At 62.0% G+C, this 110,377-nt stretch carries 121 protein-coding genes and 2 pseudogenes (2 of these 123 running past the window's edge); 42 read left to right on the top strand and 81 right to left on the bottom strand.

Annotated elements, in window-relative coordinates; genetic code table 11:
- The 4 genes from NLY36_RS28560 to NLY36_RS28545 form a co-directional block, all read left to right on the top strand.
- On the top strand, nt 1-778 hold the 3' portion of the coding sequence (locus tag NLY36_RS28560) for an HPP family protein (RefSeq protein WP_023735858.1). Its footprint begins 311 nt before the window's first position; only the last 778 of its 1,089 coding nucleotides appear in the window; the start codon falls outside the window, past its left edge; its stop codon occupies nt 776-778.
- 148 nt (nt 779-926) lie between these two features.
- Nucleotides 927-1,550, top strand: a complete 624-nt coding sequence (locus NLY36_RS28555) for an RNA polymerase sigma factor (RefSeq protein WP_023700670.1) — start codon at nt 927-929, stop codon at nt 1,548-1,550.
- A 115-nt stretch (nt 1,551-1,665) separates the two neighbouring features.
- The gene (locus tag NLY36_RS28550) at nt 1,666-2,190 is read left to right on the top strand and encodes a DUF4142 domain-containing protein (RefSeq protein ID WP_023697729.1); all 525 of its coding nucleotides are present in this window, start codon (nt 1,666-1,668) and stop codon (nt 2,188-2,190) included.
- 10 nt (nt 2,191-2,200) lie between these two features.
- On the top strand, nt 2,201-2,512 hold the full coding sequence (locus NLY36_RS28545; protein ID WP_023697730.1) for a cupredoxin domain-containing protein: 312 nt from the start codon (nt 2,201-2,203) through the stop codon (nt 2,510-2,512).
- Here NLY36_RS28545 and NLY36_RS28540 read toward each other — a convergent pair.
- Nucleotides 2,488-3,372 carry a crotonase/enoyl-CoA hydratase family protein gene (locus tag NLY36_RS28540; protein WP_023697731.1) on the bottom strand — a complete coding sequence of 295 codons (885 nt, stop codon included), beginning with the start codon at nt 3,370-3,372 and terminating at the stop codon, nt 2,488-2,490. The genes NLY36_RS28545 and NLY36_RS28540 overlap by 25 nt on opposite strands.
- Before the next feature lie 81 nt (nt 3,373-3,453).
- Between NLY36_RS28540 and NLY36_RS28535 the strand changes: the two genes are divergently transcribed.
- Complete coding sequence (locus tag NLY36_RS28535) at nt 3,454-4,044, top strand: TetR/AcrR family transcriptional regulator (protein WP_023700673.1); 591 nt, start codon at nt 3,454-3,456, stop codon at nt 4,042-4,044.
- Between the two features lie 99 nt (nt 4,045-4,143).
- Here the strand turns inward: NLY36_RS28535 and NLY36_RS28530 are convergent, their stop codons facing one another.
- Nucleotides 4,144-5,370, bottom strand: coding sequence for an anion transporter (locus tag NLY36_RS28530; RefSeq protein ID WP_023735859.1), 1,227 nt, complete (start codon nt 5,368-5,370; stop codon nt 4,144-4,146).
- Between the two features lie 766 nt (nt 5,371-6,136).
- Nucleotides 6,137-6,373, bottom strand: a complete 237-nt coding sequence (locus tag NLY36_RS28525) for a hypothetical protein (protein ID WP_023671471.1) — start codon at nt 6,371-6,373, stop codon at nt 6,137-6,139.
- Between the two features lie 272 nt (nt 6,374-6,645).
- On the opposite strand from NLY36_RS28525, the gene NLY36_RS28520 reads away from it, so the two are divergent.
- The 6 genes and pseudogenes from NLY36_RS28520 (at nt 6,646) to NLY36_RS28500 (ending at nt 9,605) form a co-directional block, all read left to right on the top strand.
- Nucleotides 6,646-6,972: a hypothetical protein gene (locus tag NLY36_RS28520; protein ID WP_023712723.1), complete on the top strand. Its 327-nt coding sequence runs from the start codon at nt 6,646-6,648 to the stop codon at nt 6,970-6,972.
- Between the two features lie 781 nt (nt 6,973-7,753).
- A pseudogene (locus NLY36_RS31705) lies at nt 7,754-7,901 on the top strand (Thivi_2564 family membrane protein).
- 13 nt (nt 7,902-7,914) lie between these two features.
- Entirely contained in the window at nt 7,915-8,208 is a 294-nt protein-coding gene (locus NLY36_RS28515; protein ID WP_023697735.1) for a hypothetical protein, read from the top strand.
- A gap of 1 nt (nt 8,209) precedes the next feature.
- The gene (locus tag NLY36_RS28510; RefSeq protein ID WP_023684341.1) at nt 8,210-8,344 is read left to right on the top strand and encodes a hypothetical protein; all 135 of its coding nucleotides are present in this window, start codon (nt 8,210-8,212) and stop codon (nt 8,342-8,344) included.
- Nucleotides 8,345-8,369: 25 nt separating this feature from the next.
- The gene (locus tag NLY36_RS28505; protein ID WP_023735860.1) at nt 8,370-8,840 is read left to right on the top strand and encodes a GFA family protein; all 471 of its coding nucleotides are present in this window, start codon (nt 8,370-8,372) and stop codon (nt 8,838-8,840) included.
- Nucleotides 8,841-9,410: 570 nt separating this feature from the next.
- On the top strand, nt 9,411-9,605 hold the full coding sequence (locus NLY36_RS28500) for a hypothetical protein (RefSeq protein WP_023697737.1): 195 nt from the start codon (nt 9,411-9,413) through the stop codon (nt 9,603-9,605).
- Nucleotides 9,606-9,641: 36 nt separating this feature from the next.
- Here NLY36_RS28500 and waaF read toward each other — a convergent pair whose 3' ends face one another.
- On the bottom strand, nt 9,642-10,691 hold the full coding sequence (gene waaF, locus NLY36_RS28495; protein WP_023697738.1) for a lipopolysaccharide heptosyltransferase II: 1,050 nt from the start codon (nt 10,689-10,691) through the stop codon (nt 9,642-9,644).
- Complete coding sequence (locus tag NLY36_RS28490) at nt 10,688-11,629, bottom strand: glycosyltransferase (protein ID WP_023808296.1); 942 nt, start codon at nt 11,627-11,629, stop codon at nt 10,688-10,690. The genes waaF and NLY36_RS28490 overlap by 4 nt, the downstream gene beginning before the upstream one ends.
- A gap of 483 nt (nt 11,630-12,112) precedes the next feature.
- On the opposite strand from NLY36_RS28490, the gene NLY36_RS28485 reads away from it, so the two are divergent.
- Nucleotides 12,113-12,958 carry a glycosyltransferase family 25 protein gene (locus NLY36_RS28485; protein ID WP_050591502.1) on the top strand — a complete coding sequence of 282 codons (846 nt, stop codon included), beginning with the start codon at nt 12,113-12,115 and terminating at the stop codon, nt 12,956-12,958.
- Nucleotides 12,959-12,977: 19 nt separating this feature from the next.
- On the opposite strand, the gene msrA is transcribed toward NLY36_RS28485, so the two are convergent.
- The 24 genes and pseudogenes from msrA to NLY36_RS28365 all read right to left on the bottom strand — a co-directional run bounded on the left by msrA (nt 12,978) and on the right by NLY36_RS28365 (nt 29,599).
- A complete protein-coding gene (gene msrA / locus NLY36_RS28480) occupies nt 12,978-13,496 on the bottom strand; it encodes a peptide-methionine (S)-S-oxide reductase MsrA (protein WP_023697740.1) in 519 nt (172 codons plus the stop codon).
- 68 nt (nt 13,497-13,564) lie between these two features.
- On the bottom strand, nt 13,565-13,888 hold the full coding sequence (locus NLY36_RS28475) for a hypothetical protein (protein ID WP_023689880.1): 324 nt from the start codon (nt 13,886-13,888) through the stop codon (nt 13,565-13,567).
- A gap of 3 nt (nt 13,889-13,891) precedes the next feature.
- Nucleotides 13,892-14,083 (bottom strand): hypothetical protein, encoded by a 192-nt coding sequence (locus NLY36_RS28470; RefSeq protein ID WP_023671459.1) that lies wholly within the window; start codon nt 14,081-14,083, stop codon nt 13,892-13,894.
- A 4-nt stretch (nt 14,084-14,087) separates the two neighbouring features.
- Entirely contained in the window at nt 14,088-14,306 is a 219-nt protein-coding gene (locus tag NLY36_RS28465; protein ID WP_023697741.1) for a hypothetical protein, read from the bottom strand.
- A 96-nt stretch (nt 14,307-14,402) separates the two neighbouring features.
- Nucleotides 14,403-14,606, bottom strand: coding sequence for a Pam3-gp28 family putative phage holin (locus NLY36_RS28460; RefSeq protein ID WP_023689878.1), 204 nt, complete (start codon nt 14,604-14,606; stop codon nt 14,403-14,405).
- A gap of 24 nt (nt 14,607-14,630) precedes the next feature.
- Nucleotides 14,631-15,275 carry a glycoside hydrolase family 108 protein gene (locus NLY36_RS28455; RefSeq protein WP_023689877.1) on the bottom strand — a complete coding sequence of 215 codons (645 nt, stop codon included), beginning with the start codon at nt 15,273-15,275 and terminating at the stop codon, nt 14,631-14,633.
- A gap of 170 nt (nt 15,276-15,445) precedes the next feature.
- Complete coding sequence (locus NLY36_RS28450) at nt 15,446-16,390, bottom strand: glycosyltransferase (RefSeq protein WP_023723553.1); 945 nt, start codon at nt 16,388-16,390, stop codon at nt 15,446-15,448.
- A 36-nt stretch (nt 16,391-16,426) separates the two neighbouring features.
- Entirely contained in the window at nt 16,427-17,125 is a 699-nt protein-coding gene (locus tag NLY36_RS28445; RefSeq protein WP_084026193.1) for a pyocin knob domain-containing protein, read from the bottom strand.
- Nucleotides 17,086-18,420 carry a hypothetical protein gene (locus NLY36_RS28440; protein ID WP_023735862.1) on the bottom strand — a complete coding sequence of 445 codons (1,335 nt, stop codon included), beginning with the start codon at nt 18,418-18,420 and terminating at the stop codon, nt 17,086-17,088. The genes NLY36_RS28445 and NLY36_RS28440 overlap by 40 nt, the downstream gene beginning before the upstream one ends.
- A 110-nt stretch (nt 18,421-18,530) precedes the next feature.
- A complete protein-coding gene (locus tag NLY36_RS28435) occupies nt 18,531-18,683 on the bottom strand; it encodes a hypothetical protein (RefSeq protein WP_023735863.1) in 153 nt (50 codons plus the stop codon).
- Between the two features lie 678 nt (nt 18,684-19,361).
- A pseudogene (locus tag NLY36_RS28430) lies at nt 19,362-20,466 on the bottom strand (IS5 family transposase).
- Nucleotides 20,467-20,590: 124 nt separating this feature from the next.
- Nucleotides 20,591-20,857, bottom strand: a complete 267-nt coding sequence (locus tag NLY36_RS28425) for a hypothetical protein (RefSeq protein ID WP_023735865.1) — start codon at nt 20,855-20,857, stop codon at nt 20,591-20,593.
- A gap of 514 nt (nt 20,858-21,371) precedes the next feature.
- Nucleotides 21,372-21,578 carry a hypothetical protein gene (locus tag NLY36_RS28420; RefSeq protein ID WP_023734799.1) on the bottom strand — a complete coding sequence of 69 codons (207 nt, stop codon included), beginning with the start codon at nt 21,576-21,578 and terminating at the stop codon, nt 21,372-21,374.
- Complete coding sequence (locus tag NLY36_RS28415) at nt 21,575-21,970, bottom strand: SMI1/KNR4 family protein (RefSeq protein ID WP_023735867.1); 396 nt, start codon at nt 21,968-21,970, stop codon at nt 21,575-21,577. Before NLY36_RS28415 ends, NLY36_RS28420 begins: the two co-directional genes overlap by 4 nt.
- A gap of 181 nt (nt 21,971-22,151) precedes the next feature.
- Entirely contained in the window at nt 22,152-22,388 is a 237-nt protein-coding gene (locus NLY36_RS28410; RefSeq protein WP_023735868.1) for a hypothetical protein, read from the bottom strand.
- Complete coding sequence (locus tag NLY36_RS28405; protein WP_023735869.1) at nt 22,385-22,618, bottom strand: hypothetical protein; 234 nt, start codon at nt 22,616-22,618, stop codon at nt 22,385-22,387. The genes NLY36_RS28410 and NLY36_RS28405 overlap by 4 nt, the downstream gene beginning before the upstream one ends.
- 85 nt (nt 22,619-22,703) lie before the next feature.
- Complete coding sequence (locus NLY36_RS28400) at nt 22,704-23,018, bottom strand: hypothetical protein (RefSeq protein WP_023808301.1); 315 nt, start codon at nt 23,016-23,018, stop codon at nt 22,704-22,706.
- 7 nt (nt 23,019-23,025) lie between these two features.
- The gene (locus NLY36_RS28395) at nt 23,026-24,696 is read right to left on the bottom strand and encodes a hypothetical protein (RefSeq protein WP_023735871.1); all 1,671 of its coding nucleotides are present in this window, start codon (nt 24,694-24,696) and stop codon (nt 23,026-23,028) included.
- Nucleotides 24,697-24,852: 156 nt separating this feature from the next.
- Nucleotides 24,853-26,049: an IS256 family transposase gene (locus tag NLY36_RS28390; RefSeq protein WP_286439502.1), complete on the bottom strand. Its 1,197-nt coding sequence runs from the start codon at nt 26,047-26,049 to the stop codon at nt 24,853-24,855.
- 64 nt (nt 26,050-26,113) lie between these two features.
- Nucleotides 26,114-26,995 carry a hypothetical protein gene (locus NLY36_RS28385; protein ID WP_023735873.1) on the bottom strand — a complete coding sequence of 294 codons (882 nt, stop codon included), beginning with the start codon at nt 26,993-26,995 and terminating at the stop codon, nt 26,114-26,116.
- Complete coding sequence (locus NLY36_RS28380; protein ID WP_023735874.1) at nt 26,996-27,451, bottom strand: hypothetical protein; 456 nt, start codon at nt 27,449-27,451, stop codon at nt 26,996-26,998. It abuts the gene before it with no gap.
- The gene (locus NLY36_RS28375) at nt 27,452-27,823 is read right to left on the bottom strand and encodes a hypothetical protein (RefSeq protein ID WP_023735875.1); all 372 of its coding nucleotides are present in this window, start codon (nt 27,821-27,823) and stop codon (nt 27,452-27,454) included. It lies immediately after the preceding gene.
- 45 nt (nt 27,824-27,868) lie between these two features.
- The gene (locus NLY36_RS28370) at nt 27,869-28,666 is read right to left on the bottom strand and encodes a hypothetical protein (protein WP_023735876.1); all 798 of its coding nucleotides are present in this window, start codon (nt 28,664-28,666) and stop codon (nt 27,869-27,871) included.
- 360 nt (nt 28,667-29,026) lie between these two features.
- Nucleotides 29,027-29,599 carry a hypothetical protein gene (locus tag NLY36_RS28365; RefSeq protein ID WP_023735877.1) on the bottom strand — a complete coding sequence of 191 codons (573 nt, stop codon included), beginning with the start codon at nt 29,597-29,599 and terminating at the stop codon, nt 29,027-29,029.
- A gap of 260 nt (nt 29,600-29,859) precedes the next feature.
- Here NLY36_RS28365 and NLY36_RS28360 point away from each other — a divergent pair, with 260 nt between their 5' ends.
- A complete protein-coding gene (locus NLY36_RS28360; protein WP_023735878.1) occupies nt 29,860-30,177 on the top strand; it encodes a YMGG-like glycine zipper-containing protein in 318 nt (105 codons plus the stop codon).
- Between the two features lie 120 nt (nt 30,178-30,297).
- On the opposite strand, the gene NLY36_RS28355 is transcribed toward NLY36_RS28360, so the two are convergent.
- The 7 genes from NLY36_RS28355 to NLY36_RS28325 form a co-directional block, all read right to left on the bottom strand.
- Nucleotides 30,298-30,765 (bottom strand): hypothetical protein, encoded by a 468-nt coding sequence (locus NLY36_RS28355; RefSeq protein WP_023735879.1) that lies wholly within the window; start codon nt 30,763-30,765, stop codon nt 30,298-30,300.
- A 365-nt stretch (nt 30,766-31,130) separates the two neighbouring features.
- Complete coding sequence (locus NLY36_RS28350; RefSeq protein ID WP_023735880.1) at nt 31,131-31,565, bottom strand: hypothetical protein; 435 nt, start codon at nt 31,563-31,565, stop codon at nt 31,131-31,133.
- Between the two features lie 7 nt (nt 31,566-31,572).
- Entirely contained in the window at nt 31,573-33,993 is a 2,421-nt protein-coding gene (locus NLY36_RS28345; RefSeq protein ID WP_023735881.1) for a hypothetical protein, read from the bottom strand.
- A 235-nt stretch (nt 33,994-34,228) separates the two neighbouring features.
- Nucleotides 34,229-34,552 carry a Bbp19 family protein gene (locus tag NLY36_RS28340; protein ID WP_023735882.1) on the bottom strand — a complete coding sequence of 108 codons (324 nt, stop codon included), beginning with the start codon at nt 34,550-34,552 and terminating at the stop codon, nt 34,229-34,231.
- Nucleotides 34,549-36,342: a portal protein gene (locus NLY36_RS28335; RefSeq protein ID WP_286461603.1), complete on the bottom strand. Its 1,794-nt coding sequence runs from the start codon at nt 36,340-36,342 to the stop codon at nt 34,549-34,551. The genes NLY36_RS28340 and NLY36_RS28335 overlap by 4 nt, the downstream gene beginning before the upstream one ends.
- 238 nt (nt 36,343-36,580) lie before the next feature.
- On the bottom strand, nt 36,581-37,750 hold the full coding sequence (locus tag NLY36_RS28330) for an acyltransferase family protein (RefSeq protein ID WP_023737326.1): 1,170 nt from the start codon (nt 37,748-37,750) through the stop codon (nt 36,581-36,583).
- 569 nt (nt 37,751-38,319) lie between these two features.
- Nucleotides 38,320-38,889: a hypothetical protein gene (locus NLY36_RS28325; protein ID WP_286461602.1), complete on the bottom strand. Its 570-nt coding sequence runs from the start codon at nt 38,887-38,889 to the stop codon at nt 38,320-38,322.
- 149 nt (nt 38,890-39,038) lie between these two features.
- Here NLY36_RS28325 and NLY36_RS28320 point away from each other — a divergent pair, with 149 nt between their 5' ends.
- A complete protein-coding gene (locus NLY36_RS28320) occupies nt 39,039-39,458 on the top strand; it encodes a hypothetical protein (protein ID WP_023735403.1) in 420 nt (139 codons plus the stop codon).
- 249 nt (nt 39,459-39,707) lie between these two features.
- Here NLY36_RS28320 and NLY36_RS28315 read toward each other — a convergent pair whose 3' ends face one another.
- The 3 genes from NLY36_RS28315 to NLY36_RS28305 all read right to left on the bottom strand — a co-directional run bounded on the left by NLY36_RS28315 (nt 39,708) and on the right by NLY36_RS28305 (nt 43,725).
- Nucleotides 39,708-41,762, bottom strand: a complete 2,055-nt coding sequence (locus NLY36_RS28315) for a cell wall hydrolase (protein WP_023735404.1) — start codon at nt 41,760-41,762, stop codon at nt 39,708-39,710.
- Nucleotides 41,763-41,900: 138 nt separating this feature from the next.
- A complete protein-coding gene (locus NLY36_RS28310) occupies nt 41,901-42,659 on the bottom strand; it encodes a phage terminase large subunit family protein (RefSeq protein ID WP_023735405.1) in 759 nt (252 codons plus the stop codon).
- A gap of 370 nt (nt 42,660-43,029) precedes the next feature.
- The gene (locus tag NLY36_RS28305) at nt 43,030-43,725 is read right to left on the bottom strand and encodes a hypothetical protein (RefSeq protein ID WP_156933183.1); all 696 of its coding nucleotides are present in this window, start codon (nt 43,723-43,725) and stop codon (nt 43,030-43,032) included.
- Between the two features lie 46 nt (nt 43,726-43,771).
- Between NLY36_RS28305 and NLY36_RS28300 the strand changes: the two genes are divergently transcribed.
- A complete protein-coding gene (locus tag NLY36_RS28300; RefSeq protein ID WP_023697745.1) occupies nt 43,772-44,593 on the top strand; it encodes a HEAT repeat domain-containing protein in 822 nt (273 codons plus the stop codon).
- Between the two features lie 333 nt (nt 44,594-44,926).
- Here the strand turns inward: NLY36_RS28300 and NLY36_RS28295 are convergent, their stop codons facing one another.
- The 4 genes from NLY36_RS28295 to NLY36_RS28280 all read right to left on the bottom strand — a co-directional run bounded on the left by NLY36_RS28295 (nt 44,927) and on the right by NLY36_RS28280 (nt 47,351).
- Nucleotides 44,927-45,664, bottom strand: coding sequence for a terminase large subunit domain-containing protein (locus tag NLY36_RS28295; RefSeq protein ID WP_245260234.1), 738 nt, complete (start codon nt 45,662-45,664; stop codon nt 44,927-44,929).
- A complete protein-coding gene (locus NLY36_RS28290) occupies nt 45,564-45,950 on the bottom strand; it encodes a hypothetical protein (protein WP_023697747.1) in 387 nt (128 codons plus the stop codon). Before NLY36_RS28290 ends, NLY36_RS28295 begins: the two co-directional genes overlap by 101 nt.
- The gene (locus NLY36_RS28285; RefSeq protein ID WP_023697748.1) at nt 45,943-46,359 is read right to left on the bottom strand and encodes a hypothetical protein; all 417 of its coding nucleotides are present in this window, start codon (nt 46,357-46,359) and stop codon (nt 45,943-45,945) included. Before NLY36_RS28285 ends, NLY36_RS28290 begins: the two co-directional genes overlap by 8 nt.
- Nucleotides 46,360-46,799: 440 nt before the next feature.
- Nucleotides 46,800-47,351, bottom strand: a complete 552-nt coding sequence (locus NLY36_RS28280) for a hypothetical protein (protein WP_023697749.1) — start codon at nt 47,349-47,351, stop codon at nt 46,800-46,802.
- On the opposite strand from NLY36_RS28280, the gene NLY36_RS28275 reads away from it, so the two are divergent.
- Nucleotides 47,350-47,493, top strand: a complete 144-nt coding sequence (locus tag NLY36_RS28275; RefSeq protein ID WP_023697750.1) for a hypothetical protein — start codon at nt 47,350-47,352, stop codon at nt 47,491-47,493. The genes NLY36_RS28280 and NLY36_RS28275 overlap by 2 nt on opposite strands.
- 39 nt (nt 47,494-47,532) lie before the next feature.
- Here the strand turns inward: NLY36_RS28275 and NLY36_RS28270 are convergent, their stop codons facing one another.
- Both NLY36_RS28270 and NLY36_RS28265 read right to left on the bottom strand, forming a co-directional pair.
- Nucleotides 47,533-47,823 (bottom strand): hypothetical protein, encoded by a 291-nt coding sequence (locus NLY36_RS28270; protein WP_156933184.1) that lies wholly within the window; start codon nt 47,821-47,823, stop codon nt 47,533-47,535.
- Nucleotides 47,824-47,874: 51 nt separating this feature from the next.
- Nucleotides 47,875-48,855, bottom strand: coding sequence for an IS1595 family transposase (locus tag NLY36_RS28265; RefSeq protein WP_023697752.1), 981 nt, complete (start codon nt 48,853-48,855; stop codon nt 47,875-47,877).
- A gap of 160 nt (nt 48,856-49,015) precedes the next feature.
- Here NLY36_RS28265 and NLY36_RS28260 point away from each other — a divergent pair, with 160 nt between their 5' ends.
- From NLY36_RS28260 to NLY36_RS28240, 5 genes are all read left to right on the top strand, one after another.
- Nucleotides 49,016-49,831: a class I SAM-dependent methyltransferase gene (locus tag NLY36_RS28260; RefSeq protein WP_023735408.1), complete on the top strand. Its 816-nt coding sequence runs from the start codon at nt 49,016-49,018 to the stop codon at nt 49,829-49,831.
- Nucleotides 49,832-50,078: 247 nt separating this feature from the next.
- Nucleotides 50,079-50,522, top strand: a complete 444-nt coding sequence (locus NLY36_RS28255) for a Ros/MucR family transcriptional regulator (protein ID WP_023671447.1) — start codon at nt 50,079-50,081, stop codon at nt 50,520-50,522.
- Between the two features lie 71 nt (nt 50,523-50,593).
- On the top strand, nt 50,594-50,758 hold the full coding sequence (locus NLY36_RS28250) for a hypothetical protein (RefSeq protein WP_023685951.1): 165 nt from the start codon (nt 50,594-50,596) through the stop codon (nt 50,756-50,758).
- Between the two features lie 114 nt (nt 50,759-50,872).
- Nucleotides 50,873-51,142, top strand: a complete 270-nt coding sequence (locus tag NLY36_RS28245; RefSeq protein ID WP_023697755.1) for a hypothetical protein — start codon at nt 50,873-50,875, stop codon at nt 51,140-51,142.
- A 94-nt stretch (nt 51,143-51,236) separates the two neighbouring features.
- A complete protein-coding gene (locus NLY36_RS28240) occupies nt 51,237-51,542 on the top strand; it encodes a hypothetical protein (RefSeq protein WP_023671444.1) in 306 nt (101 codons plus the stop codon).
- A gap of 22 nt (nt 51,543-51,564) precedes the next feature.
- Here NLY36_RS28240 and NLY36_RS28235 read toward each other — a convergent pair whose 3' ends face one another.
- Both NLY36_RS28235 and NLY36_RS28230 read right to left on the bottom strand, forming a co-directional pair.
- Nucleotides 51,565-51,978, bottom strand: coding sequence for a DoxX family protein (locus tag NLY36_RS28235; RefSeq protein ID WP_023700688.1), 414 nt, complete (start codon nt 51,976-51,978; stop codon nt 51,565-51,567).
- A gap of 143 nt (nt 51,979-52,121) precedes the next feature.
- Nucleotides 52,122-52,625 (bottom strand): Lrp/AsnC family transcriptional regulator, encoded by a 504-nt coding sequence (locus NLY36_RS28230; protein ID WP_023671442.1) that lies wholly within the window; start codon nt 52,623-52,625, stop codon nt 52,122-52,124.
- An 84-nt stretch (nt 52,626-52,709) separates the two neighbouring features.
- Here NLY36_RS28230 and NLY36_RS28225 point away from each other — a divergent pair, with 84 nt between their 5' ends.
- From NLY36_RS28225 to NLY36_RS28210, 4 genes are all read left to right on the top strand, one after another.
- Complete coding sequence (locus tag NLY36_RS28225) at nt 52,710-53,267, top strand: RBBP9/YdeN family alpha/beta hydrolase (protein WP_023697757.1); 558 nt, start codon at nt 52,710-52,712, stop codon at nt 53,265-53,267.
- 83 nt (nt 53,268-53,350) lie between these two features.
- A complete protein-coding gene (locus tag NLY36_RS28220) occupies nt 53,351-53,716 on the top strand; it encodes a VOC family protein (protein WP_023697758.1) in 366 nt (121 codons plus the stop codon).
- A gap of 402 nt (nt 53,717-54,118) precedes the next feature.
- A complete protein-coding gene (locus NLY36_RS28215; protein ID WP_023671438.1) occupies nt 54,119-54,295 on the top strand; it encodes a hypothetical protein in 177 nt (58 codons plus the stop codon).
- 113 nt (nt 54,296-54,408) lie between these two features.
- On the top strand, nt 54,409-54,702 hold the full coding sequence (locus tag NLY36_RS28210) for a DUF982 domain-containing protein (protein WP_023685943.1): 294 nt from the start codon (nt 54,409-54,411) through the stop codon (nt 54,700-54,702).
- Nucleotides 54,703-54,751: 49 nt separating this feature from the next.
- Here NLY36_RS28210 and NLY36_RS28205 read toward each other — a convergent pair whose 3' ends face one another.
- On the bottom strand, nt 54,752-55,471 hold the full coding sequence (locus tag NLY36_RS28205) for a Crp/Fnr family transcriptional regulator (protein WP_023671436.1): 720 nt from the start codon (nt 55,469-55,471) through the stop codon (nt 54,752-54,754).
- Between the two features lie 284 nt (nt 55,472-55,755).
- On the opposite strand from NLY36_RS28205, the gene NLY36_RS28200 reads away from it, so the two are divergent.
- On the top strand, nt 55,756-55,986 hold the full coding sequence (locus NLY36_RS28200; protein ID WP_023671435.1) for a DUF6894 family protein: 231 nt from the start codon (nt 55,756-55,758) through the stop codon (nt 55,984-55,986).
- Nucleotides 55,987-56,092: 106 nt separating this feature from the next.
- Complete coding sequence (locus NLY36_RS28195; RefSeq protein WP_023685942.1) at nt 56,093-56,593, top strand: hypothetical protein; 501 nt, start codon at nt 56,093-56,095, stop codon at nt 56,591-56,593.
- A gap of 37 nt (nt 56,594-56,630) precedes the next feature.
- Here NLY36_RS28195 and NLY36_RS28190 read toward each other — a convergent pair whose 3' ends face one another.
- From NLY36_RS28190 to NLY36_RS28180, 3 genes are all read right to left on the bottom strand, one after another.
- Nucleotides 56,631-58,745: an EAL domain-containing protein gene (locus tag NLY36_RS28190; protein WP_023685941.1), complete on the bottom strand. Its 2,115-nt coding sequence runs from the start codon at nt 58,743-58,745 to the stop codon at nt 56,631-56,633.
- A 145-nt stretch (nt 58,746-58,890) separates the two neighbouring features.
- The gene (locus NLY36_RS28185; protein WP_023693751.1) at nt 58,891-59,448 is read right to left on the bottom strand and encodes an RNA polymerase sigma factor; all 558 of its coding nucleotides are present in this window, start codon (nt 59,446-59,448) and stop codon (nt 58,891-58,893) included.
- 151 nt (nt 59,449-59,599) lie between these two features.
- Complete coding sequence (locus tag NLY36_RS28180; RefSeq protein WP_023735409.1) at nt 59,600-59,989, bottom strand: DUF427 domain-containing protein; 390 nt, start codon at nt 59,987-59,989, stop codon at nt 59,600-59,602.
- Between the two features lie 818 nt (nt 59,990-60,807).
- Between NLY36_RS28180 and NLY36_RS28175 the strand changes: the two genes are divergently transcribed.
- The 4 genes from NLY36_RS28175 to NLY36_RS28160 are packed head-to-tail and all read left to right on the top strand — an operon-like array spanning nt 60,808 to nt 65,408.
- The gene (locus tag NLY36_RS28175; RefSeq protein WP_023685937.1) at nt 60,808-61,299 is read left to right on the top strand and encodes a Csu type fimbrial protein; all 492 of its coding nucleotides are present in this window, start codon (nt 60,808-60,810) and stop codon (nt 61,297-61,299) included.
- A gap of 26 nt (nt 61,300-61,325) precedes the next feature.
- Nucleotides 61,326-62,048, top strand: a complete 723-nt coding sequence (locus NLY36_RS28170) for a fimbrial biogenesis chaperone (protein ID WP_023715167.1) — start codon at nt 61,326-61,328, stop codon at nt 62,046-62,048.
- Nucleotides 62,020-64,437, top strand: a complete 2,418-nt coding sequence (locus NLY36_RS28165; protein ID WP_286461595.1) for a fimbria/pilus outer membrane usher protein — start codon at nt 62,020-62,022, stop codon at nt 64,435-64,437. Before NLY36_RS28170 ends, NLY36_RS28165 begins: the two co-directional genes overlap by 29 nt.
- 14 nt (nt 64,438-64,451) lie before the next feature.
- The gene (locus NLY36_RS28160) at nt 64,452-65,408 is read left to right on the top strand and encodes a Csu type fimbrial protein (RefSeq protein ID WP_023735410.1); all 957 of its coding nucleotides are present in this window, start codon (nt 64,452-64,454) and stop codon (nt 65,406-65,408) included.
- Here the strand turns inward: NLY36_RS28160 and NLY36_RS28155 are convergent.
- The 7 genes from NLY36_RS28155 to NLY36_RS28125 form a co-directional block, all read right to left on the bottom strand.
- Nucleotides 65,402-66,379, bottom strand: a complete 978-nt coding sequence (locus NLY36_RS28155; RefSeq protein WP_023685933.1) for a branched-chain amino acid ABC transporter permease — start codon at nt 66,377-66,379, stop codon at nt 65,402-65,404. The genes NLY36_RS28160 and NLY36_RS28155 overlap by 7 nt on opposite strands.
- 1 nt (nt 66,380) lies before the next feature.
- Nucleotides 66,381-67,268 (bottom strand): branched-chain amino acid ABC transporter permease, encoded by an 888-nt coding sequence (locus tag NLY36_RS28150; protein ID WP_023685932.1) that lies wholly within the window; start codon nt 67,266-67,268, stop codon nt 66,381-66,383.
- A gap of 174 nt (nt 67,269-67,442) precedes the next feature.
- Nucleotides 67,443-68,147 carry an ABC transporter ATP-binding protein gene (locus tag NLY36_RS28145; RefSeq protein WP_023693758.1) on the bottom strand — a complete coding sequence of 235 codons (705 nt, stop codon included), beginning with the start codon at nt 68,145-68,147 and terminating at the stop codon, nt 67,443-67,445.
- Complete coding sequence (locus NLY36_RS28140) at nt 68,144-68,935, bottom strand: ABC transporter ATP-binding protein (protein WP_286461594.1); 792 nt, start codon at nt 68,933-68,935, stop codon at nt 68,144-68,146. Before NLY36_RS28140 ends, NLY36_RS28145 begins: the two co-directional genes overlap by 4 nt.
- Before the next feature lie 14 nt (nt 68,936-68,949).
- Complete coding sequence (locus NLY36_RS28135; protein WP_023689847.1) at nt 68,950-70,158, bottom strand: ABC transporter substrate-binding protein; 1,209 nt, start codon at nt 70,156-70,158, stop codon at nt 68,950-68,952.
- Nucleotides 70,159-70,366: 208 nt separating this feature from the next.
- The gene (locus NLY36_RS28130; RefSeq protein WP_023735411.1) at nt 70,367-71,425 is read right to left on the bottom strand and encodes a GSU2403 family nucleotidyltransferase fold protein; all 1,059 of its coding nucleotides are present in this window, start codon (nt 71,423-71,425) and stop codon (nt 70,367-70,369) included.
- A gap of 211 nt (nt 71,426-71,636) precedes the next feature.
- Nucleotides 71,637-72,233 (bottom strand): YdeI/OmpD-associated family protein, encoded by a 597-nt coding sequence (locus NLY36_RS28125; RefSeq protein ID WP_023693762.1) that lies wholly within the window; start codon nt 72,231-72,233, stop codon nt 71,637-71,639.
- A gap of 172 nt (nt 72,234-72,405) precedes the next feature.
- Between NLY36_RS28125 and NLY36_RS28120 the strand changes: the two genes are divergently transcribed.
- Nucleotides 72,406-73,020, top strand: coding sequence for a hypothetical protein (locus NLY36_RS28120; protein WP_023715162.1), 615 nt, complete (start codon nt 72,406-72,408; stop codon nt 73,018-73,020).
- Nucleotides 73,021-73,208: 188 nt separating this feature from the next.
- Here the strand turns inward: NLY36_RS28120 and NLY36_RS28115 are convergent, their stop codons facing one another.
- A complete protein-coding gene (locus tag NLY36_RS28115; RefSeq protein ID WP_023671416.1) occupies nt 73,209-74,120 on the bottom strand; it encodes a S1C family serine protease in 912 nt (303 codons plus the stop codon).
- A gap of 422 nt (nt 74,121-74,542) precedes the next feature.
- On the opposite strand from NLY36_RS28115, the gene yghU reads away from it, so the two are divergent.
- Nucleotides 74,543-75,412 carry a glutathione-dependent disulfide-bond oxidoreductase gene (gene yghU, locus NLY36_RS28110; protein ID WP_023671415.1) on the top strand — a complete coding sequence of 290 codons (870 nt, stop codon included), beginning with the start codon at nt 74,543-74,545 and terminating at the stop codon, nt 75,410-75,412.
- A 120-nt stretch (nt 75,413-75,532) separates the two neighbouring features.
- On the opposite strand, the gene NLY36_RS28105 is transcribed toward yghU, so the two are convergent.
- A complete protein-coding gene (locus tag NLY36_RS28105; RefSeq protein WP_031249089.1) occupies nt 75,533-76,732 on the bottom strand; it encodes an aminotransferase-like domain-containing protein in 1,200 nt (399 codons plus the stop codon).
- Between the two features lie 269 nt (nt 76,733-77,001).
- Between NLY36_RS28105 and NLY36_RS28100 the strand changes: the two genes are divergently transcribed.
- Nucleotides 77,002-77,742, top strand: coding sequence for a sulfotransferase family protein (locus tag NLY36_RS28100; protein WP_023735413.1), 741 nt, complete (start codon nt 77,002-77,004; stop codon nt 77,740-77,742).
- A gap of 22 nt (nt 77,743-77,764) precedes the next feature.
- Here the strand turns inward: NLY36_RS28100 and NLY36_RS28095 are convergent, their stop codons facing one another.
- The 4 genes from NLY36_RS28095 to NLY36_RS28080 form a co-directional block, all read right to left on the bottom strand.
- Nucleotides 77,765-77,953: a hypothetical protein gene (locus NLY36_RS28095; RefSeq protein WP_023671412.1), complete on the bottom strand. Its 189-nt coding sequence runs from the start codon at nt 77,951-77,953 to the stop codon at nt 77,765-77,767.
- Between the two features lie 285 nt (nt 77,954-78,238).
- Nucleotides 78,239-78,943, bottom strand: a complete 705-nt coding sequence (locus NLY36_RS28090) for a Crp/Fnr family transcriptional regulator (protein ID WP_023697774.1) — start codon at nt 78,941-78,943, stop codon at nt 78,239-78,241.
- Between the two features lie 171 nt (nt 78,944-79,114).
- The gene (locus NLY36_RS28085) at nt 79,115-79,288 is read right to left on the bottom strand and encodes a hypothetical protein (RefSeq protein ID WP_023689840.1); all 174 of its coding nucleotides are present in this window, start codon (nt 79,286-79,288) and stop codon (nt 79,115-79,117) included.
- Nucleotides 79,289-79,428: 140 nt separating this feature from the next.
- Complete coding sequence (locus NLY36_RS28080; protein WP_023671409.1) at nt 79,429-79,584, bottom strand: DUF1127 domain-containing protein; 156 nt, start codon at nt 79,582-79,584, stop codon at nt 79,429-79,431.
- A gap of 617 nt (nt 79,585-80,201) precedes the next feature.
- On the opposite strand from NLY36_RS28080, the gene NLY36_RS28075 reads away from it, so the two are divergent.
- A complete protein-coding gene (locus NLY36_RS28075) occupies nt 80,202-81,038 on the top strand; it encodes an SLC5/6 family protein (protein WP_023697775.1) in 837 nt (278 codons plus the stop codon).
- Nucleotides 81,039-81,355: 317 nt separating this feature from the next.
- On the opposite strand, the gene NLY36_RS28070 is transcribed toward NLY36_RS28075, so the two are convergent.
- On the bottom strand, nt 81,356-82,423 hold the full coding sequence (locus NLY36_RS28070; RefSeq protein ID WP_023735414.1) for a M35 family metallo-endopeptidase: 1,068 nt from the start codon (nt 82,421-82,423) through the stop codon (nt 81,356-81,358).
- A gap of 268 nt (nt 82,424-82,691) precedes the next feature.
- On the opposite strand from NLY36_RS28070, the gene NLY36_RS28065 reads away from it, so the two are divergent.
- The 4 genes from NLY36_RS28065 to NLY36_RS28050 all read left to right on the top strand — a co-directional run bounded on the left by NLY36_RS28065 (nt 82,692) and on the right by NLY36_RS28050 (nt 88,640).
- Nucleotides 82,692-83,318: a nuclear transport factor 2 family protein gene (locus tag NLY36_RS28065; RefSeq protein ID WP_023697777.1), complete on the top strand. Its 627-nt coding sequence runs from the start codon at nt 82,692-82,694 to the stop codon at nt 83,316-83,318.
- Nucleotides 83,319-83,366: 48 nt separating this feature from the next.
- On the top strand, nt 83,367-85,325 hold the full coding sequence (locus NLY36_RS28060; RefSeq protein ID WP_023693771.1) for a hypothetical protein: 1,959 nt from the start codon (nt 83,367-83,369) through the stop codon (nt 85,323-85,325).
- A 97-nt stretch (nt 85,326-85,422) separates the two neighbouring features.
- Nucleotides 85,423-88,506, top strand: a complete 3,084-nt coding sequence (locus tag NLY36_RS28055; protein ID WP_156933185.1) for an ATP-binding protein — start codon at nt 85,423-85,425, stop codon at nt 88,504-88,506.
- Nucleotides 88,503-88,640 carry a hypothetical protein gene (locus tag NLY36_RS28050; protein ID WP_155921578.1) on the top strand — a complete coding sequence of 46 codons (138 nt, stop codon included), beginning with the start codon at nt 88,503-88,505 and terminating at the stop codon, nt 88,638-88,640. Before NLY36_RS28055 ends, NLY36_RS28050 begins: the two co-directional genes overlap by 4 nt.
- A gap of 94 nt (nt 88,641-88,734) precedes the next feature.
- Here NLY36_RS28050 and NLY36_RS28045 read toward each other — a convergent pair whose 3' ends face one another.
- From NLY36_RS28045 to NLY36_RS27970, 16 genes are all read right to left on the bottom strand, one after another.
- Entirely contained in the window at nt 88,735-89,718 is a 984-nt protein-coding gene (locus NLY36_RS28045; RefSeq protein ID WP_023689831.1) for a substrate-binding domain-containing protein, read from the bottom strand.
- Between the two features lie 120 nt (nt 89,719-89,838).
- A complete protein-coding gene (locus tag NLY36_RS28040; RefSeq protein ID WP_023735417.1) occupies nt 89,839-90,891 on the bottom strand; it encodes an ABC transporter permease in 1,053 nt (350 codons plus the stop codon).
- Nucleotides 90,891-92,408, bottom strand: a complete 1,518-nt coding sequence (locus tag NLY36_RS28035) for a sugar ABC transporter ATP-binding protein (RefSeq protein ID WP_023697780.1) — start codon at nt 92,406-92,408, stop codon at nt 90,891-90,893. The genes NLY36_RS28040 and NLY36_RS28035 overlap by 1 nt, the downstream gene beginning before the upstream one ends.
- Nucleotides 92,405-93,403, bottom strand: coding sequence for a LacI family DNA-binding transcriptional regulator (locus NLY36_RS28030; protein WP_023735418.1), 999 nt, complete (start codon nt 93,401-93,403; stop codon nt 92,405-92,407). The genes NLY36_RS28035 and NLY36_RS28030 overlap by 4 nt, the downstream gene beginning before the upstream one ends.
- Nucleotides 93,404-93,668: 265 nt before the next feature.
- A complete protein-coding gene (locus NLY36_RS28025; RefSeq protein ID WP_023715154.1) occupies nt 93,669-94,133 on the bottom strand; it encodes a GFA family protein in 465 nt (154 codons plus the stop codon).
- Between the two features lie 31 nt (nt 94,134-94,164).
- A complete protein-coding gene (locus tag NLY36_RS28020; RefSeq protein WP_023697781.1) occupies nt 94,165-94,701 on the bottom strand; it encodes an isochorismatase family protein in 537 nt (178 codons plus the stop codon).
- 79 nt (nt 94,702-94,780) lie between these two features.
- A complete protein-coding gene (locus NLY36_RS28015) occupies nt 94,781-96,787 on the bottom strand; it encodes an amidase (protein WP_031249094.1) in 2,007 nt (668 codons plus the stop codon).
- 99 nt (nt 96,788-96,886) lie between these two features.
- Nucleotides 96,887-98,917 carry an SEL1-like repeat protein gene (locus tag NLY36_RS28010; RefSeq protein WP_156933186.1) on the bottom strand — a complete coding sequence of 677 codons (2,031 nt, stop codon included), beginning with the start codon at nt 98,915-98,917 and terminating at the stop codon, nt 96,887-96,889.
- An 80-nt stretch (nt 98,918-98,997) separates the two neighbouring features.
- The gene (locus tag NLY36_RS28005) at nt 98,998-100,608 is read right to left on the bottom strand and encodes a WD40 repeat domain-containing protein (RefSeq protein ID WP_023735421.1); all 1,611 of its coding nucleotides are present in this window, start codon (nt 100,606-100,608) and stop codon (nt 98,998-99,000) included.
- Between the two features lie 106 nt (nt 100,609-100,714).
- Nucleotides 100,715-101,485 (bottom strand): exodeoxyribonuclease III, encoded by a 771-nt coding sequence (locus tag NLY36_RS28000; RefSeq protein WP_023735422.1) that lies wholly within the window; start codon nt 101,483-101,485, stop codon nt 100,715-100,717.
- A 7-nt stretch (nt 101,486-101,492) separates the two neighbouring features.
- Nucleotides 101,493-102,140, bottom strand: coding sequence for an alpha/beta hydrolase family protein (locus NLY36_RS27995; protein WP_023735423.1), 648 nt, complete (start codon nt 102,138-102,140; stop codon nt 101,493-101,495).
- On the bottom strand, nt 102,130-102,492 hold the full coding sequence (locus NLY36_RS27990) for a hypothetical protein (protein WP_155922512.1): 363 nt from the start codon (nt 102,490-102,492) through the stop codon (nt 102,130-102,132). The genes NLY36_RS27995 and NLY36_RS27990 overlap by 11 nt, the downstream gene beginning before the upstream one ends.
- Nucleotides 102,493-102,499: 7 nt before the next feature.
- Nucleotides 102,500-103,627 (bottom strand): tetratricopeptide repeat protein, encoded by a 1,128-nt coding sequence (locus NLY36_RS27985; protein WP_023735425.1) that lies wholly within the window; start codon nt 103,625-103,627, stop codon nt 102,500-102,502.
- The gene (ku, locus tag NLY36_RS27980) at nt 103,624-104,529 is read right to left on the bottom strand and encodes a non-homologous end joining protein Ku (protein WP_023685883.1); all 906 of its coding nucleotides are present in this window, start codon (nt 104,527-104,529) and stop codon (nt 103,624-103,626) included. The genes NLY36_RS27985 and ku overlap by 4 nt, the downstream gene beginning before the upstream one ends.
- A 449-nt stretch (nt 104,530-104,978) precedes the next feature.
- On the bottom strand, nt 104,979-107,471 hold the full coding sequence (ligD, locus tag NLY36_RS27975; RefSeq protein ID WP_023735426.1) for a DNA ligase D: 2,493 nt from the start codon (nt 107,469-107,471) through the stop codon (nt 104,979-104,981).
- A 117-nt stretch (nt 107,472-107,588) separates the two neighbouring features.
- Nucleotides 107,589-107,813 carry a hypothetical protein gene (locus NLY36_RS27970; protein WP_023673483.1) on the bottom strand — a complete coding sequence of 75 codons (225 nt, stop codon included), beginning with the start codon at nt 107,811-107,813 and terminating at the stop codon, nt 107,589-107,591.
- A 45-nt stretch (nt 107,814-107,858) separates the two neighbouring features.
- Here NLY36_RS27970 and NLY36_RS27965 point away from each other — a divergent pair, with 45 nt between their 5' ends.
- The 3 genes from NLY36_RS27965 to NLY36_RS27955 all read left to right on the top strand — a co-directional run.
- A complete protein-coding gene (locus NLY36_RS27965; RefSeq protein WP_156933187.1) occupies nt 107,859-108,185 on the top strand; it encodes a hypothetical protein in 327 nt (108 codons plus the stop codon).
- 27 nt (nt 108,186-108,212) lie between these two features.
- A complete protein-coding gene (locus NLY36_RS27960; RefSeq protein ID WP_023735427.1) occupies nt 108,213-109,220 on the top strand; it encodes an aldo/keto reductase in 1,008 nt (335 codons plus the stop codon).
- A 407-nt stretch (nt 109,221-109,627) separates the two neighbouring features.
- A protein-coding gene (locus tag NLY36_RS27955; RefSeq protein ID WP_023673481.1) for a substrate-binding domain-containing protein crosses the window boundary here: on the top strand, nt 109,628-110,377 show its 5' portion. Its footprint extends 198 nt past the window's final position; only the first 750 of its 948 coding nucleotides appear in the window; its start codon is at nt 109,628-109,630; its stop codon lies off the right edge, out of view.

The following is a 110,377-nucleotide window of genomic DNA, read 5'->3' as shown; positions in this document are numbered from 1 at the left end:
GATGGCGATCGCCGCCATGTCGTTCTCGCGCTGCCTGCATCCGCCGGGCGGAGCCGCCGCACTGACCGCCGTGCTCGGCGGGCCGGCCGTGATCGGTGCCGGCTTCCTGTTTCCGTTCGTGCCGGTGGCGCTGAACTCCATGATGCTGGTCGCGCTCGGCTATGCTTTCCACAGGCTGTCGCGACGCAGCTACCCGCATGTGCCGGCCCCTGCCCCGAAAAGCACGCACGGAACCATCGATCCGCCGACTCAGGAGCGCATCGGCTTCCGGGCGGAGGACATCGATGCCGCGCTGGCTGCGCTCGACGAGACCTTCGACATCGACCGCAACGATCTCGAACAGCTGCTGCGACAGGTCGAACTGCAAGCGACGATGCGCGCACACCGAACCATGTTGTGCGAGGACATCATGTCCCGCGACGTGATTTCGGTCGATGAACACGCGTCCGCCGATCGGGCGCGTCATCTGCTGCTCGACCACAATATCCGCACGCTGCCGGTTGTCGACAAGGACGCCAGGCTGGTCGGCACCGTTGGATTAAGGGAATTGGCGCGAGCCGACGAAGCCGTCGGAAGCGTTACCTCGACAGCGTCGACCGCCGCCGCCGGTACGCCCGCCATGGCCCTGCTACCGGTGCTCACCGACGGCCGCACCCATGCAGTCATCATCTTGGACGGGGACAGCCGCATCCTTGGCCTGATCACGCAGACCGATCTGCTTGCGGCAACGGCGCGAGCGCAGGCTGCTGACAAGCCGCTGGCGGAAGCAGTATTCTAGGCGCCGTCGGAGCCGGGCGAAAATGGCCGGGAACCTTTTGCCGGCGATGTCATCCAATGTCTTGATCGAGGTTTCGGACGGGGATTGGATCGAGGAACTGGCCATGCCTGCTATGTCTCTACCAATGCCCACTGCTGCTTCAAGCGAGATGCTTCTCGTGCGCCGCGCGCTGGCACGCGAAGGCAACGCCTTCCGCATCATCATGAAGACCCATAATCAGCGGCTCTATCGCATCGCTCGCGGGGTGGTGCGCAACGATGCTGAAGCCGAGGACATCGTCCAGGAGGCCTATGTCAGAGCCTTTGCCCATCTCGATGCCTTTCGCGGGGAGTCCTCATTGGCCACCTGGCTGTCGCGCATCGTCATCAACGAGGCGCTCGGCCGTCTGCGCAAAAGGCGGCGGACGGTGGCGAAAAACCCGCAAGCCGAAATCATCCAGTTCCCCCTCAATCCCAGCGACGATCCGGAGCGGACGATGGCGCAGCGGCAGATCCTCGAGTTGGTGGAACGGGCGACCGACAGCCTACCCGATGTTTATCGGACGGTGTTCGTGGCGCGGGTTATCGAGGGGCTCAGTATCGAGGAGACCGCCGAGCTGCTTGGCGTGCGGCCGGAAACCGTCAAGACAAGGCTACACCGCGCCCGCGCCCTGGTACGCAAGGCACTCGACGACCAGATCGGGCCGGTGCTGCTCGACGCCTTCCCGTTTGCCGGCCGGCGCTGCGACAGGCTGACCAGCGCCGTCATGCAGCGGCTCGGCCTGGAGAGCTGATCATCGGCTGATTTGGCCGATTTCCCCGGGAACGTTTGCCACCGCTGCGCATCCAATGACCGTCAACTGAAAAACATGGCCCGGCGCGATCCCGCGTCCGGGCGAAGGAGATGCCATGCTTACCCGACACACCGCCGCCCTCGCTGCCTTGCTGCTGCTTGGCGCTGCCCCGCTCGCACAAGCCGCCGACAAGCCGACGGACCCTCAGATCGCCCACATCGCCTACACGGCAGGCGTCATCGATGTGGAAGCCGCCAAGCAGGCGATCAAGAAATCGAAGACCAAGGAGGTCGTGGATTTCGCCAACGACATGGTGCGCGACCACGAAGCGGTCAACGCGCAGGCACTGGAACTGGTAAAGAAGCTGAAGGTGACGCCGGAAGACAACGCAACCAGCCAGGCGCTGACCAAGGCTGCGGCCGAGGAGCGGGCGAAGCTCGCCAAACTCGACGGCGCAGCCTTTGACAAAGCCTATGTCGACAACGAGATCGCCTACCACAAACAGGTCGACGGCGCGCTTGAAACCCTTTTGATCCCATCGGCCAGCAATGCCGAGTTGAAGAGCCTGCTGCAGACCGGCCTGAAGATTTTCCAGGGCCATGAACAGCACGCCGAGCATGTTGCAGGTATGCTGAAGTAAGGACCAGGCCATGTCGAAACGGCTGCTATGGATTGCACTGGCGCTGGTCTTCGGGACCTCACCCGTGCAGGCCGAAACCATCCAGGTCACCATCGACAAGCTTGTCTTTTCGCCGGCCACCGTCGAGGCGAAGGTCGGCGACACGATCAAGTGGGTGAACAATGACGTGTTCGCCCACACGGCTACCGTCAAGGGCGGCTGGGAAGTGATGATCCCGCCGAAGGCAACAGCGAGCCTGACCCTGCGGAAGGCGGAAGCGGTCGAATATTTCTGCCGCTTCCACCCCAACATGAAAGGTCATGTGGCCGTGACGGCGCCTTGATCCCGGTCCGCAAGCCCGTCCTGCTGCGTTGAGGCTCGCCTGGCTTCATCCGGCCGGGTGATGTGCGTCCACGAGCCGTGACAGCCCGGCTGGCGGCGTGCGATCCAGGCATCCAGCCCTTCGCGCAGATCAGCGGTCGGAGCCATGCGGGCGAACTGCTCGGCCTCGACAGCCAAGCCATCCGCGATGCTCTGGTTCAGGCCGCGCGCCACTGCTGTGAGGATCGAGGCAATTGCTGCAGGAGAATGCCTGGTCATGCGCCGGGCGAGATCAATTGCGGCGGGCATCAGCTCCTCATGCGGCACCACCTGATTGACGAGGCCGAGTTCGAGGGCGCGCGGCGGCGGGAACCAATCGCCGGTCAACAGCAGCTCGAGCGCCCGCTTGCGCCCTGCCAGCCTCGGAAGCCGCTGCGTGCCGCCGAAAGCAGGCGGCATTGCAAGGTTGATCTCAGGCTTGGCGAACAAGGCGCGGTCGCTGGCGATAGCGAGCGGCACGGCTTCGGTGATCTCGCAGCCGCCGCCGAAGGCGATGCCGTTGACGGCGGCGATGACGGGCTTGCGGAACGCCTCCAGCCTTGCGGTCAGGCGCTGTCCGCGCATGACGAAGTCGCGCAGGGCAACGTCGACGCCGATGTCCACGCTGCCTGAGAATTCATGGATGTCGCCGCCGGCGGAGAAGGCGCGCTCTCCTGCTCCAGTGAGGATGACGGCGCGGATGGCATCGTCGGTCTCGACGGCATCGAGGAGCGCAAGCAGGCGATCAATCAGCGCATAGTTCAAGGCGTTGAGCTTTTCCGGCCGATTAAGTGTGAGGATGGCGATCCCGTTGCGGGCCTCGGTGAGCACAAGCTCGGTCATGTCTTTTCCTTCCCTGTGTTTGTCGACGGAGAGGATCAGGCTTTCGGTTGTATGTATATTCACTAGTCGGTATACTTGCGTATGAGCCAAGCACCAAGCCCTACCCGCAAACGCATTGTCGATGCCGCAACGAAGCTGTTCTATGCCGAGGGGATCGGCCGCGTCAGCGTCGATGCAGTGGCGGAAAAAGCCGGGCTGACCAAGCGCACGCTCTACTATCATTTCAAGAGCAAGGACGATTTGATCGCGGCCTATCTCGACGGTCGCGACCAGCCGAACCTCAAGCAGATGGCCGGCTGGTTCGAGACGGCCGAAGGCGATGTCGAGCGCAAGGTCGAGGCGATTTTCACCAATCTGGCGCGCGTGGCGAAGCACCCGAAATGGAGAGGCTGCGGCTTTCTGCGCACGGCAGCCGAACTCGCTTCCATGCCCGGACACCCGGCCGTTAAAGCGGGCGCGCGGCATAAGCAGAATTTCGAGACCTGGCTGGCCGGCGAACTCTCAGGCCACGGCGTCGACGAGCCGCAGACCCTGGCGCGCGAAATCGTGCTTTTGATGGACGGCGCGTTCTCGATCATGCTGATCCACCGCAACCCCGACTATGTCGAGGCGGCCGGACATGCCGCTGCAACGCTGGTTCGGGCAAGGTCAGGATCGGCGACTATCCGCTAGAGCGTTCATCGTTTAATGAAGACGGCGAAACACGCTATCTCTTTGTTTTGACGCAATTCCGGACCGAAAAACCGCTTCACACTTTTTCCTGGAATTGCTCTAGAATCCAGCCGCCAGCCATGCCGTCCCGACGGCAAGGGTCAGCAGCGTCAGTGGCAGGCCGACCTTGAAGAAGGCTGAGAAGGACAGCTGCGTGCCGGCCGCCCGCGCCTGTTCGGCGACGATCAGGTTGGCGACTGAGCCGAGCAAGGTGAAGTTGCCCGCCAGCGTCGAGCTCATCGCCACCACCAGCCAGGCACGCCCGGGGTTTTCAAGGCCGGGTATGAATGGCCGCAGCGCCAGCACGGCCGGAACATTGCTCATGATGTTGGAGAGCACCGCGGTGAAGCCCGATAGACGCCAGACGTCGTCCAGCCCGAGGTTCTTGGCCGAGGCGATGATGTCGGGCGTCAGCAGCGTCTTTTCGGCGCCGGCGACAACGATGAACAGGCCGGCGAACATGAACAGCAGCGGGCCGTCGATCTCGCGGTAGATGCGGGCCGGCTTGATGGCGCGGGTGAGCAGCAGGATGGCGCCGCCGATGAGCGCTGCCTTGGCAACCGGAACGCCGGCGAAGAAGGCGATGGCCAGGCCGATGCAGACAACCACCGCCTTCAGCACCTGTCCCGGCAGCATGCGGCCGCGATAGACTTCCGGGTTGAGATCGGCGGTGCGGGCGAATTCGGCGCGGTAGACGATGCGCACGATTACGATGACCGCGACGAGGCCGGAGAGGGCAACCGGCGCCAGGGCGGCCGAAAAGGCGGGGTAGGAAATTCCCGACAGCGCGCCGATGACCATGTTCTGCGGGTTGCCGGTGATGGTGGCGACGCTGCCGCAGTTGGACGCTGTGGCGGTGGCGATCAGATAGGGAATGGGATTGCGGTTGATGACACGGGTGACGTGGACGACGATCGGCGCCATGACCAGGCAGATGGCGTCGTTGACCAGGAACGCCGACAGCACGCCGGTCAACAGCGTCACCATGACCAGCAGCACGAAAGGCGCGTGTGCATGCTCGATAGCGTAGGCGCCAAGCGTCCGGAAGGCGCCGGACACCTTCAGATGCGCCACCACGATCATCATGCCGAGCAGCAGCGTAATGGTGTCGAAATTGATGGCGCGATAGGCATCTTCCATACTGAGTGCGCCGATGGCGATCATCGCCGCACCCCCCAGCAAGGCGATCCCTGCCCGGTCGAGACGGAGGCCTGGAATACGCCCGATTGCGACGCCGGCATAAGTCAGGACAAGGATCAAAAGTGCCGCTGCGCCCATCAATGTCATTGGCAGACATCCTTGTCCAAACGAACCGACGCAGGAACGGACTGTTCCCGCTCAGGCATTTGCCGGGCAGCTTTAACGCCGCTCCAGCAAAGCGAAAGCCTATAACGATCCGAATGCGAAAATCGGTGGGCAAAATCGCGGGTCGACCGATGCCGGGAGCAACCGGAGCTTGATCTTGAGACGGCCGAAATTGGGAATGAGACACGCGCGGCGGACTGCCGGTGGCCTGAGATTGCCATCCGCGAAACTTCCCCCTCGGGAGGCTCGTGGCTTATGTAATTAAATTCTAATTTAGGCTTTCCGGGTATGGATAGCTTAGCTATATTTCGGCTGTGGGGTTTCAGTTGGTCCAGGTTCTTCAGAGGGAATGCCGTGTCTCGGAAAACGAGGCTCTGCTGGCCCGCCCGATGGAATGTCCACAATGCCACGGAACCCGCAAGGTGTTTGTCTGTGCCCGGTGGGCGAGCTCGAACGGCCATTGCTGCCCCGGAGGAACACACCGGCTCAGTTGCCCCGGTCACAGCGTCGCGTGCATGGAGTGCGAAGAGAACCTTGAGCCTATCTGAAAGCGATCGCGACTATTCCTGTTCGGAAAACGCAAAAAGCCCGCTCCGGCAAACCGGAGCGGGCTTTGCAACCATACGCCAAGAGTACCCTGCTGAGACCAGTACCCTGCCGAGAGCCGACCCGCTTTGCGTTTCCGCCACCGCAGTAAATTGGTAGCGGCACTTCCAGAAAAAGCGATTGTAGGCTAACCGCCGTCGAATTACTCGCCCGACTGGCCGTCGCCAGTCACACTGCTGCCCAGAATTCCAAAGTCCTGAGACTTTGTTCCTTGTCCCGCAGTCAGGAATCCATCCGCATCCAGGCCGCGCCGCAGCAGTTCCCGCACTGCCGCGGACCGGCTTGGCATGCGCTTTTCGAAGCGCCAGTTTTCCAAGGCAGCCAATTCCTCGGCTGTCAGCATGATCTGCAGTCGCTCGGGTCGTTCCAGCTCGGCCATTCGCGCCTCCAACCGTCAAGACCAAAAATATGGTGAGTTAGTATGTGTCTCAATTGCAGTATAGCTAGGGGTCCCCGTGCAGCGCGTCAAGAGAGGCTGATGGGTGACTCACATACAAGACCAACGATGAGGGAGACACGCCGATAGCACAACCCGCGCAATCTGCTAACTACCTGATTTACTTGAGAATTTTTTATATTCTTCTTGCCATCTGAAGGTCGTTGGCGCATCTTGATCACGACGGGACAACCGGCTCCTGAAGGAAGGTTTCCATGCGCTACGGATATTCGGCTCGGCTACGGGAGGATCTCAATTCACGGGTCCTGGGCGCGCTTCGCTCGCGCGGAATGGTCAATATTGCGGTGGTTGCCGAGGACATACGATTGCGTAACCTGGACGAGAACGTCGCCCTTGAAGATGTCGAGCGGCTTGTGATGCAGACGGCCCAACTCTACGGCGCGGTGATGGAGTTGGACGGACTGACCTCCGTCGAGGCGGGGAGATTGACTTCGCTTGCCGACGATAAGCACGAACTGCCTGGCATCGGCAATTCCGACACCACAGGCGGCCAAACCGCTCCCCTGCTGGGATTGTCCTAAGGCGCGACCCTCTCTTTCAATCGACAAAATCCGCGAGAGAGATTTGGACCGAACTCAGCGGCGCTTTGAGCGCCCAGACGACGCCTTGTTCCCCAAATTCCAGTTGTCCGGTGCCGCTAAGCGCTTGTGGCGCAACCCGCTGGAGGACGACGGAGCCAAAACCGCGGCGCGTCGTCCCACTCAGGTTCGGCGGCCTCGTTGTAGAACGTGATGCGGCCCCGTGTGTCGATGGTGTAGGCTGCAACGGGCAACGCTTCCAACAAACTGGCGGGCCCGACACCTGGGATTCCAATCCCCGCATGTTGGATGACGTATTTCCCCACCCCAAATTCCCCACCTGCTCGATTTGCCCGTTCCGCGGTAGCTGAGATGCACGTGCGAGGTTTCGGTTCCCGTCGTCCCCTTGGGACGGCAATTGTTCTCCTGCGAAAAGGCGATCACCCGCCGGGCGGCGCCGGATCTCAGGGCTCGCGCAAATGTCGACAACGAAGCGCAACTCAGGCCGTTTCTGTCGGAACCTCGTCAGCCTGGGGCGGTTCTCCCGTTAGCCCAGCCTGACGCCAGCAACAAGTCGCCTGGAAACCGTGTCGCCGACGGCAGACGACAACCGTGCGGCAAACAGGCCCTGATCGGCGTTCAGCTTCAAAGGCCGCGGAACGCTGTTTCGCGGCCTTTACGCTGCGCCGATGGCTTCGCATCGACAGGAACCAATCAAGGGCCAGAGCGTTTGCCGCCGCGTACTCTTTTCAGACATAGCCAGTGAGGGACATGGCTTCATCTTATCGGCATTCTGATCACTTTCCTGGTGATCATCCTGGTGCTCTATCTCGTCCAGCGTCTGCCGCTCGATGGCCGCACGAGGCAGATCGCAGATCGTTGTCATCATTATCGGCATTATTTCGCTGTTGAAATACCTGGCCGTATTTTAGGATAAGGGTCGCCATGACATCCCAAACAATCGCATGGATCATCGGAACGGCGTTGTTTGCCGCAACAAGCACGGCCTGCGCCCGACCCGACACGCGTTCGATGACCTGCGAGGAGACGCAGCGCGTCATCCAGAGCCATCACTCGGCGGTGTTGACGACCGGCCGGAATACTTACGATCGCTATGTCCGCCAATACGGCAACGAGTGCGACTGGCCGGAGGTGCCGGTCGCTGCCTCCGTTCCGACACGTGACGGCCAGTGCCGTGTCTATTGGTGCCGGGAACCGGTGTTCGATTTCCCGAACTGACATGTCCAGCAGCCTTGCGGCGGTCGTTGCCATGGCGCTGCCGGGTCCAGACAATGCATTGCGCGAGGCGACATGGAACCGTTGCGCCGCGCGTGAATTGATTGTGCGCATGGCGCTGCAAGATGTGGCGGTGTGATGCCCAACCAGACGGAGGCGCGGTCATGCCCAATGATACAAGGCGGAGCGGCAGCTGCCTGTGCGGCGGCATCCAGTTTTCGGTGACGGGAGATCCCTTTCGGATTGGCCTTTGCCATTGCAAGGACTGCCGCAAGGTTAGCGGGTCGGCTTTTTCGACGTTCGCAGTGTGGCCGCTCGAGGCGTTCGAAACGACGGGTATCGTCAACAGCTACGGCGACAGAAGTTTTTGTCCCACCTGCGGCGGCCGGGTCCCTTTGGTTCGTGAGAATGAGGTGGAAGTGACGATTGGCAGCCTCGATGAGGTGCCCACGGAAGGGCTGGAGCCCAGCTATGAACTCTGGGTCAATCGCCGTGAGCACTGGTTGCAACCCTTGCCTGCCGCCCGGCAATTCGAGCACGACCGGGTCGATGACGAGCCGACAAACCGGACAGCCGGACCGATTTCTGACGGTGTCGAGACGGCGTCAAGCTTGCCGCAACGCAAGTCGGCCTAGCGCGAGCGGCGCAGACAGCCGGCTGGCAGGAAATTCATTCTCGAAACCGCCCGATGCCGACAGGACCGGGTCCGACAACATTTCACCCGGTAGAAGCCAAACGCAAAAAAGCCCGCCTTGGCGTCAAGCCAAGGCGGGCGGTAGATCGTCCGGCCTGCGCTGCCGTGGAACGACGGGTTGGCCAAAGCGCTGGGCTGAGACCCGGTGCCGTTTGTAACCGGCGATTGACTACGGAGCGGCCCGGTCAGCTGGAATTCGTCTTGTGGTTGCAAGGATGCTACATTTGTTTGGAAACGAGAGCTTAAGACCACGCAATATCGTTACGTCAACTACGCTGCCCAAGTATCTCGTGGTGTGAACTGGAGGAACCTTCCTGACTCGTACAAAAGAACGCTTTGTTTATTTTGTTTCCGTCACATAGTGTAGCGAATCTTGAAGCCGGATGGGGCGGCTTTCATGCAGCCAGCGCCTTCGCAGGATCGCGGTCCGCACGTGCAATATCCACTTCACGGCAATCTTCATGCAAGCATAGCCAGCGCAAAGTTCATACGCAGACGTTGGGGGGCACCGATGGACCAGCCGAGCAAAATGGAGAACCTGCAGTTCGCGCAAGGGATACTGCGGGAGCTTAGGCAGAAAGCCGAAGCCGACGGCGAGAAGCTTCTGACTTATCTCATCGACATGGCCTACCTTGAAGTCAGCGACCGCATCCGTGCACATTGGGTCGGCAATCACGAGCCCGAAAGCCGCAGGGCCATGGGGTAACCGAAACGCGGCGATGGTTGCCCCCACGGGGCGTTTTTAACCAGACGCCTGGGGCCGGCGAGACCATTGGGCGATACCGGCTGAGAGGTCAGCCAGAACCTCGCTCACCCGAGTTTCGCTGATGCCCCGCGTGTCCTTGACCCAGCTGGGCGTCGAAAGCGGCGGTTCGATAAAGCGAACATGGTTGTTTACGGGCCCATGCACATAGGGGCGATTCAGCCCGTAGATGAGCGCGCATGGGACGTTCAGGGCAGCGGCGGCGTGGGAAATGCCGCCATCAACCCCGAGGAACATGGTCGACGCAGCGATCTGGCACATCGCGTCAGCAATCGACGGGGTCGAGGTGAAGTCGATTGCCTCAGGAATGGCGGCGCGGATTTTTGCGGCACCGGCGTGCTCGCGCGGTCCGCCTACAATCCAGATTGCCCAGCCGCGATCATGATGGTCTCTGGCGATCGAAATGAAGCGCTCGACGGGCCATGAGCGGAAATTCTCAATGTCGGCAGTATAGAGCGCCAGTGCCGGTCGGTCGGCATCGATCTTCTTGTGCTGGCGCCATTCGTCCAGTTCGGCCGGATCGACCACAAGCCGGGGCGCCGGCCACTCTGCGCCCGCAGCCGGCTTTTCGCCAAGCGAGGCAATCGAGCAGACCTCCTCGAACAGCCGCGTCTTGCGGGGTCCGAAGGCCCATAGATGGGCCAACCAGCCGGCGGGGAAGCGATTGAGGAGGCCGAATTGCAACTCCTGCGGATAGCCGATGCGCTCCTCTATTCCGGCCATGAACGCCATCAGCGCCGCCTTGGTGCTGCTGGTCATCAGATAGGCCGTACGGTAATTTTCCTTGCGCAACTCGCCAACCAGGCGGCTGCGCTCGCCAAAACCGGGGCGCTGATGACGCTTGGCAAGCGCCCAGCCCTTCCTGACATGCGGCATCAGGCGCGCCAGCGGCGCTGCAACGGGCGAGGTGACGACATCTATGGGGCGATCAGGAAATCGCGCGGCAATGATCTGGATGGCGGAATGGCAACGGACGAAGTCGCCGACCGCGGGGAAGCCGACGAAGAGGATTGGATCGCCGGTCGTCAAGGAAGCGCTTCGCCGTCAAGGATGCGGGCATAGAGATCCAGATAGCCGCGCGCCGCTTTTTGGATGGGAAATCTCGTCGCGGCCGATTCGCGGCATTGCTGAGGCGTAAGGTCGGCGACGGCCTCGAAAGCGGCCGCAAATTCTTCATCGGTCTCAAAGAAGCGCCCGCTGTCGGCATCGACCGTCTCGGGCAATGCGCCTCGCGTCGTCGTCAGCACCGGAGTGCCGCACAACATGGCTTCGACCGGTGCGTTGCCGAACGGCTCCTCCCAGGCGATGGGGTTGAGGAAGGCTCGCGCTTCGCCGAGAAGGCGAAGCTTCGGCTCGCCGTCAACGATTCCGTGGAAACGGTATCGCCTGCCAAGGCTCTTGAAAAACAACCCTTCGCGGCGGGTCTGACTTCGGCCCAGCAGTTTCCAACGCGAGCCACCGGCGATATCGAGACCGAAATCGAATTTTTTGGCGAGATCGACGGCGCGGTTGAGGCCTTTGCTTGATCGTGCAATGCCGGCGAGAAATAGCAGGCGGTCGCCCTTTGCAGCCGACAAACGATAGGCGTCCACCGGAAAGCCATTGTAGACGAATGTCTCGCGCCCATGCTGGCGGGCATGATTGGCGCTGATAAAGCTCCAGTTCGCAACTGGCATGGGCTGGTCCGGCATAAAGCCGCGCTGCGTATTCAGCGTTGGAAATGGCACCTCGACGGGCCAACTATGGGTGTGGACGATTTGCGTGTCGCGCGGAATGGCTGCCCGGCATTCGGCATCGGTCGAAGCGTGCCGGACTTCGAAGAGCGGGTGGCTGGAGCCAGGGCCAGCGATCACCACGACTTCGTGTCCGAGACGAACCATCTCCGTGGCCAGCCATTCGACCTGACGCTGAATCCCACCGTAACCTCGGCAGGGTATTACGCCCTTCAAAACGAGCGTCACCCGCATTGACCTTGCCTCACAATGCTCTCAAAGACGGCCCAGTTGCGTCACGGGCTGGGCATTGTCAAGGTCGCGCCAGAAACGCAAAAAGCCGCGGCGGCCTCGATCGGGTTACGGAATCGTTAATCAGCGCTTGCTACTATACCGGATGACCAAGAATCTCGGCAATGCACCCAGGACCATCTCCAGGCAACAGCCAAAGACCTCCGCTCTTGGTGGGCTGACGCCCGCCCTGTTTCCCCTTGTGGTCGTCGCGCTCGGATACATGATCGGTCGGCAATTTTTCGGCTTCTAGGGCGACTCGTCTAGGCGCGCACGGTAAAGGCTCGCGCCACGCGGGGGACGCCGTCAATGTCCACCCAACCTCCAAAATCAACCGGCGGCACCGTACGCCGCTACCCACTGCCCCGCACGTAAGCAAATTTTGTGCAATAACGGGAACGTGATATTCACTGATCACCGGACAAGGGGGCGCTGATGAGGTGTCTGGTGATCAATCTTGATCGTTCTCGCGATCGGCTGGCGCATGTCGCGTCCGAGTTCGGCCGGATCGGAGTACCATTTGAGCGTGTCTCCGCCATCGATTGCCCCGATTGCTGCTCTGTCGCCAAAAGCCCGCTAAGCGCTGCTGAGGTTTGCTGTTTCCTGAGCCACCGCTCGTGTTGGGAGATCGTTGCGAACGGCGCGGATCAATATGGCGCGGTTTTCGAGGACGACGTCGTTTTCGGCGCGGGCGCCGGCTCGCTGCTTGCGTCCGATCGATGGGTGCCGCGCGATGCCGATGTGATCAAGCTGGAAACGCATTTTGCCAAAGTGAGGGTCGGACGCAAGGAAGTCGCTCTCGATGATGGGTTTTCGCTTGCCAGACTTTATGGCCTGCACGCGGGCGCCGCAGGCTATGTCATCTCCAGATCGGCAGCGCAAAGATTGCTGCGCAGGACCATGCATCTGAGAGGAGAGGTCGACTTCGTTCTTTTTCACCCAGGATTCATGACCTACTCGCTCAACCGAATCTATCAGATCATGCCGGCGCTTTGCGCACAGCACCATTTTGTTTCGGGACGAGAGCGCTTTCCAAGCCTCGTGCGACGGCCCGGGAGGCGGCCAAAACCGTTTCTCGATCGAATTGTCGGAGAAGCGGTGCGAACCTTCGCCTATCTTCGAAACCAGAGCCTGACCGGAACAAAGAAGATCGAGGCCGTCGCGTTCTCAGGCTCTGAGGTCGACGGCAAACCCGTCCACGGCGCGTTCATCTATGGGCAGCCCGAGCACGGCCACCTCAACAAGGCGGCCGGCATACCGATCGCGCGGAAGAATAGTTCGACCGCCAGATAAGCAGACGATAGCGGCTGCGTTACGAAACAGCCTTTTCGCGGACCGGAAGCTTCCAGCCCGGCCTGACAAAGTGGCAGGTATAGCCGTTGGGGTATTTCTCGAGATAGTCCTGATGCTCTGGCTCCGCCTCCCAGAAATCGCCCACCGGCGCAAGCTCGGTGACGACCTTGCTCGGCCACAGTCCAGAGGCATCGACATCGGCGATGGTGTCTTCGGCGACGCGCTTCTGCTCGTCGCTGGTGTAGAAGATCGCCGAGCGATAGCTCATTCCGACATCGTTGCCCTGGCGGTTCCTGGTGGTCGGATCGTGGATCTGGAAAAAGGATTCGAGCAATGTGCGAAAGCTGATCCTGGCCGGATCGAAAACGATCTCGATGGCTTCGGCATGGCTGCCGTGGTTGCGATACGTGGCGTTGGGCACATCGCCACCGCTATAGCCGACGCGGGTAGAGATCACGCCGGAATAGCGCCGGATCAAATCCTGCATGCCCCAGAAACAGCCGCCGGCAAGGACTGCACGTTCGGTGGACGTCGCCATATCATACCTCCATTGGATTGCTCCTTAGGTAGGCATTGTCGCTGGCTTCTTCCAGCATCTCAAGTGCATCACTCGTTGCCGGCCGAGCCGAACCGCCGCACGATGACCTCGAAGACGATGTCGGAAATCCACATGGCCGAGACGCCGATCAAAAAGGCGGCGGCGAGCGTCGTGGTGTCGTCGGCCGGATCGGGGATAGGCATGCCGGTTGCCCTGAACCAGGCGACGGCAGGCAGCGTCAGATACGCAGCCGCCAGCGCCCCGCAGATCGGCGAGGCAATCATCTCGCGCAGCTTGTAGCGATGGCGCGACAGTGCTCGCAGCACGCCGCCGGCTAGCCCGGCGGCGACGACCGGTCCCTTGATGCCGAGCATGTCGAAGAGGTCGTGCATCGGCTAAGGCCTCCATCCGCAGAGCTTTTGTCCCTTGCGGTTGTGCGCCAAGAGCGCTCTCGCCTCGGCGTCCGACAGGACGTCGACGGCTTCGGCCGACAGGCGCAGCGGGCTCGAAATCGCGCAGAAGCCGCCCGAAGCAGTCGTGCACCCGGCAAGCGCCACAAGCAGCGCAAGCATCAGTCCCTTGCCCATGATTTCAGCTCCTTTGAACAGCGTCCGCCGGCAATGCGCCGACGTCGTTCTGCACCTGCTCAGCGACCGCACGCGCCGCGGCCTCAGCGGCCGCCAGTTTGCCGCGCTCGGCCCTGGCGCCGGCCAGCCGCTGGTGAGCGCCCCAGCAAAGGGCGGCGATGACCGATGCCAGGAAGCCCAGCAGCGCTTTGTTGCCAAGCAGGACGGCGAGGAGCGCGCTCACAGCAGCCACCCGGCGACAAGCCCGGCGGCAAAGCCGATAGCATAGGGTTTCGCGGCTTCGAGATAGGCGATGAGCAGTTGTTGAAACCCTTCCATGTCAGTGCTCCCAGCCGGATTTGCGGGCCAGCCAGTGCCAGGTCTCGGTGACCGAGGCGATGGCGAGACCGGCGGCGATCTCCAGACCAGCTTGAATGTCGGGGTCGGAAGAAAATGCCGCCGCGTCGTCGGCGCCGAGCAGGCCACGCGCGACCAGAACACCGGCGCCGTAACGCAAGCCGATGCGGATGAAGACGGCGATCATGTCGAACTCCTTGCGAAATTGATTTCAGGATTTGAAGCAGCGCACGCCAGAATCGCAGGCGTTCGACGGGGCTGATCGGCCCGCCGGTAGACACCGGCATCGCACTGCCGGGCTTCGGCGAGAGCGCTGGTGGCTGGGCCGGGGGCCCGGCGAAGGTGGGGCCAACATCAACAGCGCCTGGGAACGGACCGACCGGATGCGATCGCTCCAACCCTTGCCGAAAACCGGCCAGGTGGGCAGCCGCCGCAGGAATGCCAGGCGGGCATCGCAAAGATCGTCGATGACTGCGCCCGGTGGCCTGGCGCCGACAGCTTTGAGCGTGGGCGGGCCGATCCTGCCGTCCTGTGCGGTGCCAACTGCCGCCTGCAGATATTTAGCCGCCCTGCCCGGCCCACTGTTCACGGCGAAGTCGAAGACGGCATAGTCGACACCGCCGGGAAGCTCGGCGCCCGCAGCGGCATCCCAATAGAAGCGGCGATAGACCGTCGCCACCTGAGCATCCGTGATATGGCGAAGGTCGTCCTTCGTCGCATCCGCCTTCACGTAGCGGCGGAAATTGGCCAGCGTCACGCCCTTCATGGTTGCGCCGCCGCGATCGGCCGGATTGTCGGACCAGCCGCCTTCCGATTTGAGGACGAGCGCAAGCGCCCGCGCGAAGTTGCGGTCCATGGGTAACCTCAGGAGATTGTGGAATTTAGCTCGGAGACTTTAGCCAGTCACAGATCACGCACAGGAGACGAGTGTCCTGTTGATCCTGACTGTGCCGACGGCATGTCGGTTGGCCAGCTATAACGCTTCCTCACGGGAGAGGAATTTTGGATGGAGCGGCTAAAGCGGGCTCACGGAAGCACTTCGCCGTCAAGGATGCGTTTATAGAGTTCCAGATAGGCCGTTGCGGCTTTCTGGATCGGAAATCTTTCGGCTGCCGATTCACGGCATGTTCGCGCGGAAATGCTGTTGATCTCATTGAGACCGTGAGCAAACTCGTCATCGGTTTCGAAGAAACGCCCGCTGTCTGCATCGACCGTTTCGGCAAGCGCACCGCACGGAGTGGTCAGCACAGGCGTTCCGCACAGCATTGCTTCGACCGCCGCCATGCCGAACGGCTCTGCCCAGGAGATCGGGTTAAGGAAGGCGTACGCCTCGCCGAGCAATCGGAGCTTTTCCTCGCCATCGACAGTGCCGTGGAAGCGGTAGCGCGGCGATAAGCTCTTGAAGAACAGAGACTCTTTCCGGGTTTGGCTGCGCCCGAGCAACTTCCACCTCGAGCCACCCGCAATATCGAGAGCGAAGTTAAATTTCTTCGCCAGATCGACGGCCCGGTTGAGGCCCTTCCCGGCCCTCGCGATACCGCCCAAAAACAACAGCCGCTCACCTTTCCGATCTGCCAGCCGGTAGGCATCCACAGGGAAGCCGTTGTAAACAAACGTTTCTCGATCATGATGATGCGCGTGACTGGCGCTGACGAAGCTGTAATTTTGCCCCTTCCTCGGGGCGTTTGGAACATAGCCGTGCAGAGTGTAAAGCGCACGATATGGGCTTTCTACATCGTACCAGCCGTTGAAATGCACGATGTCAGTATTGATAGGGATCGCCCCCAGACATTCCACTACTGACGCGGCCTGCCGGACCTCGCAACGCGGATGGGTGGAGCCCACTCCGGCAATGAGTGTGATTTCATGTCCGAGAGATGCGAGTGCGCTGGCGAGCCAATCGATTTGCCGCTGGGTGCCGCCATAGCCTCGACAGGGAATTTTGCCTTGCACTGCAATAGTAATATGCATGTTCCAACGTTTAGACCGTTGCTCACATTTCGCAAGCTAGGCCCACGCTCTCACAACGAGTTTCCAGCTAGCGTTCGTTATGTCGTTAAAACCTGTTCCAGCCTTGTTAAGGACTTTAAGTGCGCCAGCAGCATTACCAATCCGCACATTCAAATTGGTCGCATCTGGCACGATGCTAATAGCTTGAGCGGTCGCATCAGTTGTATTGAGAGATGGGTTAATGGGTATCTCGTCACCAACCGAATACCCCGAATTAACCGTAGTACATTGAATGAAGGCCGCATAGAGCTTCGGCTTCACCCCCAGCCCATGAGCCAACGTCAGCGACCCGCCGGATGTGATGGTCTGTTGCGGGCTTTCATAAAACTTCTGAAGCAACGCCGTGGACGACTGGACATAGCGTGCATCCTGTTCGGCCTGCGACCATTGCAGCTTGATCCATCCTCCCCAGGCACCGCCAGCCTGCCTGCGCCGCCATAGCTTTTGGTCTGCCGCCGTAGTGTCGTTGACGAAATCATGCACCATCTGCGTCCGGTAGCCAGTGCTTCCGTGCGCTTCCACAAACCCCAGGAACCAATTTACGCCGTCTGGCGCATTAGCCGCCGCCGAGGCCATATACCAGCCATTGTCCAGGGCGTTGTTCCAATCGGTGATCGTCTGCGCGACGACACCAAGGTTGGGTCGGCTATCAGGTTTCAGATCAAATCCAGCCTTGACGAACCCCGTTGTAGCCAATTGCGTGGTATTCGTTCCAGGCGCTGCGGTCGGCCCCGTTGGCGTCCCGGTAAATGTCGGGCTGGCCTCACCGCGATCCCACTATCCTTCCCCACCTTGCCCGTCGTGCCCGCGAAAGTGACAATATTGTCGGTTGCCGAAGACGCAGGCCCCAAAAAATCTCCTACTCCCGTCCCGTCGGCGCCTCTGTCGCCGGCCCGGTCGAACATCAGCCAGATGCCGTTGGCCGTCGTCGGCAAAGTGCCGGCGCCACTGACATAGGCGAGCGTCAGTTTGCGGTAGCCGCTACCATCCACAACTGCGCCACTGACATTATAGACAGAGTAGATAGCGGTGGAGGCTTTCGAGCGCAGGGTCAACTGGCCCTTGATGGGGTTCGTGCTGTCGTCAAAGCCATCGAGGATGCCACTCACCGTGGAGCCGCCGGCGTCGAGATTGTCGATATAGGCCGCGGTCACCAAGGCAGCGCTCGCATTGTTCAGCCGCAAGGTGCCATTGCCCGGATCGGCGTCGGCTGTGGTCGTGGAAAAGGTGTAGCCGAGCGCCGCCACCGAGGTTAATGCCGCCGCAGCGCTGGCCGCCGCATTGGAAGCGGAGGTCGCGGCATTGGTGGCTGAGGTGGAAGCCGCGGTTGCCGAGCCCGAGGCAGCGCTCGCCGAACCGGCTGCAGCTGTAGCCGAGTTGCCTGCGTTGGTGGCGCTGGTCGCCGCGCCCGATGCCGAGCCGGAAGCCGCCGTTGCCGAATTGCCTGCATTGGTGGCGCTGGTCGCGGCTGTTGTGGCGGAGCCGGCGGCGGCCGTGGCCGAACCCGCGGCGGCGCCGGCCGAGGTGCCGGCATTGGTGGCGCTGGTGGCGGCAGCGTTCTTCGAGGTGAGCGCCGCAGCGGCACTGGCGGCAGCAGCGCTGGCCGCGCCCACCGCATCGCCCAGCGTGTCCTCCGACAGGTAAAAGGCGATCGTGACCGCGTCGGTGCCGATCACCGGATCGAGCGTTTCGAAAACATAGACGAAGTCGGCCGAGACCGCGCCCTGCTGAACATGCACCGTCGTGCCCTTCTGCATGGTGCGGCTGGTGCGGGCATCGGCGGCACGGAACCATTGGCCTTCGCTGGCGGTATAAATGCCGTTGTCGCGGGCATCGGTCTGGTTCTTGACCAGCACGCGGTCGCCGACCTCGGCCGGCACGCCGTCGATGGTCTGCAGGCCGTAAAGGGTGATGTTGCCCGTCGTCGCCAGGCGCACGGGTTCGCGTTCGCCGGTCAACAGACGAACGGCGGCAGTTGCAGGTCGGGCCATAAGGCTTGCTCCATGAAAAAAGCCTCGCGAAAACGAGGCTTGAAAGAAGTTCCAATTTGGTGCGCGACGATCAGCGCTGTGACGAAGGCCGAAGAGTTAGACGCGGCGCATCACCCCTCCTCAGGGTGCTTGCGCAGGTAGCGCAGCCGCTTGCGCTGCGCAGGCGTCATGTAGCCATCTCCGGCCTCGGCCAGAATACGCTCTTCTTCGGTCGGCACTTTCTCCGGTTCAGCCGGCAGCCCAAGCTCGATCCTCAGCGCCATTGCCTCGGCGTCGCCCTCTGCATGACTGTGCGACCGATGTCATCAACGTCCAGCAAGGGGAAAAAGCTGCGGTGTTCCCAACCCTTGGCATTCCGCTTTTTCTCTTCATGGAGTTGATTCCATTCTTCGTATTTGGCCAGTAGCTCTGGCCTTTCCGAAGGATCACATGTCTCCAGCCGCCACAACCAGGCTATGGTCGGGTGTTGCCGCGCGTGTTCAGTTCGATGTCGTCGTCATAGGAAACGGTTCCACCGAGAAGTATCTTCCTGCCCATGTTCATTGCGGCCAGCCAAGGCCGCCGTCCCATGCGATTTCCAAAGTGACCGCTGGCCAGCCCTTCAGATGTAAGTGGGCGCCAGCGCAGCGAATCTAATAGACATTGCTGTTCTTCTCAACGGGTCCGTCCATACTGGAGCCACTTTGTCCGCTGGACAAGTATAACCCGGCAGTTCCTCCAACGCCCACGATCAGGCTGTCCAGCTGAATTATGCGTCTCAATGCTTCGGAATTACGGTGACAGTGCACTCTTTTCAATTTGTCAGCTTTAGCAGGCTGCTGCAAAAGTCTGATCGTTGCTGATCTCGATATTTTTGACGGAAGTTTTCTGTTGTCTGCGCGATTTTCGCGGCGGGTTGCAGCTGAGCTTGCTGCGCGAGTTGCGGTCCTTTCTGCTGACGGTTATGCGATCTGCCCTTTCAGGAGCTTTGGGATGCGAACCAGATTGTAGGCGATGACCGCAAAGGTGAAGACGGCCTCCACTCTTGGCTGCCCTCGCAATTTGGTTTTGGCCAATCCGCCCGGCTTCTTCACCCAGCCGAATATCTCCTCGATGCGTTTGCGGATGCGCTGGCTGATCACATAGCCGGCATGGCGCGTGGTGCGCCCGTCGATAGCGGTCTTGCGCACCGTGCCCGCGCTTGAGACCGTGCCTTGTATGGCGATGTGCGGAGTGACTTGGCGCTGGCGCAGGTCGCCAACGAAATCCATGACGTCATAGGCCTTGTCGGCGCCCAGCGTGATGCGATGTTTGCCTTGCCGCCGGTCGAGCATGACAAGCGTGGCTTCCCGCTCGGCCTTGCCGGTGGCGTGCGTCAACGTTGCATCGACCGCCAGCCCGTTGCGGTTCTCCATCAGCACATGGCCCATGAAGCACAGGCGGCTCGGATGGCCGTCCGCCTTGCGGTAGAGCCGGGCGTCGGGATCGGTCGTGGAGGCATGTGTCTGATTCGAGCGCTTCTCCTTGCGGAAGTTGCGCTCGCCATTGCGCCCTGGCCCTGGCGGATCGCCCGAACCCATCCTTCGGGCGGAAGCTCTTCATCGAAGCCCAGGCATCGATCAGCGTGCCGTCCACCGAAAAATGCTCGCTCGACAGAAGCTTGCTCACCCGCTTGAGGCCCATCAGTTCACCCAAAAACTCTCGCGCCACATCGGCTTCAAGCAGCCGGTCGCGATTGTGGGTGAAAACCGTCGCATGCCACGCCGGCGCGTCAAGCGGCAGGCCAACGAACCAGCGGAACAGCAGATTGTAATCAATCTGCTCCATCAGTTGCCGTTCCGAACGAACCGAGAAGAACGCTTGCAGCAGTGTCGCCCGCAGCAACATCTCCGGTGGGATCGACGGCCGGCCCATGCCCGAATAGAGCGCCTCGAAGCGACCATCCAGACGACCAAGCACTTCATCGCACAACTGCCGGATCGCCCGCAGAGGATGATCCAACGGGATGCGCTTCTCTAACGGAACATAGCTGAAAAGGCTTCCCGGTCCTTCACTACGACCCCGCATCGCAAATCACTCCCGTTGTCAGACGAAAGTGAATCATAAAACAAAGCCAAATGCGACTTTTGCAGCAGCCTGTTAGAGCTTTCGCTCTACCTCGCACTGGTGCGGACCTCTAGAAAATACGCTGTCACCGTAATCCCTCATTCTCGAAATTTTCATCTACGAACATCTCGGCAAATTTCTGAGGCGAAAGCGTTACGTCGTTGTCGCGAGCGATTTCGAGGTTCCTCGCCCATAGACCCCGGATTTCCGCCGGTATTTCCTCGGAAAAATGAACAGATGCGGCGATTGCGCCCTGCCACTGTCCATCGCCGCCATAGAGAGTGTGCAGTTTGGGAGCTATCGCCTTCAAGGATTTATCCACCTCTTCGGGCAGCTCACCAATTACCCACAAAACTAAAATTCCAATAGTTTAAGCAGCGGCTTTCCGTCATAGCGCGGGTTATGTTCCACTCTATCTCTCCTACGCGTCATTGATGGCGTATTCGATAATCCTTTGACAAACCCCCCGCTAGGCTAGGTTTTTCTTTTATTGAGGCAAGCCAACCCTCGATGACTTCTCGACAGATATGTATCTCAAGAAAATATTCCAAACCGGCTTCGACGGCCTCCGGTGGCGATCTTCCCGTGTCCAGCCCGGTAGCAACCATCGCATCGGAATCCTCGGTCCAAGGCTCCGACGCATAAATCGTGTCGTACTCGTCAAACTCCGACAGCCTTTCGACTATCTCTATCAGCCTACCTACTTTCCCCATCGAGAAAACCCTCCCTTGCCATTCGGATGCAGAACCTTCTGGAAGACGGTACCAGGATCATGTTGAGGTCTAGGGACGAGTTGCTTGCGCCGGCGGTTCGGTGGATTTGCAAATGATCGTCCGACGCTGGTCATGGCTCGTGCTCCTTGCACTCTATTCCCCGTTTCGTCCCGCCTTTTCCAGTGCCGCCTTACGCTGAACTTCGATAGTTCGATTCCAAAAGCGCACCACTTGAAAATGCTCTTGCCTGGTCAACCAGATCTTGTTCTCCATGCTAACTGGATCGCCGCCAACCGCTACCGGTTTGATCTCGAACAATTCCATGCCTTTGGAACGCGAATCTGTACCTTGGACGCTCATTTCAAGTCCTCCAACGCAGCAAATAGACCGGCGAGGTCACGCGCTATCGTCTCGGCGGATTGCCGTTCCATAAATATGAATGGGATGCGCACGATCGGCATTTCCACATCGTGGGTGTCGAAGCCATAGGCTTCCCCTCCTCCATTCGACGCAAACAAGAGGATGCCTGGTGCGTATTTCTCAACCTCATATTCTCGATTGAAGTCTACCAACTCTTCAGCCTTGAAAAAAATTATATAGCTGTCGCCGATGAAGCCTTCACCTCCATTATGCTCCCTAAGGAAATTGGCGTAATCCTTCGGCAACGTCACTCCCAGGCTTGCGGGCAGGCCATCGACAACTGCAGCTTGAGCCGGTGGGTCGAAACGTCCCTTAGTTAGTGCATATCCCACTGCTATTCTCCAATGTCTTTTAGTAATTTGTTCCACCAGGGCGTAACCTGCTGCTGATGAACTTCTCGGGGCAGATTGACCTTGTTGGACGGATCGGTCGGACTCCCGCCAAACTTCACTGGCTTAATTTCATGCACATCCACGGGCTGGCCGACAAGTCGTCGCTGCACGCTTCTTGGCATCACCCTTGAAGCAACGGCAGAATCCTCTCATCGAGGAACTCGAGGCGACTTGCCAGCATCTCGGCATTGGCAGGAGTCGCATCGACATTGACTGGTATCAACTTCGCCACGGATTTTCCCTGACGCGCGGCCTCAACCCAATCTTCAAGCGCACCGATGTAGCCATCCAGAGTCTCGAAAGGGGTTTTGGTGTCGTCAGCCGGGTTATATGTCGTTGGCACATCGCCGACGATCACCCAAGTCCATCCTGGTATGTCCGGCCTTCCAGGCTCGATCTCGAACAGAAAGATATGATGCCTTCGGCGCCGTAGCCGAGATACTCGCCCTTGATGGACAAAACCCAATCGAAGAATTCGAGGTGTTCGCGAGCCTCGACGCGGGCAGAGTCAAGTTCGCTTTCACCGGTGCCGACATTGGCTGGAGGCAACCTTACAACGGTGGACAGGTCCGGAATTGCGTTGTTCATTTCTCTCCCGCGCCTTCACTCACGCGTTGAGCTTCAAATTATAAAATCCGTCCCATTCGAACCTATCCCATTCGGGATGATGGAACTAACTCAGCGTCGACCCTGGAACCTCGTCAGGCATTTTGGCTCGCTTCCATGGCGAGGTTTTTGCATCGCGCCAAGCATGCCAGCCCAATGGCAAATCCGCCAGCTGTGCAACTGTTTCATCAAGCTCCACCACCTCAACCAAGCCTACCAAAATCAAGTCGTTCTGATCGACTTCAGCTTCATTTCCGTAGAACTGCCACGACTCGTCGTCAGCATCATGTGACGCGTATGCAATCCAGCCGCCGCCCCTAAATATCTTGCGAGTCGAGACAACGGCTAGATTTTTTGGATCCGCAAACTTCCACTTTTCCATGTCGCACCTATTTATTTGACTTTTCGACATTTTCAAAGCCGGCAATGAGACGAAGATTCTTATAACTATTTGACCCGGGGATCTTCGTAATATCACGAGGATGGATTGGATCTATATGATCGACGTGAGCTTCATTTATCGGAGGAGTCACGCCCCTCTTACTTTGCTTTGCCGGAATTATGTCTATTCCACTCTCATCTGATCGTAAAACCCCACCGTTCATCCTGATATTTTCTTTATGAAGAGTCGCTATTTGCTTCTTCGTTGGCTTCTTGCCAGGCGCAACGTTAGGAGGATCTTCCAAATGTGCATAGGGCCTCCTTATTTCGGGTGCCTGGTCGGTTGAGATAGGAATCTCTTCCGCTTTGACAGGAGGAACCGGGGTTGGATCATTATCTGGGACGGTCGTGGGCTTAGCAACTGCCGCGCGTTTCGCAAGCCGAGCCACCACTTGGCTGCCAATCGCACTTAGTCCTTCGGCAAGAACATTGCCGCCGGCCCCCCAAAGCGCGCCGTTGAGAACACCGCGGGGAACACTCTCGCCGACATTGTAGGCATATGCTCCGCCATAAGCACCGCCAGTCGCAGCGCCTACACCGGTTCGGACGCCTAGACCGGTCAACCCGCCCTCCGCTGCCGCGCCAATCCCTGCCCGACCTAGCAAACCGTACACACCGACCGCAGCGCCGTATCCTGACAGGCCGGCACCAAGACCCTCTGCCACCCAGCCGGCGGAACTGGCCCGGTCCTCGGCATCCTCCGTCTGCTCCTGTTCGAAAGCCAGACGGTTCTGATAGCTTTCACCTGACGCCGAGGATGCGAGCTTGGCGACGATTGCGTCCGCGCCGCCAGCGGTTGCGCCCTTGGCTATGGTCCGGCCGATATCCCCGAATGCCATGCCGAACTGCCGAAACGTCGACATGGTGCTGTACTGGGCCTGAGCCGGATTTTCCCCAATCCACGTCAGACCATTCTTCAGCGCTGCAAGTTGGAGTTCCAATACCTCCGGCGTCATGGTCGGATCTTGGGCGGCCTTGGCTCGCCACCGGGCTTCCGCTGCCAGCAAGATTTGTTTGGCTACTGCCTCGCGCGCTTCCGGATCGCGAACTGCGAGGACAATCGAACTCAACTCCGCGAGACGGGTGTTGAATGGCAAACTTGGGTCGATGTATTTCGCAGCCCACTGGTCAGCTACAGCCCAGGGCAGCGGCAGTCTCGTGTCGAAGCCCATCTGCTCTTGAGCGGCCCTGGCCCAGGTCACCGCTTTCTGGAAATCCTGTGGCGTTGAAACCTTGCTCCAGTCCGGAGCTTCGCCGGGGAACAGTTGGGTGACATAGGCCACGGGATCCCCGCGGCGGGCGGCCATGATCATCTCGGCGGCGCCGGCCCTTATGTCGTAGCGTTTGTGCTCTTCTGGCGTACCCTTCGGGCCGGGTTCGAAATCACGAAGCTCGGCATGTATCTCGCGGTTCGATGCGCGGTAGAAATTGTGAAATGAGTTGGCGGCATCAACCGTCGCCCTGAACTCATCGAAACGCGTCTGCCCGTCTGTGGCGCCGTAGGTACTGACGAAATCCTGAGCGGCTGGCTCTTCCTCTTCCGGGTAATTGCCTGTGAAGGCGATGACAGCGGGCGCGTTTTGCTCGGCAAGCCGCACCCTCGCATGCCCGTCGATCAATCGAGCCGCGGTGGCGGAGTTCGCCTCATTCTTCAGTGTGGCAATATCGCTGGACTTAAGGTAGGTGATAGCTTCCAGTGGAATATCCGCTTCGCCATTCGGCGCAGCAGGGTTGTGTGCGTCAAGTTCTGCAAAAAGGGGCGGCCATGATGCTGGTCATGCGGCTTGGCGCAGAGCGAGCTTCTTGTGCTCGCGCAGGTCGTCCATGTTGATGTATCGGTTGGCCTCCATCCAGTTTTCGTTGGTTTCGACGGCCAACGCCCTGACCAGGCGCAGGCAGCTTTCGGCGTTCGGGAAGATGCGCACGACATAGGTGCGCCGGCGGATTTCCTCGTTGAGCCGCTCCAGCATGTTGGTGGATTTGAGATGCTTGTGGTGCTGTCTCGGCAGCCTGAAGAAGGTCAGGGTTTGTTCGATGGCATCCTCGGCCCAGCCTGTCAGGCGCGGATAGCGTGCCGACCATTTGGCAAGCCATGCGGCAAGATCAGCCCTGGCCTCTGCGAGATCGCGCCGGTCGTAGAGCCAGCGCAATTCCTGCAGGCAGTCGTCGCCGTGCTTCCTCGGCAGATGATCGAGCGCGTTCCTGAGGAAGTGCACGTAGCAGCGTTGCCAGGCGGCTTCGGGGATCACCTCGCCGATCGCTGCCACCAGGCCGGCGTGATCGTCGGACACAACCAACTCGACGCCCTTGAGGCCGCGCGCCTTGAGGCCGACGAGGAAGTCCCTCCAGGCCGAGCGGCTCTCGCGATTGGCCATCTCCACGGCCAGGATCTGGCGCCTTCCGTCCCAGTCGATACCGACCGCGATCAGCACCGCCTGGCTCATGACAACACCGGCTTCACGCACCTTCTCGTAGCGCGCATCGAGGATGAGGTAAGGAAACGGCTCTTGAAGGGGGCGCCTGGCAAAGGCAGCGAGGCTCTCGTCCAGCCGCTTGTTGATGGCCGAGATCGACGAAGCCGAGAACGCATGGCCGCACAGTTCTTCCGTGATCGCCTTCACCTTGCGGGTCGACACGCCCTGCACATACATTTCGGCCAGTGTCGCCACCAAGGCCCGCTCGGAACGCTGGTAGCGCTCGAACAGCTCGGTGGAGAAGCGCCCGGCCCGGTCCTGCGGAACCCGCAGCTCGAGCTTGCCGACCCGCGTCACAAGGGTACGGCCGTAATAGCCCGAGCGATAGCCAAGCCGTTCGGGCGTGCGCTCGCTCTTCGAGGCACCCAGCGCCTCGTCCATCTCGGCCTCAAGCACCTCCTGCATCACCGCACGGAGCACTTCGTGCAATCCATCCGGGTTCGAAAGCAAAATGTCTTTGACGGCAGCGCTGGCGGTCTTAACTTCAGTCTTGGTCATGGTGGCGTTCCTTCGCGGGAATCAGGTGACGTGAACAATCACCAGCCTGCCATGACCGCCCCTCTCAGCGAATTTGCAGAACTCTCAGCACACTACCCGCAGCAGTTCCGCTAGCCTGTGCCCTGCTTTCGTCCAGCGATAGTTTGCCCGACTGTTCCTGCGTCACCGCGGTCGCATTGGATTCACCTGAAACATTCGAGCCGCCTACGGCCGCCGTATCATTTCGTACCCGCCCTCCCACCGGCACCGCCCCCAGCATTTCAGCAGCGCGCTTCGGGTCCGTGGCGATCATCGCCTGAACCAGCGCCTTGGCCGAGTTGGTGCGCCAGGCGGCTTCCGCCGCTTGCCTGGCAAGCGGGTTGCCGATCTTGGCGATCAGGTCGAGCCCGCTCTGCCGGATCGCCTCGAAGGTCGCGGTGTCGTTCGGGTCGCCTTTTGCGATGGCGATGGCATTGGTCGTCAGCGTCGTGTCGACGGTGGCCTTCTCGTAGTCGTCGCGTTTGGTCTTTTGCCGCAGCGCCATGCGGTATGCGCCAACGACGCGCTTGTTTTCCTTCTGGCCTGCGAAAGCGGCGCGCTGGCTTTCGGGCATCGTCCGTTTCGCATCGTCGAACAGCGTATCGTACAGGCCTGGTTTCACCACCCGGCCGGCGCGCAGGTCGACCTCGCCATACATGGCTTCATGCATGCCTGCGCCATCCGCCGGCGCGTTCGCCGCCACTTCATCTTCGGCCTGCGCGATCCGCGCGTCGAAGCCGCGACGCGCCAGCTCGGCGTCGAACGCGTCCTGCTGGTCCTTCATCTGCTGGTAGCGTTCGGCAAGAGCGGAAAGGTGGTCGCCGAAACCTTGCATGGCGCCGCCGATCGGCGACCCCTGGGGATATTGCACGGCGTTGCCGGTATCGAGCCGGCGCTGGCCGACGGAAAGGGGGATGATGTGTACCATCTAGGTGTTCCCCGCCCACGGAGCCCTGAGGGCCGCACTGCCGAAGATCACGGAGCGGCCCGGCACAGCGGCGGCCGCAGCGCTTGACGCTGCCGCTTTCGTCGGGTCGTAGATTTTGGAGAGGCCGCCAACGAGCGCGCTGCCGGCGTTGAAGATTGACGCCGTCACCGCCTGCTTGCCCTGGAAGCGCGAGATGGCGGCTTGGCTGTTGAGATTGTTCTGGCGCAGCTTCGAGCCGTACAGCAGCGCGCCGAGATCCGCCTGGCCCTGCCTGGCATTCGCCGCCAGCACCTCGGTCGGCGAGCCGGCTATGCCGACGCCGGACGCGCCGGCCTGGGCGCGCGCCTGCGCCTGCAGCAGGTCCTGCTTGTGGCGCTCCTGGCCTTGCTCGAAGGCGGCGGCTTGAGCATCCGCCTGCGCCTGCTGCTGATACGCCTTGGCCTGATAGTCGGCCATCTACTCGGTCTGCCGCTTGACGATCAGCTTCTGCGGATCGTCGCCGGCCAGGATCGAGGTCAGGTCCGGAACGCCCCAGGCCTGGGCGCGAACATTGCGGGCGGCGACCTCGCGGCGGGCGCCGATCTTCTTCATTTCGATGGAATCGGCCGGATCGTCATTGACCGGTTCGGACGGATCGTTGCCGAGATCCTTCCAGCCGGGCATGTCGACCGAGCGGCCGCCCATCGACAGCTTGGCGGTGATGGCCGGGTCGTTGAACAGGATGCCGGCCTGGAAGATTTCCAGCGACTGGACATGCTCCTCGAACGAGTACTGGGCATAAACGGACGGAACGATCGCGTCCGCGATACGGGTATAGGCGTCTGCCATTTTTCACTTCCTTTGAGGTTTAATGTGGCGGCAAGCTTTGGAGGACTAAAGGGGATTGTTGGGCATCCAGAGGTCCGGGTTTTCACCGGCCTCGCGTGCCAGCCGCCGGGCGCGGGCGGGGTCGCTTTTGACAAGGGCTGAAATGGCCGAAATGTTGCGGTCACCGGCGGCGTTGCGCTTGAACGGATTGCCGCCGCTCAAAGCCGCGCCGCCGTCGATCGTGTCTTCCCTGAACATCGCCTCGCCGACGGCATGGAACGCCTTGGCGATCTGCGGATCGGTCAATGCGCCGTCCGGGAGAAGGATGCCCTTGGCCTTATAGGCGTCGACCAGTCCGAGCTTCTTCATCGCCCGGTTGGCGACCTCCAGCTTCTGGCGAAAGCCGTCGCTGTCGGTCGGTCCCCAGTCGCGCACGAGATCGTCATGCGTGGCTTCGACCGAGCGGGCGAGCGCGACGTCCTGGCGCGCGGCCTGCTCGGCCATGTAGCCGACGAAGCGGTCGTGATAGGCCTGCGCCACCTTCGGCGTGGCGCCGGCCTCGACCGCCCAGGCCTTGGACGCCTGGGCAAGCTCGTCCGAATAGGCGAAGTTTTCCGGCAGGCCGTCGGGCCGCCTGTACTCGACCTTGTCGGGCGATGTCAGCGGGCGCATGGTCTCGGGCAGCCGGGCATGAAATTTCTGCCAGTCTTCCGGGGATGCGTCGGGTGCTGGAACGCGCAGGCTCTCACCCTGCTGTCGCTCCAGTTCCGCATAGGAATTGAAAACCCGATCGAGGTTTTCGGCCTTGGTCCAGCCCTTGGCTTCAGCGAGCTTGCGGTTGCCTTCGGAAAGACCGTCAACCAACTTTTGGCGCCAGGCGCGGCGGACCCGTTATCCGCACCTGCCGGTGGCCGTACTGGGTTGCCCGCCGGCTGCGCACGCGCCGCCACGGACCCGGAATCTTCCAGATCTGTCATGAGTGGATTCCTTTGATTGTTGTTAGAAGGAGCCGGCGGCGAAGCTGCCAATCTCCCCACCTGTGGGGGAGATGTCCGGCAGGACAGAGGGGGGCGCGAAGGAACGCCAGCGTTCGGGCACTTCGTCAGCCGAAGCCTCTCCGAATAACGCAAGTGTAAAATCGACAGGACAGGCCGGCGGGACAGCGCCCCCCTCTGCCCTGCCGGGCATCTCCCCCACAGGTGGGGAGATTGGCTGTATCACCGCCTACGCGTTATCGCCCCAGTTCTCCCACAGCAGCGTGATCGTGCCCGTCACCGCCAGCGTGCCATCGGCGTCCATATCCGTGCCGGTCGCAAACGCCAGGTTGAGATAGAGGTCTACCGGCGTCACCGTGCCGTCCAGCGTGGCGGCTGCCGCGACATCCGCGGTCGAGGCCGTCGACAGCGCGGCGCCCAGGCCATCCAGTGTGCGGGCCGTCGAAGCCAGCACATTGACCATGGCGCCGGCCAGCGTCGCACTCGATGCCGCCACAGAGCCCAGCGACCAGGTCAGCGCCGCATTGTCGTTGATGGTCGCCGCGCGGGTGGTCAGTACCGCAAATTGCAGTCTGGCCGTGCCGCCCTTGATGCGCACCTTGCCGTCGGCGAAATCGAGCAGTTTCTGGCTGGCATAGGCCAGCGCGTCGGCGACCGGCACCTGCATGCCGGCAAGGGTGAAGACGGTGCGGTACGAGCCGCCCTGCCCCGTGGTGACGGCCTTGAGGCCGAATTTGGGCGGGGCAGATCCGGCCTCGCGGGCGGCGGCGCGCGACAGCGTCCGGGGAAGACCTCGGGTCATTGGTATCTCCATTTCTATTCGGGAAATTGCTGGAAGGACGTTATTCAAAAAGCGCCGGATCAGCGCTGGCGTATCGATTCAAACCGGGGCGCTATCGCCCTGTTCGCGCAAGGCGTTTCCGCTTTGGCAACCATTGTCTTCAAGGCCCGAGAAACCACGTCTCATTTCGTGAGCGGGCGCGCCGCCGTTTGGCCGCAATGCGACAGCTACTGGCAACCATTCGCCCCAATCCGCGTTTGGGGCTTCAAAGGAGTTCCAGGATGATCATCAGACAAGCCATTGCCGCCGTGCTCATGACTGCCGCTCTGGCAGGCTGCGCGACGCAGACCGAACAGCAGCAGAGGGCAACCAACGGCGCGCTTATCGGCGGCGGTGTCGGCGCGCTCGCCGGCCAGGCGCTGGGCGGCAACACCAAGAGCACCGTGATCGGCGCCGCCGGCGGCGCCTTGCTCGGCGCCGTTATCGGCCAGTCGACCACGCCGCAGCGCCGCGGCGAACAGCTCTGCCGCTACCAGGATCGCTACGGCCGCATCTACACGGCGCCTTGCGACGACCGGTATTACAATAACGATTATTGAGGAATGGCTCCACCTTCTCCCCGTTCACGGGGAGAAGGTGCCCGAAGGGCGGATGAGGGGCGGCGCGATCCTCTGAGGGGCTGGCCCCTCACCTGCTACCGGCATCCTCAATCGTCAGAATTACCTTTTAAGCTCCGGCAAGATTTTCTCATCGAGAAATTTGAGGCGGCCAGCCAGCATTTCGGCGTTGGCGGGATTTGCGTCTACATTGACTGGTATCAATTTCGCCACCGACTTTCCTTGTCGCGCTCCCTCGACCCAGTCCTCAAGGGCACCGATATAGCCATCGAGAGCCTCGAAAGGCGTCCTGGCGTCGTCGGCAGGGATATATGTCGGCGGCACATCGCCAACGATCACCCAGATCCATTGGTTCACATCCGGTCGCGGCTCTATCTCGAACAGGAAAATGTAGATTATTCCTTTCGCGCCATATCCGAAATATTCGCCTTTGATGGATAAGACCCAGGTGTAAAATTCGAGATACTGCCGTGCCTCGATTCGGGCGGCATCAAGATCGTCATCGGCGGTGCTGATGTCGGCCGGAGGCAGACGGATAACGCTGCCTAAGTCTGGTTTGGCGGTCTCCATGGCTAACTCCCTTGCGACCTTCGTCTAGCCCAGCGCACCGAGGCGGTCACCTCAACATCTGCAAAAGCCACGCCCGAAACACCTATCTCCAAAGGTTCCCGCTTGGCTTCCTCGGTGACAAGATAGCAGGGGAAGCTTGTTATGAGGACGTCACCTATCCAAACGTCAATCTCGTAGTGGAACTTGTGGACAATGGCGGGTGAACGCGATTGTCGAGGAGAGTATTTTTGCCAAAATCACCAGCGGCAAAAGGCTCTATATAATAGTAATCCATTTCTCACCTATATATTCCGAGAAGTGGAATGAGTGACCCAGATTGGCAACTCTGGTGGATTAGGGTGACTTATTCATTGCATCGGCCCTCGTCATGAGTCTCTTTCGCCAAAAGGCTCAATCACCGCAGAGGGAATTCCTAGTCTTTCAAACAAATCAAGGACTCGCTCTGATATGACGAGATCGTAATTCGAAGCGATGCCAAAATCGTCGCGACCTGCTTGCCCGTCCACTTTTAACCAGACGAAATGTGGCAGTTCCTGCCCAGGCTGCAACTCATGAAATTCCTCCGACTCTGTCACCTCAGCATCGGAAAAATCAGCACCAGATATCCCCATCTTCAGCAACGCCTCCTTTGCTTCATTCGTTACAAGAAAGCATGGAAAGGTTGTGACAAGCGCGTCGCCGAACCATCCTTCTACCTCATAGTGCAGCTTGTGGACGACTGGTGGGTGAACGTCGGTGTCTAAAACCGTATGGTTACCCAGCCCACCAGCCACATCCGGCCTGATATCAAAATATCGCATTATTCACCTATCGGCGGGTCGAACAGATGGCCATATTTCTTGTCGATTTCTGTAATTTTATCAAGCCATTGCTCGCGCGTGAAATGGGGTTGCGTTTATAGAATTCATCCCATTTAAACCTGATTACCTTTTTGTGTAGGTTTCTATCTCGTTTTTTTGGGATTCCTCGAAGATTTTCGTATGAATTTATTTCTTTTATATTTGTAATTCTTGGATCTCTCTCGACAACCTGCCTCTCGCCAGCATGTTGAACAACGCTATCACTGCTCTTTAATTTCGGATTTCTGGCGTAAAAAATCTTGCGGTAATCCTCTGACTCGGCAACGCCTAGTTTTGCGCCGGAGTATCTGACCTTGTCTGGATCCCGGGCGAGCATTGCGCCTAGCATTGCATTGTCAAATGCGCGGTCGGATTTGGGGACCGATTGGAAAGCGAAGCTGGCCAGCCCCTGCTGGTATCGGAGCGTTTCGGCGTCCACGCCACCAACAAGCGCCTCGCCTTCGTCAGCTAACTCGCCCGGCCGCTTGGCGACGAGGCCTTCGGCTCGCTCGGCCGCGATAGCGCTCATAGACTCAACTGCTCGCGGTATGCCTTTCTCGGCGGCTCGGCCAAATCCGGGCACCGGTATCGCCCAGCCGAATGCGTCACCTCCCTGACGCATCATCACTTTCTCGGTGGGATTTGCAGGCTCGTAGTAGCCTTGGCTGAAATCGGGAGGGTCGATTGATCCGAAGGAAAGCCCGTAGCCAACTCCCTTCGTCAATTTGCCCGCGAATATCCCGGCATTTGCACCCGCCTTGCCAAGCGCCTTGGCGTCAGCTCGAAACACCTCGCCCGCTGAAAGGCCAGGCTTGCCGCCGGGGAGTATGCCGCCCAGGCCGGCTTCATCCAATTCCCGGACCAAAGCTGCCCGCGCGACAGGATCTTTGGTGCGCGCAAACAACTCGCTCGCCTTGGCGTAGCGGTCCATCAAGTACGCGCTTCCGCTGTCGCGCTGTTCGGCAAGCTCGAGCAGGTAGGAAAACGTTATTGGCTGAAGATTTTCATCTTCGATGCCCAATACTTTTTGCAGAGCGACAGACAAGGCTATCGTCTGATCGTAAAGGTTCGGATCATAGTTCCCCGGATTCGAAGCCCCGCTGCCAAACACGGCTTCCCAGCCCTCGAAGGTCTTTTGAGACAATCCGCTGACGTAGCCACCGGCACCGACCCGCCGCCTCTCCCGCACCAGCTTTGCCGCGGCGTCGGTGATCTCATAGCGCTCCTGGTCCTCAGGTGAAGCGTTCGGCCCCGGCTCAGCGCTGACAACAGCGGCATCGATCGCCTGGTTCGACATGGTACCCATGTCAAAGTTTTTCTTTCCGACCCCGGCTCGCCATTCGAGAACCCGCCGGCGCCTGTCGCCCTCATCGAGGCCATAGATGATCCGGTAGGCATCCTTGCCCGGTATTCCGCCGGAGTAGGCGCCCGTGCGTGCGAACTGGTCCGGCGCTTCCGCCTCGGCGCGACCGATGGCAATGCGCGTCTGGATGTCCTGCGAGAACTTGGCGACCTTTGCCTTTAAGGCCAGGACATCCTGTTCCTCCTGGGGAAGATCGTCCCTGAATGCCTGCGCTATGCGTTCGTCCGGAGTCTGCGTGCCGACGCGGCCTTCTTTCCCGGGCGCCATCCTTGGGCCTTCCACAAAGGAGTTGCCCGCAGCCTGCGCGCTGTCGCCCATAGCCCCACTGCCGGCGGCCGGCGTGCCAACGCCAAATATCGCCAGCGCGCGCTTCGGGTCCCTGGAAATCAGCGCCTCGAACCGCGCCTTGGCGGCGGTGCTGTGCCAGTCCTTGGCCAGTTGCTGCCTGATACCAGGATCGACCCCCATCTTGTCGATGAGATCGAGCCCGTCCTGCCTGGCCGCCTCGAAGGTCACGTGGTCGTCGGGGTGCGCCTTGCCGATGGCGATGGCGTTGGTTCGCAGCGCCGTGTCGACTTGGGCCCGCTCATAGTCTTTGCGGCGTTGCAGCTGCTGCGCCGCCATCCGCCAAGCACCCTCGGTGCGCAGCGTCTCCTTGCGAGCGCTGAGGCCGGGGTGCAGCTCGGGCGGCATCTGGCTCAGGAAGCCCTTGAACAGGGTGTCGAACCGACCCGTTTGCAAGACGCGCCCCGTGTGCGGGTCGACCTCGCCATACATGCCTTGGTGCAGGCCGGCTCCATCTGCCGGCGCATTGGCAACTGCGTCGGCCTCGGCCTTTGCGATCTCGCCATCCAGCTTGCGCGCGGCGATCTCGGTGTCGAAGGCCTGCTGCTGCGCCATGAGCCGCTCGTAGTGCTCGGCAACCTCCTGCCAGTAGCTGTCGAGCGGCTGCGCCGCTGCGCTCACCGGCGAGGCATCGGCATCGCGCCGCCGTTTAGCCACGGAGAGAGGGATGATGTGTACCATTGGCTGTTCCCTGGCTTTGAACAAAGGCGCGCTGCGCTGGCGATCACGGCAGGGCCATGGCGCACGCACCGTGGCTGTTTGCGGGCTTTGTCGGATCGGTCTTTTTTGAGAACCAGTGAGATATCCGGCGGCAAGGCCGGCGGGACAGCGCCCCCCTCTGGCCTGCCAGCCATCTCCCCCTCAAGGGGGGATGGCTGGCAGGCCAGAGGGGGGTGCCTCGCGCCTCCGGTTCGCCCTATCTATCCTCAGCCCGTGCCGCCTTCTCCAGCGCCGCGAGCTGCGTCTCGTCCAACGTCAGAAATCCCATAATGTGCTGCACCACTTCAGCCCGCGCATTGCTGAGCGCGCTGTGCAGCTCGAAACCGTTCGGCGTTCTCGTCCTGGCCATCCACTCGCCATAGGACGGGCGGCGGTAGTAGCCGACGGTTGCCGCGAGGTCGGCCAGCACCATTTCGCCGTCCTCGCCGGAGAACACCCTGAGATAGGCCTTGGTCAGCGCGTCGCACGCCTTGGCGGGGCCGCCGGCCTGACTGGCGCGGGCGAAGCGTTTGGCGCTCATGCTCCCTGCTCCCGCGCGGCCGGCACGGCCGTCGCTTGCCCGCCGGCGCCCGGCGCGGCCGATCCGGCCGTCGCCTCTCCGCCGCCGCCCGCCTGCAGCATCAATGCATCGAGTAACCCGCTGTCGCGCGCCTGCACCGCTGCCGGCACCGCGTCCTTGGCGACCTTGCCGGCGGAGGCGATCGCCGCCATGCCGGCCTGGGCTTGTTGGGCCTGTGCTCTTGCTCCGCGCATCCCCTCCACCTCCTCCTTGCGGCGAAAGATGCGCTGCGGGCTGCGGCCGGCGCTCTGCACGATCTTCAGCGCTTCGTCGCCGTCGATATTGTCCATGATGCCGGGATCGAACTGCGCCATCTGCATGGCCGTCGTCACCACCTGGATGGTGTCGCGAGCCTCGGCCGAACGCCTGAGCACATCGAGCTGCCCGGTGAAGGTCGGCCGCACCGCCTTGCCGGCGAGGCTTTCCGGCGGCGCGAAGCGGCTGTCCTCGTCATAAAGGCCCTTGTCCTCGAGAATGCCGAGTTCGCGGTCGAGATTGCTGGCAAAACCGGCCTGGATGATCGAGCCCGAAGGGCCGAGCAGCGCGCCCTTTTCCTCCTGGCGGATCAGCGCTTCCGTCGCCGTCATTTGCGGGTTCTGCACCAGCGTCTGGAACAGGTTGACGAACATCATGTCGCGGATTTCCTCGGCCCGGGTCGCCGCATAGTTGAAGGCATAGGTCGGGTTCTGGCCCGTCGCGATCGGCTGGATCAGCGGCCGGCCATTGTCGTCGATGAGGCCCGGATAATTCTCGCCGGGATTGAGCACCGGCACATAGTCGAGCCTGGCCTTCGAGGCGGTGGCCGGATCGGTGATCTGCTGCAGGGCGCGCAGGCCCGAACGACGCACGGCGTTTTCCTCGCGCACCGTCGTCAGCGCCTCGATGGTGGGGGAAATGCCGTAGGGATCGCCCTCGTAGCGGCGCCAGTTGAAGGTCGACACCGGGAAGGAGCGGAAACCGCTTTCCCTGACGATCTCCTCCTCGTCCTCGATGACGTGATAGGAGGCGAAGGCCGTGTCGAGATACTGGTAGGCGCCGCCGAGCCGATACATCTTGCGTTCGTCGCGCGGCTGGATGCACTGGATCAGCGAGATTTTCGTCTCGCATTTGGCGGGATCGTCGACCAGCATCCTGATCCGTGCCGGCAGTTTGTCATAGCCGAGCAGCTGCGACGCCTGCCGTGCCGTGCGCTCATAGCGGCGGTGGAAAATGTCGACCTGGCCCCAGCGGTTGCGGGCGAGATATCCCTCGACCACGGGGATCGAGGCATAGCGGATCAGCGTGCCGCCAAAGCCTTCCTCGGCATAGAGATAGGCCGGGCCGTAGCGCACCACATTGCGCAGGCAGGCCTGGGTTGCCGGCACGAAGTTGGAGTTGGCGGAATAGCGCAGCGCAAACAGGAAATCGCGCAAGCCCTCGGCCCATTCCTTCTCCTCGTCGGTCTCCTCGTCGTTCATTTCGGCGGTGGTCAGCCCGTGCCATTTTTCCGACTGCGGGATGATCAGGCTTTCCAGCCCCGCGGCCAGCCGGTTGGCGGCCGAGTTGATGGTGTTGGCGTAGACGCGGGCGCCGCGCCGCTCTTGCCGCTCGGCCTGCGAGTCCGGCCCGCCGGTTCGCCGGCCGCTCCAGACATCGGGTGCGTCGGGATCGCAGAATTCCGCCACCTGCTCCCACACCGCCTCATACTGGCAGCGCTCGGTTTCGAGCTCGGACTGGCGGGACAGGATATCGCGGGCACGGGAATCGGTCATGAGGAGGCTCGCTTGTTTGGCGCGGATGCGGGAATTGCCAATCTCCCCCCTCGTGGGGGAGATGTCCGGCAGGACAGAGGGGGGCGCGACGGATCGCCGGCGTTTCGGCTTAATGGCGGGGAGCCAATGAGGAGCGGGCCTGACGTTGTTCGACAGGTCGGCGGGACAGCGCCCCCCTCTGCCCTGCCGGGCATCTCCCCCACGCGGGGGAGATCGGCAAGCCTTGCCTGCTTCGCGCCTACTCCGCCGGCGTTCTCTCCAGCGCCGGCGCACTTTTCCGGCCAAAGCGCTGGACGACAAAGCGGCCGGCCTTCTGGCCGGGAACCTCGATCAGAGTGTAGGTGATCCAGGACAGCAACGTCACCGTCGGCAGCACCACGGCAACGACGATCGCGAAGCGCAACGGCGCCGACAGTTCGTTTCCGTATTGGCTGATGACAAACGCCGCGACGGGCTGCAGCACCAGCAGGTGGATCAGGTAGATGCTGAAGGACAGCTCGCCCATCAGATGAAAGAACCGATTGCTGAGCGTCACGGCGATCGCCCGCGCCAGCGTTCCCGCCAGTCCCGGCAGCATGCGGTAGAGAACCAGCGCAAAGAAGCCCGCCACCAGCGCTTCGCGCACCAGAAGTTTGCCCAGCCCCTGATCGCCGCCGAAGGGTAGCGCGGCCAAAAGCAGCGCCAGTGCCAGGTACAGGATAGGCCGGGGCTGGCTCTGATGCACGATGCCGGCAAGCAGCATCCCGCACAGGAATATCTGCATCTTCAGCGCCAGAAACGACGGCATCGGAAAATGGATCGACAACAGCCGCATCGCAAACACGATGGCGCAGCCGACGGCCGCGACCAGGATGGCGCTCCTGATCCAGTCCAGCCTGCGCACCAGCAGCATGACGGCCGGGAACACGGCATAAAACTGCATCTCCAGCCCCAGGCTCCAGTCAGGCAGCGGCGTGCGATAGGCGAGGTTCGGCACCAGCCCGAACAGGAACGTGAGATGGGCAACGATGTTTTTCAGGCTGCCGTCGAGGTAGCGTTCAGGCGCCTGGTGCGATCTGGAGAGGAAATCGTCGATGATGATCCTGCACTCGTAGAGATACGGGCCAAGCGCCAGCGCCAGGAAAAGCATGACATAGAACAGCGGCCCGATCCTGAAATAGCGGCGCGTCCAGAATTTCAGCCAGGTTTCCGGTCTTTGCCAAGGCTCCTTGTCCTGGCGCAGCTGATAGTGGAACACCATCAGGAAGCCGGACAGCATGATGAACAGGTCGACGCCAAGATCCGGCTCGCCGACGATCGGAATTTGCCAACCGGTCAAAAGCAGGCAGTGCCCGACCAGCACCCAGATTGCGGCAAGCGCGCGAAGCCCGTCCAGGCATTCGATGCGCGACGACCTGATATCCGTCATGCCGCGTTCCGAGGTAGCAGAAGCGCCGGCGATACGAGCGGTGAGCAGGAGGGTGCTGACACGATGAATCCTCGTGCAAGGTCGAAAACCCACCCACCAAGAGTTTCGATCCACCGACCGCATATCGCAATGCAACAAATCTAACGCAGTGCAACATGAGCGGAGGGTTTTGAGGGGAGCGCCAGCGCTGGAGCTTACAATCTCCCCCCTCGTGGGGGAGATGTCCGGCAGGACAGAGGGGGGCGCGAAGGATCGCCAGCTTCACAGGCTTTCAGCCAGTACCGCCCTTGGAGTGCCTTGGATTGACGGACAGGTTGGCGGGACAGCGCCCCTCTCTGCCCTGCCGGGCATCTCCCCCACGAGGGGGGAGATTGGCAGCTTCACCCGCCTCGTCTTTTCACCAGCTTCGCATGCCGCCGCCAATACCACCACGCCAGCACGCGCTTCCTGAAACTGCGCTTCATCGCGGTCATGGTCATACCCCCAGAAGCACACGGCGCTGGCCGGTGAGGTCGCCGGGCGCGAGGTCGGTTTTCACCGTTGCCGCCGTGCCCTGGCGCTGTTCGAGCTCAGCCCGCAAGGCTGCCTCGCGCGCCTGCACGTCCTTGTCGGCGATGGTCGGGGTCGGAGGCAGCGGCTTCAGCGCCGGCGGCTTTTGAAAGAGACACATGGTTCCAGCCTTCTCTTGTCCAGTCGTAGAGGAAAAAATCTTCGCCGTTGCGACCATAGCCCGGCAGCCGGCAGCGTTGCGTGGCGCCGAGCCGGCCGAGCCAGCGCAGCGCCAGGTGATTGGCGGCGAGCGCCCGCGCCTCGACCCGCCAGGCGCCCCGCGCCGCCACTTGCGGCCCGAGCACGGCGTGGAAGTGTGCGGTGATGCCAGGCACGCAGCGCTTCATGCCGCGCGTGCCCCAGCTCCAGGCGATCCACAGCCCGCCGCGTTGTTCGGCGGCGCCAAAGCCCGCCTCCGGATTGCCGTCGAGCTCGGCGACATAGGCAAACCCCTGCAGCGCGGTGAGCGCCAGCAGCGCCGGCGACCAATGGTCGAGCTGGCAGTCGATCTCGGCCCGGTCCTCGGGCCGCAGGTTTGCGGCGATGTAGGAGAGATCGCGCAGCGTGGCGGGAATGATGCGGACGGCCATGGATATCCCATCCCGCGCGAGGCAGCGTTGCGAAGACCCTCGGAATCCTGCCATCAAAAGGCGTCGGAAGATGACGTCGATGCTTTCGCAGCGCTTGCCACAACCATAACAGGGCTATAACATTCGAAATACAACCATAGGAGGTATCGTTGCGATCGCTCATTCTCGCCGCGATGGCGGTGTTTGCGTTGCCATTTGGCGCGGCTCAGTCGGACGACGTGGATAAGACGGACACTCTGTGGCAAAGCTGCCCAAAGGGCGTGCTCTTCAAGGAACTCGAGTCGGGGATTGTCGTGACCGTCATCCGACAAGGTTCCGGTAAAGCCGCTTTCACGGCGGATAAGAAGCTTTTGCAGCCGGCCACGGCGGCGGAGCTGGTGACGAAAGAGGGCGACCACGGATTTATCAGTGGTCCGATGCCTTCCTATATGTTTGCGGTAGGTCCGGATACAGTCAAGAACTTCAATTGGAGGCCCGCTGAAACTTACCCAGATGCATTCTATACCGTTCGGGACGATGAAGGCGTCGAACCACTACTAAATTTTGTTGATGTTGGCTGCGCGCCGTAGCTGAACGGATGATGATTGTTTTCACAATAAAGGACGCCGCCTAATAAAGAGGTGACCCTTTCTGAGCGGCACCGATATCGATCTATTTTACGGCCAAGCTGAATAGTAGTCCTCTGGTAGATTGATACCAAATTTTCCCGGAAGGAACCGCAGCAAATCGGGAGGCGTACCATGCAAATGAAGACCACGCTTCATTTTTAATTTCAGTAACCACTTAAGACCAGATTCGTCTGCATAATCTGGATTACCTTAGCTAAGATTATCCTCAACCGATGACGGCTCGCCTGATGCACGCTGCATTAGGTATTCGTCAACTATCCTCGATGCTTTAGGAAAACGTGGGTCGCCGATGGGTACTTGATCGATGTCGGATCGATTATGCTTAGACCTGGAGGTCGGACCATTAACGTCTGAGAATTGATCCTTGCTGTTTACTACGCTTTCAATGCTGTAGCCCCAATGCTGGGAAGCCAGCCGATTTAGAACCGCGTCGATAACTGCTTTAGCCTCGATTTCGTCGCTCTTAGGATAGTATTCCGTCGCAACTGTTTTCTTTAATCGAAGAATGTCTGCCGGAGATAGATCGATTGACTTCGCGAATTTTTCATTTGATGGACGCTCGGAACCGGCATCGTCAAACCCATCCGCATCCGGCTCGCCGTCAGACGCTGCCAGCGCATCTGATTGTGCCGCCTTGATATTATCCAGCTGCGTGGCCACCGCTTCGCGCGATTTCTGATCAATTATTGCTTCAAGCGCCTTGCGCTCGGCTTCCTCCGGATCGGGGTTATCATTCCACGCTTTGATCAAACCTTCAGCGTCGGATAGGGGCAGCGGCTGAGGCTTCGCGATACCCAATTGACGCTGAGCGGCAAATGATAGCGCGACCGCGGCTTGCAAGTCCTCTGGTGTCGACAAGTTTTTGAAGGCTGTATCGACGGCCGGGATCACCTTGCGCACGTAAGCCGCCGGGTCGATCTGCCGCTGTTGTATGATGAAAGCTGCAGCGTCCGCGTTCAATTCATAGCGCTTCTGATCTTTTTCGAAGCGCGCCTGATCCATCCTATACAGTTCGGGATCTTCCTCCTGCGAGAAGCGGTTCGGGAGGGGTTTTGCGGCAAAGATTGACGCATCGATCTGACTTGTCGGCATGACTCGCATATCGGCAAGATATGGGCTGACATCCGCTCTCCAATTGAAAGCTCTGGATCGTTTGCCGCCCTCTTCGGCACCAAAGACAGAAGTAAACTCGGTATCGTCATGTCTTGTGCCGGAATAGGGTGTCATGTTGATTATGGCTGCCCGCGCGTTTTGAGAAGCGATGTCGAGATCGGCATGGGTGCCGATGAGACTTGCCGCATCCGCGGTGCGCGCCTTGCGAACAACATCGTCATAGGAACCAGGCGAAAGCTCGGCAAGCAACGTATCGATCGGAAGATCGTCCTGAAATGCCCGCCTTATCCGTTCATTCGACGTGAGTCGGCGAACGCGGTCACCTTTTTCGGTTGACTCGTCAGAACTATCCGTTCCGGCAACAGAGTCGGTGATGATATCATCCATCCCCTGCTCCGGCTGATTGCTTTCCTGAGTGGTAAACGCTGTCGGCACGAGCAGATTGAGGGCCCTTTTCGGGTTCTGAGTTATCAGAGCCTCAATCCGTGTCTTTGCCGTGCTATCCCGCCACGCGGCTTCGGCCTGCAACTTGCCCTGCGGGTCGAGGCCCATCTTGTCGAGAACATCGAGGCCGCGCCGGCGAGCGGCGTTAGAAGCCACAGTGTCGTTGGGATTGCTTTGAGCGATGGCGTCAAGCTCGGCGCGCTGGACCCCGGACCATTGGTTCTGTTCATAATCCTTGCGCCGCTGGAGCTGCCGCTGCGCCATGCGCACCGCGCCTGCCATGCGCATCGCCTCCTTCTGCTTGGCAAAGTTGGCGCGTTGGCTTTCGGGCATGCTCGGCAAGACCTCGCCGAACATCTTGTCGAACAGACCGGGCTTCACCGCTCGGCCGTCATACGGGTCCAGCTGGCCGTACATGGCCTCGTGCATGCCCGCGCCGTCGGCCGGCGCCTTCGCCGCCACCTCGTCTTCGGCCAACGCGATCCGGCCGTTGAATTGGCGGCGCGCGATCTCGGCGTCGAAGGCCTCCTGTCGCTCTGTCATCTTCCGGTAGTGCTCGGCCAGTGCGGAAAGCTCGTCGCCAAAACCCTGCATGGCGCCGCCGATGGGCGACCCTTGCGGATACTGCACTGCGTTCCCCGTATCGAGCCGTCGCCGACCAACGGAGAGTGGGATGATGTGTACCATTGTTGGCTGCTCCCTGGCTTTGAACAAAGGCGCGCAGCGCTGGCGACCACAGCAGGGCCGGGCCACACGCGTTCGCCCGCCCGCCTCGCGGGCTTTGTCGGATCGAAGACTCTTGGAAAGATCGAGGGCGCTTGCCCCTCACCGAAACGCCCCCAGCGGATCACTCTGCCCGGTCGTCCGCCTTCGCGCCGCCCTGAACTCCGCCGGATCGACCACCGCTTCCCGCAGCATCATCAAGCCGTAGCGCGTCGCCGCCATCAAATCGTCGCGCAGCTTGACCACATGGCCGTCCTTGCGGTGGTAGAGGCGAAACTCCTCGAACCAGGGCAGCAAGGTCGAAAACACCTTGAAGCGGCCGGACTGCATGCGGTCGAGCATTTCCATCAGCCCGGCCTCGACCGAGACCGAGCCGTCGGCAAAGCGGGCGTGGCCGGTGAGCATGTTCAAGCCGTGGGCGGCATATTGCCTGGCGAGCGCCGTGCCCGCCCCTTCCAGCGTCTCGCGGCGGCCGTCGCGCGGCCAGGCCCAGGGCAGCCATTCGCCCCATGGCTTCAGCGCCAGCACCTGCATGGCCGGCGTCTGCTGCGAGGCCCGCGCCGCCTTGGAGATATAGACGACATCGGCCTCCGTATCCCAGGCCAGCTCGACCGCGGCCGACGGATGGTCCCAGCCGAAATCGAGCGCGCCGATCCGCGGCCAGTAGCGCGGCAGCCGGAACGGCTCGCAGGCGATCAGCTCCTCGGCAATCGGAAAGATGCGGCCGGAGCCCAGCACCGGAACGCCGCGCGCCCGCGCCTCGCGCTCATGTTCGGGATAGGCGGCGACGATCGCGGCGCGCTCGTCAGGCGAATAGTGTTCGACGTCGTCTATGGTCATGAAGGTGACGTGACGGGTCATGCAAGCATGCTCCAATAGAGTGTGGCCATTGATACCAGCGCTCATCAATGCGAAGCTGACCCAAGACTTGGGGGAACACATGATTCGGATTGCAATCGTTGTCGGCATTGCCGCCAGTGCATCGGCATGCACCAGCCAGGCGAATGTTCCTTACGATACTAGTAAAAAAATCTGCAGAACCCGTACCGATCCAGGAACAGGGTTCAAACGCGAGGTCTGCGTCCCCGACACTCCCAATCAATCCTGTATGCTCTATATATATCAGTATACCGGTCGAGAGAAAATATTGTGCGGCCCATTAACGCGCAAATCGCCAACCGCCGAAGGTCGTGCCAGGCAACTTGCCGGCACCAAATACCCCTGATTCGACTTAAATGCGGATCACCTTTGGCGCCTGCGCATCCATGAACATGTAGCACCTGCCAAGCAGCGCCTTTTTGCCGAGCTCATCGAACACATTCTGCCCCAGCGGCGTGATCAGCACCTCGCCCGTAGCCAGCCCATCCTGGTGGCGGGCCTCGATCTCTTGCCAATGCGCATTCGCAACGTCGGAAAGCACGACATTGAAGGCTGGATGATTGTAGCTGACCAGCACGTTGCCATCATCCATGTCGGACGGCTTCATGTCCGGGTGATAGTTGTAAATCATGGCAAGCGTCTGGATGGCGGCCATGGCTGCCGCCTCATCGGACAGGCCGGCTTCCGTCAGCACGCAGGTGCCGTTTTCAAGGATGGCAAAGTCACGGCCTCTGTCGAAGTAATAGCCGAACCGTTCCTCGATGCGATCGATGGGTTGTGAAAACGAGGGTCGCCATTTGGGCACCTGGGGCTTTGATACCTCAGCACCACCCGCCGGCGACACGACAAGCGACGACAAACCGCCTGTCAATACCTGCCGCCTGTTCATGGACTTGGTTCCTCGACAACCTGGCCACCAGTCTAGTCGCGGTTCGCGATTCCGCAACGCGCCGAAACGGGAAAGCTTCGCTCTCATCTTTTCCTTTATCGCTTTATGCGGTAGGTCTTGCCGTGCATCGGCGACATCGATGCGTCTGGGCTGGTGCATTCTGCGCGGCCTGTACTCTACGCGGGTGGGACAGCCACTCTTTGCCATGACAGATCTATTCGAGGCGATGCGCCTGTCCGCCGAGGACAGCGAGGTTGCTCATCTTTTTTTCAGCGAAGGCGGTAAGATCCTGCTGCCACTCGGCAAATCGACAAATGCCATGACAGGTCAGGAGATGCTGGAGCGGCTGCTGTCGTCCCCGCATGATGACGATGGCGCGCTTGCCAACGACCTTCTCGGCGAGCTCGGCAAGACGGTGCCGTTGGAAAGCCTTCGTCTCCTGCTGACATCTGCCAATGCTGAGACGCGAGCGGCGGGTGCGTTTATTGCCACCTTTCAAAACCAGAACATAAGTTCGATGGTGGGTGAGCTGGCCGCGCTGCTTGGGGACAGCAACCCGCGCACGCGCTTCGATGCCGTGGAGTCTATCTTGCGATGCAGTACGCGGAACGATGGTCAGCATCTCGCGCAGGCGTTGTTTGCCCTTGATGATTATCACGATGGTGTACGCATGGGAGCCGTCAAATTTGTGCGCTTTGCAAAAGACTGGCAGTTAAAGCTTGCGCGTCAGCACGCCGCGTTGCTCAGGCCGCAAACGCCGTTTTCGGCGATCGCCGATATCTCCGGGCAATGGCGAGGTGATGCATCAGGCATGATCCGTGCTATGCTCGACCATTCAGAGCCGGTAGTGCGCCGTTACGGCTTGGGGCTGGCCAGCCGGGCGAGGTTGGTCGTTGTTGACGCGTTCGTCGAATGGGCGCAGGCGTCCGCCGATCCTGAAATCAGCAAACTGGCAACCGATTGCATCGAGCACAACCAGATATCGCACCACGCCGTATGGCAATCATCATTGCCGGCAATCGCCTGAGGCACCGCTGATCTCGGGGTCAAGATAGCGACGTGACAGGACGTAGAGCCTGCCGAACTGATTCAAAGTAATGTCGTATGATGTTGTCCGCGCACGATATTTGCGCCGGGCGTGGCGGTTCTTACCTTCTCCCCTTGTGGGGTGAGAAGCGGTCCGCGTGGCGGACGAAAAGCCAATTGCTTGGCTTTTCGAGCTTCGAACGCCCTGAGCCTGCGAAGGGCCGGGTGGTGGCCGATCCAACCTGCCGGGTCCCCGCCGCTCCGCAGCGTCCCGGCGTTCGCCGGCCTTTCGTCGTGCCACTGGCACGACGAATTCGCTTCGCGAACCAGCTGCTCACCCCACAAGGGGGGAAGGGAGAACCTCCTGCGCCGTCAAGAACCGCAACACCACGTCGCTCATGCCCAGCAGCGGCGTGAACGTCACGATGGTGATGCCGCCCGTCGCGTTGGTGCGGGTCAGGCCTTCGGAATAGATATCGAGCGGCGGCTCCTCGTCGAACCAGACGCCGTGCAGGGTTTCGCCCTGCCACTTTTCGCGGCCCTTCTCATAGCTCTTGAACGAAAGCACCGATTCATCGGCCTGCACGTCGCCGCCGCCGCCCCAGCGCACCACGATGCTGTCGAGCGCGCCCGGGGCGCCGCGGCCCATCGTCGTGTGCAGGATGGCGTTGGCCGGGATCATGCCGGTGCCCCATGCCGCCTGCTGCTGCGGCGGGCCGACCAGCACGCGCTGCGGGTTGTCGCGCGTGCCCTCGCCCGTCACGCCGGCAGCCCATAGCCTGACGGGGGTGTCGAAGGTCTTGCCCTGCCACCACGCGGGGTAGCGGCCGGTGAGATGCATGGCCCATTCGGCGCCGCCGGCCCTGGTCTTGCCGAGCTGGTTGCCGGCCATGAACAGACGTTCCCGGTTCTGCGCGCCGGCGGCGTGAAACTGAGCCTGCCTGGGATAAGGCCGGTAGGCGGCAAGCTGGTTAGTCCTGTGCCTGCGGTCCAGCTCCTGCAGCAGCGCCAGATAGTGGCGGCGCGTCTTCAGGCTGGTCGCCAAACGGCCCGAGGACGGCTTCGAAGCCACGGATGCGGCGGCGGATCTCGTCATCGCTCAGGGCTTCCAGATTGTCAGATGAAACATGCAAATCCTTGGCCAGATCCTTGGGCAGCACCGATTGCACGATCTTCAGATACTGGTCGGGCTTGTCGGCCCGGACCGCGGCAATCACGCCGGCGCCATGGGCGCGGAAATCGGCGCGCACCGCGTCGAGGAAATCATCGCCAAGCGTCTTCTTCGTCCGCTTCGGCTTGGCAGCGGCGGCAGTCGCCTTGCGGCCAGGACGAGAACGCGGCGCCGTCCGGTCAGCCATGATCCGAGATCCCGGCGGGCTCGGCGGTCGCTGCCTGCTTCGCCGGCCTTGCCCGCTTGATCTTGCCGGACTTGATCTTGCCAGACTTGCGCCGTGCCGATTTTGGCCCTGACCGTGTTGGGGCGGCCTTGCGGGCTGCATCAGCGGCCGGCGCGTGGCGCTTTCCGGCAGACGCGGCTTTCAGGCTTGCCCTGGCGATCGCCCTTGCGTCGTGCGCGCCGCGCGGAAAGCCGAAGCCGCCGATGGCATCGACAGGACCACCGCGAACCATGCCGATCAGCACGCCCGGCACGACCGGCTCGATACGGCCGATGCGCGCCTGCGGGGCAGCGCCCTCGAACACGCCAATGGCGCTGACGACCTCGCGGCCGTCATCGTCGGTGATGATGGTGGCATAGCGGTTGGACAAGGGAGGCCTCGCGGATAAGGCAGAATGAACCGAGGATAGCGTTCCTTCACGCCCCCCTCTGTCCTGCCGGACATCTCCCCCTCAAGGGGGGAGATTGGCAGCTCCAGGGTCGCGACCAATTTGCAGCGCTGACGATTGGCGAAAGCAAGGCGGCAGTCCGATCTCCCCCCTTGAGGGGGAGATGGCCGGCAGGCCAGAGGGGGGTGCTGTCCCGCCGACATCCGATATCCGCACGTTGTGGGCATCAGGAAAACAAAACCCGCCTCGTGGGCGGGTCGGTGGCGCAAATCAGCACCATGGACAAATCATAGCAAAGCTGCCCTCACCCGTCAATGCAGATAAGAAATAATTCCTAATTATATACGTGACAAAGTATGCGTGATTCGATAGAAAAGCCGGGACAGGCCGGCACCGAGAAAATGGAAAGGCTAGAGAACGAGCTAGCCGAAAAGCTTACCCTTTGGGAGGACAGTTCCCTTCTTGCCAAGGAATTCGCGCGTGATCTCATCCGCACGGTCCTTATCTACTACCCCAACGGACGCGGTACCGAGGAAGATCAGATTTAGCGTAAGCGCTATCGCGCGGGTCGACAATTTCTCGATTTGGCGTACGGAAAACTTTCGCGTCGGTATCTTTGGCGCTCCATGTACGATTTTGCGAATTGAGTAGAACTCGGCCTCCTCACGATTGTCTATCATCCCGTGGATGCACCAAGCCCGCTGTTCGGCAATCTGGGACGCCTCCGTCAAAAGCTTTTCCAAATCGGGGAGGTAGTCCTTTAATTCTGGGTGATCTGCGAAGGCCGTTCGTAGATATGCTGGCTTTCGGTTGAATGAAATAGGTGGGGACGGCTGGATTTTTGTGCCATCGAAATCCAAATGCACTCGCATGATGATATGATCGAGGGTGTATTCCGCCGTCGCCCAATTGACCGATAGCAAGCCAATGGCGGCGTAGAGATTCTTCATGCGATCGGAGATTTCACTAAGCATGGCAGACCCTAAGAAAGAGACCGACGAAAAGCGCTTCAACGAGACGGTACAGCGGATGCTGAAGACTCCGCCTAAGCCAAAGCACAAAGAGACGAAAACCGATGACCGCAGAGCGCCGGAAGGGAAAAAGCCAAAGAACTGATTTCCGAGCTTTTTGGCTGTCTCGACGTGGGAATTCGTCTCAATTCGGCTTGTCGGTTGGGCCGCCGCGAACATTCGGGTTTGTCGGACCCATATTGCTAAGCATCTGGTCCAAATACCGCTCCGCTCCGGCACACACGGACGGGTCATAGACGCCGCTTTTTAGGTCTTCCTTTGTCATTTCAAATAATTGGCCGAGCAAGACATCGTCGAGCACCCCGCGAAAATGCAGGAAGAGGATAATCCCCCTAATTAGCGCGGAATTGCCGGTAGCCATTTCGGCGACAGAGAATGGGTCTGTGCCTGCAGTTCTTGTCGGCGATGTAGTCATTTGTTTCCCCTCCGCTTGCTGTGAAGACGAAGGAGCTTACGCGCTTTTTGCTTAGGCGTAACCGGCTTCACCAATCCGCCGATAGGTAAGGCGCTTACCTTCGATCATTGCAAGCAACTGGTCATGGCGTTCGGTGTCGGTGACTTTAAGCGCCGTGCGGCGATTGTAGCGGAAATCGAACTCGGCAAGGTAGCGGTGCAAATGCGCTTCGCCGCAATGCTGATAGACGCCGACCATGCCACGCTTGAACACTGAGAACACGCCTTCGATGGTGTTGGAGTGGATCGTCTCGTCGCCTTCGTAGCGCACGTATTCGCCAGCGGCGTGATTGGTCGTCTTGTGCGATGCGTACTCCTCGCCAGTGCGCGTGTAGAGGCGCGACAAGTCGGTATAGAGCGTCGTGTCACGCGACACGTTGCGGACCAGCACATCGCGGACGGTAGAGGCCGTAGCGTCGTTCAAATGGAACATGCGGGCTTTGCCGCCGCGCTCAACCAGACCAACCACAATGCGCTTATGTGCTCCGCCGCCCTTGCCCTTCTTGGTGAAGGGGCGGCCCTTGCGCTGTTCTGAAACGCGGGGCGTCTCACGCTTGCCGATATAGGTCTCGTCGGCTTCAACGGTCTTGCCTTCGCCGCCAAGCGGACCGGCAGACGTAACGTCTTCCTTCATGGCTTCGCGTATGCGGTGGGCCATAAACCAGGCAGTCTTGTAGGTGACGCCAAGCATACGGTGCAGCTGGTGCGCGGACATGCCTTTCTTTGACGAAGCCATGAGGAACGTTGCCAGAAGCCACTTGTTCAAGGCGATCTTGGAACGCTCGAACACGGTGCCGACAGTCACGGTGAACTGCTCACGGCATTCCATGCAGTTGTACAGGCCGGGACGGTGCGCCTTGCCTTCCATCTTGGTGATGCGGGACGGTTGAGCATTGCCGCAATGCGGGCAATTAGGGCCATGCGGCCAACGCTGCGCTTCCAAATGGATGCGGGCGGCGTCGGCGTCTTGGAAGATTGGGCTGTCGAGTTTCATGGCTAGGTGCTCCCTGCCATGTTTGTAGCAAATGCCTCATGCTTTGTCACGTATATAATTAGGAAATAATTCCTACTCCGGTCAAAGCCTCGTCCTTGGCGGCGGCGCGCATTGCGCGAGGGCCGCATCGATGGGATGCTGGGTCTCGTCGGAGAGCGCAATGAGCGATGTGACCAGTCACTATGGCAGCGGCGGCATTGTCGAGCGCATCCTGTCGGCTGTGCCGGACGCAAAGGCCGGCAGCCTCGCAGCCAAACAACTCTATCCGTTCGATCAGCTTCATGGCCGCGAGCTGATCGCCACGCAGGACCATACTGCGCGTCTTGCGCCCTCCGCCGGCGATCGGGTTCTGGACATCGGCAGCGGCATTGGCGGCCCGGCCCGGTTCCTTGCCGAGACCTATGGGTGCAGCGTCGACGGCGTCGACCTGACGCAGGCGTTCGTCGAGGCATCCCGCCGATTGACCGAGCTCTGCGGCCTCGGCGACAAAGTGCGTTTCCATGAGGCCGATGCGACAAGGCTGCCTTTTGCGGACGACACATTCGACGCGGCGATCTGCTTCTATGTCGGCATGAATATCGCCGACAAGGCGGCGGTCATCGGGCAAGCGTGGCGCGTACTGAAGCCGAAGGCCAGGCTTGTCTGGACCGAGGCGGTGCTGGCGGACGGCGAGCCTCACTATCCCTTGCCTTGGGCGGTGTCGGCTGTGGCCAGCCATCTCGTCGACCGCGAAACCCTGAAGGCTCTGTTTGCTTCAGCCGGATTCCAGGTCGACGACGTCATCGACGAAACCGGCGATCACGTCGAGCTGGCGTTGAAACGGGCAAATTCCAGCATGGTTCCGTCGCCCGCCCAGCAGCAGGCCAATGAGATCGTGCTCGGCGCCGAGTTCGTGCATCGGCGAAAAAACTACATAAGCAGCCTGAGCGAGGGAAAACTCGCCTCACTGGCCGTTATTGTTTCCAAGCCGGCATGAAACAAAAACCCGCCTCGGCGGCGGGTTGCTGGCGCAAATCAGCACCATGAAAAAATCATAGCATAGCTGCCCTCACCGGTCAAGATATGTCAGGAAATAATTCCTACATCGACATCGATCGGAGACTCGGCGATGCTAGCGCTACCACATCCGGCGTCAAGTCATATGCATATGTTCTAAAGTGCCATGCCGTCGGCGGATGTTGTCTGATAATTTGCCCTTTGGCATCAAGGGGGCAAAAGAAGCCATGTCTGAGGACAAAATCCGAAATATAAATCTGACCGCCGACATCGTCGCGGCATTCGTGCGCAACAATTCAGTGCCTCCGGATAGCCTGCCGGCGTTGATCGAGAGCGTCAATGCAGCGCTCGCGGCCGTGGACAATCCCGTTGCTCCGCCGCAACCTGCGCCTGAGCCCGCGGTCAACCGCAAGCGCTCGGTAACGCCGAATTTCATTTACTGCCTCGAGGATGGCAAGAAGTTCAGGTCGCTGCGGCGTCATCTCGGCTCCGCCCATGGCATGACGCCGGAAGCGTATCGCGCCAAATGGGACCTGCCCGGCGACTATCCGATGACGGCGCCCAGCTACGCCGCCAAGCGATCGGAGCTGGCAAAGGAGTTCGGGCTCGGCATCAGGACACCCGAGGCGCCGGCCGCCAAGGCGCCGGCCAAGAGCAAGACCAAGGCGTAAAGGCACGCCCCCTCCGTGCCGTACGCCTGCTGGAGGACGATCGTGGTGGCCGGAGAGCCCATGACGTTCGCGTGGAACGTGTCGACCGCCGCCAATGGGCGGTGCTGGTTGCCGAGAATGGCACGGTGACCCAGCATCTGTTCATGGCCCAGGAAGCGGCCGAGGAGTTTGCCGACGGCGAGCGGACAAGGCTCGGCCTTCCCGCCAGGCCGCCGGCGGCGGATCCGCTGGCCTGAACAGTCCTTCAACCGGCTGCAGGATACAAGACGCAGCCTTCGACAGGCCGTCTAGCGACTGGTCATTAGCTGGCTCTTATGGAATCATTCCACTCCAACTCGGGGGAGAGCGGGATGGACAAACCAGCCATGGCATCCGTGTTCAGGATGCGGCAAGCGCCAGCCACTGTTTCGGGCGTTCGCAGCGTCGGCCAAGGCCAGGCCGATCCGGTCATCGGCAGAAGGCCGCTCGGCGAGGCGATCCGCTTCGTCATCGACGCCCATCCCCATTACGACATCAGCGGCGTTTCGATCGCCTATGGCGACGGCTCGGCCCCGCGCCTCGGCAGCCGGGAGGTCAAGGCGCTGTGGGCCGAATATGGCCGCCGCTGGATGGAAGAGTAGCGCAGGCCATCGGCCGACGCCTATCGCTTGCATCCCCGTCCGGATCGTAACAGCGGCTCATGCGTTGAGCGTGAGCCAAATGGGAGCAACAGCCATGAACGTCGCCAATCTGCAACTCGAAGGCCTGCTGATGGCCGTCGCCTCGATCAATCAGGTGCTGGTGCGCAAGGGCCTGCTCACGGTGGAGGATATCGACATTGCGCTGCGCAAGGCCGAGGCCATCGAAACCGGCGAGGAGCGGTCCGACGGCATGTCGGAGTCCAACCGCGACGCCGTCAACTTTCCGATCCGACTGCTGGAACTGGCCAATCAATGCCAGCCGGAGGCGGACATGCCGTCCTTCTCGAAACTGGCCCGCATGGTCGGTCAGATGAAGGAACCCTACAACGACCAGATGTGAGGCGGTCTGCCGACGCGGGGCCTCACCCTCGGCCAATCTTCGAGGCCAGCACGCTGCCCGGTCCATGCACGGCGGCGAACAGCAGGCCGGCGGCGAACGGGAAATGGGACATGAAGGCGCCGAACTCGGCCTGGTTGCCGGTCCAGTGCGACGGACCGTGGAAGGCAAAGCCGAGGAAGACCACGTAGACGGCGGCGACCAGGGCGGCCGGCGTGAAGAACGCTCCGGTCAGCAAGGCGATCACCAGCAGCGTTTCGAGGATCGCGGCGCACCAGGCCAGAAACAGCGGGAACGGGAAGCCGGCGGCGGCGATGTAGCCGGCGGTCATGTTCATATCCATGAACTTGAAGGCTGCCCCCATCGCGAACATGGCGGCCAGGGTCAGGCGGGCGATGAGAATGGCCGCGGTCTGCCATGGCGATTGAACGGCTTCCATGATGTCCTCCAAGGGTTGCAACGGGTTTCGCCCCAAGGACGGGCGCCACGCCGCCGATCCTACACCAGCCCGCGAAATTCTTTCGCGGCAAAGCCGAACCTCGCAAAGGAGGCGCTTGCAATCCTCTTGCCGCGAGTGGCCGCTCAGAGCTTCGCCATCAGCTCCCGCCCCAACCGTTTCGGCGGCTCGGCGCGCAGCACCACATTGGTCGTCACCGCGCCGTAGCGGCCGATGGCATCGACGATGCTTTCGAGGTCGGGCGGCGACGGCACGACCACCTTGACCAGAAAACAATCCTCGCCGGTCACCCGCAGCACCTCGACCACTTCCGGCATGGCCGCGAATTTCTTCAGGCAGGTCTGGATGTGCTCATGCGTGGTGCGCAGGCGGATCATGGCCATGGTGCCGAGACCGAGGGCGGTGGGATCGATCGCGGCCCGGTAGCCGGCGATGATGCCGCGCTCCTCCAGCCGCTTCACCCGCTCCGACGTCGCGGGCTGGGACAGGCCGACGCGGCGGCCGAGTTCGGAAATGCCGATGCGGCCATCCTCCTGCATGATCTCGATGATTGCCATGTCGGTGGGGTCGAGCCGTGGCCGGTAATCGCCGTTTGCCATGAACACCTTCAATCCATCGGAATTCTTCATCGCTTTCCGATGATCTCTCATTCCGCGAACAAGGAGAAGCCCTAGGATTGGGACATCATCTGCGGCGAAGAAACAGGATTTTCCATGACCGACTTCATCATTCTGCCGGGCAGCGGCGGATCGGGCGAGGCCCACTGGCAGACACGCTGGCAACAGGCCGACCCGGCGATGCGCCGCTTCAGCCCGGCAAGCTGGGAGCTGCCGGATTTCGACGACTGGGTGGCGGCGCTGGACGTCGCGGTGTCACAGGCACAGACCCCGCCGGTGCTCGTCGCCCACAGTCTCAGCTGCCTGCTGGTCGCGCATTGGCAGGCGGTGTCGAGCCGTCGGATCGGCGGGGCGTTTCTGGTTGCGGTTCCCGACCCGGCCTCGCCGGTCTATCCCGCTTACGGAATTCCCTTCGCCGATACGCCGCGCGGGCCGCTTCGCTTCCCCTCGCTGATCGTGGCCAGCACCGACGATCCCTATGATCCGAACGGCTATGCCGGTGAGAAAGCCACACAATGGGGCAGCGAACTGCACATCGCCGGGCCGCTTGGTCACATCAACAGCAATAGCGGGCTGGGCGACTGGCCGGCGGGAATGGAGCTGCTGACGGCCTTCGTGAGAGACAGACAGGCCGACCACGCAATCGCACCGTAGGCGCCCGAAGCGTGCGCGCGGGCTTGCCCCGACTTGTCCCGCCAGCTATCTCTCGGGAGGGGCGTTTGTGAGGGAGCCTGCGAATGGTGTCCGTCCGATATCTGGTCCGCGATGTCGATCTGTCCATCGCGTTTTATACGAGCTATCTGGGCTTCGCGCTGAAGCAGCAATTCGGTCCGGCGATGGCCATCCTGACGCGCGGCGACCTCTCGCTCTGGCTCGCCGGTCCCTTGGCGTCGGCAGCCAGGCCGATGCCGGACGGCCGGACACCCGAGCCGGGCGGATGGAACCGCTTTGTGCTCGAGGTCGAGCAATTGCCGTCAATCGTGACTAAGATGGTCGAGGCCGGCGTGCGGTTCCGCAACCAGATCGTCGAAGGTCCGGGCGGGCGACAGATTCTTTGTGAAGACCCGTCCGGCAACGTGATCGAGCTGTTCGAGCCCAGCTAGACTTCGGCCGTCGCCTCGGATTCGGCGCCGGGCTTTGCCTGGCCTTCCCACTGCCGCTCCGCCTCTGCTTTACGCTTCGGACAATCCTCGTAGTCATGCTCTCGCGAACCGCAATAGGAGCAGCATTTTGCCGGCGTGTCGGTTCGAAGCATTGTGGCCATGCACAAGAATGCACGAAAATTCATCCGGTTGCAGCAGCGTCCGCGACGTCGCTGCTGGGATGCGTGACCGCCAGCCTGGCACCGCCCTCAATAGCCGCCGCCGAGGATCGGCAGAATCTCGGCGGCAGACATTGCGCGCGGCGCGTATTCGTCCGGCCTATATCAAAGTTAAATGCGGATGCTGGGCGTGAGGTGGTAGGTGATCGCGATGGGGGGACTCTCAACGCGCTCGAGGTGTCCCATGGACGTTCGAAATCTGATTGCCAAATTGTCAGCCGCGGTATTGCACCGCCGCGCCGCGTCTTCGCCGATACTGTTCAGGCCGATCCGCAACTCGCTCGCCGACATCCCGTTGAAGCCGGCGCCGCGGCCGCCTTATCGTCCGCATCGGCCGATCTGGCCGGCAAGCAACATGTAGCTCGCCGGGCTGCAACCAGTTTGTGATTTCCTCGTTTATGGCGATCCCGTTTTCAAGGAGGCAAGTGATGAGATCGATCCGGGCGAGGCGCGAATGGTTTGGATGGTGAGCGCATGAGCCGTTTTCTGCCCCTGACGATCAGATTCGTGGACGGCAGCGCGATGACGGTGTCGTCGATCGCCGACGCCAGGAGGGCGCTAGGCGGAACATGGAAGAACAAGCAGACGGCGGCCTACAAGGCGGCCGACAGGCTGGTGGATGACGCGTTGAACGGCATTTGCCGCCCGGACATCGCCTTTGCCGCTTTCCAGAATGCCGCCGCCCAACAGGGCTTGCTGAAGCCGGCGAAGCCAAGTGCCGCCCTTGCCATGCTCGACGAATTGGCGTCGCTGGATGGGCATCGTTGAAAGACCGGCTGACGGATTGCCGGCGATGTCATGGCGAACGCCGGATAGCCTATCTCGGCTCGCGGTTCATGCTGAGATAAGTCGGGTCGAACTCGGCGATTTCCACCAGCTGCTGCCAGTCCAGAATGGTCACCATGTAATTTGCCCAGCCGATCACACCGATCTTGCGCAGCGCGCCGATGACCCGGTTCATGTGGACGACCGAAAGCCCAAGCACATCGGCCAGTTCCGCCTGCGACAGGGGAAGCCGGAAACTCATGCCGTTGGTCTGCTTGACGACCTGGAGCCGCACGAACAGCTCGCACACAAGATGCGCCAGATGCGAAGTCTTGGACCGCCGGCCCATGGCCACGATCCATTCCCGGTGAATGGCGCCATCGACGAGCGTGTCCAGCCACAGCAAGCGGCTCAGATGAGGCGCCTGTTCGGTGATCGTCCTTAGCCGACTGTGGTCGGCGGCGATCACCCGGCATGGCGACAAAGCTATAATGCCATGGTCCATTGTCTTGAGCAGGAAGGCGTGCAAATCGACAAAATCGCCGGGCACCTGCAACGAGGTGAACTGGCGGCCGCCATCCTCCAGCACCTTGTAGCGCGCCGCCAGACCCTCGATGATGAGCGTGCTGTAGCCTGGCCTCGATCCCTCGGAAACGATGTCCTGACCGGTGGCAAAATCCATCTCGATGGTCATGGCGGCGGCCAGCAGCCCCTTTTCCTGCTCGGACAAAGCGTCATGCTGGCCAAGGTTGAGATAAAGCGGTTCTAGCATCGAGGATCCAGTTCGAGATTTCGTGGACATTCGTGGCCTAGCCAAACGCCGGAGATCGGGTGCGGTTGCAATCGGCCGGCACGGCGACGGCTCCTGGCAGGAAATCTGCTCAGGACACAGTCGCATGGAACCATGGGTGCGGGTTGGGATTTAATCCATGTCGCTCAAAAATGGCCCCGATTTTGAGACAACGACATGCATAAAAACACAGACCTGAAGCGCGTCGCCTGCGTCCTTTCAACCGCGATGCGCCTTAGCGTTCTCACGCAGGGATCCTTGCACACATGGAACGGTTCTACTTCGACTTGTACAACGCCGAGACCCAGATTGATGAAGAGGGGCAGCTTTTTCCCAGCCGGGAGCGTGCGGGAGCCGAAGCGCTGCGCATATTGCACGATGTGGCGCGCGACGAGATTCCGGAGGGCGACCACCGGCGGATCACCGTCAAGATGCTGAACGAGAACAGGGAGCAGATATTCGAAGCGTCGCTGACCATGGCGTCGCTGTGGAGTTGAACTCGTCGACCCTGTCGAGGACTGTATGGAACCTCTTGCCCTCCCCTCTGTTTTCTAAGGAGGGGCCAGCGGCAGAAGCTGCCCGGCTGATTGACTGGAGGCATCTATGTCCTTGCAAAAGCTTCATCCCGAGCAGGTCGACGACACACGCAGGCTTGCCTATTCGACCTTTGCCCCGGCGCTGATCGGTTCGCTCACCAAGCGTCTGGCGCGGTGTCAGGGCGTCAAGGAACTGGGCGCCCTGGAAAAGTCGCTCATCCGCCTGATCGAAGACTCTGATGTCGATGGGCCGCAAGCCGAGGCGATGAAAGAGTTCGCCATCGAGCTGGTGGTGTCGACGATATCGGAAGCCCGCGCTCACCCCGACACCAAGAGCGATGTCGAAGCCGTTGGCGAGCGCCGCGCCGAAGGCCGCTCCGAGAACCCGCAGACGCTCGAGGAGCAGTTGCAATCAGGCCTCGAAGACAGTTTTCCGGCCAGCGATCCGCCCGCCGTCGTCTCGACCGCCATTTCCGGCGGCTCGAAGGACCTTGTCGGTACAGATGAGGTGTTGCGCCGCAAGAAGGAGGCGGCGCAGCGAAAGCAGGAAAAGGCCGACGCCGGTTAGCCGGACAATTCGCGAGAGCCCGAGGCGATGAGAGCCGTCAGCCGAAGCGCTTTTCCGGCGACTGTCCGCTGGCCGGTGACTGTTCGCCGGCCCGCGCGACGATCGCCTCGAGCGGCTCCGGCCGGTGCAGCAGAAAACCCTGGCCATAGGCCACGCCCATGCCGCGCAGAATGTCGAGCGCTTCCTGCTGCTCGATCTTTTCGGCCACCACCGCGCAGCCGAGACTTTTGGCGATGCCCGCTATGGCCGAGACGATCTCGCGGTCGAAACGGCTTTCCGCGATATTCTCGATGAACGAGCCGTCGATCTTGATCTGATCGACCGGAAAGCGCCGCAAATATTCGAACGAGCTCATGCCGGCGCCGAAATCGTCAAGGCTGACGCGGCATTGCCGCTCGCGCGCCTTGCGCACGAACTGCTCGGCGGCGTCGAAATTGGTGACGGCCGCGGTCTCGGTGATCTCGAAACCGATGCCGGAATGCGGCGCCCCGGTCTCGGCGATGACGGCGTCGACGAAATCCCATAGCAGCGGATCGCTCAGCGTCTGCGCCGACAGGTTGAAGCCGAGCAAGATGGCGCCTGACCGCATCGCCGCGCCATGCTGCGAAAGCGCTGTCTTGATGATCCAGCGGTCCAGCCGCGAGGCAATGCCGAAGCGCTCGGCGACCGGAATGAATTCGTTGGGTGGGATCAGCTTGCCATTGCGCCCGGCAAGCCGCGCCAGCACCTCGACATGGCGGCTCTCCTGCCAAGGCTGGCCCAGAAGATGGATCTCCTGGCCGAACAGTTTCAGCCGCCCGTCATCCATGGCGTCGACAGTGTCGGCGGCGACACGCGCAGCGTTGAGGCCGCCGGAGCCCGACGCCGCATCGGCCGAAAACACCGCGAAGCGATTGCGCCCGGCCGCCTTGGCCGCATAGCAGGCGTCGTCGGCGCAGGCCAACGCATCGGCAACCGTGGTGGTGGTGTCCTCGACGAAGGCGATGCCGATGCTGGCCGCGAGTTTTCGCGAGGTCACCGGCAGTCCGAGGTCGGCGTCACGGACCGCCGCAAGGATGGCGCCGGCCAGCGCCTCGGCCTTGGCCGATTGGCAATTGGGCACCAGCAGCGCGAACTCGTCGCCACCGAGGCGCGCGGCACGCGCCGATGCCGGCAGGCAGCCCAGAATACCGGCGGCCACACCCTTCAGCGCCAGGTCGCCGGCGGCGTGGCCGGCGAAGTCGTTGAGCGCCTTGAAGTAGTCGAGATCGACGTAAAACACCGCCAGCGGCAAAGCCCGCTCGGTGGCGATGTGCACGGCCAGCAGCCGGTCGAAGGCGGCACGGTTCAAGAGGCCCGTCAGCGCATCGTGGTGAGCGGCGTAGGCGAGTTCCCGCTCGCGCTTCTTGTCCTCGGTGATGTCGCGCACGGTGCCGAGAATCTGGCCCGCCGTCTCGGGCGCCGCGATGAAGCGCACCAGCGATTCGACATGGCGGATTTCGCCGTCGCGCCTGACGATGCGGTATTGCGCGGCGACGACGCCGTCGGTCGAAAGCGGCGCCAGATGGGCGCGCTCTGCGGCATCCTTGTCGTCGGGGTGCAGATAGGAATGCCAAAGGTCGGCAGCCACCTCGTCGGTGTCGGCGACCAGGCCGAATATCTCCCTGGTGCGGGCGTCCCAATAGCTCTTGTTGGCGTCGATATCGTGATGCCAGATGCCGGTGCCGCTGGCCGCCAGCGCCAGGCGAAAGCGCACATTGACCCGCTCCAGTTCGGCTTCCGCCTCTTTCTGCCGGCTGATGTCGGTCTGCACGCCCATCAGCCTGACCGGCCTGCCCGTCTCGTCACGCTCGACAATGCCGCCGCGGTCCAGCACCCAGATCCAGTGGCCGTCCTTGTGCTTGAGGCGTAGCTCGGTCTCGATCGAGGCGGTCAGGCCGGAAATGTGCCGCTCTCCGCTGGCCAGCGCCCGCTGGCGGTCGTCGGGATGCGTCAGCTTCAGCCAGAGGTCGTCGCTGTTGGCAAGCTCGCCATCCTCATAACCCAGCATGTGCGACCAGGTTGGCGAATAGAAACAGTCGCCGCTCAAAATATCCCAGTCCCATACGCCGAGATGAGCGCGTTCGAGCGCAAGCGCCCAGAATTCGCCGTTGCGTATTTTCTCTTCAGCCATGCCCTGGTTTCGCTCACTCCGTCGCCGCCACTATGCACGCAAGCAGAGAAGAAACCGTTACCGGGTGCGCCGCGCCCACAGTGCGGACAAGGCCTGCAATCGTGCCGGACCATGCCGTAAGGCGTCATCATGCGATTGGGGCTCGTCATGCCATTGGCGCCCTGATTGGAACCGCCCTGCCCGGGCCTGGCTCGACGATCCTTATCGCGCGGCGGCGCGCATTGTCCTCGAGCAGGCCGCGCAGTTCCTCACGGCCGCGCGCGATGCGCGACATCAGCGTGCCGGCCGGCACGCCGAGCATCTCGGCGGCCTCGGCATAGGAGAAGCCCTCGATGGCGACCATGGTCAGCGCGGCACGGCGGTCGGGGCTGATCGCCTGCAGCGCGTCGATGATCTCGCGGGCCGCGACATTCTCCAGCTGGTCGGCGGGAGAGGCCTGCACCTCGCCGGCCTCCAGCGGCAGCATCGAGGCCTCGCCTCGCCGGTTCACCTTGCGCATCTGGTCGATGAACAGATGATGCATGATCGTGAACAGCCATTTTCGCGGGCTCTCTCCCGTCTGCCAGTTGTCCAGCCGCAGCAGCGCCCGCTCCAGGCAGTCCTGGACGAGATCGTCGGCGGAATCGCGGTCGCGCAGCAGCGAGCGCGCATAGCGGCGCAGGCGCGGGATTTCGTCGAGAATTGCTCTCTGCTTTTCGTCCATGACCTTTTGTCTTCGTTTCGGCATGCCGTTGCCGCAAAACCGCTGCGCCCCCGGGTGAGGACAGCTTTGGCTGATCTGAAAAATTCCTCTGTTCATGCCTGTCGTCGGCTCCAAAAACGCTGGGCACTTTTGGGCGACAGGCATGACGCGCTCAGCGCGGCGCGGCGTCGATGGTGACCCGGTGTGGGTAGAAGGCGCCGTGGTCGCGAATTTCAGTCATCTCGTCGAAAGGCTGCTCATAGGCCCACATCGCGTCGTTGCCGGTTTCACCCGCCGGCAGCACGTTCCAGTAGCTGGCGTCACCCTTGTAGGGGCACAGCGTCGACCGCTCCGTCTTCTTGAGCTTGCGGAAGTCGATGTCCTCGAACGGGATGTAGAAGGAGAAGGGATGGGGCGGCTCGGTCACCATTTTGGCTTTTGCCGAGGAAGCGATGATGGTGCCGTTTGCAAACACGACGACACGCCCGGTGAAGGGCTCGACGGTGATCACCTTGCCCGGATTGCGCCTGAAGCCGGGTGACGAGTTCGCATGCTGATCCATGACTGCTCTCCTTGTCCGCTGGTGGTTCGATGCCGGTCGACGGCGTCAGCTCTCACTGGTCACTGATGGGCCGGCGACAGCGGTCACACGCGACAGCTTCTGGCGCTTTTCGAGCTGTGGCTTTTCATAGGTCTTCTTCATCGTTCTTCCTTTTCTGACGTCTGGCAGCCGGTCCGCGCGGCTGCCGGTCGTGGATCATGGCTCCAAGGGACAACAGGCGCATCTCCCGTCCGGCCGATGCGCCGCCGAAGGAAATCCGGGCCAGCGTGGCAAGAACGATTCGCATGTGTTTCGCCGCGATCCGACGGCGGTGGATTTATCTCAGCCGGGACGGCCATGCTTGGGCCGGGCGGAACACGGTTTTGGCGAATGCGGCCCTGTCAGCACGACCGCAAGGCTTGGACAGGCGCGAACAGCTACCGGCGCGGCTATGGCGATGGCTGCTTGGCGCCGGTGCACGCCGCGAAATATCGATAATAAAGGACGACAGGTGAGACTCTACAAAATCAAGATGATTTGCCAGATATTTCGCCTTTTCGGCACGAGAAGCAAAATAAATTTTCGACAGACAAACTTTCACTTCGGAAAAATGTCCATTTCATCTCTGTTAACGAAATATTAACCAAAATTATCCGATACATACCGAAGTTATTCGCTGTCGCAATCCGAATCTAAGTTGTAATAATCATTGCACAGTTCGCTTATGACATTACTGTATCGTTGATGTCTTGCGAAGCATGCAACGGAGGAGCTGTAGGAGTGAAATCCGGGTCAAGACTGTGTTGCGAGGAACGGTCTGCCCGACGGAGGAAACACGCATGAGATTGCTGAAATATGCGCTGCTGGCGGGAGCGTCGCTGCTTCCCATCCTGCCCGCGATCGCCGCGACCGCGACGGGCAGCATGAATGTCCGCATCACGATTACCGACGAATGCAAGGTGCAGACGGCGAGCGATCTCGATTTCGGCTCGCACGGTGTCATTGATGCGAATGTCGACCAGACCAGCACCATCAACGTGCAATGCACGACCGGCAAGTCCTACAATGTTGGTCTGAGCGCCGGAGCGGGCGCGGGCGCAACGGTTGCTGTTCGCAAGATGACCGGGCCGGCGTCGGCGACGATCGACTACACCATCTACAGGGAAAGCACCCGGACGCAGCTTTGGGGCACCACGATCCCCACCGACACGGTCGGCGGAACCGGCAACGGCGCCATTCAGCCGCTGACGGTCTACGGGCGTGTTCCACCGCAGACGACACCGGCGGCGGGCCTCTACACCGACACCGTTGCGATCACCATAACGTACTGACAATCGATACCAACACGAGGACGATCATGCGATCCATGCTTTCACGCATCGGAGCCACGGCTGTTCTGTTGCTGTGCGCCGGTCTCTCACAAGCCGCTTCGCTCAGGGTGGCGCCGACAGGTCTCGAGCTGATCTCGCCCGACGCCTCGGCGGTTCTCAACCTCAGCAACGATGACCCCAAGCGGCCGATCAATGTGCAGATACGCGTCTTCGCCTGGAGCCAGGCTGGCGGGATCGAGACGCTGACGCCGACTACCGACGTCGTCGCCAGCCCGCCATCGACCAAACTCGGACCCAATGCCCAATACGTGGTTCGCGTCGTGCGCGTCAGCAAGGCGCCGGTGCGGGCCGAGGAAAGCTACCGCGTCATCGTCGACGAGTTACCCGACCCGTCGCGCAAGAAGGCCGGTACGGTCGCGCTCGCGCTGCGCTACTCCGTGCCGGTGTTTTTCCGCGACGCCGATGCGGCCGCGCCGGCAGTCGCCTGGAGTGTTTCGCGCAAGGGCGGCAGTCTTGTGCTGACAGCCAGCAATACCGGTGAAAGTCGTCTCCGCTTGTCCAACCTATCCCTGACCCAGAACGGCAAAAAGCTCGGCAACCGAAACGGGCTCGTCGGTTATGTCCTGGGCGGCGCGACCATGCAGTGGCCGATCGGCAGCGGCAAATCACTGTCCGCGGGCTCCGTGCTTTTGAAGGCACAGAGCGATCTTGGACCCTTCGATGCCAACGTTGCCGTCAAGGGCAAGTAGCGTCGCTGTCATCGTCGCGGTTGCGACTTTCACACCTTGCTTGGCGGTGCGTTCGCAGGAATTTCCGGCCGTGACGAACCTCGAACAGCCGGCTTCCGTTTTACCAGCGGGCCGCAGCCTCTATCTCGAGGTGTTCATCAACGACGTTTCGACCAAGCTGGTCGGCAATTTTATCGAGATGCCGGATGGTGGGCTGGCGGCGGCGCCCCAAGAGCTGAAGGAGGTCGGCCTGAAACCGCCGGAGGACATAGCCGACGCCGGCGGCCTGGTCAGGCTCGACCAGTTGGCCGACGTTTCGTTTCGGATCGATGAGGTAGCCCAGCGCCTCTACGTCACCGCCGCCAATGACAGCCGCGAGGCGCGCATGGTGGATCTCGGCTTGCGCTTGCAGGACCGGCCGGCGCCGCAATCGGGCTTGGGCGCGGTTCTCAACTATTCGCTGTTTGCCAGCTCCAACACATTGTTCGACAAGGACGTCGAGCTGTTCCAAGGCGTTTCCGGCGGCTTCGATGCGCGCGCGTTCAGCCCCTATGGAACGCTCAGCCAATCCTTCATCGCCGGCTATTCCGACGGCAGGCTGGGCGGCTTCACGCGGCTCAACACGACATGGAGCTATTCCGACCCCGACCGGCTGATGACCTACCGCGCCGGCGACTTCATCTCCGGTGGATTGTCGTGGACGCGTCCGATCTATCTCGGCGGCATCCAGGCGCAACGCAACTTCCACCTGCGATCGGACCTGGTGACGCTACCCCTGCCCTCCTTCGGCGGCACGGCGGCGGTGCCGTCGACGCTCGAGGTCTACACGCAGAACGTGCGCACCTATTCCGGCGACATCCAGCCCGGGCCGTTCCAGGTCACCAATCTGCCGGTGTTCACGGGCGCCGGACAGGCGCAGGTGGTGCTGCGCGACAGCCTCGGCCGCGAGACCACGGCCACCTTGCCGTTCTATGCCTCCAGCATGCTGCTGCGCCAGGGACTGCTCGACTTTTCCGTCGAGGCAGGGATGGCGCGGCGCAATTTCGGCATCTCCTCCGACGATTATGACGGCCGCGTCATGGGGGTCGCCAGCGCGCGTTACGGCGTGACCGACCGGCTGACATTGGAAGCCCATGCCGAGGGCGGCGCCGATCTGATCAATGGCGGCATAGGTGCTGCCTTCCCGCTCGGGGCATATGGCGCGGCTTCGCTGGCGGTCGCCGGCAGCCATCATGACCGGCGCACCGGCTCGCTGGTCGATGCCAGTGTCGAATTCGGCTATGACGGCTGGGCGATCAACGCCCACATGCAGCGGGCCTTTGGCGGCTATGAAGACATCGCCTCGGTGACGGCGGAGCCGGTTCTCGACCCCGACGACTTCACCCGTTTCAGCGCCGGCGTGCCGCGCGCGGTCGACCAGGTGACGCTCAGCGTGCCGATGCCGATCAACTTCTCCAGCCTCAACTTCTCCTATACCCACCTCAAGGATGCCGAAGGCGAGACCAGCCAGATCGTCGGCCTCTCCTATAGTCAGGAGATCTTCAAGCGCAGCACGCTCTATGCCACGGCCTTCGCCGATCTCGACGACGGCGACAGTTATGGCATCTTTGCGGGGATTTCGATCCCGTTCAATGACGACGTCATGGCGTCGACGGGTGTCGAGCATGGGCCTGACGGCCTCAATGTCGTGGCCGACCTCGCCAAATCGGAGCGGGCCGAGGACGGCAGCATCGGCTGGCGGCTGCGCACCTCCGAAGGCGAGGTTCCCAACCGTTCGGCAGCGGTGAGCTACCGCGCGTCGTTTGCGCGTTTTGAGGCCGGCGCCCAGCAATTCGACAAGGACTTTCGCGTGACCGGTCAGATGGACGGCGCCATTGCGGTCGCAGGCGGCGGGGTGTTCGCCACCAACCGCATCGACGATGCCTTTGCCGTCGTCGATGTCGGCACGCCTGATGTCGAGGTCTTGCATCAGAACCGGCCGGTAGGCAGGACCGACAGCAAAGGCCGCATCCTGGTCACCGGCCTCAACTCCTATGAGCTGAACACGGTCTCCATCGACCCGAAGAATCTACCAGTCGACGCGGATGTCCCTGCTACCAAGGAGACCGTCGTCCCAGCCGACCGCAACGGCGTCGTGCTGAAGTTCGGCGTGTCCGAGGCGGCGCAGGCCGCGCTGGTGACGCTGGTCGACTCGAGCGGAACGCCGCTCGAAGCCGGACTGTCGGGACGCGTCGATGGCGGCACCGAAGACTTCGTCGTCGGCTATGACGGGCAGGCCTATATCAAGGGCCTCGGCAAGCAGAATTCAGTGCAGGTCGAGCGCGCTGACGGCGGTTCATGCCGGGCAGAGTTTCCCTTCGAGGCGGCGCGCGGCCGGCAAGTGGTGATCGGGAACGTGGTGTGCCAATGAGAGCTGGAGGAAAAATGCTGCGCGCCGTAATCATCGCCCTGCTGCTGGTGCTGCTCCCGTCGCTCGCCCGGGCGCAGAGCTGCAGTTACACCGTCACCAGTTTGAATTTCGGCATCATCGACACGCTGTCGGGCACCGCGGCGACATCGACAGCCACCTTCACCGCGACTTGCAGCGGCAGTTTGCCATTGCTGCTGCCCGTCCTGGTCTGTCCGCATATTGCCGCCGGCACCGGCGGTGCAACCTCGGCGGCGGCCCGGCAGATGGCGAGCGGCGTCAACAGCCTCAACTATCAACTCTATTCGGACCCCGCAATGAGCGTTGTCTGGGGCACCTATAACTGGGCCTATGCCTCGCGCCCGCCACCGCTGCTGCTGAGCCCCAATCTCTTCGGCAACTCAATCGACACCCTGACGCTCTATGGCCGGGTTCCCGGCGGCCAGGCGACCGTTCCGCCGGGCACTTATCTGTCGACATTTTCGGGCGGGCAACTCGAGTTCCGCTCCCGGACAACCCTGTTGAGCAGCAGCTGCAACACCGGCGCGGGCAACTTGGGCACCAGTCCGACCTTCACCATCAACGCCACGGTCGCGGCAAACTGCCTGGTCGCCACCCAGAACATCGATTTCGGCCCCAAGGGGGTGCTCGACGCCAATGCCGATGCCGCCGGCCAGGTTACGGTCACCTGCACCCCGTCGACCGCGTACACGGTTTCCCTCAATGGCGGCACGACAGGGGGCACACCGACCAATCGCAAGATGTCGAAGGGCGCCGAGAGGGTCACCTACGGCCTCTACAAGGATCTGGCGCGCTCGCAGCCCTGGGGTGACGCCGGAACGCCGGGAAGCACGGTGGCCGGCACCGGAACCGGTACGGCCCAGGCGCTCACCGTCTATGGCCGCGTGCCGCCGCAGACGACGCCCTCGGCCGGCGTCTACACCGACACGGTGGTGGTGACCATCACCTATTGATCGCGGCCATTGCCTGGTGAAAGCCAGCGCGCGTAAATCTCGCCGACGATGCCGCGGCGAAAGACCAGCACGCAGATCATGAAGATCAGGCCGGTGGCGATGGTCACCGGGAAGCCGGAGGTGGCGAGCGTGTTTTCCAGCCCGACGACGAGGCCAGCGCCGACGACCGGCCCGACCATGGTGCCGATGCCGCCGAGCAGCGTCATCAGGATCACCTCGCCCGACATCTGCCAGGTGACGTCGGTCAGCGTCGCGAACTGGAAGACGATCGCCTTGGTGGCGCCGGCAAGCCCGGCAAGGGCTGCCGACATGACGAAGGCGGCGAGCTTGTAGCGGCCGACCGAATAGCCCAGCGAGATGGCGCGGTTCTCGTTCTCGCGGATCGAGCGCAGGATCATGCCGAAGGGCGAGTTGACGATGCGCCAGACGGCGAAGACGCCGATGAGGAAGACGGCAAGCACGACGAAATACATGTTGAGCGTGACGTTGAGATCGACGATGCCGAACAGATGCCCGCGCGGCACGCCCTGTATGCCGTCCTCGCCTTCGGTGAACGGCGCCTGGACGCAGAAGAAATAAAACATCTGCGCCAACGCCAGCGTGATCATCGAGAAATAGATGCCTTGCCGGCGGATGGCGAGGAAGCCCATGACCAGGCCGAGCACGGCCGCGCCGGCGGTGCCGAGCAGGATGCCGGCCTCGGGCGGCCAGCCCCATGCCTTGACGGCGTAGGCGCAGAAATAGGCGGCGGCGCCGTAGAAGGTGGCGTGGCCGAACGACAGCAGCCCGGTGTAGCCGAGCAGCAGGTTGAAGGCGCAGGCAAACAGCGCGAAGCACAGCATCTTCATCAGGAAGATCGGATAGACGAAGAAGGGCGCGGCTATCAGCGCCAGTATGGCCAATGCCAGCAATACCCGCTCAAGCCGCACGGAGGCGGCGGTGCGCTGGTCGTGAAGGGCTGCCTCGCTCATCTCAGGCGTCCCTTCCGAACAGGCCGGCGGGGCGCAGGAGCAGCACGACCGCCATGATGACGAAGACGACGAGGTTCGACGCCTCGGGATAGAACACCTTGGTCAGGCCCTCGGCGAGGCCGAGCATGTAGCCGGTGACGATGGCGCCGAGGATCGAGCCCATGCCGCCGACCACGACGACGGCGAACACGACGATGATGAGATCCGAGCCCATCAGCGGGCTGACCTGATAGACGGGTGCGGCGAGAATACCGGCAAGGCCGGCGAGCGCCGCGCCGAGCCCATAGGTGAGCGTCAGCAGCAGCGGCACGTTGACGCCGAAGGCCTGCACCAGCTCGGGATTTTCGGTCGCGGCGCGCAGATAGGAGCCGAGCCTGGTCTTTTCGATCAGGAGCCAGGTGCCGATGCAGATAATGAGCGAGGCCACCACCACCCAGCCGCGATAGTTGGGCAGGAACATGAAGCCGAGATTGGTGCCGCCGGCAAGCTGCGCCGGAACGGCATAAGGGTTGCCCGACACGCCGTAGTAGAAACGGAACACGCCTTCGATGACCAGCGCCAGTCCGAAGGTGAACAGCAGCCCGTAGAGCGGATCCAGGCGGTAGAGCCGCGACAGCGCCACGCGCTCGACCGCCATGCCGAAGACGCCGACGATGAGCGGAACCAGGAGCAGCGCCGGCCAGTAGCCGATGCCGAGATGGACGAGCAGCAGGTAACCGATGAAGGCGCCGAGCATATAGAGTGCGCCATGGGCGAAATTGATGATCCGCAGCAGGCCGAAGATGACGGCCAGGCCGAGGCTCAGCATGGCGTAGAAGGAGCCGTTGATCAGCCCGACCAGCATCTGGCCGAGCAAGGCCTGGACGGGGATGCCGAAGATCATGGTCATGGCGTCACCGAGGGTGTTGCAAGCGGGATGCGTCTGTGCGGCACGTACCCCACCCGGACCTTCGGTCCGACCTCCCTACAAGGGGGAGGTAGGGCGGTGGCCCTCCACCCTCCCCCTTGTGGGGAGGGTCGCTGCGCAGCAGCGGGGTCGGGGTACTGCCGTGGGCTGTCGTCATCATACCCCCAACACCTCGTGCAGCTGTTGCGTGTGAGCGGCAAGCTCGCTTACGGCAAAACCCTCCACCACCTTGCCATGCTCCATCAGATAGAAGCGGTCGGCGATGCGCGCGGCGAAGCGGAAATTCTGCTCGACGAGCAGGATGGTCATGCCGCGCTTTTTCAAGGTCGCCAGCAGTTCGCCGATGCGCTGGACGATGACCGGCGCCAGGCCTTCGGTTGGCTCGTCGAGCAGCAGCATCTGCACGCCCGTCCGCAGGATGCGGGCGATGGCCAGCATCTGCTGTTCGCCGCCGGAGAGTTTGGTGCCGGGGCTGTTGCGGCGCTCCTTGAGGTTGGGAAAGAGATCGAAGATTTCCTCGACGCTCATGCCGCCCTTGGCCACCACCGGCGGCAGGATCAGGTTTTCGTCGACGGTGAGCGTGGCGAAGATGCCGCGTTCCTCCGGCACGAAGCCGATGCCGCGATGGGCAACACGATGCAGCGGCAGGCGCATCAGGTCGCTGCCGTCGAAGGCGACGCTGCCGCTGCGCTTGCGGACCAGCCCCATGATGGCGCGCAGCGTTGTGGTCTTGCCGACACCGTTGCGGCCGAGCAGCGTCACCGTCTCACCGCGAAAAACGTCGAGGTTGACGCCATGCAGCGCATGGCCCTCGCCATACCAAGCGTGGAGATCGCGCACGGCAAGCATCGGCTCACTCATGCTCGGTCCCCCTGCTCGGTCCCCATGTAAGCGATCCTGACGCGCTCGTCCTTGCTCACCGTTGCGTAATCGCCGGCGGCGAGCACCTGGCCGCGCTGCATGACGGTGATCCAGTCGCAAAGGTCGGCGACGACGGTGAGATTGTGCTCGACCATCAGCACGGCGCGGTCCGTTGCCAGCGAGCGGATGATGCCGGAAATGACGCCGACATCCTCGTGCCCCATGCCGGCCATCGGCTCGTCGAGCAGCAGCACTTTCGGGTCGAGTGCCAGCGTGGTGGCGATCTCGAGCACGCGCTTTCGGCCATAGGAGAGATCGCCGGCCGGACGATGCGCGACATCGTCGAGACCGACGACGGCAAGCAGTTCGCGCGCCCGTGGCGTCAGTTGGTCAAGCGTGGCCAGCGAGCGCCAGAACTGGAAGCCGAGCCCGCTCGGCCGCTGCAAGGCGACGCGGACATTGTCGAGCACGCTCAGATGCGGAAAGATCGCCGATATCTGGAACGAGCGGACGAGGCCCATGCGCGCCACCCTGGCCGGCGCGGTGCGGGTGATGTCGTTGCCCAACAGTTCGATCCTGCCGCTGCTCGGCTGCAGGAACTTGGTCAAGAGGTTGAAGATTGTCGTCTTGCCGGCGCCGTTCGGCCCGATCAGCGCATGGATCTGGCCGTGATGGACGTCGAGGTCGACATTGTTGACGGCGACGAAACCGGCAAAGTCGCGCCGCAGGCCGCGGGCGGAGAGCACCACCCGCGGCTTGATTTCGGCACCGTCCGGCTGGACGGCCACGGCTTGCGCCAGCGTCACTTGGTGACGAGCGGGCAGCCGCTGTCTTCAGCCTTGATGAAGGCCTTGTCGCCCGGAATGGTCGCAAGGTAGGTGTAGTAATCCCAGTCCTTCTTGCTCTCCTCGGGCTTCTTGACCTGGTAGAGATACATGTCGTGGACCATCGAGCCGTCGGCCTGTACCTTGCCGTTGGCGTTGATGATGTCGTCGACGGGCATTTCATGGAGTTGCTTGGCGACCGCCTCGGTCTCGTCGGTGCCGGCCTTGTCGATGGCCTTGAGATATTGCAGCACCGCCGAATAGGTGCCGGCCTGGATCATGTTGGGCATGCGGTTGGTGCGCTTGAAGAAGCGCCCGGCGAAGTCGCGACTCTTGTCGTCGCGGTCCCAGTAAAACCCTTCGGTGAGCACCACGCCCTGCGCCGCCTGCAGTCCGAGGCCGTGCACCTCGGCAAGCGTGAACAGAAGGGCTGCCAGCCGCTGGCCGCCGGCGACGATGCCGAACTCGGCCGCCTGCTTGATGGTATTGGAGGTGTCGAGGCCGGCATTGGCAAGGCCGATAACCTTGGCGCCGGAGGACTGCGCCTGCAGCAGGAAGGAGGAATAATCCGTCGATCCCAAGGGGTAACGCACCTCGCCCAGCACTTTGCCGCCGCTTGCCTCAACAACCTTTGAGGTCTGCTCCTTCAGCGAATAGCCGAAGGCATAGTCGACGGTGATGAAATACCAGCTGTCGCCGCCCTGCTGCACCAGCGCGCCGCCGGTGCCGACCGCCTGCGAGTGGGTATCGTAAGCCCAGTGGAAACCGTAGGGCGAGCATTGCTTGCCGGTCAGGTCGGCCGATGCCGCTCCGGTAACGATGTCGATCTTCTTCTTTTCCTTGGACAACCCCTGGACGGCGAGCGCCACCGAGGATGTCGTCAGTTCCATGATCGCGTCGACCTGCTCGGTGTCGTACCACTGGCGCGCAATGTTGGAGGCAATGTCGGGCTTGTTCTGGTGATCGGCGTTGACGATCTCGATCGGCGCGCCCTGCACCTTGCCGCCAAAATCCTCGACCGCCATCCTGGCGGCCTCGACCGACCATTTGCCGCCGAAATCGGCATAGACGCCCGACTGGTCGTTGAGGATGCCGATCTTGACCTTGCCGTCGGAAATTTCGCCGGCCGCCGCCGGCATCGCAGTCGCCGCAAGCAGCGCGGCTGAGACGAGATAGGATGCTTTCACAGGTGGTTCCTCCCTTGTGGCCGACGCTGGAAAACGCGGCGGCCTTGCAATGGTTCAACAGTTCCGTCCGGTTCTCGCTGAAATCCGGGCCAGCGCCCGCCACTTCTCCTCTTGGCAACCCCTCCGCCCTGGGTGCGCCGGGAACCGTAGCATCACATTTCGCGAGGCGAGAATGCTATTTTCGTAGCATGGCGTGCTAGCGCGGCCGCTACCAGTCGGGCTCAATTGGAGAGTCTTCGGAAAAGCCGCTCGGGCCAGGCAGAGAGAGCGTTGCGGCGGCAGCGTCCAGCAGTGCCCCCGGAAGCCCTTTGAGATGCTCGCTGTCCAGCGGAAGCGCAAGATAGCCCGTGGCAATGCGTGCAGCCGCTTCCGCCTGTTCACGATCTCTCACTGCCTTGACCGCAGACCGATCAGGCCGCGTGGCCAGCCAAGCCTTGTGCAGAGCGAACATTCGAGGGTCGACCGTCGGTATGCTTACGGGATAGCCACGCTCATCGATCGCCACAGCCTCCACCTTCGGGGCGTTGATGAGCCATTGCAGCCCCTCCATGGGTGCGCTGTCGAGGTCGTCGGCAAGCTGTGTAATCGAGGTAGTGGCGTTGTTCTTGAGGACATGTCTTGCCTGCGGACGGATCAGGTCGACCAGATAGCCATCACGGTTCGCTGCCCTGAAGGCCCGGGGCTGGAGCGGCTTGAAGGACCTGTCCACTTTACGCAACACGCCTATCAGGCCGGACTGGCTTACCCTCTCGCCGGTCACGAAGCTGATGCGACGTCGGGAATCGAAGAGCAGGTCGATGTCGCCGGTTGCCGTGAGACCGCTGGTGATCTGGACGCCCGCCAGAGCCTCGTAAGCGAACAGCGCATTCGTGCCGACGACCAGCAACTGCTTGCCCAGCAGGTCTGTTTCGGCGCACCGCCGCAATATCCGTGCGGCGATGGCCGGTACCCTGCCCAACCCCATTGCCACATTGACTTTCGCCAGGCCGTTCAGGCGATCGGCCAGACCTGCCAGCAGATCCTTGTTCTGCACCCTGCCCTCGGAAAACGCAGCGAACGCCTTCTCCGTCTGGCTGCTTTTCGGCCCGAGTGAATTCTCGACCTGCCGGACCTTCCGCAGCAGGTATTCAGCACCGCTGCGCTCAACCCAGCGCATGCTGCCTGCAAAGCGCCTTTGGCGCTGGTCATCAGCACGCTGCCAGGCCTCGTAGACCTGTTGCGTATCTATGAGTTGGCGCCGCTGCTCGCCGGTCAACTCTCTCAGCATCGTTTTCCACTCTCAAGCCAGGATCAAGTCAACATAGTGGAAAACTCTTGATTAACAATATGTTGCTATGTTTTTTCCACTATCGCAGCTATCACCCACACGCCGAGTGGAAAATACCGTAAAAACAACACGTTATGTCCGAGAAAGGGAGGCCAGAGCCTCACACGCCGGTTTTTAGCTGCGCGCGCCATGGCAGCCGCTTGCCGTCGCCTCACCGCTTCTGCGGATAGATCGTCTCGCCGCGCTTCAGCATCTCGACAAAAGCCTCGATCTTCTTCCTGCGCCCCGCCTCCGTCTTCATGTTGTGCGTTCGAAACGCCAGCGCGAACCGGTTCTGGGCGGAAAGCTTTGCCAGCATCTCCTTCGCCTTCGGCTCGGCGTCGATGGCGGCCTGCAGATCGTCAGGGATCTTCATGTCCTTGCCTGAGGCATAGGCGCGGTCCCAGCGGCCGTCGGCCTTGGCCGCCTCGACCTGTTTCAGCCCGTGTTCGGTCATGCGGCCCTCCTCGACCAGGCGGGCGACATTGTCGATGTTGATCTTGCTCCAGATGCTCTTCTTGCCGCGCGGCGTGTAGCGCTGCAGAAAGCTCTTGTCGTCGAGCGGCTTGCGTATGGCGTCGATCCAGCCGAAGCACAGCGCCACGTCGATGGCCTGCTTCGGCGTGATCGAGGCGAGGCCCGAGCCGACCTTGTGGACCTTGATCCAGACCTCGCTCTCGCCGGCATGATTTTCGCGCAGCCAGGCGTAAAAACTGTCGGGATCGGGGAATTCATGAACCTTGTCGGGATCGACCTTGAACGGCGCCATCATCACCTCGTTGTTGCCGGGCCGGCTGTATCGGCTGTCGATGCCAGTTTCCGTCAGCGGCGTCGATACCCCCTAGCCTATTGCGAGCCGGCTTGCGCCCAAGCCGGCGCTCATGGCAGTTTCCCGGCTGGTCGAGCCGGGCAAGGCAGACTGCAATTCGGGGGAAAATGCCATGCGATCGATGTTACTCGGCCTCATCCTTCTGCTGCCGGCCTCGGCGCTCGCCGAACCCATCGAAACCCAGAAGATCATCACCGCGCTGACCGGCGACTTCAATGGGGACGGCGCCGCCGATCTGGCGATGATCGTCGAGACCGAGCCCGAAGACGATACCATGGACATGCATTTCTTCCTGAGGGACAAAAAGTACAATTTTCTGAAACCCGCCGGCGTCGTGCATGAGCAGGTCTACGGCGAATGGAACGACTACGACCAGCCGCATTATGAGGGCTCCGGCATCGAACCGGAGTTGACCTTGCTGCCCAACGGCTCGATCAAGATCTATCTGCCGGGGCTGATCGGCCCCGGCGAGCGGACCGACATGACGCTGACCATCGCCTGGCGCAACGAGGCCTTCGTCGTCGCCGGCGTTGCCTATGACCATTACAAATACCAGTCCGTTGTCGTCTACAGCAGCTGCGACTACGACGTGCTGACCGGCAAGGGCAAAAGTATGCAGACGCAGGATGATGACAGCAAGGTGAACAGTATCGTGTCTGTCGAAGGCCAGGTCGTGCCCTTCGCGGAGTGGGACACGGGGACGCCTTTTAGGGTATGCGGGGATTGAGGGGGCAGCCAATCTCCCCCCTCGTGGGGGAGATGGCCGGCAGGGGGGCCGCTGTCCCGCCAACGCACCGGCCAGTGTCAGCCACGTTTATCCCGCGATTCTTGTCAGAAAACAGATCGAGAGGCCGCGATCCTTCGCGCCCCCTCTGCCCTGCCGGGCATCTCCCCCACTTGGGGGGAGATTGGCCTTCACTGCAGATGCGGTTTCTTCAAAAAGCTGTTTCGGTCGGCGGATTTCACTCGCAGCCAAGTCTCACGACCGTCACGCACGACCCTGAGAGGAATCTCCGAACCCGCCGGATTCTGCCATAGCTTGCGGTAGAAATCGGCGAGACCGTCGACCTCGCCATCGCGCACGTCGGAGATGATGTCGCCCTGGCGCAGGCCGGCCTTGGCGGCGGGGCCGCCTTCGGCGACGCTCATCACCACGACCGCACCGTTGCTCTCGGCCGAGAAGGCGCCGAGCCATGGGCGCGGCGGCTTCGCCACCTGGCCGCGCGTCAGGAGATCGTCGAGGATCGGGGTCAGAAGGTTGATCGGCACGACCATGTTGATGTCGGCGACCTCGCCGTTGCGGCTCATCTGCAAAAGCAGCGAACCGATGCCGAGCAGGCTGCCATCCTGGCCGATGAGCGCCGCGCCGCCCCAGGACGGATGCGCCGGGGCAATGAAGATCGCCTCGTCGAGCAGATATTCCCAATAGCCGGCGAATTCCTGCTTGGTGACGATGTGTGCCTTGACCGAGCGGCCGGTGCCGTCGGCAAACACCACGGGGTCGCCGATCTTGGCCTTCGAGGCGTCACCCAGCGCCACCGCCGGCAGGCCGAGCGGCGCCAGCGCCTGCACCAGGCCGAAGCCTGTCTCCTGGTCATAGGCCAGCGCATGCGCCGGCACGACGCGGCCGTCCTGGTCGGTCAGCCAGACTTCCTCGGCCTCGGTGATGAGATAGCCTATGGTGAGCACCAGCCCGTCGCCGCGGATGACGACGCCGCTGCCTTCCCGGCGCGTGCCCAGGGCATTGGCCGTGAAGGCATCGTCGGGAACCATGGCGCGCACGCCAACGACGGAGCGCAAGAGCGGGGAAACGGGATCGATGGGCATGCTTTCATCCTGGCAGATTATGCGTGGGCAGTATCCTCTATAGGTATGCCGCGCTGCACAGGGCGCAAGGGCTTAGGCAACAAGGCAATCATTTCAGAGGCTGGCGCTGCTCCTCGTCCGCCTGCCGGCACCTTCTCCCCCGTATAGCGACGGGGAGAAGGGAGATGGCCGCAACATCGGCGCTCTTGGCAACGCTGGCAATTGGCGAAATCAGTAGGCGACAGCGTCCTTCTCGCCGTCACTATACGGGGAGAAGTGCCCGGCAGGGCGATGAGGGGCGGCGCCGACATCGATAATAGTTCAACACAAGTTGAACCTTTCTGAATTGCACCTATGTGTTCCAGCATCTACGTTCCGCCGACTTTTCCGCCATCAGTCTCGCGCCGTCGTTTTCGCCCCGCCAAACCCAAGGAATTCCCCGCATGACCGAATACACCCCGCCGAAAGTCTGGAGCTGGAAGAAAGCCAATGGCGGTACTTTCGCCAGCATCAACCGGCCTATTGCCGGTCCGACGCATGACAAGGTGCTGCCGGTCGGCAAGCATCCGCTGCAGCTCTATTCGCTGGCGACGCCGAATGGGGTCAAAGTGACTGTCATGCTGGAGGAGCTTCTGGCGCTCGGCCACAAGGGCGCCGAATACGACGCCTGGCTGATCCGCATCAACGATGGCGACCAGTTCGGCTCGGGGTTTGTCGAGGTCAACCCCAACTCCAAGATCCCGGCGCTGCTCGACCGCAGCGGCAAGACGCCTGTCCGCGTCTTCGAGTCCGGTTCGATCCTGCTTTATCTCGCGGAAAAGTTCGGCGAGTTCCTGCCGACCGAACAGCCGGCGCGCGCGGAAACCTTGTCGTGGCTGTTCTGGCAGATGGGTTCGGCGCCCTATCTCGGCGGCGGCTTCGGCCATTTCTACGCCTATGCGCCGGAAAAGTTCGAATACGCCATCGACCGCTTCGCCATGGAGACCAAGCGCCAGCTCGACGTGCTCGACCGGCGGCTGGCAGAGACCGAATATCTCGGCGGCGCCTTCTATTCGATCGCCGACATGGCGGTATGGCCCTGGTATGGCGGCCTGGCGCTCGGCCGCATGTACAATGATTCCGCCGAGTTCCTGTCGGTGCAGGACTACGAGCACGTACAACGCTGGGCCAGGGCGATCGACGCCCGCCCGACCGTGCAACGCGGCCGCATGGTCAACCGCGCCTTCGGCGACCCGGCCATGCAACTGCACGAGCGCCACGACGCCAGCGATTTCGAAACGAAGACGCAGGATAAGCTTGTGGTGGCGGAGTGACTTTTTTACCCTCCCCCTTGTGGGGAGGGTCGATCCGCAAAGCGGATCGGGGTGGGGGTCGGCGCCAAGCACCTCCACCCGACCTTTGGTCGACCTCCCCACAAGGGGGAGGTAGGGCGCCTAGCTCTTCATCAATTTCGCCAGCCTCGGCACGCCTTCACCCACGGCGCGTTCATCTGCGAGCGTAAAGCTCATCCGCATCGTGTTGCGTCCCGAACCGTCGGCGTAGAATGCGTTGCCCGGCACGAAGGCCACGCGGGCTTCCTTGACCGAGCGGGCGAGCAGCGCGGTGGCGTCCGCACCTTCGGGCAACGTCAGCCAAACGAACATGCCCCCTTCCGGTCGGCTCCAGCTGACGCCATCCGGCATTTCCGCTTCGAGTGCCGCAAGCAAGCCGTCGCGGCGCTGGCGATAGGCGCCGATCAGCTTTTCCACCTGGCCGTCATACACGGCCTCGGAGACGCGGTGCATGACCAGCTGGTTGATCGACGGGCTGTGCAGGTCCGACGCCTGCTTCATCAGCACCAGCCGCTCGACGACACGGCGCGGCGCGCAGACCCAGCCGACGCGCATGCCCGGCGACAGGATTTTGGAGAACGAGCCGCAATAGAGCGTGCGGGCGTTTTCGATGCCGCCTGAGCGTTCGCAGTCGAGCGCCAGGATCGGCGGCTGGCCCTCGCCGTCATAGCGCAGCGCGCGATAGGCGGCGTCCTCGATGACGGCAATGTCGAGCTCGCCGGCGAGGTCAAGCACCGCCTCGCGCTGCTGGCGATTCAGCGTCTCGCCGGTCGGGTTGGCGAAATCGGGCACGAGATAGGCGAATTTCACCTCGCCGCCTGCAGCGGCAGCCGCCGCCTGGTAGGCGGCGGGCGTCATGTTGCCGCCATCCGGCGTCAGCCGGTCGTAGCGCGGCTCATAGGCGTTGAAGGCCTGGAGCGCGCCGAGATAGGTCGGCCACGTCACGAGCGCTGTGTCGCCGGGCGACAGGAACAGCTTGCCCAGATAATCCAGCGCCTGCTGCGAGCCGGAGGTGATGAAGATGTTGTGCTCGTCGCAGGCGATGCCAAGCTTGCCCATCTGGCCGGCCAGCCATTTTCTGAGCGGCAGATAGCCTTCGGAGACCTGATACTGAAGTGCTGCGCTCGCCTCCGCGCCGCCCAGCACCGAGGCGTAAGCATCGGCGATCGCCTGCGCCGGAAACAAAGCCGGATCGGGGATGCCGCCGGCAAAGGAGATGATGTCGGGCTGGTCGAGCAGCTTGAGCAGCTCGCGGATTTCCGACGCCTTCATGCGCGAGGCGCGCGACGCCAACAGGTCCATCAAACTCACGAGCCCACCTCCCGGGATACGGCATCTGGTCCAGCATGACCGTTCCGGCCATGCGAATTAGGTCAATCTGGCTGACCTATTATCAGGCTCCCCCACCCGCGGGAATAGCCAGACCGTGATTCCGCGTGGCCCAGACGAAAAAGGAAACACATTTTTGCCCCTGCACAGGGAAAATTGTTGCGCGCCGAGGGGCGCGGATGCAACATCATTCCGAGCGGACCGGCATAAAAAGAAAAGCGGTCTCAACAAGGGGGGTTAAAATGACGCTTGAGCTCATCGGGGCCGGATTCGGCCGCACTGGCACATGGTCGACCTTTGCCGCGCTGAACAGGCTGGGCCTTCCCAGCTATCACATGCAGGAAGTCATCCTCAACAAGGCCAACAAGGACCATCTCGACTTCTGGCGCAAGGTGGCCAACAGCCCGCCCGGCAGCCAGCACGACTGGACCAGAGTGTTTGCCAACTACAAGGCGACGGTCGACAATCCGGGATGCTGCGTGTGGCGCGAATTGATGGCCGCCTATCCCGACGCCAAGGTGCTTTTGACGCTGCATCCGCGCGGCGCCGAGGCCTGGTACGACAGCACCATCGACACCATCCACTTCACCGAGACATTGTGGCAGTTCAAGGTGCTGGAATGGCTGACGCCGTTCGGCCGAAAATTCGGCGACATGTCGCACAGGCTGATCTGGGGCCGCACGCTTGCCGGCGTGATGGACGACCGCGCCAAGGCGGTGGCGCGCTACAACGCCTATACCGAGGAGGTGATAGCGGCCGTGCCGCGGGAGAAGCTTCTGGTGTTCAAGGTCAGCGATGGCTGGGCGCCGCTCTGCGGCTTCCTCGGCGTGGCGCTGCCCAACGAGCCTTTCCCCAACCTCAACGACCGCGAAAGCGTCAAGAAGATCATCCGCGACATCATCAACGGCAGCTACATCATGCTGGGGCTGTCGGTGGCGGCGGTGCTTGCGGTGATCGCGGCGCTGTGGTGGTGGCTGGGGTAGCCGCCGGACCGTCAGGGTACCGCTACTTGCGCGTGATCCAGCCGAGGAGATCCGGCTCGACGTCTTCGTGGTCGGTCAGGTCGCGAACCAGGGAAGCGGCGAGCGCGCGCCAGCGCTTTTCCGGGACATTGTCTTCCATCACCGATTTGATGAAGGCGGCGCGCAGGATGGCGCAATCGAAGGCGGATACATCGAAAAGCAGTTCTGCCATTTCGGTTTTCCCCGTTCACATCGGGCGCGCGAGCCTGTCGAAGCCTCAGGCGCCAGCGCCCCCTATACATGGTCGACGACAGCAGATTCATACTCTTGCCGAACCAAGGTTCAACACAATTCGATTGTACGGTTTTTACCAAGCGATTGCGGTTCGTTGCCCGCTTTTGCGCCGATGCTAGATTTGCCGGGCGGCCTCTCCCCAGATGGCCGCAAATGGCCGGCGCGGCTCTGGCAACATGCTTTCACCGGCATTCGCGTCGGCCATTTCCAGCCCGTGCCAGGCTCAGCCCAGCAGGCGTTCGTATTCGGCCTCGGCCTGGCCGTAGAAGCCGTCGGCGACGGCGATCAGGCCATCCCGGTCGCGGATGACGATCTCGCCGCGCCGCGACCGGATCAGGCCGCGCCCTTCCAGGATCTGCAGGCCGATGGTGACGCCCGGACGCCTGACGCCGAGCATGACCGACAGGAACTCATGCGTGATCTGGATCTGATGGCCGACCACCCTGTCGTCACACATCAGGAGCCATCTGGCCAGCCGATCCTCGAGCTTGGCGCGGGCATTGCTCAGCGCCGTGGATTTGGTCTGGCCGTGGAGATAATGGGCATAGCGCAGCAGGAAGGCGCGAAGCGTCGGGCTTTTCTGCAACGCTGCCTTGAACGGCTCGGAATCGATGCACACCGCCTCGCCCGGCATCTGCATGTAGCAGTCATGGGGCGCCCAGTCGGCGCCCATCACCAAGGCGGAGCCCGACATGCCTTCGTGGCCGATGATGCCGACCTCGGTGTCCAGGCCGGGCCGGTTCCTCGCCACCACCGAGGCGAGGCCGCTTTCCAGGAAGCAGACCGAGGCGACCGGCGCGCCCGCCATTTCGAGCGGGGCTTTGAGATCGAGCACACGATGATGCAAATGCGGCGCAAGCAGTGCGAAGTCGGCCGGGTTCATGCGGCGCAAAAGGCCGCTTTTCTCCTTGCTGACCGACTGGTCCATCGCTCTCTCCCCAAGGGCAAGAGCACATGTCATCTCCCAGCCGTCGGCGCCCTGCCCAAATGCAAACGGTCATTGGACGATAGCTGACTCGGATTCAGCCATTGTACTTCGTACAAAACCGACAAATCAGGGGCGACGCCCCATGGATCAATCCAGCAGCTTTTTCCTGGATCAGCGCTTCGGGCGGTCAGCCGCAACCATGCGCGCTTCGCGCACGATGGACGAGCGATCGTTGCCGATCAGCGATGCGATCTCTTGTATCTGCTGCTCGGAGGCCCCGGTTTCCCGCGCCAAGGCCGCGAGCGCCTCGGCGCTCAGACCGGACTGTCTCGGTTGCTCCGCCATGTCTCCAATGCCTCCTGTCGGGGCAGGAGTGCGATGGTCGCTCCCAAGCGTCAGCGCCCATTGATGTGGCTGACGATGCTATACTGTACGCTTCCGAACAATCGATGGCGAGCGATATATTAGCGACGCTGGATGCGGCCCTAGAACGGCAGCCTTATCTCATCGATCGACCTCGACTCCGTCCAGCCAATGTCCTTCTGGATCTCCGTCGGCAGCGCGTTCAGTGCGCGGACGGTCTTCCTGTGCTTGCTGGCGCGCGCCAGGGCAGCGCGAATTCTGCTGAGACTTTCAAACATCGGTTACCTCCATGCAGCAGCAGAGCGCTGCCTTAGGCCCGCTCTTGCGCCACCTCTGTAACCGATCGATTGCGCGGCAACGGTGAAGCGCTTCACAAACCGATGCCGGCCAGAAACATTTGTATACAAATTAGTTGCACTCCCGCGGTGGCGTGATCCGACCTATGGCAGGGCGATCGCATATGGCGCTCCCTCGGGTTCGGCGACCCACCTACCTTCGTCGGCGCAAGGCGATCACATATGAGTTCTTACGAAGAGGACCCCCACCCTAACCCTCCCCACAAGGGGGAGGGAACGCTGCCGCAAGCCACCCATTCTGGCGTGGAACCTAGGCGATTTGCGGCGATCAGCGCCTACCAAGTCTCCCTCCCCCTTGTGGGGAGGGATTAAGGGTGGGGGTATTCGCTGGCGCCGCCTTATGCGATTGCCCTGCCCTCCTCCGCGCCATCGCCGGCATCGGCGTCCGCCAGCCTCGCCTATGGACGAATCCCATCGTGCGCAATAAGGATGGGGTCTGCCGTGGCGCTTTCGCGCCGGGGCAGGCGACGTTCGTTCAATGACGCTGCGCCGGGCGCCTTTGACGCCCCGCAAAAGTGTCGATACCGGGGGATCTGGTCATGACCGACAACAAGCCGACCGTAGACGTTACCAAGGACTGGCAGGCAACGCAGGGCCAGAAGTCCGGCGCCACGCGGCTGCGCCTGTTCGCCGTGCTGTCGTGGGTCATCGCCATTGGCGGCGAGATCGCCGGGATCGTCTTGCTCTACAAGCACAAGTTCGACCAGGGCAACCTGCCGCTGCTGATCGGCATCCTGGTCGGGATCGCGATATTCGCCATCGTCGGCAGCCTGCTCTGGAAGGCGGCCAACCGGAAGGACCCGGCCCGCGAATCCGACACGTTCAGGTTCTTTGTCCAGAACCAGCTCGGCGCGATCATCACGCTGATTGCCTTCCTTCCGCTGGTTCTCTTGATCCTCAACGACAAGAACATGGACCCGAAGAGCAAGAAGGTGGCCGGCGGTATCGGCGCCGTGCTGGCCGTGCTGGCGACGCTGATCGGGGTCAGCTACCAGCCGCCATCGGTCGAGCAGTACACGCAGGACATGAACACCTGCGCGGAACAGATCAAGGCGGGGCAGCCGACCACGGCCTGTTCGCCCGAGGTCGCCGCCCAGGCGCAGGCGATCGCCACCGACTCCACCACGGTGGCCGCGGCGACGAAGGACGCGGCACACCCCAATGGCCAGGATGTCGTCTACTGGATCGCGCCGGAAAACGGCGCCGCCAAGTCCGACACCGAGCATGTCTTCCACCTCTGCGCAGCCGTCAGCCCGCTGAAGGACAAGACCGTCAACAGCGGCTCGGTAACGGAAGCCTACGCCCAGAACGCCATCCGCATCACGAAGCAGATCGAGATGGAACAGAAGCAGTGCGGGTTTACGGCTGCGCCGTGAATCGGCCAGGGTTTGGCGCGCGCAGTGGATCACTGCCAAACCGGTCCAGTTCGTGTTGTCCGCATTAGCATGCGCGCCAGGACTTCGATCCTACATTTCGGAGCCAGCCGGCGGGCGGCTTGCCAAATCCTGACAGGACGAGACGAAAGTTGAAAGTCGCATTTTGGCCGAGAGCGACCGGACCGCTTTCGGTGTGCGGGAGCGATAGCGGACATTCACCATGCGATCGCAATGTGTCCGGCCCTCGGTGATCTTTTCTCGTTTCTGATGGCAATACGGCACCCGTATCCACGCTGGATCAGTTGCCTGGGTGTCCCTCACATCGGAAGATCCGGGTTGTTCTCCGCAAAGTATTCATGACTATCGGCATTTTCTGTGGCTTGCGGGGGGTTTTCAACCGCGAGTAGCTTGGCGGTATTTTGACCACCAGAGGAATAGTCGTCTGTGAAGACGACGACCTCAAAGTGACTAATTTCGTGTACAATCGTTCCAGATCTTGAATCCGTTCCTTTCAGAGCGGCTGACCAGAACTTTTGACAAACAAAGATATTATAAGGTTGACCACGGAACACATACGCATAAACTCCCGGTCCGCAGACGCTGCCGTGACATCCAAACGATATTGCTTTGTTTGCAAGAGCATCCGCAATCTTCGAGAAATTTCCAGTGGCCTTCGCGTACAGTCCTACGGTATGCGCCCCAAACCATGTCAGATATCGTTGGGAATTCGGTTGCTGGGCAGAAGGCGTGCCCTGCAAAACCTGCAGGGCAGCCGAGGCTATGTTGTTTGCTTCCGCCAGCGCAGCGCCAATATCGTCCTGTTGAGAGCTGTCACACTGGTCGAATTTGGGTGCCGAGAGCGGTATCCGTTCCGGAGGAATTCGACCGGATAGAAGCCTGAACGTGACGGCGTTGCTCAGAACCTGGGCGCGTCTCAGGGCACCTTGAGGGCCAACCAGCAGACCCACTCTCTCTGTATCATAGGTAACCGCATAGATCCCTGCTTCATAGATGGCGTAGTACAATGACAGATCGACGGGCACCGAAATCGATTGTCCGGGTTCGATATTGATAAAGTCAGCCTCGGTCGGTTCTGCTCGCTTCACCAAAGGGCCAATATACTGAATTGGCTGCGACCCTCTCGCTACTGAAAAAATTTCGCCCGAGACGCCGTCGATCGGCGTGGTCCACCTGAGCAGTCTGATCGGGCTGCGTGACCGGTTCGTGAGAGTAAAGTCAATAATTAGTGGGGTATCGTTTCCAAAAGAAGTCAGGCGCGATTGCAGAACTATCTCAATTTCCTGATTCTGCTGCGCAAACGCCAAAGGAACTATACTAAAAAAGGCTGAAATTAGAAACACCATATTTCGAACAATGTTCGGCATTTTTTGCTCCTGTGTAACCACGATTAGAATCTATTGTTTCGACTACGTGAGCTTTTTTTTTGCTAACACATGCCAGATCACCCACAGCTGATCCGGCAATCAGGAATAAAATTGCTGCAGACAGGGGAGTACAACTTACCACAAATTCACAAATTCAGGAATACGACATCCCCGGCCTCCAATGACATCGATTTTCACTGGCGCCTTTTTTGGCGTGGTATAAGATGAACCGCTACTTTCCCATCAAGCTCCATCCGAGGGGGCCATTATGAGCGAGCGTTGGAAAGGCTTAATAACAGTCTGCGCGATTTTGAGGTATTTTGCCCTGGCGTATGGGTTCTGTTTTGCTTTCAGCGGCACTGCTTTGGCTGATTCATGTGGAACAGAGGCTACTCATGGCTGGAACGTCAATAATAATCCTCCGGCCGAAGACCGTCAGGCAATCCAAGATCTTTTGTCCCGCTACGCCTGGACGATCGACGAAAAAAATGCAGCCGCGTTCGCCACCCTCTTTGCGGAACCTAAATCGTCTTACTATGAGATTTGCGATGCAGGCAGCAGTGTCCTCGAGCTGACACTCGACCTTGGCCCAGAGTCGGCACATGATCTTCTCGTGCAAATGAAAATAATAGTTAAGAAACTGGAAACCGATAAACTCCAGACCCGGCATCTCGTGACCAACACCTTGTTCGACGTGGTTGACGACAAGACGGTGAACACCAAATCGATAGTCCTTGTGACAATGCAGGACTCCCACTCTTCGGCACCGAGTCTTGACTATTCGGCGGATGCCCGCGCGTCTGTTGTAAAGGGCGATGACGGCATGTGGCGATTTCAATCGCTTACTGTCCACGCTGACTATGACGCTGGCTCTGTCGCAGCGAAGAAGCGATGACGCCCAGAGATCGGCCATGGGTTCACTGGCACGCTCCAGTGGGCTGAGATGCGTGCTGTTGCGCTGATCGCTGCTGTCCTCGGCGTTGCGTTTCTCCTGTTGTCCGGGACGATCGGACATGAAGCTTTTGTGTCGACGCCGCGAGCCGGCGAGAGGCAAGGCTCCAATCAGGCCGACATGATTTGCAGCAAGGCGGGCAACTGCGCGGCGTCACCATTGCCACGCAGTTCCGCTTTCGAGCCGCTGCGCCCTCGCAGCGTCGCTTTCGCTCCCGCTGAACTCGATGGGAAGGCGTTCGCCGAAGCCGTTACGCGATGGAACCCTGACATCTTTTGGGCGCCAGCCTCAAAGAGCACCGACGTCATAACGAGGTCTGGCGATGAAGCGCGGGCGGTGTTCGGTCCTATTCCAGAGGGCGATTGCGGCAGCCCACAGATGAAGGTCATCCCACTGGAAGTTGATGGCAATGTCGTCGACCTCAAGCCCAATCCGACAAAACCGGGCTCTCCGCTGGAGTTCGAGCACAGCAATGAGAACGGAGAGGTGGTGAAATGGACGGCGACATTGCCCAGATGCGACAAGCCTTCGCTAACTGGCAGCTCAACCTACTGTGGGCTGAACTCACGTGCAGTAAGGGTCGTGCGCGGCAACGTGGAATGGCTGTTCCTCTGCAGAAAGTCCAATATCAGCCACGAGGTCAGCACCGATCCCTACTGGACACGGTCGGATCCGAGATTTTCCGTCTTCGGCACCATCGGGTTCAATCGGAAATCCGGAGAAATCATCTTCTTCGACGGCCGCAAGGACCGGAGCGAGTTCGATTGGTCAAAGCCCTTCGTTCCGCCAGGCGGGCGCAACTATTCCGATGACATCGGAAGGGTTGCGGCGGAGAAAATATATGACCCGACGTTCCAGATCTCGTGCCATGCATGCCATGACAACAAAAGCCCCTATGTGATAGATCCGCACATTGAACAGAGCAGGGTCGGTTTCCGTTCAGCCCGCGATTCCAAATCGACCGCCTTCAGCCTGGGAGATTTTCTACCGCGCCGACCGCGGTTGCCGGGCGCGCCGTTCCGCGTGGTCGGCTCCGGTTACACCGGCACCTATCCCAATGAACTTAGCCAAGCCAGGACGGTCGAAGATCCGACCGGAAACTGCACAAGCTGCCACACGCTTACCACACAAATCACCGGCCGCCGTTTTGCCGCGGACGCAGTCGGGTACGAACCGGCGGTCACATCGCCAACCTGGGTCCAATTGCTCGAGCTGCACGAGGAACAGACCGTCTACGCCGGCATAGAAGCACATCGCACGGACTGGGCGATCGGCAGCAGCGGCATCCATCCCTGGATGGTGCCGGGGTCCGGCAATGACCTGTCCTCAGGAACGCCTCGATTGAGCTTGGAAGACTGGCGCAAGCTGAGCGACTGTCTGTGGGGAGCCGGCGGTCCTGAGTGTGGCTACCGCCCACTCTACACGCGCTGCCCGGCGCCAGAAGCGCAGGATGAAGGCTCTTCGCTTGCCGATGCCGAGATTCGGGTTTTGCCTCCACCGCCCGGAGAGGACGTCAGGACGCGTGTCCTTCGCTTAAGCTGGACCTTTCGCAACAGCTACGGTGGTGTTCCCGAGCGCGACGATATCAGGATCAATGTGGCAGTCAGCGCGGGCACGATTCCGGCAAACGGGGATCCGCCGCAAAGTGGCGAATATCCAAGCATCGAGCAGGCAAAGGGCATCAGCGTCGAGGCTATCTCCGGTCCAGTCGGTTCAGCCGGCTCCAGCTTGTGGATCGAGAACGTTTCGTTTGCTGGTCACAAGAAATGGAGCGATCCAGCGCCGTCGATGTCGCCGCGCACCTTCCAGATCGATCTGCCCGGTGAATGCAACCGACGCACCTTAGTTCGTTTGGTGCCCAAACGGTTCTGCTTCGACCAGAGCCAAGCGGCATTTAGCGAGGCAGACCATTTGATCTACGCCGATGTTCAGTGTGGCGAGCCTCAATGAACCACCTGACGCGATCGAAAGCGACTGGTGAGCACCGGGATTTGCGATAACATGACTGGGTGCTACATGGTCGCCGCACTAAGGAGGGTCCCGGAGCGTGACCACGCCGGTTCCATTGGCTAGCCCCATTTTGCCCGGCAATCCGGCGAAACCTGTTGCGGAACGGCGTTATCTCACCATCCTGTTCTGCGACATGGTGGGGTCAACCGAATATGCCGACCGCCTGGATCCCGAGGATTTCCAACACCTGATTGAGAGCTTTCTACAGACCTGCAGCAGCGTCGTCCGGCGCCGCAAGGGCGTGACGGCTAGTTACATCGGCGATGCTATTCAGGCCTATTTCGGCTATCCAACAGCTGGTGAGGACGACAGCGAGTTCGCGGTGCTGGCCGCGCTCGAGATCGTTGATGCGGTGGCCACCATCTCCGCAAATCTGGGATATCCGTTGCAAGTGAGGATGGGTATCGCGAGCGGCCAAGTCGTGGTGGGTGAGTTCGTCGGCGCACCGAGCGGTGTATCCACCGTCGCCTTCGGTCACGTCGCGCATCTAGCGGCACGGCTGCAGGTACTGGCCAAGCCGAATACGATCCTTGTCGACGCGGCGACCTTCGAGGCCGCAAGCGGCGCGGTTGATTTCACCGGGTTCGGCAAACATGAGCTGAAGGGATTCGCCGCGCCAGTCCAGGTTTGGCAGGTGCAAAGGGCGCGCATGGTGCCGACCCGCTTTGCAAAGCGGGCGCGTATGACCAAGCTGTGCGGCCGCAACGCCGAATTGCGACTGCTGATGGAGCACTGGGAGACTGTCGTGCGCGACAGGCGTGGCAATGCCGTGTTGGTCTCGGGGGAGTCGGGAATCGGCAAGTCCCGGTTGCTCAACGAAATCCAGCAGCGTCTGCGCAGCTTTCCGCAACTGACCATGCAATGTTCTCCGACCTTTGAGAACAGCACCCTTTATCCATTCCTCGCAGAGTTGCAGAGGATTGCAACGATCGAGGACGGTGACTCAACGGAAGAAAAGCTTCGAAAGCTCCGCAACGGATTGTCGATAGGCTCGGTGTCCAGCGACATCGCGCTGGCGATCTTCTCAGGCCTGCTCGGGATGCCGACGACAATGCCGGACAGGCTTGAAGGGACAAGTGCCGAACGACAGCGCAACATTGCCGAGCAAGCATTCATCGATCTGGTCAGTTATTTGGCGCGAACTACCCCGATCCTGATCTTGTTCGAGGATGAGCAATGGGCCGATGCGACCTCGCGCGACCTTCTCGAAAAAATCGTCGCCAGCCTGGCTTCGACACCCGCCCTCTTGCTTGTGTCGAGCAGGAACAACGCAAGCGTTCCATGGGTCGACGGCCCTGACGGGCACCATATCAGGCTTGAAGCGCTCAGCCGAGCGGACGCTGAAGCGATTGTCCATGACATTAGTCCGAATGCGCTCGCTGCTGACGTAGCAGCGGTGCTCGATCGCGGTGAAGGCGTCCCGCTCTATATCGAAGAGCTTACTCGAAGCGTGGTCGAAACAGGGTTGCGCCTAGACGTATCGCAGCCCAAGCGTCTGTCACTCACGAACAACATTCCAAACTCTCTGCAGTTCTCGTTGCTTGCCCGTCTCGACAGGCTGGGGACCGCCAAGGAAGTCGCGCAGATCGCGGCGGCGATCGGCCGCGAATTCGATTTCGACATGCTGCGCGAAATTTGTGATTGGCCTGAAGCGGAGTTGCGCGCTGCGGTTGGTGAGCTGATGCGCACAGGGCTGATCGTAGCCGAGCGAGGGACGGCCGGAGCAGGCTTTTCGTTCACCCACGTGCTGCTCCAGCAGGCCGCTAGAGGCACGATGCTGCACGAACGTGCGCAACAGATTCACAAATCGATTGCCGAATGCATCGAGCTGCGCGACCCCAACGCGGGCTTTGCCTATCCCGAAGTGCTCGCTGAGCATTTCGCCGACGCCGGTCTGTTCGATCGCGCCGCTGACTACTGGCTGCAGGCAGGGCTGAAGGCCGCCAAGACTTGGGCGAAAGTTGACGCAGTGCGTATCTTCAGGAAAGGGCTTGAAGCAGCGAAACTCTTGCCTGACTCCGACGATCGTAGCCGCAGGTTGCTTCGCTTCGAACTGGAACTGGGCGACGTTCTGTACGCTGCGCTCGGCTACGTGACGGGCGAAGGCAGTGCCGCGTATCAGCGGGCCATAGCGCTGAGCGGGAAGCTTGGCGAACTGGAGGCGACGATTAGGGCACTCGACGGGCTTTTCGGTACCCATTTCAACTCGGGCCAGTTTGGTAAGGCCCTCGCGGCCAGTGATGAATTAATTCGAGTCGGCGAGGAGGGCGGCTACCTAAACGCGCTCGTTATAGGTCTGCAGTTTAAGGGCATGAGTCTGTTCTGTCAGGGTGAGTTGGCGGAGGCTCGGCAATATCTTGAGCGCGCTCTCAGCCACAAGGGCAGTGCAGACGAGGTCGGCAGCGACTTTCCGAGTATGGCCATGATCTACCTTTCGTGGACCTTGCATATTCTGGGGTATCGCCGTCAAGCGCTGAAACTCTACCTCGAGGCGGAGGCGACCGTTCGGCAGCAATCCGCCTATCGCTTGGCCGCCTGCTTGGGAAACGGGTGTGTGTTGTTCGCCTTCCGCGAAGAGAGCAGGGATATCGCTCGGCTGGCGGATGAACTTCTGCCATTAGCGCAGGAAAACGGTTTCAACCTCTGGACACGGGTGGCGCGCTTTTTTGGTGGCTTGGCTGCATCAAGCCTCGATGACAGTCTGGTGGGAAGCCATATGATGGCATTGACCGAGAGTGACCTTGAAGATCAGGAAGTCGACAAATCGTGTTATTTAGGCTTACTGGCCAAAGCTTTCATTAACTCTGGACAATTCGATATAGCGGCAGAGACCGTCGAGAAAGGTCTGCGCGAGGCCGAAAAGATTGGCGAGCATTACTTTACAGCTGCCTTGCTTCGCATTCGCGGCGAGATCGAACTTGCAAATGGAGTCGGAGACAGAGCGGCAGAGGCTTCTTTCCGCGAGGCTATTGCCTTTGCGCGGCAGCAGCGCGCTAGGAGTTGGGAGTTGCAGGCGACCAATAGTCTGGCAAAGCTATTGCGGTCACAGGGTAGATTCGAAGAGGCGCGTGCGGAATTGCGGGAGATCAACGATTGGTTCATCGCAGCAGACATTGAGTGATTAACGACGCATCACGTTCTGCCGGCAATCTCGACGAGCGCGGATTCGGCAACATCACGATCCCCGGCGCAGCCGCAACTTACGGTTTAAAGCAGACCAACGTCCGCTTACGGGTAGCGATGGCATTGATCTGAAGGCCGGCAGCGGCCATTCACCCGTAGCTCGCCGCAACGCAACAAGGCCCCTCCTGGGGCCTTGCTTTCAACCTCAGTGCTGAGCGTAGCCCCCTCACTTCCCCATCAGCTGCTTGGCATTCTCGGCCGTGATCGCGGTGGTTTCCACCGTCACCGTCTTGTCCACCTCGGTGGCGCAATCGAGCAGGATCTTTTTCGACATCTCGATCGCTTCCTTGGCGCCCGTCGGGTAGGTGAAGGTTGCGACCCAGTCGCCCTTGGCCACGGCTTCGATGCCGCCGGCCGGGCCCGGCAGGCCATCGGTGCCGATGATCTTGACGTCCTTGCCCGCGCCCTTGGCGGCGAGCAGCGCGCCGGCGGCCATCATGTCATTGGAGGCGTAGAGCACCTTGATGTCGGGGTGCGCCTGCAGCATGGCGGCGAAGGCGACCTGCGCCTTGTCCGGCACCCAGTCGGCGGCCTGCTCGGCGACGATCTGGACCTTCGGGTTGCCTTTCACGCCTTCCTTGAAGCCGTTGAGGCGCTCCACCGCCGGCGTCGAGCTCGGCAGGCCTTGCAGCACGGCCGCCTCGCCGCCATCGGGCAGCAGGGTCTTGGCGGTGTACTTTCCGGCTTCCTCGGCGATCTTGAAATTGTCGCCGCCGATGAAGGCGGTGTAGTCCTTGCCCGGGTCGCCGACCGTCTTGCGGTCAAGCTCGATGACCGGGATGCCGGCATCCATGGCGCGCTTCACCGCCGGCGTCAGCGGTGCGGCCTCGAAGGGCGAGATCAAAAGGATATCGACCTTCTGGGTGATGAAATTGTCGACCTGCGAGGTCTGCGTGTTGACGTTGCCGGCGCCGTCGGCGATCTGCAGCGTGAAGCCAGGCACTTCCTTGGCCGCCGCCTCCAGCTCGTCATTGACGTGCTGGCGGTAGGGCTCGGCATTGTTGGCCTGCGAAAAACCGATGACGAACTGGCCGTCCTTGGCGCAGGCTTTCACCAGCGGCTCGGCGGCGTAAGCGGAGCCTGCAATGCACAGGCCGGCGCCTGCCAGCAGCACGGCCTTGAGGGTCGATCCTCTTAGTGTCGTTTTCATAACTCACTCTCCTCCTCGTCCGGCCGGGGGGCCAGACCTTGGTTTGACGTTCACGTGTTGCCGTCTCCTCCTTGTTTGTTTGTGCATGTCGTCATCGCAAAACCTTTTGCGCGACATGCACTAACGACCCAACCCCTCGCGGCGGCGAACGAGGGATTGAAGCACTGCCGCCAGGACGATGATCGCGGCGGTCGCGAGCAGCTGCATGGCGGGCGTGATGTTGTTGAGCTGCAGGATGTTGGCGAGCGCGCCCAGCATGATGGTGCCGGCAACGGTGCCGACCATGGAGCCGGCGCCGCCGAACAGGCTGGTGCCGCCGATGACCACGGCGGCGATGGCCGTCAGCTCATAGCCCATGCCGTCATTGGCGCTGCCGAAATTGAACTGGCCGGCATGGACGATGCCGGCAAGGGCGGCGGCAAAGCCGGTGATGGCGTAGACCGAGATCTTCACCATCGACACCGGCACGCCGGATATGCGCGCGGCGCGCTCATTGCCGCCGACGGCAAAGACATAGCGGCCGAAGCGCGTGGTGTTGAGCACGATGGTGGCGATCGCGGCAAAGACGACGAACACAAGCGTCGCCACCGGCACGGTGTTGTTGAACAGCCGCTCGCCCAGCACGGCGAACACCGGCGGCGCCAGGCCCGGCCCTTCGCCATAGGAAATGTTGATGTACTGATTGCCGGAGACGACCAGCGCCAGCCCGCGCGCGGCCTGCAGGCCGGCCAGCGTGACGATGAACGGTTCCAGCCGAAAGCGGGTGGAGATGGTGCCCTGGATGGCGCCGAAGAAGATGCCCAAAGCGAGCACGGCGAGGATGGTGGGGATCAGGCCGAAGCCGCCGGAGATCATCATCGAGGCGGTGACGACGCTGGACAGGCCAAGCACCGCGCCGACCGACAGGTCGATGCCGGCCGTGATGATGACGAAGGTCATGCCGATGGCGATGATGCCGGTCTCCGACACGGCGCGCACGATGTTGGCGATGTTGTCGGGGTTGAGGAACAGGATTTCGCCGTGGCGGCGCGGCGAGAAGATGATGCCGCCGATCGCCACCAGCACCAGGCCGATCAGGCTCTGGAAGCGCACGATGAGCGCCAGCGGGTCGCGATGCTTTTGAGGCGCCGCCATCACCGGGCTCGCTGCCACTGGGTTGTTGTCCTGAGACATCAGGCCTCCCTGCCGTTAGCCGCGGCCAGCACCGTGTGCTCGTCGACGCCGCCCAAAAATTCCGCCACATTGCGCCCCTGGCGCAGCACCACGATGCGGTCGCACAGACCGATCAGTTCCGGCATCTCGCTGGACGCCACCAGAATGCCGAGCCCTTGCGCGGCGAGTGCCCTGAGCCGCTGGTAGATCTCGCCCTTGGCACCGACATCGACGCCGCGCGTCGGCTCGTCGAGCAGCAACAGGCGGGGGTTGCCGAGGATTTCTTTTGCCAGCACCACCTTCTGCTGGTTGCCGCCGGACAGTGCGCCGACGGCGATATCAGGGTTCTTCGGCCGGATGTCGAACTGACCGAAGGATTCCTTCACCGCCTCGGCCTGGCGGCGCGGCGAGACCAGCCAGTTCGGCGAGATTCTGGATATGACCGACATCACCAGATTGAGGCCGACCGCCATGCGCAGCATCAGGCCCGAGCCCCGGCGATCGTCGGTGACGAAGGCGATGCCGGCGTGGCGGGCAGCACTGATCGAATCCAGTTTCACCGGCTTGCCCGATATGGCGACCTCGCCCTCCCAGCGGCCGGACAGGCCGGTGCCGTATAGCGCGGAGAGCAGTTCGGTGCGCCCTGCCCCCATAATGCCGGCCAGGCCGACGATCTCGCCTTCATAGACATCGAGCGAAACACCTTGCGGCGCCTGCCAGCCGGCGCTATCGCGGGCGAGCCTGAAGCTGGCGTTCCTCAGGCTGAGCAGCGGCTTGCCCGCCGCTTTGGCGCGCTGCGGATAGAGCTCGTCCAGGGGACGTCCGACCAGCAGCCTGACCAGCTCCGCCTGCGGCGCGTGCGGCTCGGTGATGCCGGCGACGCGGCCGTCGCGCATCACCGTCACCCGGTCGGCAATCCCTGGCACTTCCTCCAGCCGATGCGAGATATAGACGATGCCGACGCCGGTGGCTGCGAGTTTTCTCATGATGTCGAACAGCCGCTCGACTTCGCCGACGGTAAGTGCGGCCGTCGGCTCGTCCATAATCAGCACGCGCGAGGCGTAGGACAGCGCCTTGACGATCGCCACCACCTGGCGCTGGCCGATCGACAGGTCCGCCACCATGGCGGACGGATCGATGGCGATCTCGATCGCCTCCAGCCGCTTCTTCGCCTCACGGCGCATTGCCGGCACGTCGAGGAAGCCGCCCGGAAGCATCAGTTCGCGGCCGAGGAAAAGATTGGCCGCGACATCCAGCGACGGCACCAGGTCGAGCTCCTGGAAGATGGTGGCGATGCCCGCCGCTTGCGCCTCGCGCGGGTTGTTGAAGCGCACGGGTCTGCCGTCGATCTCGATCATGCCTTCGTCCGGCGTGTAGACGCCCGACAGAAGGTTCATCAGCGTCGACTTGCCGGCGCCGTTTTCGCCGAGCAGCGCATGGATCTCGCCCGCCTTGAGGTCGAAGTCGACGCCGCGCAGCGCCTGCACGCCGCCGAAGCGTTTGACGGCGCCCGTCATCACCAGAAGCGGCGCCTTCATTTCGGCCTCCCGCAGGAGGCGCGCGCCCGCAGCGTCGCCTGCAGCCGCACCGAACGTGGCTCTGAACCGGTCGCCGCGATGCGGGCGCTGAGCAGGGCTGCCGCCTGCCTGCCTATCTCGGTGCAGGGCTGCGCGACCAGCGTCAGGCGCGGTTCGAAACAATCGGCCCATTCGAAATCGTCGAAGCCGGCCAGCGACAGATCGCCCGGAATGGTGAGGCCTTTTTCGCGGATGGCGCGGACGGCTCCGATCGTCGTCATGTTGTTGCCGGTGACCAGTGCGGTTGGTGGCGACGGCAGCGACAGGATGGCGTGGGTGGATGCGGTCGCCGCCGCCGTGTCGACATTCTCGGCCGAGAGATAGTGCGGCACGCTTTCAAGTCCATTGGCGGCGAGCGAAGCCTGGAACGCCTCGATGCGCTCGCGCGTCGTCGTCAGGCCGGGCTGTCCGGCGATATAGCCGATGCGCTTGTGGCCGAAGGAGGCGACATGGTCGATCAGCGCGCGCATCGACGTTTCGTTCTCGACGCCGATCTGATCGAAGCGCTCGTCGGCGAAACGGTCGATCAGAACGCATGGCATCTTCTTGTCGGCGAGGTAATCGATGGCGCGCTGCGGCGAGCCCGACGGGGCCAGGATGACGCCGTCGACGCGGCGCTGATGGAAAGCGCGCACCACCTGCAGCTCGCGGTCGGGATCTTCCTGGGTGTCCGACAGGAAGACCATCAGCCCGAGCCGCGCGCATTCGGCCTCGACCGCGCAGATGATGTCGGTGAAATAAGGGTTGGAGATCGCCGAGATCGCCAGGCCGACGCTGTTGGTGGTCGAGGCCTTCAGTGAGCGCGCCAGCTCGTTGGGCTGGTAGCCCATGGCGGCAATGGCGTCGTTGATCAGCCTCGCCTTTTCCAGCGAAACGAAGCGCGTGTTGTTGACGACATGCGAGACGGTCGACACCGACACACCGGCGCGCCGCGCCACTTCAGCCATTGTCGGCAAGACAAATAAGCGCCTGCAAGCGCTCCTCCCTTATGCGTTTCCCGTCCGCTCTGATGGCGGATTTTGAGGGAGTTTAGGGCCATCGAAACGTTTGCGCAATCGATTCGATGCAAATTTTTAGCGGGGCTTATCTCCCCCCTCGAGGGGGAGATGTCGCCGAAGGCGACAGAGGGGGTCGCCGCGCGTGAAGCGCCAACCTTCCATCTGCAGCAAGGACGTCGAGCCCAGTCGCACCGACCCCCTCTGGCCTGCCGCCATCTCCCCCTCAAGTGGGGAGACTCGCGGTTTCAGCAAACTCCGCCACCAGCCCCTCATATTCCTCAAAGGCCGGCAGCGCCTCATAACTGTGCACCGCAGGCGTCGTCGCCCAGGGCAGCTTCTCGCTGGTCCATGTCTCGATGAACGGCGTGAACCAGCCGGGCTCGTCGAGCATGGTCGGACGCAGATTGACGAACCAGTCGAGCCCTTCGGGGCGCGTGAACATCCAGCTCATGCAATGTGGGCAGAAGAAATGTTTCGAGGCGCCGTGCAGCCCGCCGATCACCGGCTCGCCTAGCGTGATCTCGAAGCCGTCGGAGCGAATGGCGGCGCTTAGCGAATAGGCGCTGGCCGACATGGTCTGGCAGCCGGTGCAATGACAAGCCATGGTCAAAAGCGGCTTTGCGGAAATCTTGAGCCGCACGCGTCCGCAGCGGCATCCGCCTTCGGCCGGCAATTTCAGGGTTGGCACGGCAGTCTCCCACTCTTCGAAGCGCGGTGCTTCAGTCGCCGGTCAGCGCCTTCGTCGTCACCAGCGTGACGCCGGCATCGGTGAAATCAGCATTGTACCGGGCGATGATCTCGGTCGCGGTTTCGCCTTCAGTGTCCAGCGTCGAGTGCGCATCGGAAACGACAGTGACGCCGAGGCCCTCGGCCAGGCCGCCCTTGACGGTGCCGGCGATGCAGAAATCGGTTTGCGCTCCGGCGAGCACGACTTCGCCGGCCCCCTGCCCGGCCACCCAGGCGCCAAGCTCGGCATTCGAGAATGCGTTGCGGACGGTCTTGGAGAATGTCGGCTCGTCCTTGGCCTGGCCGAGTTCCGGCCATACCGGCCAACCCGGCTCGCCCGGCGCCAGCGGATCGCCGGCCGGCCCGTCATGCCGCACGAACGCGATTTTTCGCCCGCTGCGCCGTGCCCAGTCGATCAATGAGCGGGTACGCTCGGCTATGCCCGGCGCATCATGGATCGGCGGCTCGACGCGCCCGTCGAACATGTTGGTCTGGAGATCGATGACGATGAGGGGAGCGAGGTTTGGCATGGCGAGAAGATAACGCGGGCGATGGGAGGGTCAAGACGGCGAAGCTGCTGATCTCCCCCTTGGGGAGATTACATGTACCTCACCCGATTCCACCCGCGACCACGTAAGCACCAGCCGTGCGTCCATCCTCCAGCCGTATGACGGCCGTAACGATCGAGCCGTAAGCGCCTCGCCACACACTGTGCATTCTTTCGTGCTCGCCGGCGGGCACCAGGATGCGACCGTGAAAGCTTGTGCCGCTGCGCCGCAGAGCGACCGGTTCGCCATTGACGTGAACCTTGACGCCAGCGGTCTCCGCATCGAGTTCAACCGTCACGGCGATCTCGGCCTGGTCTCCTCGCCGCGTCGTCTCGGCAACAAGCGTAAGCCTCGGCGCCGGCGCATCGCTGGCCCGCAATCCACCAGGCCGCCCCGCAAACACATCGTCCGGCAATTCCGGCGTGCGCGGCGGGCTGGTGCGGCGTTGGGTGGCGCGCTCGTAATCGCCGGCGAGCCGCAGCAACTCCGCATCATCATAGGCCTTGCCCGCAAAGGTCAGCCCGACCGGCATGCCGATATCGGCCATCGTTCCCATCGGCACGGTGACGGTCGGGATGCCGAGATGACGCCATACCAGATTGCCGTTGGCGACCCAGGTGCCGTTGCGCCAGGCGATTTCTGCTGAGGTCTCGTTGACGTCGGCATCGGCCGGGCCGACATCGGCGACCGCCGGCAGCACGACGGCGTCGAGCCTGTGCTCGTCCAGCCAGTCCTCGAAGTCGATGCGCCGCGTCGCCTCCAATCCCTTCAGACCTTCCGCCAGCCTTGGAATATCCAGCAATGGCGTCACGCCCTGTTTGGCGCGTGTGACATAGTCCGCCAGATCGAAACCGTCGTCGCCATAGCGGTCCGGCAGCGCGCCCGGCGGCCGCGGGAAGATTTTTGGCCCGTCGACCGTGGCCAGGTCGGGGATGGCCGGGTCGGCATTGGCGCGCAGGAAATCGTCCCAGCCCCAGATGCAGAGATCCCAGATTTCGCGCTCGGCGAAGGCTTCCGGCACCAGCCCGCGTTCGACCATGGTTTTTGTGCCCGGACGGTCGCGCTCATAGTTCGAGACGACGGGGAAATCGACCTCGACCACCTCCGCGCCGAGCTTTTCCAGATCACGCGCCGCCTGCCGCCAGAGGTCGAGCACCGAGGCGCGGGTCTCGATGGGTTTGGGCGCGCCGCCGTCGCGGCCGATATACATTTTCGGCACGCCGAGGCGTTTGCCTTTCAACGAGCCCTCCAAGGCGAGTGTAGTGTAGCTTGGCGGCCTGAGAGCAGCGCTTTTCGCGATCGACACCCAGGGCTGCGCGCGCCAGAAATCGCCGCGCGTCTCGGTATCGTCGGCGACGATCACGTCGAGCAGCTCCAGCATGTCGGCAATGCCGCGCGTGTGCGGCACCACCACATCCATGGTCGGCACCAGCGGCCAGTTGCCCCTGACCGAAATGACGCCGCGCGACGGCGTGTAGGCGACAAGTGCATTGTTGGACGCCGGCGCGCGGCCGGAAGACCATGTCTCCTCGCCCAGCCCGAAAGCGGCAAAGCTGGCGGCGGTCGCGGTGCCGGAACCGTTGGACGAGCCGGAAGCGAAGGCGGCGGTCAGGTAATCTGCATTGTAGGGGCTTTCGGCCCGGCCATAGACGCCGCGCTGCATGCCGCCATTCGCCATTGGCGGCATGTTGGTCAGCCCGATCAGCACAGCACCACCGGCCCTCAGCCTGGCAATGGTGAAAGCGTCCTCGTTGGCGACGAGATGCTCGAAGGCGGGCGAGCCGGCAGCCACCGTCAGGCCCTTCACCTTATAGCTGTCCTTGGCGGTGTAGGGGATGCCGTCGAGCGGCCCGAGCGCAGCACCATTGCGGCGGCGCAGGTCGGACGCCGCCGCCTCCTCGAACATTGCCGGGTTAAGCACCGGCACGGCATTGAGCGCAATGCCATGGCGGTCGTAGTGCGCGATGCGCCTGAAATACGCGCCGGCCAACTCGACGCTGGTGACGGTACCGTCTTCCAACGCGCGCCGCAGATCGGCAATCGAGGCTTCGACGATGTGGAGGGGCATGGGATTCTCGAGATGCAGCGGCAAATGAGTCTTCGCATCGTGCGATACGAGTGTCACGCCTCAAACGGAAGGCGTGACGGCGACGCTTATGCACTCGGCTCACAGCATCTTGCTGTCGAGCTGGCCGTTTTCCTTCATCAGGTCGAGATAGGTCTTGGCGCCGGAACTGCCGTGGCCTGCCGCCTTGAAGAACCATTTGGCGGCTTCCTTGTAGTTTGGTTTCCCATCGACGCCGCGGTAGTAGAGCGAGCCCAGACTGAACTCGGCATCGACGCTGCCGGCCTTTGCGGCTTCCAGCCACCAGGACTCGGCAGCCTTGTCGTCTCTGGCAATGCCCACGCCGTTGGCCGAGGCATACGCTAAGGCGAGCTGGGCATCGACATTTCCCTGCCGCGCCGCCTTGAGCCACCAGCCCGCCGCATCCGCACTGCTTTGCGCAACGCCAACACCCTCGGAATAGGCTGTGCCGAGCGCTTTCTGCGCGAATGCATTGCTCTGGTCGGCGGCTTTGCGCCAGAGCCTTGCCGCCTGAACGGGGTCCTTCGTTACTCCTAGACCATCCCAATACAGTCCACCGAGAGCGAACTGCGCAAGGTCATTGTCCTTGTCGGCAGCCTTGCTCAGCCACTCGAATGCCTGCCTTTCATCCTTCCCGACGCCCTGCCCGTCCCGATACACGACCCCGACATTATACTGCGCTACCACATGGCCTTGGACAGCAGCCTTCATCCACCATCGGAAGGCCAGATCATTGTCTTGCGCAACGCCGCGGCCCTGGCTGTAGAGGATACCAAGCAGATATTGAGCGTCGGCGTTTCGCCCGTCGGACGCCTTTTGCGCCCAAGTCGCGGCCAACGCATCGTCCCGTCCCACGCCTTCGCCGAGCGAATACGCCCGGGCCAGATTGGCACCGGCTTCGGCATTCCCCGCTTCCGCGGCCTTGCGCCACCAATAGACCGCCTGCTCGGCGCTCTTCTCGACGCCTTGGCCCATCGAATAATATCCGCCCAGATTCGACTGGGCGAACACAAAGCCCTGATTGGCGGCTTTGCTCATCCACGCAAACGCCTGGCCGTCGTCCCTAGGGGTACCTTTTCCCTGGCCATAAGCGGCCGCCACCGCGTATTGCGCTTCTGTCAGACCGGTGGTTGCGGCCTTCATCCACCACCCGAACGCAAGGCGGTCATCCTGCTCAACGCCGTGGCCCCGCGAGTACAAAGTGCCCAGCAAAGCCTGGGCATTCGGCTCACCCAGATCGGCTGCCTTTTTCACCCACACTATGGCGGCCTGATCATCCTTCTTGACGCCTTGGTTAAGATAGTAGGCGCGTCCGAGACAGAAAGCGGCCTCCAGGCTTCCTTGGTCAGCCGCCTTGCGCCACCATGAGGCAGCCTGCTCGAAGCTTTGCGTAACACCCCGACCCTGTGCATACAGGACGCCGAGGGCGTACTGAGCGTTCGTATTGCCCTTGTCGGCTGACTGCCTGGAAAACTTCAACGCCAGTTGATCGTTTCTTTCGACCCCTTGGCCATTTAAATAGACTTGGCCGAGAGAATATTCAGCCTCGCCGCTCCCCTGATCGGCCGCCTTGCGCCACCAATAGAGCGCCTGCTCATAATTTTGCGCGACCCCTTGGCCCTGCCAGTACAACACGCCGAGCTGGTACTGCCCATTCATGTTGTCTTTATCGGCGGCCTTTCGTGAGAAACTCTCGGCAAGCCGACTGTCCTTTTCAACGCCCCTGCCCATAAGGTAGGCCTGACCCAGTGCTGCTATGGCTTCCGCATTGCCGCCATCGGCGGATTTCTTCCACCAATACACCGCCTGGCTGTCGTTCTGAGCCACGCCCTCCCCGCGCCAGTACAGCGCACCAAGCTGCCCTTTTGCGTCAACATTGCCGGCGTCCGCCATGATCTTCATTTGACGGAATACCTCGGCATAATCCTTTGCCTGGAGAGCCGCTGCACCCTTTTGTGCCGCTGACCACTGCACATAGTAATTTCGGCCAGGACCGAGCAGCACAAAAGCCGCCAGCAACACCAGAACGACGGTAAGGACCCCTCGGCGACGCGACGTGGGCGGGCTGTAGACAGGTGTATCCACTTTGGGCGCCCAGTCGTTGTTGCTCACCGTCCCCAATCCATTTGCAGCCACCAGTAATCCATAGCGCAAGCCAGGCTGTTCTGGAATATCCAAAGCATTTGATGTCGCTACTGCGGTGCGCCGGCGAACAGGATTTCGCCATCGCCGCCAGCCGCCGGCCAATCCCTGATGGTGCGATCGTCGCCGCCGGTGACCAGTGTGCCGTCGGTGGCGAAGGCAACGGCGTAGATCGGGCCGGTGCGGCTGTCGAACATGGCGGTCTGGCCGCCGGTGCCGACATCCCACAGCCGCGCCGTGCCGTCGAGCGAGCCGGAGGCCAGGCGCTTGCCGTCGGCCGACAGCGCCAGCGTATAGACGGTGCCTTCGTGACCCTCGAAGCGGCGCAATTCCCTAAACGTGTCGAGGTCCCAGAGCTTGATCGTGTAGTCGCCGCTGCCGGTGACGACATGATGGCCGTCGGCGGTGAAGACAGCGCCGTAAGTGCCCTGCTCGTGGCCGTGCCAGCTTCGCAATTGCTTGCCGCTTTCGACGTCCCAGAATTTAAGCGTGCCGTCGATGGAGCCGCTGAGCGCGCGCGTGCCGTCGGGCGAGATTGCGACCGTGCTGATCGGCCAGTCATGTCCGGTCATCACATGCAGCACCGATTTGTTGACGAGATCCCAGACGATGACGTTGCCGGTGTCGTGGCCACTGACGGCGCGCTTGCCGTCCGGGCTGATCGCCAGCTTACGCACGCCGCCATTCGCGCCCGACGAGAAGACATGCAGCACCGCGCCATCGGCAAGCTTTCGCAGCACGATCTCGCCATCGTCGCCGGCGGTCAGCGCGGTTGCGCCGTCGGGCATGAACAGCGCCGTGCGCGCCATGTCCTTGTGTTCACCAAGGTTGCGGATCAGCCGCTTGCCGGCGATGTCCCAGAGCTTGATCATATGGTCGGTGCTGGCGCTCATGATGTCGCGGCCATCGGCCGAGACGGCGAGCCAGACGATGGCGTCGCGATGGCCGTCGGGCTCGGTCGGCAGCGCCGGCGGAGGCGGCGGCAACGGCGCGACGGTTTGCGGTGGCGGTGTCGCCGGAGCCGGCGGTGGAGCAGTCTCCGGTGGCGGTGTCGCCGGAGCGACTGCGACTTGTGGCGGCCGCGGGGGAGCAGCCGGAGGCGTAGGCTGCGCCGGTTCCGGCGGTTTGGCAGCCTGCTCAGGCGGGGTTGGCTCGGGCGGCATGGTGACCTGCGGCGAACTCGGCGGGGCCGGTGGCGTCGCCAGGTCCGGCGGGACACCGTCGATGCCCTGGTCCTTCGGCTCGGCTTTGGGTTCGTTCGGGGCGGCCACCTCAGCGCCCGGGCCGGCGTCACGCGCCCAAGGGAAGTGGTCGGCCAGCAGCGCCAACACGGCGAGCACCGGCAACATGAGGAAGGCGCGCCGCAGACCGGGGCGGCCCTTTGGGTCGATCTCGGCGTCGCGGCCAAAAAGCGGCGTTCCAGCAGGCTGGCTTCGCCGACCCGGCAGCAGTCCGGCCCAGAACAACAGGGCGCCAAGCAGGCAAAGCCCGCCGACGGTCAGGAACACCACCGGTCGCAGCGTGGCTGGGCCGTGCAGCATGTGATCGATCCCGCTCCAGCTGAAATCTCTGTCGCCGAGCAGCAGATACGCCCGCAGCAGACAAGCCAAAGCGGCCGCCAGCAGCGGAAGCGCAAACAGCCTTTCGGCCAACCTGTCCATCGGACTCCCCCTCCGGTGCCGCACCTTGCTCATCATGCGGCCGCCGCAGCGAAACAAATAGTGCAAAACTGCGCCCACGAAAGTGGGCGCGATCACGCAGCCAAATTCACTTCAATTCGACCCATACCGGCGCGTGGTCGCTGGCGCCGTCCTCACCTCTGACATCGCGGTCGATGCCGGCAGCAGTGAGGCGGCGCGCCAGTTTCTTCGACAGCAAGATGTGGTCGAGCCGCAGCCCGGCATCGCGCGGCCAGCGATTGCGGCGGTAGTCCCAGAATGTGTAGAGCGTTTCCTTCGGATGCTTCTTGCGCAGCGCATCGGTCCAGCCCTGCTCGAGCAGACGCTGGAATGACGCCCGGCTTTCTGGCTGCACCAGCGCGTTGTCGTCATAGGAGCGGGTGGCGTAGATGTCGCGCGGCTCGGGCACGATGTTGTAGTCGCCGACCAGCGCCACCGGCAGGCTGGTGTCGAACAGTTCTGCGGCATGCGCCTCCAGCCGCGCGTGCCACGCCAGCTTGTACTGGAATTTCGGCCCCGGCTGCGGGTTACCGTTGGGCGCGTAGAGACAGGCGATGACGACGCCCGACACCGCCGCCTCGATGTAGCGGCTCTGCTTGTCGGCGGTATCGCCGGGCAGTTCGTCACGGGTCAGCACCGGCTCGGCTCCTCGCGCCAGTATGGCTACGCCGTTCCAGGTCGGCTCGCCCTTCCACACCGCGCCATAGCCGGCGTCGGCCAGTGCCGTGCGCGGAAACTGCAGGTCGCGCGCCTTCAGCTCCTGCAGGCAGACGACATCGGGCTTGGCTGCCGCCAGCCACGCCAGCAGGTTTTGCAGCCGGCTGTTGACGTTGTTGATATTGAAGGTGGCGATTTTCATTTGGCGATCAGGAAACGATCCGCCCTGTCCACGCCTTCACCGTCCCGGCCAGCGTCTTCAAATGATCGGCGGTCGAAAACCCCGACACGCTCTTGCGCGGCTTCAGGTCGTGGTCGCCATCCTCCAGCCAGATCACCTCGATGGCTTTGGAAAGGCCGTAGGTCGCGACCTCTTCTTTCGTGCCGAACTCGTCGCGGGTGCCCTGGAAGATCAGCGTCGGCGTCTTGAGGTCGGCGAGATGTTTTGTCCTGAGTTGCTCGGGCTTGGCCGGCGGATGAAAGGGATAGCCGAGGCAGACGAGGCCCGAAATCTCGCCCTTGGCGAACATCTCGTCGGCGACCATCGAGGCGACGCGCCCGCCCATCGACTTGCCGCCGATGATGAGCGGCCCGGTGACGCCCCTCGCCCTCAGATCGGCGATGGCCTTTATGTATTCCGGGTTGACCGTCTCGGCGCGCGGCGGCGGCTTGCGCTGGCCATAGCGTCGCGCCGCCATATAGTGGAATTCGAAGCGCGCAACCTGGAAGCCGGCTGTGGCGAGCGCCTTGGCGGTGGCGGTCATCGAAGGCGAATCCATCGATGCGCCGGCGCCGTGCGCCAGCAGGATGGTGACGGGAGCGGTGTCGAAGCCGTCGAAGAGGAAGCTAGTGGGCATCAGGCTGCGGGACCCCGATATAGTGGTAGGTGGTTTTGGACCCGTAAACTTCCTTACGCCACTGCTCCGGATGCAGGGTAACATGGGTGAAAATGGCTGCAAAAAACCCCACGAGCACGATGAAGAATGGCCGGCCGAAGCAAACGCGCTGCTTGTTCGACATACGGTCCTCGGGGCGCTGGGGAAATGGCCAAGTTCTGCGGTTGTAATATGTGGCCCAATTGATTTTGCTGTCTTCGAAAAAATTCCAGCCATTGCTCCAGTAGAAGAGCAGCTCGCGGGCCTCCTGCACCGCCAAAACGATGAAGCACGCGGTTAATCCCATACTCGAAATCTGAACAAGATTATCCACGGCAGCCTCACCCCGCCGTCCGAGCCAGCTGCAGATCGACGAACTGTATCCCCTTTTGCGCAGTGCGCGCCCATTCGCTGTCAGCATCGAGTTCGAGATAGCGCACCCAGTGGCGGCGGGCTTCGGTCAGATTGCCGGCGTCGAACTCCAGCCGGGCAAGGTTGAACACCGGATCGGCGTAGCTCTTGTCGAGCGCGATGGCCTTGACCAGATGCCGGCGCGCCGAGGCGATCTTGCCTTCGTCGCTCATCAGCCCGGCGAGGTTGAACCAGGCCTCGACGAACGCCGGATCGAGCTTGATCGCTCTTGCATAGTCATGCGCCGCGTCGGCCACGCGACCGGCGCCACGCAAGCAATTGGCGCGGTTGAACGCGGCGATGGCGTCGCTCGGATCGATGCTGAGGCAGCGTTGGTAGAGCGCCGCGGCATCGTCGTGCCGGCCCTCCTCTTCCGCGCTTTCAGCCTCGGCGAACAATTCTTCCAGCGTGTCGTCGCCGGCTGCGCTTGCGCTGCCGAGATCGAACAGCAGCTGGCCGTCGAGTTCGCTCTGGCCATCCTCGAGATAGATCTGATCGGGCCTGCCATGCTGCGAGCCGACATTGAGCGATTTGGCGGTGAGCGAGGCGATCGGGCCGGAACGGTGGACCGAGCGCGCGATGGCGCCCCAGGATGCACCGCCGGCGACCAGCCCGGCATATTTGCGGGCAAGGATCAGATCGCGGAACGAGTAGGGTTCACAATCGTGCTCGAAGGCGTCAAACAGGCTGAGCAGGTCGAGGTCGGCACCGGACAGTCTGGACTGGTCGACGAGAGACTGCCTGGACAGCGAAGACGCCTCCGGCGCCTTCATCAGACCAAGCAGGCGCAGGAAGCCATTTTCGCTAAGGAGTGTTCGGCCAGCGGAGCCCTCGGCTGCAACCCGGCGCTCGATCTCGGCATCGCCGCCCTTCGCCGTGCCGGCCTTGGCGATCAGCGTTCGGCCGAACACAACATGGCTGGTGCGCCTGGTGACGCCGCGCCGCAACTGGCCGTGCTGACGCTCCACCTCACGGGCCGCGAGCCGCAGCGGAAATGCCGCCAGCGCGCCGATGGCGCCGAAGACGGCGCCCGGGATTATACCGGTCGGCGCCGTCACCCCTTGCTCTTGCCGACGGCCTTGAGCAGATTGGCCTTCAACGGGTTTTCCTTGGCCGCACCCGCCTTACCCTTGGCGGCAGGTTTTTCAGCGTCGTCGGCCTTGCTCTTCGACTTGGCCGGCGGCTTGGCTGATTGCGACAGGCTCGCCTTCAACGCGTCCATGAGGTTGATGACATTGCCACGCTCGGGCGCCGCCGCAATGATCGGCTTATGGCCCTTCAGTTTCTCGCGGATCATCGTCATCAGCGCGATCTCGTAGCGGTCCTCATAATTCTTCGGATCGAAGGTGGTTTCCTTCTGCTTGATCAGCGCTTCGGCCAATTGCAGCATTTCGGGATCCGGCTTGCCAGCCGGGATGTTGCCGAAATATTCAGCCGTGCCGCGCACTTCGTTCGGGTTCCTCAACGTACACACGAACATGCCGTTCTCGCGCGCGCCGATCGTCACCACGCGCTCGCGGCTGGACAGGACAAGGCGGGCAATGGCCAGCTTGCCGGATTTGCGCATTGCCTCGCGCAGCACGGCGAAGGTTTCCTCCGCCATGGCGCCATCCGGCGCCATATAGTACGGCGCATCCTGATAAATGACGTCGACCTCGTCTTCGTCGACGAAGGCCTCGATGTTCATCGTGTGATTGGATTCGATGCGCACTGCTTCGAGGTCGGCCTCATCGATGATGATGTACTGCTTGTCCTCGTATTCGTAACCCTTGACCAAGTCCGCGCGCTCGACGAGGCCGAGTTCAGGGTCGACCGGCTTCATGTTGATGCGGTTGTGGGTCTTCTTGTGCAATTGGTTGAACGATATGCGCTCGCTGGTCGTCGTTGCCGGATAGAGCCGGACCGGACAGCTGACGAGGCTGAGCTTGAGGTAACCTTTCCAACTTGCCCTGGGCGCCATGATACTCTCCTACGCGGCCATGCACTGACATTTCAGACTGAGCATGATCTTCTCCGAAAACCGGTTCCCACGTTTCGGGATCATGCTTACTGCAGCGCTTCGTCCAAAGGACGAATGGTGCTGCGGAAATCCTACACCGGCCCCAAACATACCGGCAAATTCCTGACGAAACCTTCCAGGTGAGCTGGAGGGCACCGACGGAGGATAATTCAAATTGTCCGCATGGTCGATGGACTTGGGGAAGTAAGTCATGCCGGAGGGACAGCACCCCCCTCTGTCCTGCCGGACATCTCCCCCCCAAGTGGGGAGATTGGCAGCTTCAACCTTATCGCTCCTCTTGCAAGGTTTGCGATTGGCGAAAGCAGAGGCGACATCCGATCTCCCCCCTTGCGGGGGAGATGTCCGGCAGGACAGAGGGGGGGTGTGCCGGATCGCCAACACCTCCCGATCTACTTCCCCGAAAACAACGGCAAATCTCTTGCGAAATCCTCCATGTCCGCCCACGGATCGCCCGACGTCGCCAACAGCCCCGGCAAGGACGAATAGTTCAGATCCTGCGGCGCATCGATCGTCTCAAGGTCTGCCCAACTCACCGGCGTCGACGCCGGCAGGTTGGTGCGGGCGCGCAGCGAATAGGGGGCGGCAGAGGTGTGGCCGCGCGCGTTGCGGTGATAGTCGATGAAGATGCGGCGCTTGCGGTTTTCCTTGCCCATTGTGGTGGTGAAAGTGTCGGGCGCGGTGGCCGCCAGAAGCGTGGAGATGGCGCTGGTCGCCTGGTGCAGCTTCTTCCAGTTCTGCTTTTGCGTCACCGGCACGGTTATGTGGATGCCGCTGCCGCCGGATGTCTTGGCGAACGGCACCAGGCCGAGCCGTTCCAGCTCGCCCTTGATGTGGACGGCGGCCTCGACCACTTCGCGCCAGGCGATGCCCTCACCCGGATCGAGATCGAAAACGATCTGGTCGGGCTTGTCGGGGCTCAAGCGATGCGTGCCCCAGGTGTGGAACTCGACGACGCCGAACTGCGCCAGCGCCAGATAACCTTTTGCTCCCTCGACCGACAGATAGGATTTGGTTTCACCTTCGGAGTTGGTGGCATCAAAAGTGACCACCGACGGCGGCATGCCGGTGAAGGCGTGGCGCTGGAAGAAACAGTCCTTCGGCAGGCCCGTCGGGCAGCGCACCAGCGACACCGGGCGGCCCATGATATGCGGCAGCATGAAATCGCCGACCAGCGCGTAATAGACGGCGATGTCGAGTTTGGTCGGTCCGGTCTTGCCGAACAGCCGCCGCTCCGGATTGGTCACCCAGATGGTGGCGAGATCGGCTTCGGCGATCAGCCGCTTGCGCTTCGGCGACACCGGCGTCGACAGGCCGACATCGCGCAAGCCCCGAAACACACCGTGGCGCAGCGAATTGTCCGCCGTTCGGTTGGCGTAGTGGATGCGGGCCGACAGCATCGGCCGCACCCATTTCATCTCGCGCATGATCTCGCGCGGCACACCCTCGGGTGCTGTCGCGCCGTCGCGCAGCGGCTGCAGCCGGGCCAGCAAGTCGCCCGCCGTCGCGGCATCGAAGCCGGTGCCAACCTTGCCGCGATAGTGCAGTTCACCATCCGCGAATTCAGCCATGCCGATTGCCGCCAGTCCTTCGGCCGCGTCGGAAACGGTGTAGCCGGCGATGATGAAATCGCCGGTCTCCAGCGCCTTGACCTTGGTCCAGGTCTTGGTGCGGCCGCTCTGGTAGATGGCGTTGGCGCGCTTGGAGACGACGCCTTCCAGCCCAAGGATCGAGGCCTGATCGTAAAGCCCCTGCCCGTCGCCTTCGACATGGTCGCTCAGCTGGATGGCGGAGTTGGCGCCCTGCCCGGCTAGCAGTTCGGCGAGCAAGGCCTTGCGTCTTGCGAGCGGCGCCTTGCGGAGGTCCCAGCCGTCGAGATGCAGCAGGTCGAAGGCATAGAAATGGAGCTTGCTGCCCGCACCCGCCGACAGCGCATCCTGCAGCAGCGCGAAACGCGAGATGCCCTTCTCGTCCAGCACCATGATCTCGCCGTCGATGATCGCCTGGCTGAGCGGTAGCCGGGAAAAGGCTTGCGGCAGGTCGCCGTAACGCTTCGTCCAGTCGATGCCGCCGCGGGTGATCAACCTGACCTCGCCATCTCCGACATGCGCCATGGTACGATAGCCGTCGAATTTTATTTCATGCAGCCAGAGTTCACCTGTGTCTTCCACCGGCCCGCCCGGCGGTTTCGGCACCTGCGTGGCGAGCTGCGGCTCGATGCGCGACGGCGGATCGCCCCTGACCGCACCGGACAACGCGCCGGGTTTCAGCGCGCCGGGCTTGGGCGGCAGGCGGGCCGGCTTCCTCGGCGGCGCCACCAGCTCCTCGATCCGCTTGCCGGACTTCACGCTTTCCGGCCGCGCTTCCAGGATGTCGAGGCCGGTATCGGCGGCGAGATCGCGCTCCTTGAACAGCAGCCAGTTTTTCTTCTCGCTGTCTTCGCCGGGCTTGGGCTTCAGACGGGTCAGCATCCAGCCGCCATTCAACTTGTCGCCGGCCAGCCGGAACTTGAAGGCGCCGGTGCGCAGGCTCTTGTCGACATCGTCCATCGGTGCCCAGGTGCCGGTGTCCCAGACGATCATCGGCCCGCCGCCATATTCGCCTTCGGGAATGACGCCCTCGAAGTCGATATATTCGAGCGGATGGTCCTCGGTCTCGACTGCAAGCCGCTTGTCGGCCGGGTTGAGCGAGGGCCCGCGCGGCACCGCCCAGCTTTTCAGCACGCCGCCGACCTGCAGGCGCAAATCGTAATGGTCGGCGGTGGCGTGATGCTTGTGGACGACGAAGCGGTTGCCGTCGCCTGAAATGAGCCCGCCCGCCGGTTCCGGCGTCTTCGTAAATTCGCGCTTGGCGCGGTAGGCCTTGAGTTTTGGCGGGGTTGGCATGGGTCAGGCGGGAGCGGCGGCGGCGGACGAACCTTCCCTGCGCCGCGTTCCTGCACAGTGCTGTCCCGCCAACATTTCAGATTTCCCAGCGTGGTGCGAAGAATGTGGAGATCACGCTCAATCGTCTGAGGCGGGCGTCAGGTCTAGCTCGGCCGGGGACAGCCCTTGTTGGAGCTGGCTCAGCCGGAACTCGTCGACCCAGTAGGCCTCGCCGTCGACCAGCACGCGGGCCGAGTAGACGCCGCCGGAAAAGCTTTGCGCGGTGACGTAGACCTTGTGGCGGTCGAGCGCCTTGCGCACCGCGGCGCGCTTGGAATTCTGGCTGGTGACGGAACTGGCCATGGCTCACTCATACACAAGACCGCAAGACATGGCGGCGGCATAAGGATGCTGGAGATCGGCTGCTCTGTCAATTTTGACCGCCTGCTTCTGGCAGCGCTACGATCCGGCGGCAGCAAAAAACCGCTGCGCCTCGGCAGCGGACTTTGCAATGGCGACGACAATATTCGGTTAGTGGTCCGAAGGAATTATGAGCGCGGTGACGCGCGAGAGCTGCTGACGCCGGTTCCGCGTCGGCTTCTCGTAGATCTTCTTCATTGGTATCCCCATGGCCCCCAATGGCCGCCAGCAAAGGCGCTTGCGGCTGGGTTTTGTCAAGGGAAGCGCTGTTCTTCCGCCGAACAGCTATGGAAACTGGAGGAGCGGCCGCTATAGTTTTCCTCAGCCCCAAGGAGAACGGCAATGACCCTCAGCACCCGCAAACTCGGCAGCCAGGGGCTGCAGGTCTCGGTGATCGGCCTCGGCTGCATGGGCATGAGCCAGTCCTACGGCCCTGCCGACGAGGCGGAATCGATCGCCACCCTGCACCGAGCCATCGAACTCGGCTGTACCTTCCTCGACACGGCGGAAGTCTACGGCGCTTATGCCAATGAAGAACTGCTCGGGCGGGCGCTGAAGGGCCGGCGCGATGAGGTGACCCTTGCCACCAAATTCGGCTTCCGCATCGAAAACGGCAGACAGGTCGGCACGGAGCGTGACAGCCGGCCCGACCATATCCGCGAGGCGCTGGAGGGCTCGCTGAAGCGGCTCGGCACCGACCATATCGACCTTTACTACCAGCATCGCGTCGATCCGGCGGTGCCGATGGAAGACGTCGCCGGCACGGTCGGCCGGCTGGTTGCCGATGGCAAGGTGCGCTTCTTCGGCCTGTCGGAAGCGGGCGCGGCGAATATCGGCCGTGCGCATGCCGTGCACCCTGTCTCGGCGCTGCAGAGCGAGTATTCGCTTTGGGAGCGCAATCTGGAGCCGGAGATCATCCCGCTGCTCAAAAAGCTCGGCATCGGCCTGGTGCCGTTCGCGCCGCTCGGCCGCGGTTTCCTCGCCGGCGACGTCAAGCGCGCCGAGGATTATCCGGAAGGCGATTTCCGCCGCGGCGACCCCCGCTATCAGGGCGCCAACTACGACGCCAATGTCGCGGCTGCGGCTGCGGTGCAGGAGGTGGCCGCGGCCAAAGGGGCAAAGCCCGCACAGATCGCGCTGGCCTGGGTGCTCGGCAAGGGCGACGGTTTCCGCATTGACATCGTGCCGATCCCGGGGACAAAGCGGCGCAAGTATCTCGAAGAAAATGTTGCTGCGGCCGCGGTCACGCTCGACGCGGCCGAGATAGCTGCGCTCGACGCAGCCCTTGCGCCGGGCAAGGTCTCAGGGCCGCGCTACAATGAGCGGGTGATGACGACGATCGATCGGTAGAGGCGTCTAAGCTGCCAATCTCCCCCCTCGTGGGGGAGATGCCTGGCAAGGCAGAGGGGGGCGCGAAGGATCGCCCGCATCAAGTATTCTGCGTAGAGGTTAGCTCAAAGATGTAAGTGAAATTGGCCAATGTCGGCGGGACAGCGCCCCCCTCTGTCCTGCCGGACATCTCCCCCACAAGGGGGGAGATTAGCAGTTTCAGCCCCTCGCCTCACCTTGCGTAATCGATTTTCCTTGGCTAGCATCCTCGGGTCGGCGCCGTGCGGAGGAGAACGTTGCGGCGGACCGGCTGGAGCGCCTCGCGTCCCCTCGGGGCGGTCACAGGACACTCCATTTTTGAATTGACGCAAGGACCGTCCCGAGCCGCTCCCGGTTTCGGGCTCCTGCGTTCATGTGGAGGATATCTGATGAACAGACGCGAATTCCTGTTGTCGACCGTGGCGACCGGCGCCATGGCGCTGGCCGCGCCCATGGCCTTTGCCGCCGACAAATTGACCATATTGGGCTCGGTGCCCAATCTCGGCTTTCCGTTCTTTGTGCACATGCTGAACGAGATCAAGGCGGAGGCGCAGGCGCAAGGCGTCAATCTGACCGAGAGCGACGGCCAGAACTCGGCGCCGAAGCAGACCGCCGACATCGAGGCCGCACTTGTGCAGAAGGTCAACGCCATCGTGATTTCGCCGCTTGACGTCAACGCGCTGGCGCCGGCGATCGAGGAAGCGGTCAAGGCCGGCGTTCCGGTGGTGACGATCGACCGCCGCGTCGACGGCGTCGAGGGCATTCTCGCCCATGTCGGCGCCGACAACGTCAAGGGTGGCGAAGCCGAGGCGCAGGCCATGGTGGCGGCGTTCCCGAACGGCGCCAAGCTGTTCCATTTGCAGGGCCAGCCGGGTGCCGGGCCCGCGATCGACCGCAACAAAGGCGTCCACAATGTGCTCGATCCGCTCAAGGACAAGTACCAGATCATCTTCGAGCAGACCGCTAATTTCGCCCGCGCCGAAGCGCTGTCGGTGACCGAGGCCGGGCTTGCCGCCAACGGCAAGCCGGACGCCATCATCTGCGCCAATGACGACATGGCGCTCGGCGCGCTCGAAGCCTGTGCCGCGCGCAACTTCACCGACGTCAAGATCTACGGCTTCGACGCGCTGCCGGAAGCG

Origin of the sequence: Mesorhizobium sp. C399B, from assembly GCF_030323185.1 — a bacterium.
Classification (GTDB): Bacteria; Pseudomonadota; Alphaproteobacteria; order Rhizobiales; family Rhizobiaceae; genus Mesorhizobium.
Note: the sequence above shows the minus strand (reverse complement) of the source record. Positions and strands in the feature narration are given on the sequence as shown.

What these genes read in the sequence shown, in the direction of transcription:
- NLY36_RS28545 (WP_023697730.1), top strand. Translation starts at nt 2,201, where the DNA reads ATGTCGAAACGGCTGCTATGGATTGCACTGGCGCTGGTCTTCGGGACC.
- NLY36_RS28240 (WP_023671444.1), top strand. Translation starts at nt 51,237, where the DNA reads ATGAACGTCGCCAATCTGCAACTCGAAGGCCTGCTGATGGCCGTCGCC.
- NLY36_RS28075 (WP_023697775.1), top strand. Translation starts at nt 80,202, where the DNA reads ATGACCGACAACAAGCCGACCGTAGACGTTACCAAGGACTGGCAGGCA.
- NLY36_RS28005 (WP_023735421.1), bottom strand. Translation starts at nt 100,608, where the DNA reads ATGGACAGGTTGGCCGAAAGGCTGTTTGCGCTTCCGCTGCTGGCGGCC.
- NLY36_RS27960 (WP_023735427.1), top strand. Translation starts at nt 108,213, where the DNA reads ATGACCCTCAGCACCCGCAAACTCGGCAGCCAGGGGCTGCAGGTCTCG.
- ligD (WP_023735426.1), bottom strand. Translation starts at nt 107,471, where the DNA reads ATGCCAACCCCGCCAAAACTCAAGGCCTACCGCGCCAAGCGCGAATTT.
- NLY36_RS28035 (WP_023697780.1), bottom strand. Translation starts at nt 92,408, where the DNA reads ATGAAGGCGCCGCTTCTGGTGATGACGGGCGCCGTCAAACGCTTCGGC.
- NLY36_RS28350 (WP_023735880.1), bottom strand. Translation starts at nt 31,565, where the DNA reads ATGCGATATTTTGATATCAGGCCGGATGTGGCTGGTGGGCTGGGTAAC.
- NLY36_RS28225 (WP_023697757.1), top strand. Translation starts at nt 52,710, where the DNA reads ATGACCGACTTCATCATTCTGCCGGGCAGCGGCGGATCGGGCGAGGCC.
- NLY36_RS28115 (WP_023671416.1), bottom strand. Translation starts at nt 74,120, where the DNA reads ATGCCCATCGATCCCGTTTCCCCGCTCTTGCGCTCCGTCGTTGGCGTG.
- NLY36_RS27965 (WP_156933187.1), top strand. Translation starts at nt 107,859, where the DNA reads ATGCTGGAGATCGGCTGCTCTGTCAATTTTGACCGCCTGCTTCTGGCA.
- NLY36_RS28520 (WP_023712723.1), top strand. Translation starts at nt 6,646, where the DNA reads ATGCGCTACGGATATTCGGCTCGGCTACGGGAGGATCTCAATTCACGG.
- NLY36_RS28535 (WP_023700673.1), top strand. Translation starts at nt 3,454, where the DNA reads ATGAGCCAAGCACCAAGCCCTACCCGCAAACGCATTGTCGATGCCGCA.
- NLY36_RS28215 (WP_023671438.1), top strand. Translation starts at nt 54,119, where the DNA reads ATGGACGTTCGAAATCTGATTGCCAAATTGTCAGCCGCGGTATTGCAC.
- NLY36_RS28510 (WP_023684341.1), top strand. Translation starts at nt 8,210, where the DNA reads ATGTCCAGCAGCCTTGCGGCGGTCGTTGCCATGGCGCTGCCGGGTCCA.
- NLY36_RS28180 (WP_023735409.1), bottom strand. Translation starts at nt 59,989, where the DNA reads ATGGATCAGCATGCGAACTCGTCACCCGGCTTCAGGCGCAATCCGGGC.
- NLY36_RS28130 (WP_023735411.1), bottom strand. Translation starts at nt 71,425, where the DNA reads ATGCTGAGAGAGTTGACCGGCGAGCAGCGGCGCCAACTCATAGATACG.
- NLY36_RS28400 (WP_023808301.1), bottom strand. Translation starts at nt 23,018, where the DNA reads ATGGAAAAGTGGAAGTTTGCGGATCCAAAAAATCTAGCCGTTGTCTCG.
- NLY36_RS28540 (WP_023697731.1), bottom strand. Translation starts at nt 3,372, where the DNA reads ATGACCGAGCTTGTGCTCACCGAGGCCCGCAACGGGATCGCCATCCTC.
- NLY36_RS28230 (WP_023671442.1), bottom strand. Translation starts at nt 52,625, where the DNA reads ATGAAGAATTCCGATGGATTGAAGGTGTTCATGGCAAACGGCGATTAC.
- NLY36_RS27970 (WP_023673483.1), bottom strand. Translation starts at nt 107,813, where the DNA reads ATGGCCAGTTCCGTCACCAGCCAGAATTCCAAGCGCGCCGCGGTGCGC.
- NLY36_RS28170 (WP_023715167.1), top strand. Translation starts at nt 61,326, where the DNA reads ATGCGATCCATGCTTTCACGCATCGGAGCCACGGCTGTTCTGTTGCTG.
- NLY36_RS28440 (WP_023735862.1), bottom strand. Translation starts at nt 18,420, where the DNA reads ATGGCCCGACCTGCAACTGCCGCCGTTCGTCTGTTGACCGGCGAACGC.
- NLY36_RS28435 (WP_023735863.1), bottom strand. Translation starts at nt 18,683, where the DNA reads ATGGCGCTGAGGATCGAGCTTGGGCTGCCGGCTGAACCGGAGAAAGTG.
- NLY36_RS28280 (WP_023697749.1), bottom strand. Translation starts at nt 47,351, where the DNA reads ATGCTTAGTGAAATCTCCGATCGCATGAAGAATCTCTACGCCGCCATT.
- NLY36_RS28360 (WP_023735878.1), top strand. Translation starts at nt 29,860, where the DNA reads ATGATCATCAGACAAGCCATTGCCGCCGTGCTCATGACTGCCGCTCTG.
- NLY36_RS28155 (WP_023685933.1), bottom strand. Translation starts at nt 66,379, where the DNA reads ATGAGCGAGGCAGCCCTTCACGACCAGCGCACCGCCGCCTCCGTGCGG.
- NLY36_RS28315 (WP_023735404.1), bottom strand. Translation starts at nt 41,762, where the DNA reads ATGGTACACATCATCCCACTCTCCGTTGGTCGGCGACGGCTCGATACG.
- NLY36_RS28325 (WP_286461602.1), bottom strand. Translation starts at nt 38,889, where the DNA reads ATGGCCGTCCGCATCATTCCCGCCACGCTGCGCGATCTCTCCTACATC.
- msrA (WP_023697740.1), bottom strand. Translation starts at nt 13,496, where the DNA reads ATGGCGACGTCCACCGAACGTGCAGTCCTTGCCGGCGGCTGTTTCTGG.
- ku (WP_023685883.1), bottom strand. Translation starts at nt 104,529, where the DNA reads ATGGCGCCCAGGGCAAGTTGGAAAGGTTACCTCAAGCTCAGCCTCGTC.
- NLY36_RS28085 (WP_023689840.1), bottom strand. Translation starts at nt 79,288, where the DNA reads ATGGCGGAGCAACCGAGACAGTCCGGTCTGAGCGCCGAGGCGCTCGCG.
- NLY36_RS28555 (WP_023700670.1), top strand. Translation starts at nt 927, where the DNA reads ATGCTTCTCGTGCGCCGCGCGCTGGCACGCGAAGGCAACGCCTTCCGC.
- NLY36_RS28475 (WP_023689880.1), bottom strand. Translation starts at nt 13,888, where the DNA reads ATGCACGACCTCTTCGACATGCTCGGCATCAAGGGACCGGTCGTCGCC.
- NLY36_RS28080 (WP_023671409.1), bottom strand. Translation starts at nt 79,584, where the DNA reads ATGTTTGAAAGTCTCAGCAGAATTCGCGCTGCCCTGGCGCGCGCCAGC.
- NLY36_RS28550 (WP_023697729.1), top strand. Translation starts at nt 1,666, where the DNA reads ATGCTTACCCGACACACCGCCGCCCTCGCTGCCTTGCTGCTGCTTGGC.
- NLY36_RS28090 (WP_023697774.1), bottom strand. Translation starts at nt 78,943, where the DNA reads ATGGACCAGTCGGTCAGCAAGGAGAAAAGCGGCCTTTTGCGCCGCATG.
- NLY36_RS28470 (WP_023671459.1), bottom strand. Translation starts at nt 14,083, where the DNA reads ATGGGCAAGGGACTGATGCTTGCGCTGCTTGTGGCGCTTGCCGGGTGC.
- NLY36_RS28260 (WP_023735408.1), top strand. Translation starts at nt 49,016, where the DNA reads ATGAGCGATGTGACCAGTCACTATGGCAGCGGCGGCATTGTCGAGCGC.
- NLY36_RS28450 (WP_023723553.1), bottom strand. Translation starts at nt 16,390, where the DNA reads ATGCATATTACTATTGCAGTGCAAGGCAAAATTCCCTGTCGAGGCTAT.
- NLY36_RS28150 (WP_023685932.1), bottom strand. Translation starts at nt 67,268, where the DNA reads ATGACCATGATCTTCGGCATCCCCGTCCAGGCCTTGCTCGGCCAGATG.
- NLY36_RS28355 (WP_023735879.1), bottom strand. Translation starts at nt 30,765, where the DNA reads ATGGAGACCGCCAAACCAGACTTAGGCAGCGTTATCCGTCTGCCTCCG.
- NLY36_RS28460 (WP_023689878.1), bottom strand. Translation starts at nt 14,606, where the DNA reads ATGATCGCCGTCTTCATCCGCATCGGCTTGCGTTACGGCGCCGGTGTT.
- NLY36_RS28490 (WP_023808296.1), bottom strand. Translation starts at nt 11,629, where the DNA reads ATGCGGGTGACGCTCGTTTTGAAGGGCGTAATACCCTGCCGAGGTTAC.
- NLY36_RS28185 (WP_023693751.1), bottom strand. Translation starts at nt 59,448, where the DNA reads ATGGACGAAAAGCAGAGAGCAATTCTCGACGAAATCCCGCGCCTGCGC.
- NLY36_RS28190 (WP_023685941.1), bottom strand. Translation starts at nt 58,745, where the DNA reads ATGGCTGAAGAGAAAATACGCAACGGCGAATTCTGGGCGCTTGCGCTC.
- NLY36_RS28365 (WP_023735877.1), bottom strand. Translation starts at nt 29,599, where the DNA reads ATGACCCGAGGTCTTCCCCGGACGCTGTCGCGCGCCGCCGCCCGCGAG.
- NLY36_RS28375 (WP_023735875.1), bottom strand. Translation starts at nt 27,823, where the DNA reads ATGGCAGACGCCTATACCCGTATCGCGGACGCGATCGTTCCGTCCGTT.
- NLY36_RS28380 (WP_023735874.1), bottom strand. Translation starts at nt 27,451, where the DNA reads ATGGCCGACTATCAGGCCAAGGCGTATCAGCAGCAGGCGCAGGCGGAT.
- NLY36_RS28340 (WP_023735882.1), bottom strand. Translation starts at nt 34,552, where the DNA reads ATGAGCGCCAAACGCTTCGCCCGCGCCAGTCAGGCCGGCGGCCCCGCC.
- NLY36_RS28040 (WP_023735417.1), bottom strand. Translation starts at nt 90,891, where the DNA reads ATGTCTCAGGACAACAACCCAGTGGCAGCGAGCCCGGTGATGGCGGCG.
- NLY36_RS28275 (WP_023697750.1), top strand. Translation starts at nt 47,350, where the DNA reads ATGGCAGACCCTAAGAAAGAGACCGACGAAAAGCGCTTCAACGAGACG.
- NLY36_RS28390 (WP_286439502.1), bottom strand. Translation starts at nt 26,049, where the DNA reads ATGACCAAGACTGAAGTTAAGACCGCCAGCGCTGCCGTCAAAGACATT.
- NLY36_RS28255 (WP_023671447.1), top strand. Translation starts at nt 50,079, where the DNA reads ATGTCTGAGGACAAAATCCGAAATATAAATCTGACCGCCGACATCGTC.
- NLY36_RS28345 (WP_023735881.1), bottom strand. Translation starts at nt 33,993, where the DNA reads ATGGTACACATCATCCCTCTCTCCGTGGCTAAACGGCGGCGCGATGCC.
- NLY36_RS28160 (WP_023735410.1), top strand. Translation starts at nt 64,452, where the DNA reads ATGCTGCGCGCCGTAATCATCGCCCTGCTGCTGGTGCTGCTCCCGTCG.
- NLY36_RS28220 (WP_023697758.1), top strand. Translation starts at nt 53,351, where the DNA reads ATGGTGTCCGTCCGATATCTGGTCCGCGATGTCGATCTGTCCATCGCG.
- NLY36_RS28200 (WP_023671435.1), top strand. Translation starts at nt 55,756, where the DNA reads ATGGAACGGTTCTACTTCGACTTGTACAACGCCGAGACCCAGATTGAT.
- NLY36_RS28210 (WP_023685943.1), top strand. Translation starts at nt 54,409, where the DNA reads ATGAGCCGTTTTCTGCCCCTGACGATCAGATTCGTGGACGGCAGCGCG.
- NLY36_RS28100 (WP_023735413.1), top strand. Translation starts at nt 77,002, where the DNA reads ATGACGCTTGAGCTCATCGGGGCCGGATTCGGCCGCACTGGCACATGG.
- NLY36_RS28455 (WP_023689877.1), bottom strand. Translation starts at nt 15,275, where the DNA reads ATGGACCGCAACTTCGCGCGGGCGCTTGCGCTCGTCCTCAAATCGGAA.
- NLY36_RS27995 (WP_023735423.1), bottom strand. Translation starts at nt 102,140, where the DNA reads ATGCCCACTAGCTTCCTCTTCGACGGCTTCGACACCGCTCCCGTCACC.
- NLY36_RS28105 (WP_031249089.1), bottom strand. Translation starts at nt 76,732, where the DNA reads ATGGACCTGTTGGCGTCGCGCGCCTCGCGCATGAAGGCGTCGGAAATC.
- NLY36_RS28245 (WP_023697755.1), top strand. Translation starts at nt 50,873, where the DNA reads ATGGACAAACCAGCCATGGCATCCGTGTTCAGGATGCGGCAAGCGCCA.
- NLY36_RS28515 (WP_023697735.1), top strand. Translation starts at nt 7,915, where the DNA reads ATGACATCCCAAACAATCGCATGGATCATCGGAACGGCGTTGTTTGCC.
- yghU (WP_023671415.1), top strand. Translation starts at nt 74,543, where the DNA reads ATGACCGAATACACCCCGCCGAAAGTCTGGAGCTGGAAGAAAGCCAAT.
- NLY36_RS28070 (WP_023735414.1), bottom strand. Translation starts at nt 82,423, where the DNA reads ATGCCGAACATTGTTCGAAATATGGTGTTTCTAATTTCAGCCTTTTTT.
- NLY36_RS28305 (WP_156933183.1), bottom strand. Translation starts at nt 43,725, where the DNA reads ATGCACCAGCCCAGACGCATCGATGTCGCCGATGCACGGCAAGACCTA.
- NLY36_RS28270 (WP_156933184.1), bottom strand. Translation starts at nt 47,823, where the DNA reads ATGACTACATCGCCGACAAGAACTGCAGGCACAGACCCATTCTCTGTC.
- NLY36_RS28405 (WP_023735869.1), bottom strand. Translation starts at nt 22,618, where the DNA reads ATGAACAACGCAATTCCGGACCTGTCCACCGTTGTAAGGTTGCCTCCA.
- NLY36_RS28310 (WP_023735405.1), bottom strand. Translation starts at nt 42,659, where the DNA reads ATGACCCGTCACGTCACCTTCATGACCATAGACGACGTCGAACACTAT.
- NLY36_RS28265 (WP_023697752.1), bottom strand. Translation starts at nt 48,855, where the DNA reads ATGAAACTCGACAGCCCAATCTTCCAAGACGCCGACGCCGCCCGCATC.
- NLY36_RS28045 (WP_023689831.1), bottom strand. Translation starts at nt 89,718, where the DNA reads ATGAAAACGACACTAAGAGGATCGACCCTCAAGGCCGTGCTGCTGGCA.
- NLY36_RS28500 (WP_023697737.1), top strand. Translation starts at nt 9,411, where the DNA reads ATGGACCAGCCGAGCAAAATGGAGAACCTGCAGTTCGCGCAAGGGATA.
- NLY36_RS28060 (WP_023693771.1), top strand. Translation starts at nt 83,367, where the DNA reads ATGCGTGCTGTTGCGCTGATCGCTGCTGTCCTCGGCGTTGCGTTTCTC.
- NLY36_RS28000 (WP_023735422.1), bottom strand. Translation starts at nt 101,485, where the DNA reads ATGAAAATCGCCACCTTCAATATCAACAACGTCAACAGCCGGCTGCAA.
- NLY36_RS28095 (WP_023671412.1), bottom strand. Translation starts at nt 77,953, where the DNA reads ATGGCAGAACTGCTTTTCGATGTATCCGCCTTCGATTGCGCCATCCTG.
- NLY36_RS28145 (WP_023693758.1), bottom strand. Translation starts at nt 68,147, where the DNA reads ATGAGTGAGCCGATGCTTGCCGTGCGCGATCTCCACGCTTGGTATGGC.
- NLY36_RS28335 (WP_286461603.1), bottom strand. Translation starts at nt 36,342, where the DNA reads ATGACCGATTCCCGTGCCCGCGATATCCTGTCCCGCCAGTCCGAGCTC.
- NLY36_RS28235 (WP_023700688.1), bottom strand. Translation starts at nt 51,978, where the DNA reads ATGGAAGCCGTTCAATCGCCATGGCAGACCGCGGCCATTCTCATCGCC.
- NLY36_RS28165 (WP_286461595.1), top strand. Translation starts at nt 62,020, where the DNA reads ATGCCAACGTTGCCGTCAAGGGCAAGTAGCGTCGCTGTCATCGTCGCG.
- NLY36_RS28020 (WP_023697781.1), bottom strand. Translation starts at nt 94,701, where the DNA reads ATGCCAAACCTCGCTCCCCTCATCGTCATCGATCTCCAGACCAACATG.
- NLY36_RS28125 (WP_023693762.1), bottom strand. Translation starts at nt 72,233, where the DNA reads ATGGCGCCGTTCAAGGTCGATCCCGACAAGGTTCATGAATTCCCCGAT.
- NLY36_RS28300 (WP_023697745.1), top strand. Translation starts at nt 43,772, where the DNA reads ATGACAGATCTATTCGAGGCGATGCGCCTGTCCGCCGAGGACAGCGAG.
- NLY36_RS28525 (WP_023671471.1), bottom strand. Translation starts at nt 6,373, where the DNA reads ATGGCCGAGCTGGAACGACCCGAGCGACTGCAGATCATGCTGACAGCC.
- NLY36_RS28330 (WP_023737326.1), bottom strand. Translation starts at nt 37,750, where the DNA reads ATGACGGATATCAGGTCGTCGCGCATCGAATGCCTGGACGGGCTTCGC.
- NLY36_RS28205 (WP_023671436.1), bottom strand. Translation starts at nt 55,471, where the DNA reads ATGCTAGAACCGCTTTATCTCAACCTTGGCCAGCATGACGCTTTGTCC.
- NLY36_RS28175 (WP_023685937.1), top strand. Translation starts at nt 60,808, where the DNA reads ATGAGATTGCTGAAATATGCGCTGCTGGCGGGAGCGTCGCTGCTTCCC.
- NLY36_RS28120 (WP_023715162.1), top strand. Translation starts at nt 72,406, where the DNA reads ATGCGATCGATGTTACTCGGCCTCATCCTTCTGCTGCCGGCCTCGGCG.
- NLY36_RS28015 (WP_031249094.1), bottom strand. Translation starts at nt 96,787, where the DNA reads ATGCCCCTCCACATCGTCGAAGCCTCGATTGCCGATCTGCGGCGCGCG.
- NLY36_RS28505 (WP_023735860.1), top strand. Translation starts at nt 8,370, where the DNA reads ATGCCCAATGATACAAGGCGGAGCGGCAGCTGCCTGTGCGGCGGCATC.
- NLY36_RS28385 (WP_023735873.1), bottom strand. Translation starts at nt 26,995, where the DNA reads ATGGTACACATCATCCCCCTTTCCGTCGGCCAGCGCCGGCTCGATACC.
- NLY36_RS28530 (WP_023735859.1), bottom strand. Translation starts at nt 5,370, where the DNA reads ATGACATTGATGGGCGCAGCGGCACTTTTGATCCTTGTCCTGACTTAT.
- NLY36_RS28420 (WP_023734799.1), bottom strand. Translation starts at nt 21,578, where the DNA reads ATGAGCGTCCAAGGTACAGATTCGCGTTCCAAAGGCATGGAATTGTTC.
- NLY36_RS28290 (WP_023697747.1), bottom strand. Translation starts at nt 45,950, where the DNA reads ATGGCTGACCGGACGGCGCCGCGTTCTCGTCCTGGCCGCAAGGCGACT.
- NLY36_RS28065 (WP_023697777.1), top strand. Translation starts at nt 82,692, where the DNA reads ATGAGCGAGCGTTGGAAAGGCTTAATAACAGTCTGCGCGATTTTGAGG.
- NLY36_RS28195 (WP_023685942.1), top strand. Translation starts at nt 56,093, where the DNA reads ATGTCCTTGCAAAAGCTTCATCCCGAGCAGGTCGACGACACACGCAGG.